This window comes from Clostridium magnum DSM 2767, from assembly GCF_001623875.1.
GTDB lineage: Bacteria > Bacillota > Clostridia > Clostridiales > Clostridiaceae > Clostridium_AM > Clostridium_AM magnum.
Window position 1 is genome coordinate 1 of the sequence record NZ_LWAE01000001.1, and the last position, 115343, is coordinate 115343.

Genomic DNA, 115343 nt, shown 5'->3' on the forward strand with positions numbered 1-115343 from the left:
CCACGGATCTTATCATTCGTAGTCTGACTGCTTTGATTCAAGTATATGGCATTCGGAGTTTGATAGGGTTCAGTAACTGTTGTCAGCCCCTAGCCCATTCAGTGCTCTACCTCCATTACTCATTCAAAACGCTAGCCCTAAAGCTATTTCGAGGAGAACCAGCTATCTCCGAGTTCGATTGGAATTTCTCCGCTATCCACAGCTCATCCCATGGTTTTTCAACACCAACGTGGTTCGGTCCTCCACGGAATTTTACTTCCGCTTCAACCTGTCCATGGATAGGTCACCCGGTTTCGGGTCTACGACATGCAACTTTTCGCCCTATTCAGACTCGGTTTCCCTTCGGCTCCATACCTTAAGTATTTAACCTTGCTACACATCGTAACTCGCTGGCTCGTTCTACAAAAAGCACGCCGTCGCACATAAAAGTGCTTCGACTGATTGTGGACACACGGTTTCAGGTTCTATTTCACTCCCCTTCCGGGGTTCTTTTCACCTTTCCCTCACGGTACTGCTTCACTATCGGTCACCAGTTAGTATTTAGCCTTGGGAGGTGGTCCTCCCTGCTTCCCACAAGGTTTCACGTGTCTCGTGGTACTCTGGATTAGACCTGACTGCTTTTTCTTTTCACTTACAGGGCTTTTACCTTCTACGGCGGAGCCTTCCAGCTCTCTTCAGTTAAAAAATTGCAGTATTTATGGTCTATCCGCAACCCCAGGAACAAGTTCCTGGTTTGGGCTCTTTCCCTTTCGCTCGCCGCTACTTAGAAAATCGATTTTTCTTTCTCTTCCTCCGGGTACTTAGATGTTTCAGTTCCCCGGGTATACCTCTATAAACCTATGAATTCAGTTTACAGTACATTACGTTAGTAATGTGGGTTGCCCCATTCGGAAATCTCTGGATCACTGGCTATTTGCGCCTACCCAAAGCTTATCGCAGCTTATCGCGTCCTTCTTCGGCTTCTGGTGCCAAGGCATTCACCATGCGCCCTTTGTAGCTTGACCAATTTATCACTCATATTTCTATGAGTTTGATTAAAGTTACAAAGGTTATTACTTATATTATATAAGTAGTTCTACCTTTAGCTTTACTTCTATTTTTGTTAAACAATTGCGTTGTTTAACGTTTCTTCACTGTGCAATTTTCAAAGAACAATTTGAGAATTTATTTTATCACCTTAACACTACCGTGTCAATGGATAAATAATCCCTCAAAATTAAACAGAGGCTAAACCAGTCTTTCAGACAGCATTACCTGTCTGTATTATCCTTAGAAAGGAGGTGATCCAGCCGCAGGTTCTCCTACGGCTACCTTGTTACGACTTCACCCCAATCACTAACCCCACCTTCGGCCGCTGGCTCCTTTACAGGTTACCTCACGGACTTCGGGTGTTGCCAGCTCTCATGGTGTGACGGGCGGTGTGTACAAGGCCCGGGAACGTATTCACCGCGACATTCTGATTCGCGATTACTAGCAACTCCGGCTTCATGTAGGCGAGTTGCAGCCTACAATCCGAACTGAGATAGGTTTTTGAGTTTGGCTCCACCTCGCGGTCTTGCATCTCTCTGTACCTACCATTGTAGCACGTGTGTAGCCCTGGACATAAGGGGCATGATGATTTGACGTCATCCCCACCTTCCTCCCGGTTAACCCGGGCAGTCTCACTAGAGTGCTCAACTTAATGGTAGCAACTAATAATAGGGGTTGCGCTCGTTGCAGGACTTAACCTAACATCTCACGACACGAGCTGACGACAACCATGCACCACCTGTCTCCCTGCCCCGAAGGGCTTCATGCATCTCTGCACTATTCAGGGGATGTCAAGTCCAGGTAAGGTTCTTCGCGTTGCTTCGAATTAAACCACATGCTCCGCTGCTTGTGCGGGCCCCCGTCAATTCCTTTGAGTTTTAATCTTGCGATCGTACTTCCCAGGCGGAGTACTTATTGTGTTAACTGCGGCACAGAAGGTTGGACCCCCCTACACCTAGTACTCATCGTTTACGGCGTGGACTACCAGGGTATCTAATCCTGTTTGCTACCCACGCTTTCATGCCTCAGCGTCAGTTACGGTCCAGAGAATCGCCTTCGCCACTGGTGTTCTTCCTAATCTCTACGCATTTCACCGCTACACTAGGAATTCCATTCTCCTCTCCCGCACTCTAGATATCCAGTTTGAAATGCAGCACCCAAGTTAAGCTCGGGTATTTCACATCTCACTTAAATATCCGCCTACGCATCCTTTACGCCCAGTAAATCCGGACAACGCTCGCCACCTACGTATTACCGCGGCTGCTGGCACGTAGTTAGCCGTGGCTTCCTCCTTTGGTACCGTCATTATCGTCCCAAAAGACAGAGCTTTACAACCCGAAGGCCTTCATCACTCACGCGGCGTTGCTGCATCAGGCTTTCGCCCATTGTGCAATATTCCCCACTGCTGCCTCCCGTAGGAGTCTGGACCGTGTCTCAGTTCCAATGTGGCCGATCACCCTCTCAGGTCGGCTACGCATCGTCGCCTTGGTGAGCCTTTACCTCACCAACTAGCTAATGCGCCGCGGGTCCATCTCAAAGCGGATTGCTCCTTTAATTAGTTCTTCATGCGAAAAACTAATGTTATGCGGTATTAATCTCCCTTTCGGGAGGCTATCCCCCTCTTTGAGGCAGGTTACCCACGTGTTACTCACCCGTCCGCCGCTAATCCACCCCGAAGGGCTTCATCGCTCGACTTGCATGTGTTAGGCACGCCGCCAGCGTTCGTCCTGAGCCAGGATCAAACTCTCAATTTAAAAGTTTGAATGCTCATTACTGTTTTATTCACTACTAATATATAGTAGTTAAAGAATTGCTGGTTTAGTTTACTTAATAAAAATCATCTGATTTTTAACCTCTGTTTAATTTTCAAGGATCATTTCGCTCATCTCAGCGACTTTTATAGTTTATCATGTTAACTTAACTTTGTCAACAACTTTTTTTAGTTGTTTTTGTTAACCTTTGTCACAACTTCATGCGACTTTTATATTTTATCATTTACTTTTAATCTTGTCAATATTTTTTTCTTAACTTGATTAATTTCTTTGCCGCATTTCCTTACGACAGATAGTATTATATCAAATTTTTAAAAACCTAATTCTAATAAGTATTAATTTATAACAATTTATACCTCTATTCCTCATTAATCCTAATATTTTTTATGTTTTACTTATATAGATACACTAGGACATGTTTACCTGTTGATGAATTATATTATATGTCTCAATCAGATTAAAATAAAAAATCTCTTAGAACACTCTAAGAGATTTTTTTAATAATAGAATAATCTTAATACTAATACTTCTTACTCATCACATTCAGCCAAATTATCAGTGTTATCTAATTCATCGTCACTTGACGCATCTACATCATCGCTACAATTTATTTTAGCAATAGCTACTACCTTCTGTTCATCTTCTGTCCTCATTAAAGTAACGCCCATTGCATTTCTGTTAGTAGTAGATATATCAGAAACATTAAGTCTTATCGCTACGTTGCTGCTATTAATAAGCATCATTTCGTCTCCATCTTTTACCACTCTTGCACCAGCTATTAATCCAGTTTTTTCTGTTATTTTATAAGTTATAATTCCCTTACCGCCTCTTCTATGAGCAGTATATTCAGAAATAGGTGTTCTTTTTCCGAATCCATTTTCACTTATAACTAAAACATCTTGGTCCTCTGCTACAATATCCATAGATACAGTTATATCACCATCTCTTAAAGTTATAGCTCTTACACCTGTGGCAGTTCTCCCCATAGGTCTTACATCTGTTTCCTTAAATCTTATAGCATAACCATTTCTAGTGAACATAATTATTTCACTTTCTCCTGTGGTCATCCTAACACCTATAAGTTCATCTCCATCTTTTAGGTTTATAGCATTTAATCCACTTTTTCTAATAGATGCATATTGACTCATTTGAGTTTTCTTAATTATTCCTTCTTTAGTTCCCATTATGAAATAGTTATTTTCCTCAAACTCTCTAAAGGTTATAACTGCCTGTATTTTTTCATCACTTTCAATAGGTATTAGGTTTATGATATTAGTTCCTTTCGCAGTTCTACCTGCATCAGGTATCTCATATCCCTTTAACTTATGCACTCTTCCTCTATTTGTAAAGAATAGAATGTTATTATGGGTAGAAGTTATAAACATATGCTCTACAAAGTCATCCTCTTTTGTAGCCATTGCCTGTATTCCCTTTCCCCCTCTTTTTTGGGCAGAATAAGTATCTGCTGCGATTCTCTTTATATAACCAGCATGAGTAAGGGTTATTACAACTTCCTGTTCTTGTATTAGATCCTCTATGTTTATTTCATCATTATTTCTTTCTATTGCAGTTCTTCTTTCATCGCCATACTTACTTTTTATCTCAATAAGTTCTTCTTTTATTATTTTTAAAACTAACTCTTCTTTTTCTAATATTTCTCTTAAATAGGCAATATTCTTCATTAACTCGTTATATTCTTGCTCAATCTTTTCTCTTTCTAGACCTGTAAGCCTTTGAAGTCTCATATCAAGTATAGCTTGTGCTTGCTTTTCTGAGAGATTAAACTCATTCATAAGACCGTTTCTTGCTTCTTCAGCATTTTTACAAGCTCTTATAAGATTAATAACTGCATCTATATGATCAAGTGCGATTTTTAATCCTTCTAAGATATGTGCTCTAGCGAGAGCCTTATCCAAATCAAATCTAGTTCTTCTTCTTATTACATCCTTTTGGAAATCTAAATAATGAACTAAAACCTGTTTTAAATTTAAAACTTGTGGTTCGTTATTTACTAGAGCAAGCATTATGATTCCAAAAGTATCTTGCATTTTAGTATGCTTATAGAGCTGATTTAATATTATATTAGGATTAGCATCTCTTTTTAGCTCTATTACAATTCTCATGCCATCTCTATCAGATTCATCTCTTATGTCTGATATGCCTTCTATTCTCTTATCCTTAACTAAATCTGCTATGTTCTCTATTAATTTTGCTTTATTAACTTGATAAGGTATTTCAGTTACAATAATTCTATGTCTTCCCTTTTCTTCCTCTATGTCAGCTTTTGCTCTTACAATAACTTTTCCTCTTCCAGTTTCATAAGCAGATTTAATGCCAGCTGTACCAAGTATTATACCCGACGTTGGAAAATCTGGTCCTTTAATTTCTGCCATTAATTCTAAAATAGACGAATCAGGATTGTCGATAAGCATAACTATACCATTTATAACCTCAGTTAAGTTATGTGGCGGTATATTTGTGGCCATTCCAACTGCAATTCCAGCTGATCCATTAACAAGTAAGTTAGGGAATCTAGATGGTATTACAGATGGTTCTTGTTCCTCACCATCAAAGTTTGGAATAAAGTCCACTGTATTTTTATTTATATCCCTAAGCATTTCAAGAGTTATCTTACTCATTTTCGCCTCGGTATATCTCATTGCAGCAGCGCTGTCTCCATCAACAGATCCAAAATTTCCATGACCGTTAACTAAGGTGTATCTTATGGAGAAATCTTGTGCCATTCTAACTAAGGCATCATAAACAGCTGTATCTCCATGGGGATGATATTTACCTAAAACATCTCCAACAATTCTTGCACATTTTCTGTAACCTTTCTCAGGAGTTAACCCAAGCTCATACATAGAATAAAGAATTCTTCTATGTACAGGCTTTAATCCATCTCTTACATCTGGTAATGCACGACCTACAATAACACTCATAGCGTAATCTATATAACATTTTTTCATTTCATGGCTTATGTCTATTGGTAAAACTTTTCCTTGATTCAACATTAATTACACCTCTTTGCTATATGTCTAAGTTTACAACCTTCTTGGCATTTTCCGTTATGAACTCTCTACGTGGTTCTACCTTATCACCCATAAGTATAGTGAAAATTTCATCAGCGGCCATAGCATCATCTACTGTTACTTGTAGTAGGGTTCTTTCCTCTGGATTCATTGTAGTATCCCAAAGCTGAGTAGCATCCATCTCTCCAAGACCTTTATATCTTTGAATATTAGTATTATTGTCTTTTCCACCTAGCTGTTGTAATAACTGTTGTAATTCTTCGTCACTATAAGCATAGCTATCTTTTTTATTTTTTGTTACTTTATAAAGTGGCGGCTGAGCTACATATACGTGTCCCTTTTCTACAAGTTCTTTCATATATCTGTAGAAAAATGTAAGTAATAATGTTCTTATATGCGCACCATCTACATCCGCATCTGTCATTATAATTATTCTATTGTATCTTATTTTTTCTACATCAAACTCTTTACCAATTCCTGCTCCAAAGGCTGTTATCATAGATCTTATTTCTTCATAACCCAAAATTTTATCAAGCCTTTGTTTTTCAACATTCATTATTTTACCACGAAGAGGTAATATAGCCTGGAATCTTCTATTTCTACCTTGTTTTGCGGAACCACCTGCTGAATCTCCTTCGACCAAATAAATCTCACATTCTAAAGGATCTTTAGATGAACAGTCTGCAAGCTTTCCTGGTAAAGATGTACTTTCAAGAACAGATTTACGCCTTGTAAGTTCTCTTGCTTTTTTAGCAGCTTCCCTAGCACGAGCTGCCATTAATCCCTTGTCGATCATTAATTTAGCTATTTGGGGATTTTCCTCAAGAAAATGTCCTACACATTCTCCAACAATATTGTCAACTATTCCACGTACTTCACTATTCCCTAATTTAGTTTTAGTCTGACCTTCAAACTGTGGATCTATAAGCTTTATAGATATAACTGCCGTTAATCCTTCCCTTACATCCTCACCAGATAAGTTTTTGTCATTTTCCTTTAGAATTCCAAATTTTTTTGCATAATCATTAAATACCCTTGTTAATGCTGACTTAAATCCTGCTAAATGAGTTCCACCCTCTATGGTATCTATATTGTTTGCAAAAGAAAATATGTTTTCAGTGTAACCATCATTATACTGAAGAGCTATCTCCACTGAATAATCATCTTTATTTCCCTCTATGTATATAGGGTCCTTGTGAACAGTTTCTTTGTTTCTATTTAAATACTCTACAAAGGATTTTATTCCTCCCTCATAGTAGAATTCTTCTTCCTTATCAGATCTCTTGTCAACTAAGTTTATACGTATACCCTTATTTAAAAAAGCTAATTCTCTAAGTCTTTGAGCTAATGTATCGTAATCATATTCTAATTCCTCAAAGATTTCACTATCAGGCTTAAAGTAAGTTTTTGTTCCATGGTCATCTGTATCACCTACTATTTCAAGTTCTGTAATGACCTTTCCTCTATTATAAATCTGTTTCCATATATGTCCTTCTCTTTTAACCTCAACCTCACAAATTTCTGAAAGAGCATTTACAACAGATGCACCAACACCATGAAGTCCTCCAGAAACCTTATATCCACTTCCACCAAACTTACCTCCTGCATGAAGTACAGTCATTATAACTTCCACAGTAGGTCTTTGCATCTTAGGATGCATTCCAACTGGCATACCTCTACCGTCATCTGTTACTGTTATAGAGTTATCCTTATGAATGTAAATGTTTATATTCTTACAAAACCCTGCCAAAGCTTCATCTATACTGTTATCTACAATTTCGTATACTAAATGATGGAGACCTCTTGAACTTGTACTTCCTATATACATTCCTGGTCTTTTTCTAACTGCTTCTAATCCTTCAAGTACTTGTATTTGGCTTTCATCATAAACTTGATTATTGTCTTCTAACATATCTATCCTCCTATCCTAAGGCTCATAGTATAATGTTTCTGATCTCTTAGTTAATGTAGATGATGATATAGGTGATAAATAAATTTTACTTTTTTTATCAACTTCAGCTATAATAAAGGATTTTGGTTTATCCTTAGTAATTCGTTGAACAAATCCATCTTCTTCTGCCATTCTTAAAAACTGAGTAGTATCTGAACTGTACATTGAAGTTTCTACGTCGAATATACCAATTATATCTTTTATAGGTACAACTATATTTTCACCTAAATGTAAAAACATAATACAATCTCCTTTCAACTGTTAAACTTTATCTACAAATCCGCTTTTGACTAAAAATAATTGGGCCTCATCCTTCAAATAACTTTTTATATCTCCAATGCCAGTGCATGTTATAAAAGTTTGTATGTTATTAATAGAACTTAATATATATTTTTGTCTATTGGCATCAAGTTCTGATAAAACATCATCAAGCAGTAACACGGGGTATTCCCCTGTAGTTTCTTTTATTATTTCTAAAGAGGCAAATTTAATAGTTAAAACTGAAGTTCTTTGCTGACCTTGTGATCCAAAGATCTTAGTATCTATTCCATTTATTTTTATATCAAAATCATCCCTATGGGGTCCTAAAGAAGTTACTCTTTTTTCAAAATCCTTTTTTCTGCTGTTTATCAAGAGTTCTAAGATTTCATCTTCTGCCTTATCTATATTCTTTACAGGTGTTATGTATTTAAACTCTATATTTTCATTTCCAGAGGTTATATCTCTATGTATTCTTTTACCGCTTTCACTAAGCTTTGTTACATATTGATCTCTTAATTTTGTTATAAAACCTCCGTATTTACAAAGTTGCTCATCATACACCTGAAGCATACCGCTATTTTGTTCATTCCATTTCTTTAATACAACATTTCTTTCATTTAGAACCTTATTATACTGAACTAAGTTATAATAGTACTTTTTACTTAATTTACATAATTCAATATCTAAAAATTTCCTCCTAAAAGATGGTGATTCTTTAATAATTTTTAAATCCTCTGGAGAAAACATAACTACATTCAATGTACCAATAAGTTCAGATATCTTATTAATCTTAATAGAGTTTACATTTATGCCCTTCTTGCCTTCTTTGAATATCTTTATTTCTATCTTTTTATCAAGTCTATTTTTATTAACATATATCTTTATGTAAGCTTCATTCCCATTCCAGCTTATCAGTTCTTTATCCTTATTGGTTCTTGGTGACTTTCCAATACTGCAATAATATATACTTTCTAAAATATTAGTTTTTCCTTGAGCATTATCTCCTACAAAAACATTTATATTTCTATTTAATTCTATGTTTAATTGTTTATAGTTTCTAAAATTAATAAGTTGTAAATATTTAATATACATAATTAAAACACCTAAATATAATTATATCACAATATAGGTAATTAACAATTAACAATAAAAAGTCACTAAATTATAATTAAAATTATATAAATCTGCAAACTATATTACTTTATAAGTTTCACCATTAAATTCTACTATGTCTTCTTTGGTTAATTTTTTTCCTCTTCTTGTTTCAATTTCTCCATTAACCTTAACTTGACCGTCTTGTATTAGTATTTTAGCTTCGGATCCTAAAGAAACAGCCCCAGACCATTTTAAAAATGAATCTAATTTTATAATATCAGTATTTATTTTAATTTCTTGCATTTTTTACCGACCTTTCTTAAATCTTAATTATTTAATAATCTTACAGGAAGTACTAAATAGGTGCAATTATTTATATCACTATTTTTAATTACACATGGACTTACGCTGCTTGAAAACTCCATTGTAATTTCTTCTTCCTCCATTATCTTTAGTACATCTATAAGGTATTTAGAGTTAAATGCAATTTGAAGGGATTGACCTTGCAAAATTATGCTCATCTCTTCTCTTACCATTCCTAATTGAGAATTAGAGGTTATAACCATGTTATCTTCTTCTATACTTAACTTGATAAGGTTTGTATTACTATCCTTAGCCATAAGAGAAGCTCTTTCGATACAGTGCAATAGCTCAGATCTTTTTGCTACAACTTTTAGATTAAATTCTGTTGGAATTATTGAGCTATATTTTATAAACTCACCTTCCAGTAATCTAGATATAACTTTAGTTTCTCCTAAACTAAACAAAATATGGTTAGGAGTAAAAGTTATATTTACGTTTTTATCATCATCTTCTAGTATTTTTGAAACTTCATTTAAAGTTTTACCTGGAATTACTGCACTTATTGTGTTATCTGATCTTAATTCTTCTGACCTTAAGGCTAATCTATAGCCATCTAGCGCGACTAAATTCAAGTTTTTATTATTAATCTCAAACAGTACTCCAGTAAGTACAGGTCTTGTTTCATCTTGAGCAGTGGCAAAAATAGTTCCCCTTATCATGTGTTTTAGTATTCTTTGAGAAACAGAAAATATCATGTTTTCATTTATATTAGGAAGCACAGGAAAGTCTTCTGCATTCATATGAATAAGAGAAAATCTAGATTTTTGACATAATATTTCTATTGAGTTATTTTCTATAGTATTTATATGTATTGTATCATTAGGAAGTTTTCTTATAATTTCTCCAAAAAGCTTAGCATCAATAACTATACTACCTTCCTCTAATATGTCGGCTCTTACTTTTGTTTCTATGCTTAAGTCAATATCTGATCCTGTTAAAATAATTTCATTTCCCTTAGTCTGTAATACTATTCCATTTAAGATAGGCATTGTAGATTTTCCTGTAACAGCTTTTTGAACTGTGGATATACCATCTTGTAGTATAGATTTTTCACATGTGAATCTCATATTAAATCCTCCTTATTCACAATATAATTTTTAGATAAATAGATTAGATAATTAATATTTTTATAGTAGTAATAGTAGTAGGGGCTGTGATTATGTGGATAACCCCCCTAGCCATTGAAAGCGCTCAAAAAACGGAAAAAAATAAGTGTGGATAAGTAAATCATAAATAATTGACTTTATCCACAGTATTAAAAAAATAAAGTTGAATATTTTATTATCCACAATGTATTATATAATTAATATAAACAGATGTTAATATTTTATTTTTGATTTATTCTTTTGGTAAGATCATTTACTGCATTTTGTAGGCTTTCATCAACTTTTAAGTTTGATGATATTTTTTCATATGCATGGATTACTGTGGTATGATCTCTTCCACCAAACTCTTCTCCTATTTTAGGAAGGGACATATCTGTAAGTTTTCTACTTAGGTACATCGCGATTTGTCTTGGAAATGCTACATTCCTTGTTCTTCTAGAAGACTTCAAGTCATCAACCTTTAAATTAAAGTAATTTGCAACTACATCTTGAATTAGATCTATAGTTACTTGTTTTGATTGTTTGCTTGATATTATATCTTTTAAAGCCTCAGCTGCTAATTCTACACTTACATCTTTATTTGTTAAAGAAGAAAAAGCTACAATTCTTATTAGTGCACCTTCAAGTTCTCGTATATTTGATTTAATTTTTGTAGCGATATAAACCATGACTTCATTTGGGATATTTAAGTTCTCTACATCTGCTTTCTTTTTTAGAATTGCCATTCTTGTTTCAAAATCTGGTGCTTGAATATCAGCTATAAGGCCCCATTCAAATCTGGATCTTAGTCTGTCTTCAAGAGTAGGTATTTCTTTTGGTGGCCTATCACTTGAAAGAATTATTTGTTTATTTGATTCATGTAATGCATTAAAGGTATGGAAAAACTCTTCTTGAGTTCGTTCCTTACCTGCTATGAACTGAATATCATCAATTAATAGTACATCTATGTTTCTGTATTTGTTTCTAAAATCTACGTTTTTATCATCTTTAATGGAATTTATCAATTCATTTGTAAATTTTTCAGAAGAAACATAAACAACTTTTGATTTTGGATTGTTTTGTAATATATAATGTCCTATAGCGTGCATTAAGTGTGTTTTTCCAAGACCAACTCCCCCATATATAAATAAGGGATTATATGCTTTAGCTGGAGCTTCTGCTACCGCCAAAGAAGCTGCATGAGCGAACCTGTTACTATTACCTATAACGAAAGAATCAAAAGTATATTTTGGATTTAACATAGTAGACATTTCATCATTAACTACAATTTTTGATTTAGGTTCTTTTTTGTGTTTTGATTCTGTTGAATCTATAGCCTCCTCAGACATTATAAGAAACTCTACATTATATTTTTTTGATGTAATAAGCTTTAAAGCATTTATTATTAAATCTTTATATCTACTGTCAAGTATTCCACGAGTAAAGTCATTTGGAACACTTAACTTAACTGAATCATCTTCTATAGATATAGGTGTTATACTTTTAATCCAGGTATTAAAGCTTACTTCGGTAAGTTCACCTTTTATTATATTTAAAGTCTTTTCCCATATTTCTTTTGGATGGGCATTCATCTTATATCCTCCAGTCTTGAATAAAAAAATATAATTCACAGTATTTAAACATAATTATAAACACCATTATATTTTCTTGACAAATGTTCATTAAAATATTCACATGTTAATAATTTTTGTTAATAATAAAGATTAGAAGATATTATCAACATAATCAAAAAAAAAGTATTAACACCACTATAGAGTGAATAATGTCATGAAATTAGTCAAAAATATCAAATGTAAATAATAATTTATAAACATATTAAACAAGTTATTCACAAAATTATTCACAGGTGTGGATAATTTGTACCTTTTTAGAGTTATTCACAACTCTCTATTAATAATATCAAAACCATGCAACCTATTCAAGAAGTTATCCACAAAAAAAGTAATAAATAATATCAACAGGTAGTTTTTTATACATTTTGGTAGTTGCACAATTTATGTTGACATCGGAACTTCGTGAATATATAATTTAATAGTGAAACTTTAAAATGCAATAAGCGAGCCAATTACTTTACAGTAAATAAGCCTCGTTTACAGTAAATATCCTCAAAAGCTTAAGTAGTGTGGAGAGGGAAATATAGCTTACTTAAAAGGGGGTGTATGTAGTATGTTTATGACTTATCAACCAAAAAAGAAACAAAGAAAGAAAGAGCATGGTTTCAGAAAGAGAATGAGTTCAGCTTCAGGAAGAAATGTTCTTAAGAGAAGAAGACAAAAAGGTAGAAAGAGATTAACAGCATAAGGGCCGCTTTTGTGGCCTTTTTCTGCAACTGCAGAAAAAAAGGAGCAAAGTAAATGAAAGAGAATAGAATACGAAAAAATGTGGAATTTAGAGCTGTATATAGAAGAGGAAAATCTTTTTCTAATCATTTACTAGTCCTATATATATATAAGAATAGAAAGAATATAAATAGGATAGGTGTATCTGTAAGTAAAAAAGTAGGTAAAAGTGTTGTTAGGAATAGAGTGAAGAGATTAATTAAAGAGTGTTATAGATTAGAGAGTAGTAGACTAAATACAGGATATGATTTTGTTTTTATAGCTAGAAGTGCTGCAAATGATAAAGGCTATAATGATATAAATGATGCTGTTAAAAATCTTTTTAAAAGGGCAGGTCTATACAATTAAATGAAAGAATTTTTAGTTTTTTTAGTTAAGTTTTATAGGAAAAATATTTCTCCTTTAAAAAGGCCATGTTGTAGGTTTTATCCAAGTTGTTCTCAATATACTTTAGAAGCTCTGCAGAAATATGGTGTTTTAAAAGGAGGATTTATGGCCATAAAAAGAATATTAAGGTGTAATCCTTTTAATGAGGGTGGATATGACCCGGTTAAATAAATCGTCAGGAGGTTTATAGTTTGAATTTTTCGTTTTTAAATAATACTTTTGTTCAATTTTTTGAGTTTGTGCATCAAAGTATAAGTTTAATATTCCCAAGTAAAAATGTTTCTTATGGTATGGCTATTATTTTAGTGACAGTTATAATTAGGCTTATATTGCTTCCTTTAAATATAAAGCAGACTAAGTCTTCAATAGCTATGAATGAATTACAGCCAGAAACTAAAAAAATACAGGATAAATACAAAAATGATCCACAAAAAGCTCAGCAAGAAATTATGAAGCTATATAAAGAAAAAGGTGCTAATCCTCTTAGTGGATGCTTGCCAATGCTTATACAATGGCCAATTTTTATAGCACTTTATTATGTTTTCAATAACTTACAGGGCATAAGCGGAGTTCATTTCTTATGGATAAATGATTTAGCTAAGAGAGATATTGTTCTTGCAGTTCTTTCTGGTATAACTACATATTTTTCAGGAGCATTAATGATGCCGGCAGGTAATAGCGCGCAAGCAAAACAATCAGCTACGATGAATATAAGTATGTCAGTATTTATGATATTTATTAGTTGGAGTTTAAGATCAGCCTTGGTATTATATTGGGTAGTAAATAATTTAATTCAAATAGCACAAACATTAGTAATGAAAAAAATGGGTATACATAAAAGCACTAAAAATGCCTAGGGGGTGATGGTATGAAGGTTATAGAAATGACCGGAAGAACTGTTGAAGAGGCTTTAAAAAATGCTTTAGCTGAACTAAAAGTTGCAGAAGATAGGGTAGAAGTAGAGGTTTTAGATGCAGGAGCTAAGGGTTTTTTAAATTTCATAGGGACCAGACCTGCAAAGATAAAGGTAAAAGTTAAAAGAGACTATATATATGAAGCTAAAGCCTTTATAAGAGATGTTTTAGATTGTATGGAAGTTAAAGCTGAGATAAGGGTAAAGGAAGAAAATAACATTGTAAAAATATCTTTAACAGGACCGGACATGGGAATACTTATAGGGTATAGAGGAGAAACTTTAGATTCACTTCAGTATCTTATAAGTCTTGTTGTAAACAAAGGACATGATGTAGAATACAAGAGGGTAATATTAGATACAGAAAACTATAGGTTAAAAAGAGAAGAAACTCTAAAAAGATTAGCGAGAAGAATAGCAGATAAGGTTAGAAAAACAGGAAGGTCTGTTAAATTAGAGCCAATGAATCCTTACGAAAGAAGAGTAATTCATTCTGCACTTCAAAATGATTTTTATGTAAATACTTATAGTGAGGGCGATGAACCTTTTAGAAGAGTTGTAGTGGATTTAAAGAAAGCCTAATGGCTTTCTTTTTGCTTTATTAATATTTAAAATAAAAAGGAGTAAAAAAATGAAAGAATTTGATACAATAGCAGCGATTGCAACAGTTCTTGGAGAAGGCGGTATATCTATTATAAGGGTTTCAGGGGAAAAGTCTTTAAATATAGTAGATAGCATATTTAAAGGAAGAAATAAAAAAAGTTTAAAAGACATAAAACCATATAGTATGAGATACGGTTTCATTATAGAAAAAGAAACAGGGGATACTTTAGATGAAGTTTTAGTTACGTTTATGAAGGGACCAAGAAGTTTTACTGCAGAGGATACTGTTGAAATAAACTGTCATGGTGGAGTTGTTGCTACTAAAAGAATACTTGAGGAAGTAGTAAAAGGCGGCGCAAGAGTTGCCGACCCAGGTGAATTTACTAAAAGAGCTTTCTTAAATGGAAGAATTGATTTAAGTCAAGCGGAAGCCGTTATAGATATTATAAGAGCAAAAACTGAGCTTTCAATGAAATCAGCAGTTCAACAATCAGGAGGTAGAGTATCTAGAGAAATAAATGAAATTAGAGGAAAACTACTTGAAGTTATTGCGCACATTGAAGCTACTGTAGATTATCCAGAGGATGATTTAGAGGAAATGACTGCAGATAAAGTTTCAATAAAATTAGAGGATATTTTGAAAGATATAAATAGAATACTAAGTACAGCAGAGGAAGGTAAAATAATTAGGGAAGGTCTTAATACTGTTATTGTAGGTAAGCCAAACGTAGGGAAGTCTTCTCTATTAAATTCACTTCTTATGGAAAAGAGAGCTATAGTTACTGAAATACCAGGAACAACCAGAGATGTTATCGAGGAATATATAAACATAGACGGAGTTCCTGTAAAGATTATAGATACAGCTGGAATAAGAGAAACAGAAGATGTGGTTGAAAAAATAGGAGTTGAAAAGTCCAAAGAAAAGATAGAAGAGGCTGATTTAATAATATTGATGCTTGATTTAAGCAGAGAATTAGATGCGGAAGATAGAGAAATTATTGATTATATTAAGGATAAAAAATATATTATTTTATTAAATAAAATCGATTTAGGTGGTAAAATAAATAGAGAAGAAATTGAGAAGTTAAATTCACAATATGTTATAGAGGTATCTGCAAAAACAGGTGAAGGCTTAGTTAAGTTAAAAGACTGTATTAAAGAATTATTCTTTAATGGAGAAGTCCAATCAAAGGATTTACTTATAACTAATACAAGGCATAAAGAAGCTCTTATTAGGGGCAAGGAACATTGCATTCAAGCGTTAGATGCCCTAAGAAATACATTTGCAATAGACTTAGCATCTATAGATATAAGAAATGCTTGGAGCAGTCTTGGTGAAATAACTGGTGATACATTGGAAGAGGATATAATTGATAAGATATTCTCAGAATTTTGTTTAGGAAAGTAGGTATATTATATGGAATATTTTGCTGGAGAATATGATGTAATTGTAGTTGGTGCAGGGCATGCAGGCTGTGAAGCAAGCCTTGCAGCAGCTAGAATGGGATGTAAGACTTTATTATGTACAATGAATTTAGATAGTATTGCTTTTATGCCTTGTAACCCTAGTATAGGAGGAACAGCAAAAGGTCATTTGGTTCGTGAGATAGATGCTTTAGGCGGAGAAATGGGAATAAATATAGATAATACTTTTATTCAATCGAGAATGCTAAATACATCTAAGGGACCTGCTGTATATTCCTTAAGAGCTCAGGCTGATAAGAAAAAGTATTCTGAAAGAATGAAACATGTTATGGAAAAGGAACCTAACCTTTACATAAGGCAATTAGAAGTAGTAAGTATAAAAGCACAAGATGGAAAGATTAGTGGAATACTAACGAAAAATGGCGCTTACTTTAAAACAAAAGCTTTAGTACTTGCAAATGGAACATACTTAAAAGGTAAAATAATTATAGGTGAGGTTAGCTATAATGGTGGTCCGAGTGGATTTATGCCTGCTAATGACCTGTCACAAAGCTTATTAGATTTAGGAATTGAACTAAGGAGATTTAAAACAGGAACACCACCTAGGGTAAATGCAAGAAGTGTAGATTATTCAAAAATGATAGAACAAAAAGGTGATGAAAAAATAGTTCCATTCTCATTTATGAGTGATAATATCGAAAGAGAACAAATATCTTGTTATTTGACATATACTACAGACGAAACACTTAAGGTTATACAAGATAACATACATAGATCTCCTCTTTACAATGGTACAATCAAATCAGTAGGACCAAGATATTGTCCGTCAATTGAGGATAAAGTTGTAAGATTTCCAGATAAAGAAAAGCACCAAATATTTATAGAGCCTGAAGGTGAAAATACTGAAGAACTTTATATAGGTGGAGCTTCTAGTTCTTTACCGGAAGATGTGCAATTTCAAATGTATAGAACAATGATTGGACTTGAAAATGTCGAAATTGTGAGAACTGCATATGCCATAGAATATGATTGTATAAATCCTCTTCAATTAAAGCCGTCCCTAGAATTTAAGAAAATAGAAGGCCTTTTTGGAGCAGGACAGTTAAATGGAACATCTGGATATGAAGAAGCAGCAGCTCAAGGAATTATTGCAGGAATAAATGCGTCTCTAAAAGTTAAAGGAGAGGATCCTTTAATTTTAAAAAGATCAGATGCATATATTGGAGTTTTAATCGATGATCTAGTAACTAAGGGAACAGAAGAACCTTATAGAATGATGACATCTCGTTCAGAGTATAGATTACTATTAAGACAGGATAATGCGGATTTAAGGTTAACGGATATAGGATATAAGATTGGTCTTGTTAGTGAAAAAAGATACGAAAGATTTTTAAAGAGAAAGAATGATATAGAAACAGAAATAAACAGAATAAAAAATATTCAAGTTACACCGAAAAAAGAAGTTATCGAAATTTTAAGTTCTTTAGGTTCATCGGAACTAAAGAAGTCTATAAGTCTATATGAACTTATAAAAAGACCGGAACTTGACTACTTTAAATTGGAGTCTTTAGATATTGATAGACCGAATATTAGTTATGATGTAAAAGAACAAGTAAATATTATATCTAAATATGAAGGTTATATAAATAAACAATTAGAACAAGTAGAACAGTATAAAAGGTTTGAAAGTAAGTTAATACCACAGGGGATTGACTATGATCAGGTTAAAGGGTTAAGAATTGAAGCTATTCAAAAGCTTAGTAAAATAAGACCTATTAGTATTGGTCAGGCTTCGAGAATTTCTGGAGTTTCACCAGCAGATATTTCTGTTCTTTTAATTTATCTTGAACGTGAATACAGAGAAAAAGATTTAAAAAAATAAAAATATGATAGATTGGAGAATAGTTTATGGAATATTTTGATATTATGAACACTGCATCATTAGATGTAAACCTGGCTTTTGATCAGGAAATTTATAATAAGTTTATGCAGTATAAAGATATGATTAAGCACTGGAATGAAAAGATAAACCTTACTGCCATCGTAGAGGATGAACAAATAGTAAAAAAACATTTTATAGATTGTATAAAAATATTTAAGTGTTCTCCTTTAAAAGAAGCAAAAAATATTATTGATATAGGAACTGGAGCTGGGTTTCCAGGAATCCCTATAAAAATAATAAAATCAGATATAAATGTAGTTCTTTTAGACTCATTAAATAAGAGAATTAACTTTTTGAATGAAGTTATAGATAAAATTGAATTGAAAAATATATCTACTATTCATGGAAGAGCAGAAGATTTCTCAAGAAAATTAGACTATAGAGAAAAAAGTGATGTAGCAGTGTCTAGGGCTGTAGCAAATCTGGCGGTTTTAAGTGAATTATGTATACCATATGTTAAAGTTGGTGGGTATTTTGTTGCTATGAAAGGACCTTCTGTTGAGGAAGAAATAAAAGATGGTAAAAATGCTGTTTCAATTCTAGGCGGAAAAATAGAAGATATAATAGAAATAGAAATTGAGGATAGCGATTTAAATCATAATTTAGTAGTAATTAAAAAGGTTAAAGAAACTCCTAAAGCCTATCCGAGAAAAGCCGGAACAGCTATGAAAAAGCCCTTAAGATAAAAGTGAAAGTTAAACCAGATAGGACTTTAAGCCCTATCTGGTTTATATGTAATAATTTGTCGTACGAAAATTATAAAAAACAGAAGGATTTTATAAAGAAACGAAGAAATGTTAATAATAGGAAAGCATAAGAGGGATGGTTAAGTATGCAAAAAAATGTTAATTATGTGTCCGTAGATTTAATTTTACCTAATGTTTATCAACCTAGAAAGCAATTTGATGAAGAGAGCCTTGAAGAATTAGCACAATCTATAAATACATATGGTATAATCCAACCTTTATCTATTAGAAAGTTAGGAGAAGATAGATATGAACTAGTTGCTGGGGAAAGAAGGCTTAGGGCAGCTAAAAAAGCAGGTTTAACTGAAGTTCCTGCTATTATAATGGATATTACCGATAGAGAATCTGCAGCTGTAGCTTTGCTGGAAAACTTACAGAGAGAAAATTTAAGTTTTTTAGAAGAAGCAGAAGCATATTACAATTTAATTAAAGATCATTCATATACTCAAGAAAAATTAGCAGAACTTATAGGTAAAAAGCAATCTACAATTGCTAATAAAATTAGACTACTAAAATTAGAAACAGAAATAAGAAATATATTATTAGAAAATAACTTAACAGAAAGACATGCAAGAGCGCTGTTGAAACTTCCAACATGTGATTTGCAAAAAAAAGTTTTAAATATAATAATAAAGAAATCATTAAATGTAAAAAAAACTGAAGAATTTATAGAAAAAGAGCTAAGTAAAATTATAAAAGATAAAAATAGTACAGGCCGAAAGAGAATAAAAGGAATATTTTCACCGAAGGTATACATCAATACTGTTAAACAGGTTTTTGATAAATATGGACTAAGTGCAGAATATAAATCGAAAGATTTAGATGACAAAATTGAGATAACTATAACAATACCTAAAAAATAAAATGTTTCACGTGAAACATTTTTATCCCATAATTGCTTTAAAATATCTTAATATTATATTTTATTTTGTTCTTAAGCAAAAAGCTTAGGAACTTTTTTTACTGTAAATTTTCATAAATTGAAAGTTGAATTAAAAAAATATAAAAGAAAAATATTACCTGTAAATAAAAATTTAAATAAAGTATAACTTTATATTAAAATTTTCTTCAAAGGACTTTTAATATTTTAGATAAAAATATATAATTAAAAATAGGTGTTAATTTTGGCATTAATTTGAGAAGGGTGGTGAAATTTATGAAGGTAATATCAATATTTAATCAAAAGGGAGGAGTAGGTAAAACTACTACTAGCATAAACCTAAGTTCTTATTTAGCTATGCAGGGATATAAAATCTTAAATATAGATATAGATCCTCAAGGAAATACTACTAGTGGTCTTGGATTTGATAAAAGAACCATAAATGAATCGATATATGATGTACTAACATCAGATGTAAGTATAGAAGAAGTTATGAAAAAGTGTGAATTAATAGATAATTTTTATATAGTACCTTCTACTATGGAGTTAGCAGGAGCTGAAGTGGAACTTATAAGTAAAAAAAATAGAGAAACCATATTGAAGGATAAAATAAGTGATATGAAAATGGAATTTGACTTTATATTTATAGATTGTCCTCCATCCTTAGGGTTACTTACAATAAATGCTCTAACATCATCAAATAGTGTGCTTATTCCAATTCAATGTGAATTTTATGCATTAGAAGGTGTAGGTCAACTTGTTAATACTATACAACTTGTAAAGAAGTCATTAAATAAAAGTCTTCAAATTGAAGGTGTAATAATGAGTATGTATGATGGAAGAACAAAGCTATCAAATGAAGTTGTTTCAGAAGTTAAAAAGTATTTTAAGGATAATGTTTTTAACACAACAATTCCTAGAAATATAAGGTTAGCAGAAGCACCAAGCTTTGGTTTGCCTATAATGCTTTATGATGATAAATGTAGAGGTGCAGAAGCATATGAGGATTTAACTAAAGAATTCTTAAAAAGGCAAAAGGAGTGAAATTTATATTGAATAAAAAATTTGGATTAGGAAAAGGTCTTGGAGCTTTAATACCTGAAGAAAATTTAGAACAACAAAGTTCAAATAATGAAAATGGAATAAATTTAATAAGTATTAATTTAATAAAACCTACTGTAGATCAACCAAGAAAAAGTTTTGATGAAGAAAAAATTATTCAGCTTTCAGAATCCATAAAAGAACATGGAATAATACAGCCTATTATATTAAAAAGAGAGGGTAAAACTTATAATATAGTGGCTGGTGAAAGAAGATGGAGAGCAGCTAAAATAGCAGGGATTAAAGAAATACCATCAATAATAATGGACCTATCAGATAAAGAAATACTTGAAATTTCACTCATTGAAAATATACAAAGGCAGGACTTAAATCCTATAGAAGAAGCTATTGCTTATAGAAAGTTGCTTGAAGATTTTAATTTAACTCAGGAACAGTTAAGTAGTAGGATAGGTAAGTCAAGAACTGCAATAGCAAATTGTCTACGACTCTTAAATCTTGATAAAAGAGTTCAAGAATATTTAATTGATGGAGTAATAACAGAAGGACATGGAAGAGCAATTTTAAGTATAGAAGATAAAGATTTACAGTATAATTTAGCTCAAAATGTAATAGATGAAGGTTTAAGTGTACGAGAAACAGAAAAGCTTATAAAGAGTTTTATTAATGAAAAGAAAAAATTAGAGCCTCAAGAAAAAAAAATAAATCCTTACTACATAGATATAAAGGATAAGTTAGAAAGTTTGTTTGGAACAAAGGTTTTATTAATGGATAAAAAGAATAAGGGTAGGATTGAAATAGAATATTATTCACAAGAGGATCTTCAAAGAATATTAGATATATTGAAAATATGAGATAAGATTCAATTTTAATGTTTCACGTGAAACATTAAGGAGAGGAGACACAATATGAAAAATGTGATAGATATAATAAATAGTTTTCAAGGTTATGTTATAATAGGGCTTTTAGTATTTTCAGTTATACTATTTATTATACTTATGATTACATTAAAATCTTTAAGTAACTTAGAAAATAAGTATAGGAAGCTTATGCGAGGAGTAGATAATAAAAACTTAGAAGAATTAATAATAGGATATCTAGATAAAATAGATGAGTCAAGAGAAGAAAATGAGCGCATGAAGGAATTATGTGAGGATTTAAATTTGAAACTCAAATCATGTGTTCAAAAGGTCTCAATAGTAAGATATAGAGCCTTTGAGGATGTTGGAAGTGACTTAAGTTTTTCTATTGCTTTATTAGATCAAAACAATGATGGAGTTATACTAACCGGAATATATGGAAGAAATGAGAGTACTACTTATGCTAAGCCAATTGATAGAGGAATATCTCGATATGATTTATCGCAAGAAGAAAAGAATGTATTACAAGATTGTTTAGGAAGAGATGCATAATCAAATGAAAACTTGATTTGGATAGTTATCCGATGACTACCCGCTCTAATACTCCCATCTTCTTCAAAGTGGGAGTAAAGAGCGGTTACGTCCCTGGATTCGCTCAACTAAAAATCAGGTAGAGTTTGGAACTCCATCTGATTCAACTTTTCACTTCATATATATGTATAAAAAAACCTCCTTTAGGGAATATTATTCTCTAAAGGAGGTTTTTTTATGAAAATATATGTTTCTAGTGATTTATTATACATAAGTGAAGAATTGGGAAAGCGAGGATATGTTATAATTAGTGAAAGAAATAATACAGTATGCGATGCAATAATATGTAATCTTAAAAATGGTGGATTAACAAATTTAAATATGAACAACAGCGTAAGAAGAGAAGGCACATTAATTATTGACTCCGGTAGCAAGAGTGTAGATGAAATAGAATATATACTTAATAATAGAGTCTATAGTAATTTATTTTAATAATGCCTTCATACATTAAATATTAATATTTTCATTAAGCCTCAATATTTTCATTTAGTTTATTTTGAAGAATAGAAGTAGACTTTTTTCCTCCAATTGTTTTTATTATAGAATGATATAAACCCCTAGCAATTACTTCTGCTAATTGCATAACTGTAAAGAGTCTTGTGTTTTGAAGTACCATAAATTCCATTGCGCCCGAAATATTCACAATGCCAGTTATACTTAGATCGCCTATTTTAGGTAAGTCTTTACTCATAGCAGCACCAGGAGATAAAGGCTTTCCATCTATGACTACCTTTCCTACATTTTGCAAACTTCCAAGACAAGCATCAATTGCTATGACAAATGGATTTTCATATTTATCATAAATTTCAGTTATAATTTGAGAAAGATTTTTAGCATGGACAGGATTTTCAAGATTTCCATATAAGTATATTTTATCTCTTATTAAAAATTTTAATTTATCACCTACTAATGGTCCTAAGCTGTCTCCTGTAGATCTATCTGTACCTATACATAGTACTATAACAGGACGACCTGATTTTATAATAGGGGATATCTCATTACTTAAAGCATCTCTCAAAATAAAAATTGAATTTCTTGATGATGGATCTATTACTAATTTATTTAACATATGAACAACCTCCTATATTATAAATTGTAACCATATAGGGGTTATTTATACATTAATTTACTGTACACATAAAAAAATACCTAAATATAAAAATTAGGTATTTTAAGACTATAAGCTTATAAGAGTTATGTTTAATTTATCCGATGACTACTCGCTCTAATACTCCCATCTGATTCAAGTTTCACTTTATGAAATCATATTTACAATATATCAACCTTTTTAAATATATTATAAAATACAACAAGAAATATACAAAATACAATTCCAGAAAGGCCATTAGCTTTGAGGCCAATAAATAATGCAGCTAAGACCGCTACAGGGTGAATACCTAATGACGAAGAAACTATTTTTGGTTCAATTATTTGTCTTACAATTGATACAAGCACGTAGGAGATAACAATTCCAAATGCAGCAATATAGTTTTTGATAAAAAAGAAATAAATGATTGCAAGTGGAATATAAATTGCACCTATACCTAAAATAGGCAGAATATCAGCAATAGCGCATATAATACTTAAGATGACGGCATATTTAACTTTAAAAACTAAAAAAACTATTAATGTTTCTAAAAAAGTAACACCTATTATGAGCAAATATGATAAAAGGTAGTTACCTAGCATTCTTTTTGTTTCAGAGAAAACATATGACATTTTATTTGTCTTATGAGGGAGAATACTTAATAGTTTATTTTTAGATGATGTCATGTCTTTTGTAAAAAAATAAGTAGTAAGTAAAGTAAATAATACAACCATTAAGATGTAGGGAATTGCTGTCAAGAAGCTAAGTAATATTGATACTACTTTACCTGTAACCTGTACAGTGATGTTTGATAACTTGGTAATGTAACTAGAAAAGTTTTTTTCTAATGTAGATATTATATTAGGATCTAAGTTATCATAATATTTTTTTAGATTATCTAGAGAGTCATGTATAGTAGTTGAATTTTTAGATACATACAACTGAGCACTTTTTCCAAGCTGTATAGCCTCTTGCATTAAAATAGTTATGCCCCAAGATATAAGTATTGTTATCACTGCAAAAAAGATGATGGTTGATATTAAAGAAGCCAAGGATGAATTAATTTTTAGCTTTTTAATAAGAAATTCAGTAGGCTTTCTCAATATTAATGCAAATATTAAAGCTAATACAAATGGCAATGTATAATTTAAGGTGCTAAAAAAAACAAAGAAAAGTATAGTATAAACTATAAAAAACAAAATTACTTTGTCAAACTTATCTATAATTTCATCCATTAAATTTCATCACATCCCTTTTAATATTGAACTTAATGCATACAAAGTGTAGTCAATATCTTTTTTATCATTAAATGGTCCTAAGCTGAATCTTAAGGTTCCTTGTGGAAATGTACCAATAGTTTCATGAGCTGAAGGAGAACAGTGGAGGCCAGTTCTAGCCATTATACCAAATTCTCTATCAAGAATAAATCCTAGTTCGGCATTATTAATTTTATCTGAATTTATAGATATAGTAGGAGTTCTTAAGAAAGCTTCTTTAGGCCCATAAAGTTTGATTGAGTTAATATTTAAAAGCTCATTAATAAAATGTTGGCATAACTCCCTTTCTTGATCTTGTATTGTTTTAACACCTTCTTCTAATATGTATTTTACACCGGAAAGCAGTCCTGCAATCCCAGGGGCATTTAATGTTCCACTCTCAAACTTATCAGGAAGAAAGTTTGGTTGAATAATGCTTTCAGATAAGCTACCGGTACCTCCCTCTATGAAAGCTGAAGCTTCATTGTTTAAGTACTCATCTATTAAGAAACCACCGATACCTTGTGGCCCTAAAAGACTCTTATGGCCAGTAAAAGCTAAAGCACTACAATTAAGTTTATAAAAATCTATAGGGAGTGCTCCTGCGCTTTGTGCTGAATCTATTACAAAGTATATATTATTTTCCTTGCATATTTTCCCAATAGCTTCTAAGGGTTGAATGCTCCCTACTACATTCGAAGCATGAGTAAAAACTACTAATTTAGTATTAGGTTTTATTGCTTTTTTAAAATCCTCAATATTTATTATGCCATCTTTTGAGCACTTAATTATGTCAATTTCAATGTTCTTTTTTTCCTTAATCGAAAAAAGTGGTCTCATAACTGAATTATGTTCTATAGATGAGGTTATAATATGCCATTCATCCTTTATAATACTTTTTAATATCATATTAAGTGATTGAGTTATATTTGATGTGAAAATCACATTTTCAAGCTTATCAAAATTAAAAAGTTCCATTAAAGCTTCCCTACAACTAAATATAATTCTATCGCCTTCTAAAGCATTAGTGTATCCACCTCTACCAGGGTTTGCACCTATGTTTTTCATATAATTAAAAACAGAATAATAAACATCTTCTGGTTTTGGGTAACTAGTAGCAGAGTTATCTAAATAAACTTTCATATTTTGCCTCCTAAATTGTTTAGTATATAAGAATTATAACATATGTAAAATAAATTGATAAGTTTACATAATGACGTAAGTTTTTTAAATTTTTATAAACTCATTTAGCAGATAACCTATTTAATATTATTTCTGTTATAATATAAAAAGAATTTATACTTTTATGCTATAAAATAATATGCAAGTTAACTTTGCTGAACATATATAATTTTACATATACAATTATTATAAACTATTATAAAATTCTATACATACAATTATAAACTATGAAATAATTATTGTACATGAACACTAGGAAAATTTTAGAAGGGAGGACAGTTCAAATACAGAACTGAATTAGAGTTATGGATAAATACTACATATTAACTTTTCAAAATACCCTTGGAGCTATTAATGGGGAAAGTACATTAAAAGAAAGAAAAATGAAAATAGAAATTATGCCGACACCAACATCTATTACGAAAAGTTGCGGTATAAGTATAAAGGTTAAAAATGAAGATATAGATGAAATAAAGAAATTAGCAAGTGAAAATAAAATAAATATTAAAAATGTTTATTTTAAGGATGACTATGGATATAAGATATGTGAATTTTAGACTTAGTAAGGAATATATTGCAAGATAATCGTAAAGTCCATTGAATTAAAAGTAAACAAGTTTGGAGGTTTATGGTGAAGAGTTTAAATTCATTGTTAAGCGTTAACTTGGATAGTGGTAGTATTAATTTAGGAAACTATAGTATAGAAAAACAAGATATATATAATATTGGATCAACACTGATTAAAGTTATATTAATTTTAATAGCTATGTATTTAGTTGTTAAAATTGGAAATGGAATTATAAATAGGTATATTTCAAAGCAAAAAGGTTTTAGATTTTCATTGGATGATAAAAAGGCAAAGACAGTTGGAGCAGTTTTAAAAAGTGTACTTAGATATTCTGTTTATTTTTTTGGCGTTTTTTCATTAGTTGAGATTGTATTTCCAACTACAAAAATTGGATTGACTTTTGCAGGAATAGGCGGTGTAGCAGTTGGATTTGCTTCACAAAGCTTTATAAAAGATGTTATCAATGGATTCTTTATATTGTTTGAGGACCAATTTACAGTGGGGGATTATATTCATATTGATGATAAAGGAGGAATAGTAGAGAGTATTGAACTTAGAGTTACAAAATTAAGGGACTTTAATGGTGACTTGCATACAATTCCTAATGGACTCATAACAAAGGTTACAAATCATTCTAGGGGAAATATAAAAATAACAGTGGACGTGGATATAGCTTATGATGAGGATGTAGATAAGGCTATAGAAGTAATATCAAATCTTTGTAAAAGATTTAATGAAGAAAATAAAGAAGTTGTGGCAGAAGGAACTTCAGTTTTGGGAGTTCATGCTTTTAAAGAAGGTGGTATTACTATTAGGGTTGCAGGAAAAACAAAACCAATGACTCAATGGGATACAGAAATGAAGCTTAGAAAAGAAATAAGAGAAACATTGAAAAGTGCAAATATAAGTATACCTTATCCTAAAGTGAGGCTAGTAAAGGAGTGATATCATGGCAAAAATTTTCTATCTTGGAGATATAGTTGAAATGAAAAAAGAACACCCATGTGGTAGTAAGGAATGGGAAATAATAAGAATTGGAGCAGATATAAAAATAAAGTGTTGCATCTGCAGCAGAATTGTTATGATCCCAAGAAGTAAGTTTGAGAAGGATGTAAAAAAAATTACAAAACAGAATGCACCAGATTAAAAATATATTGATTTTCCAATAAATAAGTGATAAAATATTGAGTTGTAGTCCCTGCTGTGAAAAACACAGCCGTTAGTCCAAGGGGAGGAGGTGAAATCAAATGAGAAAGTATGAAACTATATTTATATTACACCCATCATTAGACGAAGAAGCTGTTAAAGCTAACGTTGAGAAGTTTAAAGGTGTAATAGAAAATGGTGGAGGCGTAATAGAAAATGTTGATTTCTGGGGTAAGAGAAAGCTTGCTTATGAAATAAACAAAGTTGGTGAAGGTTATTACACTCTAGTACATTTCGATGCTAATCCTGAATTACCAAAAGAGTTAGACAGAGTATTCAGAATATCAGATGCTGTTGTAAGACACATAATTGTTAAAAATGAAAAATAGGTGGTGTTTTAATTGAATAAAGTTGTATTAATTGGAAGATTAACCAAGGATCCTGAGTTAAAATTCACTCCAGGAACTGGTACAGCTGTTGCCACCTTTACTATAGCCGTTGATAGAAGATTTTCTAAAGATGGTCAGAGAGAAGCCGATTTCATTCCCATAGTTGTATGGGGAAAGCAGGCTGAATCTACAGCAAATTACACAGGTAAGGGAAAACTTATCGGTATTAGTGGTAGAATTCAAACAAGAAGTTATGATGCTAAAGACGGTACTAAGAGATACGTTACTGAAGTCATTGCAGAAGAAGTTCAATTCCTTGAATGGGGAAATGGAAATAAAGCTGCAGGATCATCATTTAACGATAATATGTCTGGAGAATTTGGAAGAACTCAAGGTTTTAATCAAGGAACGTATGGAGAGGATATAACTCCAGTAGATGATGGAGATATCCCATTCTAAAAGGTAAGGAGGGAGAAGCATGGCATATAGAGAAGGCGGAAGAAATTCAGCTAAGATGAGAAGAGCTAAAAGAAAAGTTTGTGCTTTTTGTATGGATAAAGCTGAATTTATAGATTATAAAGATATAAATAAGTTAAGAAAATATGTTACTGAAAAAGGAAAAATTCTTCCAAGAAGAATTTCCGGTGCTTGCGCTAAGCATCAAAGATCACTTACTGATGCTATAAAGAGAGCAAGAAACATAGCATTATTACCATTTACAACAGAATAATTAATAGAATTAAAATTAAAGTGAAGAATTTATATTCTTCACTTTTTTGTTTTTAAAGTAGATAAACATGTCAATAATTATAAGTAAAAGTAAAATGTGTATAGGAATTATTTTATATTAAATAAATTTTTTATAATTATGTTTAATGTTATATAACAAATTATGTATAATAAGAATATGTAGTAACTAATTTTTAAAATAGGATAACCTTTATTGCATAAACAAATAAAAATCAATAAAATATAATTATAGTTATAGGGGGATTATATGAGAAAAGAAGATTTTAATATAATGCATAATGTAAAAGTAATAGAAGAATTAAAGGCAGAACTGTTATGCATAATTGGAGATTTTTTCAGATTACTTACCAGAGGAAGTAATGTAGCACAGCAATCTATACTTGATTGCATTTCCGGGGCAATAATGATATTATACCTTTTATCAGAGCGGCTTGGGTATTCACATGCAGCAGTTGATGAAACCATGAAGAAGAAGCTTAAGCTGGGAATAATAGAAGAAGATAAAATTGAAAAGGAAGGAAGAGATCTAAGTAAGTTATATAATCATCTTAAGGAAAGAGAATAATGGAGGAAGAAATGCAAAACAGAACTTATAATACTAAGGCAGTCATAGAAGCAGGATTAATTTCAGCCCTTATAGTAATAATTATGCTCTTAAATGTTTATATGCCAATTTTTTTGGTTTTTGGTACATTTATTTTACCAGTACCTGTTACAGTACTTTATATTAGGCAGAATTATAAGATTACATTAGGTGCTGTGTTGGTAAGTGCTATACTTATAGCGATGCTTTATGATCCAATCTCAGCTTTAACATCTTCTATTTTATTTGGATCTACTGGAATTACTCTTGGATACTGTGTAAAACATGACAAAAAGTTTAGTACTACTATATTATTGTTAGCTATAGCATCAGCGATATCAGTAATAATAAACTTTGTTGTATTTTCAAGTTTAGTTAACAAAGAAGGAGTTATTGGACTTGTAAATCAAAATATAAAGATGTTAAATGAGTCTTTAAATATGAGTAAAGACTTATATGGTAAAATGGGGGTGCCTAGTGAGCAATTTGCTCAGATAGAAAAGTCTTTTTCTATTTTCACAACAGATTTTATATTAAAGCTTATGCCTGCTGCACTAGTGATTATGTCATTTAGTTCAGCATATTTTAACTATATTATAACTAAATCCATACTTAAAAAGTTAAGATATAACATAAAAGATGTTAAACCTTTTAATGAGATATATATTAATACCAGAGTGGGAACCATAGTGGTTTTATCTCTTATAGTAGGAATTCTGCTTAGTAAAAATAAGATTACTATAGGAGAATACATTACCAGTTCCTCACAAATTATACTGCAACTTATATTTGTATTAGATGGGTTGGCCGTAGCTTGGTACTATTTAAAAAATAAATTTAACATGTCAAAAATGATTATAGTATTAATATTGATTTTTACTGCTACTTCACAGATTTCTATTATTTACATGTATTTGGGGTTTATAGATATGATTGTTGATTTCAGAAAACTTGACCCATACAGGAGGCTTATAAAAGAATAACTGGAGGCTTTTTAATGGATAATAAATACAATTACTTTATAACAAGTAATAAAATGTATATGATAATAATAGCAGTACTTATCTTAATATTAATAATTTATGGTCATACTTTAGTAGGGATGATATCTGTAACTTTATATGGATTACTTGTAGTGTATAATATAAAGAATACCAAGTACAGAAAGAGTGAATGGAAAAAATTTATAGAAGATTTTTCAGCTAAATTAGATAACGCTACAAGGACTACACTTGTAAAGCTTCCATTTCCAATGACTATAATTGGAGCGGATGGAGATATACTTTGGTATAACCAGAACTTTTTAACAGTACTGAAGGGTGAGGATATACTGGGAAAGAATATCAAAGGAATGATTAAAGAATTTAACTTAAGACAAGTTTTAGATGGTAAAGAAAATGTATTTAGGTATGCTAAATTAAGAAGCAGATACTATGATATATACGCAAATGTTGTAGATGCTACAGAAAATTCAAAGGATAAAATAGTTATCTTATATTTTTATGATGTTACAGATGTTTATAAAATTGTAGAGAATATAGAATTAAATAAAGAAACTGCAATGCTTATAGAAGTAGATAATTTTGATGATGTTATAAAAACAATTGATGAAGATAAAAGACCTCTTATAATAGCTGAAATAGAAAGAACAATAAATAGTTATGCTCAAAGTTTAAACGCCATGACTAGAAAATATGAGGAAAATAAATATATTCTATCTGTGCAAAACAAATATATCGAAAAAGAGATGGAAAAAAAGTTTGAAATATTAGATAATATAAGAGAAATAAATATGGGAAACAAGTTTGCAGTAACTTTGAGTGTAGGAGTAGGACGAGGCGGAGATAGCCCGATGAAAAATGAAAGATACGCTGTATCAGCAAAGGAATTAGCTCTTGGACGAGGTGGAGATCAAGCTATAGTTAAAAATGGAGAAAAGCTTTCATTTTATGGAGGAAAAACTAAAGAAGTGGAAAAAAGAACGAAGGTTAGAGCAAGAGTTATTGCTCATGCTTTAGTTGACTTAATAAATGAAAGTAGTAAGGTCTTTATAATGGGACATATAAATCCAGATATAGATTGTTTAGGTTCAGCAGTAGGACTTTATAGAGCTGTTAATTCCTTACAAAAAGATTGCTACATAATGTTTGATCAAACAAATAATAGTGTAAAACCAATTCTAGAAAAGATTAAATCTGAAGAAGATTATGAAGGTGTATTTATAAATAGTAGAGAGTGTATAGAAAATATGGATGAAAATAGTCTCTTGATTCTCGTAGATGTACATAGCAGAGGATATGTACAAAATATCAGTGTAGTAGATAACTCTAAACGAATAGTTATAGTTGATCATCATAGAAAGTCTACGGATTTTATAGAAGGAGCAATTTTAAGTTATATAGAAGCGTATGCTTCATCAACAGCTGAATTAGTCACAGAAATGCTTCCTTATATGGTTGAAAAGTTAAAAGTAAAAGCTATAGAAGCAGAAGCACTTCTTGCTGGTATTTTTGTTGATACAAAGAATTTTTGTGTTAAAACAGGTGTAAGAACTTTTGAAGCGGCTTCTTTTTTAAGGAGACTTGGAGCAGATACTATAGATGTAAAAAAATTTTTTGCAGATGATTTAGATACTTATTTAAAAAGAGCTGAAATTATAAAATCTGCAAAAGTATTTAATAATATTGCCATAGCCATATGCCCTGAAGAAATAGAAGATCCTGTATTAGCTGCACAAGCAGCGGATGAGCTGCTAAATATTACAGGTATCCAAGCGTCTTTTGTTTTTGTTAAAATAAAAGACGAGATACTTGTAAGTGGAAGATCCCTTGCGGATGTGAATGTACAGATAATACTCGAGTCCCTAGGCGGAGGAGGCCATATGACTATGGCAGGAGCAAAATTCAAATCAATAACAATAGATGAAGCTCTAGAAAAACTAAAAGATGCCATAGGCAAATATATTAGGGAAGGTGAAGAGTAATGAAAGTTATATTATTAAAAGATGTAAAATCAATGGGAAAAAAAGGAGATTTAGTAAGTGCCTCTGATGGATATGCAAGAAACTATTTGTTTCCGAGAGGACTTGCACAAGAAGCTACAGAGGGAAATCTTCATATTTTAAATAATAAAAAAGAAGCTGAGAGAAGACAAAAGCTCGCAGAAATAGAGGCGGCTCAAAAACTAGCAGAAAGCCTTAAAGGTAAGGAAATAAAACTTACAGTTAAATCAGGAGAAAATGGAAGATTATTTGGGTCAATAACTGGTAAGGATATAGCAGATGAATTAAACAAAAACTTTAATGTAAATGTAGATAAGAGAAAGATTGTAGTTGATGTGATAAGACAACTTGGAATATATGATGTAGAGGTAAAATTATATCCTGAAATTTCTACCAAGATTAAACTGGTGGTTTCAGAAAAATAAGGGGGAAACCGTGTGAAGTCACAATTTTTAGATGGACTTGAGGAAGATTCAATTAATACTTTACCTGTAGAGACTCAAGTAAATGTTTTGTATGATATTTTAAATAAGGTAATGGATGAAGGTACTATAAGAGCAAGGATAGTAAAATATAAGCTTGAAAGTTATGTAAAAGGTAAAGATGTATTTAAGAAACTATATGCATTAAATAAAATAATAAGTGATGGCAAGGGATTAGAAACTATACCTAATGAATCTAATATTTACGAAGCATTAGAAGATACAAATACTTGGGTTTCAGAGGTTCTAGCAAAAAGATATGTTAAAACTAAAATTGAAACAGAAGTTGAAAAGAATCTCATGGAAAAACAAGATAAATATATGGATGAGATTAGATTAGGAATAATAAAAAAGCAAAAAGGACCAGAAAATGCTAAAACTTTAAAGAAGTATGCAGAGCTTGAAGTTTTAGATTCTAAAAAATTAAGCAAAAGTATTCAGAGTCTTTTAAGACCTGAATCTTTTTCTGAAATTGTTGGACAGGAGAGGGCTATAAAATCTATACTTTCTAAAATAGCATCACCATATCCACAACATATTATTCTATATGGACCTCCAGGGGTAGGAAAAACAACGGCAGCGAGGCTTGCTTTAGAAGAAGTTAAAAAGTTACAGCATACTCCATTTAAAAAGGATGCTAAGTTTGTAGAGGTCGATGGTACTACTTTAAGATGGGATCCAAGAGAAATAACAAATCCTTTACTTGGATCAGTTCATGATCCAATATATCAAGGAACAAAGCGTGATTTAGCTGAAACTGGAGTTCCAGAACCAAAACTTGGACTTGTTACTGAGGCTCATGGAGGGGTACTCTTTATAGATGAAATTGGTGAATTAGATGAGATGCTTCAAAATAAGCTTTTAAAAGTATTAGAAGATAAGAGAGTAGAGTTTTCATCTTCTTACTATGATCCAGACGATGAGAATACTCCAAAGTATATAAAATATCTTTTTGAAAATGGAGCACCAGCAGACTTTGTATTAATTGGAGCAACTACAAGAGAACCTAGTGAAATAAATCCAGCGTTAAGGTCAAGATGTACAGAGGTTTATTTCGAGCCTTTAACTTCAAAGGATATACAGCAAATAGTAAACAATGCAGCTGAGAAGCTTAATATAGAGCTTGAAGATGGTGTAGCTGAACTTATCAGTAGATATACTGTTGAGGGAAGAAAAGCAGTTAATATACTAGCAGATGCCTATGGATATGTTCTTTATAATAAACAGGGTACTGACTTGGAAAGTGAAACAAGAATAACAGTAGAAAAATTAAAGGAAGTTATATCTATAAGTAGACTCGTACCGTTTGAAATTGTTGAGTCAGAATCAAAGTATGATGTTGGACATATCTATGGGTTAGGAGTAAGTGGTTATATAGGATCTACAATAGAAATAGAAACAGCTGTTTTTGAAGCTAAGGATAAAGGAAAAGGAATTGTAAGATTTAATGATACTGCTGGAAGTATGGCTAAGGATTCTGTGTTTAATGCTACATCTGTCATAAGAAAAATAACTGATAAGGATATAAGTGATTATGATGTACATGTTAATGTAATAGGTGGAGGGAGAATTGATGGTCCATCTGCTGGAGCAGCTATTACAGTGTGTATTATAAGCGGGCTTTTAAATAAGCCATTAAGACAAGATATAGCTATAACTGGTGAGATATCTCTAAGGGGAAAGGTAAAACCTGTTGGAGGAATATTTGAAAAGGTCTATGGTGCAAGAAGAAAAGGAATTAAACTTGTAATTGTCCCTGAAGATAATTCAAAAGAAATTCCAACGGGATTAGAAGATATTGAAGTTAAAGTTGTCAAAGATATAGAAGAACTTTTAAAGTTGGTATTTTAGTATTTAATGCTAAGGAGGGATAACTTATGGATACGCCACTTAGAAGTATGCCTCATAGCATAGAAGCAGAGCAAAGTGTCATAGGTTCAATGCTTATAGATAAAACTTCCATAGCAGAGGCTATGGAAGTTTTAAAGACAGAGGATTTTTATAAGGATGCGCACAAGCTTATATTTAACTCTATATTGGAGTTATACCAGAAAGATATAGCGGTAGATATAATAACTCTTACAGAGAACTTAAAGGCTAAGGATAAGTTAGATTCTGCAGGTGGAATAACATATATAAGTGAATTAGGCGGATCTGTAGTTTCTACAGCCAATATTCAATCTTATATAAAAATAGTAAAAGATAAATCCATATTAAGAAGGCTTATTAAATCATCAACTAAAATAATAGAGGAAAGCTATAATAACCAAGATGACGTATTAAAGGCTATGGATTTAGCTGAAAAAGAGATATTTAATATTTCTAATAATAGAACTACATCTGAATTTGAGCCAATGAATGCTGTGCTTGAAAGAGGCTTTTTAGAGATAGAGAGACTTTTTAATAATAAAGGACAAACGACAGGAGTACCATCTGGTTTTAGAGAACTTGATGCTAAAACCTCAGGATTTCAAAGAGGTGATATGGTGTTGATAGCTGCAAGGCCTTCTATGGGAAAAACAACTTTTGCTTTAAATATTGCTGAAAATGCAGCATTAAGGTCAGGTAAAAGTATAGCGATATTTTCTCTAGAAATGTCTAAGGAACAGCTAGCATATAAGCTTTTATGTTCACAGGCTCATGTAGATATGCTAAGACTTAGAACTGGTAACTTAGATGATAAGGATTGGGAGAATATAGCTAAGGCATCAGGGCCGCTTGCAGCAGCTAAAATTTTCATAGATGATACAGCTGGTATTACTGTTATGGAAATGAGGTCTAAGTGCAGAAGATTAAAAATTGAACATGGTATAGATATGATACTTATTGATTATTTACAGCTTATGTCAGGTGGAAAGGGTAATGAGAGCAGGCAGCAGGAAGTATCCGAAATATCAAGATCTATAAAGGCACTAGCAAAGGAAATGCAATGTCCAGTTATTGCACTGTCACAGCTATCACGTGCTCCAGAACAGAGAACAGATCACAGACCAATGCTTTCAGACCTTAGAGAATCTGGTTCTATTGAGCAGGATGCTGACCTTGTTATGTTCTTATATAGAGATGAGTACTATGATAAAGAAACTGAAGAAAAGAATGTAGGGGAATGCATTATTGCAAAGCAAAGAAACGGTCCTACCGGAACAGTAAAATTAGCGTGGCTTGGACAATTTAGTAAATTTGGTAATTTAGATGTTATACATCAAGAATAGAAGCAAAAAATAAAGAACTATTTTAATGTGAAAATATTAAAATAGTTCTTTATTTTTTTACCATAGTTAAAATCAAGTGAAAATTGAAGTTAATTTTAATAAAGTAGGTACAATGCTGAAGAGTTTCCATAATTCGGATAATATTGACCCTATTGGAGTTTGATTATATATATGTTAAATATTAAAATTATATAGTATATATGCTGGAATAGCTCAGTTGGTAGAGCGTCGCACTCGTAATGCGCAGGTCGTGGGTTCGATTCCCTTTTCCAGCATCAATCTCATATTAGGAAGTAAAGATGAAACAGATAAGTTTTAAGTTTTGTTTTTTTATCTTACTTATAATTAATGGATACATACATGAACTTTTAGTAGTGAATGGTGCTAGCATAAACTTAGTAAGCATATAATAATTTATGTGTATGCAAAGATTCTATTAGGTATGGAATAAAATTAAGTGTAGCTTAATGTACTTATTTTAGATGTTAATGATACACCTTTAGTTTTAGGGGGTGACATACAATGAAAAAAGAATTTTCATTAAGTAGTGGTAAGGCTATGATTAACTTTACGGGAAAGTATTGCAATGAAGCGGAGAAACTATTTAATAGCTATGGTTTTAGAGTTGTATTAAGGACCTATATACTTAAAATAAAGAAAAAGGAATCTAACATTTATAAATATATAGAAGAAGGCTTATTAGGATGTAATGAGGATGAAATTTTGAAAATCATTACAAACTTATTTAAACTTCTTATTGTTTTAAATGTGGCAGAAATACGAGAAGTCAGTTTAAAGTATAAAAAGTTATTGATGGATAAAGATAAATTTATAGCATTTATCGAAGATTTATATGCTTTTTGGAGGAAACTGGAGAGATACACCATAGTTCAAAATAATAAAATTGGAGATGGTTTGCAAAATGTAAGTTTTATTAATGCCAACAATGAGTTTTCTAAATTGATTTTAGACACATATAGAAAGATTGAAGAGAGTGTTTTAGGTTATAAACCCAAGGTTTATAGGCAGTTACCTGCTGGAGGTAATGCTGGATTAATATTAAGTGATATAGAATGGGTATATCCGGAGGAATATTCTAGCTTAAGCAACATACCTTTTATACAATCGATACTTTTAGATCCACCTTTTATAATATATCCTAAAAAGAATAAAAGAGATGGAATATTCAATGAGTACTTTTCTAATCCTTTAAAGGAGTGTACTATAAATGCAAATCATTGGTTTTGCTACCCTGCAAAAGTAGGCAATTTATTAGCTTTTATATTTTTTCATAGGGACTTTATGGCACATGGTGTAACGCTTTGTAATCTATTTGAAATTGCTAGTGAAGAGGAGTGTAGGAATAGGACACCTAACATAGTTTATGTATTTGGAGCGAGAGATAATAATAAAACAAGAACTATTTTTTATGATGATAAAAAAAATAACATAATGTTAGGATATGTGAATTATAGTCGTGATATTGATTATTTTGGTTATATGAAAAAAATGACTTTAACCTTGCATAATCTTATAATGATAAAACAGGGGTATTTGCCGATACATGGAGCCATGGTTAATATTGTAACTAAAGATAAAAAGACGGCTAATATAATTATAGTAGGGGACAGCGGCGCAGGAAAATCAGAAAGTTTAGAGGCATTTAGACAATTAGGAAAAAGTTATATAAGCGACATGACTATAATCTTTGATGATATGGGCGCAATTAAAGTAAATGAAAGTGGCAAGTTATTAGGTTATGGAACGGAGATAGGCGCTTTTGTTAGATTAGACGATCTTGATACTGGATATGCATTTAGAGAAATAGATAGAAGTATATTTATGAATCCAGATAAAATAAATGCAAGACTTGTAATTCCAGTGACCAATTATAAGGAGATAATTAAGGGATATCCTATAGATATGTTTCTTTATGCTAATAATTATGAAGAAGGAAGAGAAATTGAGTTTTTTAATAATATAGATTTAGCAATAAAGGTGTTTAGAGATGGAAATAGAATAGCCAAAGGAACTACCACTGAAAAGGGACTTGTAAAGACATATTTTGCAAATCCTTTTGGACCTGTCCAAAGATTACAAGATACAGATAAGCTTCTATATGAGTACTTTAAAAAATTTTTCGATTCTGAGATAAAAGTAGGACAATTAAGAACATGCCTGGGTATAAGCGGAAAAGAAAAAGAAGGTCCTAGAAATGTTGCTTTAAAGCTTTTGGAAGAGATTAAGAGTTTATAGAAATAATAAACAGACACATTAGATAGAAGATTATTTGATCGTTTTCAATTTAATGTGTTGAATTTTTTTTTTGCTGTATTATAATTAAGTCAATAGACACAATTGAGGTATATCTAAGAATTCAGTCTAGATACTAATTTTTTCTACTAAACCTAGGGGGGACTGGGATTGATGAATGAATATAGAAAAACAGATGAATTGTTTTTGGGGGAGAACATCAGCTGTGATTTTGACGAGAAGAATAAGTATATGAAAATTTTTGAGGCATTGCCGTGTCCTGTAATATTATTAGATAAGGATAATAATATTAGTGATACAAATTATAAGGCTTCCTGTACTTTCAAAAATGTAGACTTAAAAGAAGAGTTTGAAAAACTAAATTCTGAGATTATAGACAAATTAAAATTAGATCAAGATGATAATGAAGAATTTTTATTTGAAAGGGAAATAATTACTGAAGATGGTCTTAGATATTTTGAAATTAAGGTTACACCAATATTTAGTGTTGAAAGTAACTTTTGGGGATCTATATTAGTTCTAAATGATTGCACATCTCACAAGTTATTAGAAGAAAGGCTGAAAAAGGAAAAGTCTGAAGCTGAGGGAATTAGCTTAAATAAGAGCAAATTTTTTGCAAGTGTTAGCCATGAAATAAGAACAGCTATAAATGGAATAATAGGTATGACGGATTTAACTCTAATGACAGAATTGAATCTTGAACAAAAGGAAAATTTAAATCTTGTAAAGTCTAGTGGATTAAAGCTATTAAGTATAATAAACAGTATATTAGACTTTTCAAAGATACAATTAGAGAAGGTTAAGCTTGAGAGTGTTGAATTCAATTTTAAGGAACTTATTGAGGAAATTATAAGAGATAATAGTTTAAGGGCATTAGAAAATAAATTAGAATTTAAATCAAAAATAGATGAAAACATTCCAGAAATTTTAGTAGGAGATCCTATAAAAACAAAGCAGATATTAAATAACTTATTAGATAATGCCATAAATTTCACAAAATATGGGACCATATCGCTAGCTATTAATAAAGAAGAAACAGCTGATAAAAAGATAAATTTAAAAATATGTGTAAAAGATACAGGTGTAGGTATAGATAAAAAGGATATATCTAAGTTATTTAAAGGATATAGTAAAATTGATAATAAAAACTCTATAAAAAAACATAGAGGAACTGGTTTAGGACTTTCTATTTGTAAGGGATTTATAGAGATGATGGGAGGGAAGATAGAGGTAAAGAGTAGAAAAGATGTAGGTACCTCATTTTCCTTTAACATAATCCTGGACAGAGGCAAAAAATATAGTTCTATAGATGTAATGGATAGAAGGGATAAAAATATTGGAAATTTAAAAATTAACAAGAGATTAAATATTCTAATTGTTGAGGATGATAAGGCAAGTCAAATGGTTATATATAATCTCTTTAGAAAGAATGGGCATATATCTGATATAGCTAATAATGGACGAGAAGCTTTAAGAATGATTGAAAATAAAAATTATGATTTAATACTTATGGATATACAAATGCCAGTAATGGATGGTATTGAAACTACCAAGATAATAAGAAAATCTGAAGAAAATGCAGATAAACATATTCCGATTATAGCACTTACCGCATATGCCCTTAAAGGTGATAGAGAAAAACTATTAGGTGTAGGAATGGATAGTTACATATCTAAACCTTTTAATGTGCAAGATTTGCTTCAAACAGTATATAGCTCAGTTAAAGATGATACCATTAAGGTAAATAATAATAAACCGAACGATATGGATGGAGGAGCTCTATTATTATATCTTTTATAGTAATAATGATATCTTTTTGCAGTTTAGTGATGAAGTGAAAACTTGAATCAGATGGAGTTTTAAACTCTACCTGATTCTTAGTTGAGCGAATACAGGGACGTAGCCGCTCTTTACTGCCACTTTCAAGAAAAGCAGAGAACCAAAATCTATGATTTTGTGTGAATCGCTTTCACAGAGTGCGTATGGGAGTATTAGAGCGGGTAGTCATCGGATAAAAATATATTATTTAATAATTAGGTGATATTATGTTGGGTATAATTGATAGATTTGAAGATGAATTTGCTATTATAGAGTTAGAAAATAAAAAAATTATAAATATAGAAAAAAGTAAAATTCCTACAGAGGCTATTGTTGGGGATGTATTAAATATAGGTGAATATATAACAATAAATCTAGTAGAAACAGAAAGTAGAAGAAAACGTATAGAAAGATTAAGTGAAGATCTTTGGAAATAGTAAAAATAAGCTGAAACAGAAATTAAGTTTCAGCTTATTTTTATTTTTAATATGCTATTTATAGAGTGTTATTCTTTAAATTTAGTTAGTCGACATCTAAATGCGAATAATTGTATGTTGTAAAATTTAAATGTTCGTAGAATTTATTGACCTTTATACCTAGTTCTGATAATATAGTAATCGAAATGGTTAATGTGCATTAAATATTAGCTATTGGATTAGTATTTAGACAGGATATAATAAGTAATTAAGTTTGATTTGTATATACTATAAATACAGATGGTTAGTAAAGAGGAGGAAGTATTATGTCAGCATTTATTGTCTTAGGAGCACAATGGGGAGATGAAGGAAAAGGAAAGATGACTGATTACCTTGCAGAAAGCGCAGATGTAATTGTTAGATTTCAAGGAGGTAATAACGCAGGTCATACTGTTGAAGTTGGAGAAAACCAATATAAACTTCATTTAGTACCTTCAGGAGTACTTTATAAAGATAAATTAAATGTAATAGGTAATGGAGTTGTTGTTGATCCTAAAGCATTATTTGAAGAATTAGATTATTTAAAGGGTGTTGGGGTAGAAGTTACTCCAGAAAATTTAATAATAAGTGATAGAGCTCAGCTTATAATGCCATATCATAAAATTCTTGATGTTATAAAAGAAAAAGCTAGAGGGAAAAATGATATAGGAACAACAGGAAAAGGAATAGGACCATGTTATACTGATAAAGCAGAGAGAAGTGGTATAAGAGTTTGTGATCTTATGCATAAAGAAGTTTTTGAAGCAAAGTTAAAAGATAATCTAGAAGCAAAGAATGATATAATAACTAAAATTTATGGTGGAGATGCCTTGGATTTTGAAGCTATATACAATGAGTATTTAGCATATGCTGAAAGAATAAGACCTTTTGTAAAAGACATATCTGTTGAAGTATATAATAATATAAAGTCAGGAAAAAATGTTTTATTTGAAGGTGCTCAAGGTACATTACTTGATATAGACTATGGTACATATCCATATGTAACATCATCTAATACTATTGCGGGAGGAGTATGCACTGGAGCTGGTGTTGGTCCTACAGCGATAACTAACGCAGTGGGGATAGCAAAAGCATATACTACTAGAGTTGGTAAAGGACCTTTCCCAACAGAGTTATTTGATGCTACTGGTGATTGGATAAGAGAAAAAGGACATGAATATGGAGTAACTACAGGAAGAGCAAGAAGATGTGGATGGCTTGACTTAGTTATCCTTAAAACTACTGCTAGAATTTCTGGACTTACAAGTTTTGTTGTGACAAAGGTAGATACATTAGCTGGTATGGAAAAGGTAAAGATATGTACTGGTTATAAATTTGATGAAAAAGTTATAGACTATGTTCCAGCTAGTCTTGAAGATTTAGCTAAGTGTGAGCCTATATATGAAGAGTTCGATGGTTGGGACGAAAGCATTGAAAATGCTAGAAGTTATGATGATATTCCGGAAAATGCAAAGAAATATTTAAAGAGAATAGAAGAATTTACAGGTACAAGAATATCTATAGTATCAGTTGGTCCAAAGAGAAATCAAACAATGAAGATAGCAGAAATTTAATTTGGGTTTTTATTTAACATAGATTGTCAAATGAAGTGAAACTTGAATCAGATGGGGGTTCAACCCCATCTGATTCTTAGTTGAACGAATCCATGGACGTAGCCGCTGGGAACGTACACTTTGAAGAAGATGGGAGTATTAGAGCGGGTAGTCATCGGATAAAAATTAGATCAATAAATTCAGGTGTTTACTAGCAGTGTATACACCTGAATTTTGCATTATAATAGGTATGTATAGAATATATAAAATTACTGATTAATTTTCCGCAGCACTTTTTCCAGCAATAAAACCTGAACTCCAAGCCCATTGAAGATTAAAGCCCCCACAATCACCATCTACATCTAGCAATTCTCCAGCAAAATATAGGTTTTTAACTAAATTAGATTCTAGAGTGTTTGGATTTACTTCAACTGTATTTATTCCTCCAGCAGTTACCTGAGAATTCTTAAAGGAATTAGTATCACATACTTCAAAGGTCCAGTTTTTTAGTAAGGTAAAAATATTTTGTTTTTCATTCCAATCTAATTCGTAGCATGGTTTATGTATATTTGAGATAGAAGCCTCTTTCAAAAGTATAGGTATAATTTTTTTATTTATTAGGCCAACAAATGAGTTTAATACACTTCTATAGCTAAAAATTCCCCAGTGATTTTCTAAAAACTCTATTAAATTTTCTTTACTCAAATCAGGCATCATATCAATAGTCATATAGACTGAATTACCTTCAGATAGGGCACAGGAAGCTATACGACTTAACTGGAGTATAGGAGGACCAGATATGCCATAGTCAGTAAATAGAATCTCTCCAAACTCTTTTCTTATTGAAGTTTTATTTATAATTATTTCAGCAAAGCCATTAAATTTTATACCAGATAAAGATTTAAGATTTTTATATGCCAATTTAAGTTGCACAAGGGCTGGCACTGGATTTACTAGACTATGATTTAGTGCCATTGCTAAACTAAATCCAGATCCGTCAGAACCAGTATTTGGTGCGGATTTACCGCCACAACATAATATTAGTTTATTGCATTCATAAATTTCGCCTGAGGTAGTAGTTATTTTGAAGCGTTTAGAGTTTTTTTGGATATTTTTTACTTTAGAGTTTAAGTATATAGGTATATTACGGTCTTCTAGAGCCATTCTAAACACATCCAAAACCGATGAGGCCTGAAGGGATAATGGATACATTTTATCTCCTTCTAGAGTGGTTAATGGAAGTCCTAATGAATAAAAAAAGTTAGTAGTATCCTCTACTGTAAAGTTATTTAATGCATAGTTAAAAAAATCAGGGTTTTTACTATGAAATCTAGAAGAGGTGATGTTTCTATTAGTTATATTGCATCTACCATTTCCGGTGGTAAGTATTTTTTGACCTATTCGACTACTACCCTCTAAAATAGCAGTATCTTTCCCCATATCTTTTGTAGTAATTGATGCAATGATCCCAGATGCACCACCACCAATTATAATTATTTCATGAAACAAAGAAAACAACTCCTCATAATCAAATTATTATTTAATATTTTACCCTAAATATATAGTTTTTTATATATAAACTAGTAAGATAGTTTTTTATATTTTGTATATAATAGATTATATACAAGTATTGAAAGGAGAAATAGGTTTATGGATGCTAAAGAGTTACTAAATTATAAAAATTGGGTAGTAGTTGGAGATGTACTAAATGTGGAAAAATATGCTTACAAGATACTTAAAGCGCTAAAGAAATCTAATTTTAATGTATCTGGTGTTAATCCAAGAGAGAATAGTGATAAGGTATATAAATCATTGGAAGATGTTCCTTACAAGATAGATGTAATAGATTTATGTATAAATCCTATAAGTGGGCTCAAGGTAATTGAAAAAGCAATTGACCTAGGGGTTGATAAAGTATTAATACAGCCAGGAGCTGAAAGTTACGAAATATTGAATTTATGCAAAAGTAAAGGTATTATAGCTATAGCGGGATGTGCACTTGTAGAGCTTTCAAATTATGATCCTAGATAAAAAACAATGGGATAAAGCCGAAAGTTAGGTTTTAAGGGGGAATTTCTTATGTTAAAAATATATGCAGTATCAGACTCTATAGGGGAGACAGCAGAGCAAGTCGCTAAGGCTACTCTAAATCAGTTTTGTGATAAGATTGATCTGGAGAGAGTGCCATATATAAAGAGCTTTGAAGATGTAAATGAATTTATAAATAGTATTGAAAATAAAGAAAATATAATGATTATTTCTACCATAGTTTTAGTTGATGTAAGGGAGTTTTTAGTACAAAGATGCATCGAAGCAGGGATACATATAACAAATGTACTTGGGCCGTGTATAAGCATGGCCTCAAGAATTTTAAATAAGGTACCAGATTATAGGCCTGGAGCAGTTTGGGGCATGGATGCAAAGTACTATAAAAAAATTGAGGCTATGGAGTTTGCTATTCGATATGATGATAGTAAGGATCATTCAGGTATAAAGCATGCAGATGTAGTTCTAATAGGACTTTCTAGAACTTCTAAAACGCCTTTATGTATGTATCTTGCAAACAAGGGAATAAAGGCATTGAATATACCGCTTATGCCTGAGGTACCAATTCCTGAAGAATTATATGAGATTGATAGAAGAAAAATAGTAGCACTTACTATAGATCCTATGCAGCTTATCGAGATAAGAAAACATAGATTAGGCAAGTTTTCAGCGCTTTCAAAAGAAATACAATATGCTAATGCAGAAAGAATACTGCAAGAACTAGAATTTTCAGATAGACTTATAAGAAGATTAAATTGTAAAATTATAGATGTGACAAAGAGAGCTATAGAAGATACTGCTTTAATAGTAATGGAACATATAGGACACATGGGGATAAAGTCATATTAGCAAGTATATTGTAAAATAAATTGTTTATTAATTATTGATAAAAGTGTTGAAATATAAGGGTTTTATCAATAATTAATAAAAAATGCAAAAAAATATTTTAAAAATGTGTTGACACTTTGGTGAATTTCTTGTATTATACTCTATGTCGGGTCGTTACAGAGCACCGACAAGTTGACTAAGGCCCCTTGGTCAAGCGGTCAAGACACCACCCTTTCACGGTGGTAACAGGGGTTCGATTCCCCTAGGGGTCACCATTTTAAATAATGTGGGCGCATAGCTCAGCTGGGAGAGCATCTGCCTTACAAGCAGAGGGTCACAGGTTCGAGCCCTGTTGTGCCCACCACATTATGGCCCAGTGGCTCAGTTGGTTAGAGTGCCGGCCTGTCACGCCGGAGGTCGAGGGTTCGAGTCCCTTCTGGGTCGCCATAATATTTGCTGGCATAGCTCAGCAGGTAGAGCAACTGACTTGTAATCAGTAGGTCGCGAGTTCGATTCTTGCTGCCAGCACCATTATAGGAAATATTTTAAAAATTAACATGGCCCCTTGGTCAAGCGGTCAAGACACCACCCTTTCACGGTGGTAACAGGGGTTCGATTCCCCTAGGGGTCACCATTATTAAATAATGTGGGCGCATAGCTCAGCTGGGAGAGCATCTGCCTTACAAGCAGAGGGTCACAGGTTCGAGCCCTGTTGTGCCCACCACATTATGGCCCAGTGGCTCAGTTGGTTAGAGTGCCGGCCTGTCACGCCGGAGGTCGAGGGTTCGAGTCCCTTCTGGGTCGCCATAATATTTGCTGGCATAGCTCAGCAGGTAGAGCAACTGACTTGTAATCAGTAGGTCGCGAGTTCGATTCTTGCTGCCAGCACCATTATAGGAAATATTTTAAAAATTAACATGGCCCCTTGGTCAAGCGGTCAAGACACCACCCTTTCACGGTGGTAACAGGGGTTCGATTCCCCTAGGGGTCACCATTATTAAATAATGTGGGCGCATAGCTCAGCTGGGAGAGCATCTGCCTTACAAGCAGAGGGTCACAGGTTCGAGCCCTGTTGTGCCCACCACATTATGGCCCAGTGGCTCAGTTGGTTAGAGTGCCGGCCTGTCACGCCGGAGGTCGAGGGTTCGAGTCCCTTCTGGGTCGCCATAATATTTGCTGGCATAGCTCAGCAGGTAGAGCAACTGACTTGTAATCAGTAGGTCGCGAGTTCGATTCTTGCTGCCAGCACCAAACTGCACAATTTATATTGTGCAGTTTTTATTTTGCAAAAAAATAGTACATTAAAAATATCCACTTTTAAAAGCAAAGGAAAGTTAAGTTTTACAATAATTTATACACAGCATGAACTAAAAATTACTCACATATACATTACATTGTGCATAAAATTATAATATATTCTGTTGATAAAGTGGAAACTTGAATCAGATGGGAATATTGGAGCTGTTACTCATAGGATAAAACTAATTAAGAAGGCATGATAATTTTCTAGAAACATTATCATGCCTTCTTATTAATATCTTTTATTCTTTATGTTTTGATGAATTCTTATATCTTCACCGAAAAAGTTACATAGCGTAAATTCACCAAGTAATCTTGAAGAAATTCTCTCTGAATATATCTTTAATAAATCTTCTAAGTCATAATTAGTGGATATTAACATCTTATTCTTTTTAAGAAGTCTTCTATTTAATAAGTTAAAAAGTTCTGTTTTAGAAAAGTCAGTTATCTGTTCAGAGCCTAAATCATCTATTATAAGTAAATCACAATTTAATAATAGGTCTTCTAATACATCATCATTATTAAATCGTATATGCTTTAAATCATGAATTAAAGTTTCGGCAGTTCGGTATATTACTAAGTAACCTCTGTCTAACAGTTCCTTTGCTACACAATTAGACAAAAATGTCTTACCTGTTCCTGGATTTCCTAAGAATAATAAATTCTCATTACTTGACGAAAAATTTTCGATGAAGTTCCAAGATTTAGATGCTATATCCTCAATATTCTTCTTAGGACTTATAGGTTCATTGCCGGTTTTACGAGAAGAATAAAGCTCAATATTAAAGTTTTCGAAGTTATTCTTTTTAAGTATTTCTTTTAAATCTGAGTTTTCATAATATAATTCCACAAGCTTTTGTTTATAACAAATACATTTATTATTACTAATGAATCCTGTGTCTTTACATTGAGAGCATCTATAGTGTAACTCAAGATAGTCTATTGGATAATTATTGCTTACTAAAAGTTCTGATTTTCTAATTCTAAGATCAGTTATTTTTTCTTTTAATTCATTAAGATATCTATCTTTATTTTCTGAGTTATTTAGAATATTTATTGATAACTTTAAACATAGCCTTGCAATTTCATTTTCTATCTTTATAACCTCAGGAATCTTCAGTTCTATTTCTTCTCTTCTCAATTTTAGTAATTTCTCTTCGGATGCTCGTATATTTTCATAAACTTTAATTATACTGCTCTGATAACCTTTTATCATTTATTATCCCATCCTAATAGTTTCTTCTTTAAATCATCAAAATCATAATCTCTTTGTTTAAAGTTATTGAATGTGCTATTTGAAGATTTATTATAATTATTGTTTTTAAATCCAGAGTTAGAGTTGTTATTATAGTTAGGTTTTTTAGTGTCCTTTTTAATATCTTTTTTATCAATATCTTCTACTGTTTTAATGCCATCCTTATACCAGCTTGATAATATTCCATCAATATATTTAAAATCTGATTTATTTATCCTTTGGAAACATACATCACAGGCTTTAAATATAATATCTGTTGGAAATTTGTAAGTGTTAATCCATTTACTTAACATTTCTTCTTGTGGTTTCATTATTTCTGCATCTTTTATTCCAAGATAATTTAGTATTTTTCTTATATTAATCCACTTATCTTCATGTTTTTTTATAAAAACCTGAGCATCATCTAAGGTTTTTATTTTTGAATCAAACCAAGCAAGAGCTATTTTCTCTATATATCGACAATCAGTCTTACCCTTTGATGCACAATATTCTATCAAAAGGAGTAGTAACTCAGGTGAAAAGCCAAAGTCTTTTAGCCAACTTATATACATGGTCATTTCTTTTGAAGAAAGAGGTCTTCCTAATAGCTTCTCTATGTCTTGTAGCATATCTTTCGTTGAATTCTTATTTAATTCTTCTAATAGATTTATATTATCTTCTTTTCCTTCAGGAATATCCGATATGTCTAAAAATTCAATATTATAGTTTCCCATGTTATCTATGGGAATTATCTTGATAATATTTTCATCATTCCAGTAGTTCCATGCATTTAATACATCTGTCTCTAAGAGATGTAATGCGCTTGCCATTATTTGAGAGCTAACACCAAACTCTCCAGAAACACAATATTTTAGCCCTAGAAGATATACTTTAACAAACTCTCCTCGGGCTTTCGGCATAAATTTATCTATAAAAATATTACTTACAGGGGTATAGTTTGAAGTTCTACTCTTAAATACAAAAGTGCTCATATATGTTAAAACCTACCTTTAATTGAGTTCTATATTTTTTTAATAGTATCTAATAAACAATTATAACAAAATAAAAAAATTATAACAATGAAAAAAAATCTTGAAAATATGTAATAATTTTTATAATTTGAGACAGAATAAAGAAATGTGGGCAAAAATATAGAAAATTAGAAAGGATTGATTATTTTGTTACTTGGTAATAAAGCTAAATTGTCATTAAGCTTTTTAGCTATTATTATTGCTGTTGCTGTAATTATTCAATATATACAAAGTAAGCCTAATGCTTATGAGGTATATATGAACGGCAAACATTTAGCGTTCATTGAAAGTAAAGAAGAATTGTATAATGTAAAAAAAGATATAGAACAAGATTTAGAAAAAAGATTTGGAAAAACTACAATAAATGATGATATAAAATTTAATTATGTAAGAGTATCATTGAAAGATTTAAGTAGCTCTAAAATCCTTAGAAAAACTGTAGTAAAGAATAGTACTACTAAAGTATCTGGTGTTTTAATGAAGTCAGATGGGAAAAATGTGGGGTTTCTAGCTAATGAAAATGAAATTATAAAAGTTTTAGATACTGTTAAGGATATGTATATAAAAGAATATTCTAATTCAGATCTAAAACTAAAAAATCATATAACTTATGTAAAAGAAGATACTAGTATTGGCCATATACAAACTATAGAAGACATTGTTAAAGTAGTAAATGATAATAAAAAAGATTCTTTAGTATCTTTTATCAAAGAAAGCGAGATAAATAAGACTGAAAACTTAAGTCTTTCTAGATCAACGTCCTTATCTAATCTTATGTACACACCATCTAGAGGAGAAATAACTTCACCTTTCGGAGTTAGATGGGGAAAAATGCATAATGGAATAGATATAGGTGCTTCTATGGGAGATCCTATTTATGCTGCAATGGATGGAAAAGTATGTTGTGCTGAATGGGAAGATGGGTATGGTAATGTAATAAAAATAGATCATGGATCAGGAGTTCAAACTGTCTATGCTCATTGTAGTAGTATAGGAGTGTCTTTAGGACAATATGTAAAGCGAGGCGAAAAAATAGGTCAAGTAGGGAGTACTGGAAGGAGTACTGGGCCACATGTACATTTTGAAGTAAGAGTCGATAATGTTCCCCAGAACCCATCAAAGTACTTAAATTAAATAATTAGTATATATTAAATTAGGGGTAGTATCGGAGCTAAAAGGAATTGGGTATTTTAGGGGTGCTACTTCTTTGTTTTATGATGTTTATCCCATAAATTCATTTTTATGGAATAAATATTGACAGTATGGGCCTTTTCATATATACTTTGACTATCAAAGTATTTGATAGTCAAAAATAATTCAAAAGGGGACGATTAAATGAAACTACCTCCATTAATTATTGGAGAGCTAAAGGCTAAAGTGCCTATCATACAAGGTGGTATGGGCGTAGGTGTATCTGGCTATAAGCTCTCATCAGCAGTAGCAAATGAAGGTGGTATTGGTGTGATATCTGGAGTTCAAATAGGATACAGAGAACCAGATTTTGAAACTAATACTAAAGAAGCGAATATTAGAGGATTAAAAAAAGAAATTAGAATGGCAAGAGAGTTAAGTCCTAAGGGAATTTTAGGAGTTAATCTTATGGTTGCCATTAATAATTATGAAGATATGGTAAAAGCTTGTGTGGAAGAAGGAATAGATATAATTATATCTGGTGCTGGACTTCCATTATCATTACCTAAACTTGTAGAGGGCAGTAATGTTAAAATTGCACCTATTGTCTCTTCAGGAAAGGCAGCTGCGCTAATTGTAAAGCAATGGACTAAAAAGTATTCTAGGATGCCAGATATAGTTGTTGTGGAGGGACCTAAGGCAGGCGGCCATTTAGGATTTAAAAGAGAACAGCTAACAGATGGGGACACATCCTTGGAAGAAATAGTTCCTGAGGTAATAGAAGCCTTGAAGCCATTCGAGAGTGAGTATAATAAATCAATTCCTGTTGTAGCAGCAGGAGGAATTTTCTCAGGTGAAGATATTATAAGGTTTATAAAACTAGGTGCTTCAGGTGTACAAATGGGAACAAGATTTGTGGCTACAGAAGAATGTGATGCTGATATAGATTATAAGAAGGCGTATGTTAATTCAAGTAAGGATGATATCAAAATTATACAAAGTCCAGTAGGTCTTCCTGGTAGGGCTATTAAGAATGATTTTATAGATCAAGTTGAGATAGAAAGAATAAGTCCGAAAAAGTGCTTTAACTGTTTAAAAAAATGTAATCCAAAAGAGACTCCTTATTGTATTTCTAAAGCGCTAATTGAAGCAGTCAAAGGAAATATACAGGAAGGATTAATTTTTTCGGGCAGTAGTGCTTATAAGATAGATAAGATTGTTACTGTAAAAGAGTTAATAGATGAACTAGTTAGTGATGCTGAAGAAGTTTATAATGGGTAAAAGACATTTTGGTAAATATTAGTGTTAAAGTGGTGATTTTGTGAGTGAGTGTATAAAGGTTCTAAATGAGCTTTTAGTAGATACTTTCAACGACATACTAGAAATAGAACAAAGAGCTCTTCAATCAGGCTCGTTCAATGACATATCTGTTACGGAGATTCACACAATTCACGCTATAGGAATGTATATACCTAGAACGATGACAGAGGTAGCATGTAGTCTAAATATAACATTGGGAACCTTGACGATAGCAATAAATAACTTAGTTAAAAAGGGCTATGTGCAAAGGCAGAAAAGTCAAACAGATAGAAGAATAGTGAATATCCAGTTAACTAAGAAAGGTAAGCTTGCTTACAGGGTTCATAAAAAGTTTCATACAGATATGGTTAAAGCTACTATAAAAGGACTTACAGAAGAAGAAGAAGGGATTCTAGTTAAATCACTAGAAAAACTTAATGTTTTCTTTAAATCTAAGTATAATTTAAAAACTAACTTAAAGGAGATTAGCAATGAATAAGGTACAGGTTATAGGTACAGGAAGCTATGTACCACCAAAGATTGTAAATAATAATGATTTATCCTGTATTGTAGATACCAGTGATGAATGGATAAGCAGCAGAACAGGAATAAAGGAAAGAAGAATATCTGAAGGAGAAAACACAGCAGATATGGCTTCAAAAGCAGCGATGAAAGCTATAGAAAATGCAAACATAAAGGTCGAGGATATAGATTTAATTATTGTAGGAACTGCTACACCAGATAGTTTTATTCCATCAACTGCTTGTATAGTGCAAAGTAACATAAAGGCGGTAAATGCGACTTGTTTTGATATTTCAGCAGCTTGTTCAGGATTCATCTATAGTTTAGATATTGCAACTCAGTTTATAAGATCAGGAAGTTGTAGGACTGCACTAGTTATTGGTGCAGAAACTCTTTCTAAGATTATTAACTGGGAGGATAGGAATACCTGTGTATTATTTGGAGATGGAGCAGCAGCAGCAATTTTAAAGACTTCTGACATTGAAGGTATACTATCTATCTTTAGAGGGTCCGATGGTAGTAAGGGAAAAGCGTTAGTTAGTGATGCAATTCCTGTAAAAAATCCATATGTAAGTAAGGAAAATTTAGATAAGCAAATGGATTCTACAATTAAGATGGATGGTAGAGAAGTGTTTAAATTTGCAGTAAAAATTATAACACAAGGAGTAGAAAAACTTTTAGAAGATTCAAATTGCTCTTTAGAAGATATAAAATATATAGTACCACATCAAGCTAATTTTAGAATAATAGAATCAGCAGCTAAAAAATTAGGGGTAAGTGAAGAAAAATTCTATTTAAACTTAGATAGATTTGGTAATACATCTGCTGCAAGTGTAGGTATTGCATTAGATGATATGGTAGAACAAAATCTAATCCAACGGGGAGATAAAATTTTACTCATAGGATTTGGTGGAGGCCTAACTTATGGGGGAATAATAATTCAATGGTAATCATGGGATTGGAGGAAATATGATGGCTTTTGAGAAGATTAAGAGGATAATGGCAGAACAGCTAGGATTATCAGAGAGTGATATAACAATGGACACTTCTTTTGAAGAGCTAGGGGTAGATTCACTGGATCTTTTTCAAATAATTATAGAGATAGAAGAAGAATTTAGTGTACAGATAGAAGATGCTGAATCAATTAAAACTGTTGGTGAAGCAGTTAAGTTTGTTGAAGATATATTACAAAAATAGGTTTAATAACAATTTATAATTTGATAGTCGGGAGGAACAATTATGATTAATTCCGTATTTTCTGATATGGTCGGGATAAAATATCCTATTATACAAGGTGGAATGGCATGGATTGCTGATAGCTCTTTAGCAGCAGCAGTTTCTAATGCAGGTGGACTTGGTATTATTACAGGTAATGCTCCTTTAGATTGGATAAGAGAAGAGATACGTAAAGCAAAAAAGTTAACGGATAAGCCTTTTGGGGTGAATGTTATGCTTTTGGGTGAGACTGCAGATGCGGTTGCAAAAATGATTTGTGAAGAAGGCGTTAAAGTTGTTACTACAGGGGCTGGAAGTCCAGGTAAGTATATAGAAATGTGGAAGAGTCATGGCATAAAGGTTATACCAGTGGTAGCTTCAGTAGCATTGGCTAAGAGAATGGAAAGAGCAGGAGTTGATGCTATCATCGCAGAAGGATGCGAATCAGGAGGTCATGTAGGAGAACTTACTACTATGGCATTAGTTCCACAAGTAATTGATGCTGTTAATATTCCTGTAATTGCCGCAGGTGGAATAGGTGATGGAAGAGGCGCAGCAGCAGCATTTATGTTAGGTGCAGCAGGAATACAAGTAGGAACAAGATTTTTGGTAGCAAATGAATGTACTGTTCACGGAAATTATAAGCAGAAAGTATTAAGTGCAAAGGATATAGACACTCAGGTTACAGGCAGACCTACAGGACATCCAGTACGTGTGTTAAGAAACAAACTAGTAAGACAGTTTCAGCTTTTAGAGAAAGAAGGAGCGCCTGTAGAGAGATTTGAAGAACTAGGAAGAGGTGCGTTATCAAGAGCTGTCCGTGAAGGTGATGTTGATAATGGATCAGTAATGGCAGGACAGATTGCAGGTCTTGTTTCCAAGGAACAAAGCTGCAGTGAGATAATAGAAGAGATATTTAGTGAAGCAGAAGCAAACTTGAAAAAAGTATCAAAGATGTTTCAAATTGGATAAGTGTGGAGGAGTAAATGAGTAAAATAGCTTTTTTATTCTCAGGTCAAGGTGCACAATATGTTGGCATGGGAAAAGAATTATATGAAAATATAGATATATGCAAAGATGTATTTGAAAGTGCTGATAAGGCATTAGGATTTTCAATAACCAATATGTGCTTTGAAGGACCAGAACAGGATTTAAATAGCACTGAAAATACTCAACCAGCTATTTTAGCAGTAAGCATTGCAGCAGAAAAGGCATTAGAAAGTCATGGTATAAAGGCAGATATTACGGCAGGATTAAGTCTTGGTGAATATTCTGCTTTGGTTTGTAGTGGTGCATTAGAATTTGAAGAAGCAGTTAAGCTACTTAAAAAAAGAGGGAAATATATGCAAGAAGCAGTACCACAGGGAATTGGTACTATGGCTGCAATAATAGGATTAGATGAAGAAAAAGTAAGAGAAGCTTGTAATGAGGCTTCTGATATAGGTATAGTTGAGCCTTCAAATTTAAACTGTCCAGGGCAAATTGTAATTGGTGGAGAGATTAAAGCAGTAGAGGCAGCTTGCGAAAAAGCAAGAGAAAAAGGTGCATTAAAAGCAGTTATCCTTACAGTTAGTGGGCCATTTCATACATCAATGCTAAAACCAGCAGCGGATAAATTAGAGGAAGAACTTAAGAATGTATCAATAAGTGAACCTCTTATTCCAGTAATAACGAACGTTACAGGTGAGGCTGTAGAAAGCAAAGAACAAATAAAACCATTCTTGAAGGATCAGGTAATGAGTACAGTGCTTTTTGAAAAAAGTATAAGAACAATGATGGATATGGGCGTAGACACTTTTGTGGAAATCGGACCTGGTAAAGTATTAAGTGGGTTTGTAAAGAAGATAAACAGAAAAGCGCTAGTATTAAATGTTCAAGATTTAAAATCATTGGAGAGTACTATAGAAAAACTAAAAAAATAGAATGGAGAATGCGATCAATGGAAAATTTAAAAGGAAAAACGGCAGTAGTCACAGGGGCTGGCCGTGGTATTGGTAAAGCTATAGCACTTAAATTAGCAGAACTAGGAGCAAACATAGTAATTAACTATAGAAGCAGTTCAAAATCAGTTGAAGACTTAATTAAGGAAATGGAAGATAAAGGTAGCAAAGCTATAGCTGTTCAAGGTGATGTCAGCATATTTGCAGAAGCTGAAAATATTATGAAGAAGGCTGTAGAAGCTTTTGGTTCTTTAGATATACTTGTTAATAATGCTGGTATTACAAAGGATGGTTTAATTCTCCGTATGAAAGAGGAGGATTTTGATAAGGTAATAGAAGTAAATTTAAAAGGTGCATTTAATTGCATAAGACATGCAACACCTATAATGATGAAGCAGAAATCTGGAAAGATAGTAAATATATCTTCAGTAGTTGGAGTGACAGGTAATTCTGGGCAAGTAAACTATTCAGCAGCAAAAGCAGGAATAATAGGTATAACTAAATCTACTGCTAGGGAACTTGCATCAAGAGGTATTACTGTAAATGCTGTAGCTCCTGGATTTATTCAAACGGATATGACAGAAGTTTTATCAGATAAAGTAAAGGAAAGTACTATAAATACTATACCATTAAAGAAATTTGGTACTGCTCAGGATGTAGCAAATTTAGTAGCTTTCTTAGCGTCTCCATCTGCAGATTATATTACTGGCCAAGTAATAAATGTAGATGGCGGAATGGTTATGTAAATTAAATTAAAGGTTGGTGAAATGATAATGAAAAGAAGAGTTGTAGTTACAGGGTTAGGAGCAGTAACACCAGTAGGTAATGATGTAGAAACATTTTGGAATAATATAAAAAACGGTAAGCATGGTATAGATTTTATTAAGTGTTTTGATACAGAAAACTTTAAGGCAAAACTTGCTGCTGAAGTTAAGGATTTTGATCCTATAAAATATATAGATAAAAAAGAAGCAAAGAGAATGGATAGATTTTGCCAGTTTGCCTTGGCCTCAGCTATTGAAGCAGTAGAAAATTCAAAGTTAGATTTAGAAAAAGTAGATAAAGAAAGATTTGGAGTTATCGTTGGTTCAGGAATAGGTGGTATAGGAACAGTAGAAAATGAACAAACAAAGCTTTTAGAAAAGGGGCCTGGAAGAGTTCAACCATTATTTATTCCTATAATAATAGGTAATATGGCAGCAGGAAATATAGCAATTAAGTTTGGTGCAGAAGCAGTTTGTACGACAGTAGTTACAGCTTGTGCAACAGGAACTAATTCTATAGGTGAAGCTTATCGCACAATACAAAATGATTTGGCTGATATAATGATAGCCGGAGGAACTGAGGCGTCAATTACACCACTATCTGTGGCTGGATTTACATCTCTAACAGCTTTATCAAAGAGTACTGATCCTAATAGAGCATCTATTCCTTTCGATAAAGAGAGAGATGGATTTATTATGGGTGAGGGTGCAGGAATATTAGTATTAGAGTCCCTTGAACATGCACAGAAAAGAGGCGCTACTATATATGGCGAAGTAGTTGGGTATGGATCAACTTGTGATGCTTATCATATAACTGCGCCAGATTCAGAAGGAAAAGGTGCAGCAAGAGCTATGGAACTTGCTATTAAAGAAGCTGGAATAAGTAAAGAAGAAGTATCTTATATAAATGCACATGGAACAAGTACACCAATAAATGATAAGGTTGAAACTGCTGCAATAAAGAGAGTATTCGGAGACTTTTCAAAGAATATACCAGTAAGTTCTACTAAATCTATGACAGGCCACTTATTAGGAGCAGCAGGAGCTATAGAAGCAATAGTATGTGTTAAAGCTTTAGAGGAAGGATTTGTGCCACCTACAGTAGGATACAAAGTTCAAGATGAAGAATGCGATCTTGATTGTGTACCAAATGAAGGTAGAAACATAGATGTTAAGTATGCTATGTCCAATTCCTTAGGTTTTGGAGGACACAATGCAGTAATTTTATTAAAAAAGTGGAGTGAGTAATATGGACTTTAATGCAATTAAAGAAATGATAAAGACTATGGATGATTCTAAGTTAGGATATTTAGAAGTGAACTGGGAGGGTATCTCCATAGTAATGAGAAAACAAGGTGAGATTGATTTTTCAACACAACCTAGAAAAAATGATTCTAAAGTTGAAGTTGAAGATCAAAAGAATATTACAAAAGAATCTACTGATACTAAAGTGTATAAGAAAGAAGATAAAGAAGAGATAATTGAGAATATAAAAGAAGAAGTTAAACATGCAATAGAAGATGTTAACATAAAAGAAGTAGTATCACCTATTGTTGGAACTTTTTATGCTTCTTCTAGCCCAGATAAGCCATCTTACGTAAGTGTAGGATCAAAGGTGAAAAAGGGGGATACACTTTGTATTATCGAAGCTATGAAGCTTATGAATGAGATTCAAAGTGAGGTAGATGGAGAAATTGTAGAAGTTTTAGTTAATAATGAGCAAATGGTTGAGTACGGCCAGCCAATGTTTAAAATAAAAGCTCAATAGTGTATTTTTTAGTATATTGCGGGAGGAAGTTAAATGGAGAATACTGAGTTTACTGTTAACTTTGGAGTAAAAGAAATACAAAAAATTATTCCTCATAGATATCCTTTTTTATTAATTGATAAGGTAACTTATATGGAACCAGGTAAGAAAGCTATAGCATATAAGAATGTAACTATGAATGAGTATTTCTTTCAAGGACATTTTCCAGAAGAGCCTGTTATGCCTGGAGTATTAATTATAGAAGCATTAGCTCAAGCAGGGGCAGTAGCTATTTTGAGTCAAGAAAACTTCAAAGGTAAAATAGCCTTTTTTGGGGGAATAAATAAAGCTAAGTTTAGGAAAAAGGTATTACCAGGAGATACATTAAGGCTAGAAGTAGAGATAGTAAAGATAAAGGGCCCAGCAGGAATAGGTAATGCAGTAGCTTATGTAGATGATAAAAAGGTTGCTGAAGCTGAGATAATGTTTATGATAGGTGATAAAAACTAAAGTATTGGGAGTTGAATTTTCAAGGTGTTTAATAAGATATTAATTGCAAACAGAGGGGAAATAGCGGTTAGAATAATAAGGGCATGCAGAGAAATGGGAATAGAAACTGTAGCTGTTTATTCAGAAGCAGATAAAGATGCAATACATACACAGATGGCAGATGAAGCTGTATGTATTGGTCCGGCTGCTGCTAAGGATAGCTATTTAAATATACAAAATATAATAAGTGCAACTGTTTTAACAGGGGCACAAGCTATTCATCCTGGATTTGGTTTTTTATCAGAGAACAGTAAGTTTGCTAAAATGTGTAAAGAGTGTAATATAGTTTTTATAGGACCAGATCCAGATTGTATTGAAAACATGGGAAATAAGTCTAATGCAAGAGATATTATGATTAAGGCAGGAGTACCTGTAGTCCCAGGATCTAATGGCTCAATAAAAGATGAAAAAGAATTGATAAAAATCGCAAAAAAAATAGGGTATCCGGTAATGGTTAAGGCTTCTGCTGGTGGTGGTGGAAGAGGCATAAGAGTAGTTTATGAAGAATGTGACCTTGTAAAAGCATATGAAAATGCTAGAGCAGAGGCAAAAGCAGCTTTTGGAGACGAAACTATATACATGGAGAAGTTCGTAGAAAATCCAAAGCATGTTGAAATCCAGATACTGGGAGATAGTTTTGGCAATGTGGTATATTTAGGGGAAAGAGATTGTTCTATGCAAAGAAGAAATCAAAAGGTCTTAGAAGAAGCTCCTTGTCCAATTATGACTGAAGAATTAAGAAAAAGTATGGGTGAGACAGCGGTACGAGCAGCTAAAGCAGTAAACTACAATAATGCAGGTACTATAGAGTTTTTACTAGATAAGCATAATAATTATTACTTTATGGAAATGAATACACGTATTCAAGTAGAGCATCCTATAACAGAAATGATTACAGGTGTAGATTTGATAAAGGAACAAATTAAGATTGCTTCAGGTGAAAAATTAGACTTTACACAGGAAGATGTAGTTCTAAATGGTCATTCTATTGAATGTAGAATAAATGCAGAGGATGCTAGAAGAGGGTTTATGCCTTCACCTGGGAAAATAAAGGATTTATACTTACCAGGTGGTTTTAATATTAGAATTGACAGTGCTGTATATTCCGGATATGTAATACCTCCATTTTATGATTCAATGATAGCAAAGTTAATAGTTCATGGAAAGAACAGAGAAGAAGCCATATGTAAAATGAGAAGGGCACTTGGAGAATTTTTAATAGAAGGTGTTCATACAAACATAGATTTTCAATTTGAACTTATAAATAGTGAAGAATTTATAAAAGGAACTTATAACACTAAATTTATAGAAAATAATTTTAAGATTTCATAGCAGGTTTTCTGTGGATTCCTGACTGGAGGTGAGCTAACTTGTTAAACAATTTTTTTAAAAAAACAAAATATATTACTGTAAGTCAACAATCTCTAAGAAAAACTGAAGAAAAATCAGATAATAAACCTAGTATTCCTGACGGTATGTGGGTTAAATGTGAAACCTGCGGAAAAGTTTTATATAAGAGTGATCTTGATGAAAATAATAAAATATGTAATGATTGTGGCCATCATTTTAGGTTACGTGCAAGAGAACGAATTAATATTACCATAGATAAGGATACATTTAGAGAATTTGACTATAGTATGACTTCAGATAATCCTATAGGCTTTGAGGGATACGAAGAAAAAACTAAAAAGATGAGAAATCAAGCAGGTATTAATGAAGCTGTAATTACTGGTACGGGAAAAGTCAGTGGTACAGAAGTAGTTATTTGTGTTATGGATAGCAATTTCATGATGGGAAGCATGGGCTCAGCGGTAGGAGAAAAGATTACAAGAGCTGTAGAAAATGCTATAGAACTAAAGTTGCCTGTGCTTATCTTTACTGCATCAGGTGGAGCTAGAATGCAAGAGGGAATATTCTCGCTTATGCAGATGGCAAAAGTAAGTTCAGCTATAGGTAGGCTTGGTAAAGAAGGATTATTATATATAACTATACTTACGGACCCAACCACAGGTGGAGTTACAGCAAGTTTTGCAATGCTTGGAGATATTATTTTAGCAGAGCCAGGGACCTTAGTTGGTTTTGCAGGAAAAAGAGTTATAGAACAAACTATAAGACAAGAGCTGCCTGAAGGTTTTCAGAAGGCAGAGTTTTTATTAGAACATGGTTTTATAGACAGGATAGTTCCTAGGAGCGAATTAAAAGGTATACTAAAAAAAATACTTACAATTCATGACAGAAACAGATAGTATTTCAGGTTATTAGATTTTCTAGGGAAAGGAAGCGCTCGTATGGAAAAGTTTGAAAAAGTACAACAAATGTTAACTAGTAAACTCGATAACAAAACTGCTTGGGAAAGGTTATCTTTAGCAAGAATGATTGAAAGACCAACTTCATTAGACTATATAGATAGAATATTTGACTCCTTTTTAGAGTTTCATGGAGATAGATGCTTTGGAGATGACTCTTCAGTTATTAGCGGTATTGGATTATTAGCTGGGACCCCTGTGACTATAATAGCTCATCAGAAGGGTAGGAATACAAAAGAGAATATAAAAAGAAACTTTGGACAGCCAAACCCAGAAGGGTATAGAAAGGGCCTAAGGCTTATGAAGCAGGCAGAAAAGTTTAATAGACCTATTGTATGTTTCGTTGATACACCAGGAGCATTTCCAGGTATCGGAGCAGAGGAAAGAGGTCAGGGAGAAGCTATTGCAAGAAACCTTATTGAAATGTCAGGTTTAAAGACACCTATTATATCTTTAGTAATAGGAGAAGGTGGAAGTGGTGGCGCATTAGCTTTTGCTGTTGCAGATGAAGTTTGGATGTTAGAGAATTCAGTGTACTCCATACTATCACCTGAAGGCTTTGCCACTATATTGTGGAAGGATTCATCTAGGGCAAAAGAAGCTGCAGAGATGATGAAAATAACAGCGAAAGACCTAAAGGATTATGGAATTATTGATAAGGTAATTAAGGAACCATCCGGTGGAGCCCATAAAGATGTTGATAAGCTAGCTGCAACTATAAAAAAAGAGTTAATAGATTCTTTTAGTATACTGAAAAAACAATCTATAGATGAACTGCTGCAAAAAAGATATGATAAATTTAGAGGTATGGGAAAATATATTGAATAAGCTCAAAAGGTGAACATTAAGGTATTAATATTCACCTTTTTTATATTTAAAATTACACTGTAGTAGGCGGCGTAAAGCTTCTTGTCATAAGTTCAGAATCTAGCATATATATAGCGGCAGAATCATCGCCTATTCGCTCTAATCTCTTAATAATACCATTAAATGTGTTTTCCTCTTCTACTTGCTCATCTATAAACCATTTCAATAAGCTTATTGTAGCATGTTCTCTTTGATCAGTAGCTATATCCATTAAGTTGTATACTCTTTGAGTAACACTTTTTTCATGAGCCAGGCCTTCTTTAAAAACATCAAGAATAGATTCAAAATTATTTTTAGGTTCAGGAAGAGCAGAAATGGTTACCCTACCACCCATTTGATTTAGATAGTTAAAAAATTTTTCGGCATGAAAATTTTCTTCTTGGCTTTGAACCTTGAAGAAGTTGGCAAATCCCTCTAAGTCATTTGATGCACAATAGGCTTGCATAGCTATATAAGCATTTGCTGAATAGAACTCATAGTTTATTTGATCGTTAATTGCAGTCATTAGTTGTTCACTTAACATAATATTACCTCCCGAATTTTATATGCAAAAATACACAAAGTATTTTGAATTATTTCATATATTAGCACAATTGACATATAATTTAAATGGCAATCTATGGATTTTTAAATTGTTCAAGTTTAATTAAAAATAACTAGAGGGAAAATTCCCGCTAGTTATTTTCAAATCTAAGGAAGAAGTTTGTTTAAATCTAATATACCTGAACCTTGAATATATTTAGGGATATTCATAAGGTTGCATGAAACCTTTAAGAGGGAAACTAAGTCTTTAAATGTTAAATCAGGGTTATTTTCATATAAAATTGCACATACTCCACTTATATAGGCTGCAGCACAAGAGGTACCAGAATAGGTTGTATAAGGAGTGTCTAGACTTCTAGGATATAGTTTGATTCCATTTCTTTCAGATACATAACTCCTATCTGAGCTTAGTGATAAGATATTAACAGCCGCTGCCAATAGGTCAGGTTTTTCTAATTTTCCAAAGGGCCCTGCGGAGGAATACTGGTATGGTTTTAATTTCCCATTATTAGTATCTGCGCCGCCAACAACAATGCAGTTGTCTAAGGTTGCAATTCCCTTTATGCTTCCTTCTGTGTTCCCGTTATGTCCTGCAGGCACGATAATTGCTATGTTATGTTTTACGGCTATATCAAACAGATTTGAAAATAGAGATATAATAAAATAATCATCTGAGATTAGTTCAAATGGAAGACAAATAACTTTAATATCATGGTTATCAGATTCATTAATAAGGAACTGTATTGAATATAAAATATCTGATACATAACCTTTACCTAGGCTATTAAAGGCTTTTATAGAATATATATAACTATTCTCTGCAATACCTTTGTTTGACCCTTTAGATTGATAACCACTTCCACAAACTATACCGCTTAAGAAGGTTCCATGGCCATTATCATCGTATGGGTATTTATATCCATTAATAATGTCTAAGAATCCTTTAATTTTGTTTCTAGGGCTTAAAAGGTCTACATGAGGATATACTCCACTATCAACTAAACCTATACATATGCCTTTTCCAGTTAGTTTATATTTACTCTGAAATGTTATACCATTTGAAGAAAGAACATTCCTTCCACATAATAAAGCATTGGTATCTAGAGTTATATAATCTACTTGAGGGAATTCTGCTATTCGTTCTATGGCACTAGATGATAAAATAGCACATATGCAATTTATTAAAGGAATAAATTGAAGTATGCTACCTTTATATGTGGTAACTTTTTTTTCGATACTTTCTGATAGCGTTTTACAATGTATAATAACTCTATGATTTTTGTGATATTTTCTGTTTATGGCTAATTTTAAGTTAGGGTCTAATTTCTGTTTAAAGGAAAACATTTAACGCTCCTAAAAAATTAATTCCATTATATATTATAATAATAATGGAAGATATATGTGCTATCTATTCAATTAATTTTAGCTATGTAATGTTTACTAGAATTTATAATGATTTTTACATAAATTAAAAAAGGCTTTAGCAGTAGGCGTAAGAGTTCTCTTACAGCTAGTAACTAAGTAGATATATCTTTTTAGAGATAGCTTTTTTATAGTGCTTTCTTTTATAAATCCCAAAGAAATATAATCTCTTAATACATATTTAGAAACTATAGATACTCCAAGCCCGCTTTTTACAAATTGATAAAGAGTATCTAGATTGTTTACTTCAAAATGAACATCTATGTTTGAAAAGTCTATTCCTTGCTTTTTTAGAGCTTCTTCAAAGGTTTTACGGGTAGCAGAACCTTGCTCTCTTAAAATAAATTTATATTTAAATAGAAAGTCTATATCTATTGTATCGGGAAAGTTAAACTGAGGTGGAGATATTATCACTAAATCATCATCTATTATAGTATAACTTTTTATCTTTTCATCATTGATAAGTTCACCTACAAGACCTAGTTCACAATCGAATTTAGTGATACTTTCAATAACCTGACCAGAGCTTTGTTCTGTAACGTCAAATGAAACATCAGGATATTCTTTGTGAAATTCTTTTATTAAAGAAGGTACTATAGTATTACAAGGGGTAGTACTTGCCGATAACCTAAGTTTTCCACTAATTTTCTCATTAAAGTTTGCAAGATTAAAAATAGCCTTATCACGGGTATTTAAAATATCTAGAGCGTATTTTAGAAATGATTCACCAGCAGGGGTTAAAAGTACTTCTTTGGAAGTTCGATCGAATAGTTGTACACTTAATTCCTTTTCTAAACTAGCTATGTGAGAACTTATAGCAGGCTGGGATAGAAAACTTGAGTTTGCAGCCTTGGAAAAGCTCTTAAACTTAGCCACATTAATAAAAGCTTCTATTTGCTTAAAATCCATTGAGGTATCCTCCTGAGATATATTTATTCATCAATTTTTAATGCTTTAATATAGATAAAATTTTAATCCAATATATTTATTATATATTTATATATTGAATTAGTCTAATGCATAGTAAAAATAGTAAAAAAATAAGGCTGAAATTAATAGTCAGCCCTAAATATTAACACTTGTATCGAAATATCAATATTCCTATAATCATTATTATAACACCAATAAGCTTTGTAATTCCGAATCTAATTTGAGGTGTATCAAAAAGACCGAAAGCATCAATTAAAGCTGCAGAGGTAAGTTGGGCCACTAAAATAATGGCAATGGAGCAAGTAGGACCTAAAGATCTAATTCCGCGCATTACAGTATATATAATTATAGCTCCTAGTACTCCACCTAAAAGATATAATTTATTGGAGGTTTTTAGGTTTTTGAAATTACCATCACCGGTGATAAGAAGAGCTGCCACTGTTATAACTAGCCCAATTCCTTGAACTAAAACGTTGGTTCCCCAAGTGCCTATCTTATCACTAAGTCTAGTATTGAAAACTCCTTGAAAGCTCATGCACATTCCTGCAACAATTGAAGATATTATACCAAGCATCAAATCATCACTCTCCCAAGTTTAGTTTAACCATGCTAATTACTTATTATTAAAAAAGTTAAAAAAAACCTATGAGTAAAACATAGGTTTTAATTTGCGTATTAATATCCTTCATCTTGCCTTTTGTGATTAAGATTATTTTTCATGCAATAAAATTCTTCTATTTCTTCAATAGTGAAGCCAAACATTTTTCCAAGGGTTAAAAAATCCTCAAATAACGTTATATAGTGATCTTTAGAAGAACAAACTACAAAGTCATTTATATCTATGTAAAGATTTAAAAATTGTGCTGTTAAATCAAACTCAAGCTCTTTATCTTCGAGCTCAATATCTGTAAATCCCTTTTCTAAACCTAAAGTCAATATAAAATGAAGGCAATCAACATATTCTTCTAAAATAGTTTCTTTATCCGAGGGCTTCCTATTGCTCCAAAACTTAAAACATCTAGTCTCATTAGCAAGTTCTGCAAGTTCTACTTGTAGTGCCAGTACTTTTTTTGACAGTAAGCATTCTCCATATAACTTATGTCCGTCTACAATGCGTTTATCTAAGTTTTCTTGTAATTGAAATAGTTTTGCAAGATTCATATAATAAGGCCGCCTTTCTATATCCTTATAATTAAATAGAGCATTATCATCATAATTATCTCTGATAATATATTTCTCCCACCTATATATTTTAACGAAATTTAATAAATATTGAAATAACGTGCAATCGGTTACAGTAAAAAAATTTAAAATTACTGAAAAAACTTTAATTTAAATTAATATATTCAATAGTATAAAAAAATGAAAGCGAAATCATCTAACTTATATAGCTATAATTTCGCTTTCCTATAGTTAATTAAACAAATTATTTTTTAGTTATTGCTGATTTTACGTTTACTCCTTGAATTTTACCAAGTTTTCCAGTCATAGCACTTATCTCATCTGAAGTGCCGTCAACTATTAAAGAGATAACTGACATATTTTTTTCTTTATAAGGAAGGCCCATTCTGCCTACGATGATGTTTCCAAAAGAATGCAATATATCATTAACTTTTGAAGCATTTTCAATATTTTCTATGACTATACCTACAACACCAATTCTTTTTTCCATAACTATCTCCCAAGAAACAAAATACTTTGCCAAGTATATTAAAAATCAGCAGAACCTGTTGTTCTTGGGAATGGAATTACATCTCTTATATTTGACACTCCTGTCATATACATAAGAATTCTTTCAAATCCAAGACCAAAGCCTGAGTGTTTAGTTTCTCCATATTTCCTTAACTCTAGATACCACCAATAATCTTCTTTTTTAAGGCCCATTTGCTCTATTCTTTCTTCAAGAACATTTAGTCTTTCTTCTCTTTGACTTCCACCTATAATTTCACCAACTCCAGGTACAAGTAAGTCTGCAGCAGCAACAGTCTTTCCATCATCATTTAGTCTCATGTAGAAAGCTTTTATATCTTTAGGATAATCTGTAACAAATATTGGCTTTTTAAATACGTTCTCAGTTAAATATCTTTCATGTTCTGTTTGAAGATCAATTCCCCATTCTACTGGATATTGGAATTTTTCACCCGATTTTATAAGTATGTCAACGGCTTCTGTATAACATATTCTTCCAAAATTTGAGTTTGCAACATTATCTAACTTTGCAAAGAGTTCCTTATCTACAAATGAGTTAAAGAACTCCATCTCTTCAGGAGCATTTTCTAGAACATAGTTTATAATGTACTTTACTAAATCCTCAGCTACATCCATGTAATCTTTTAGTTCTGCAAAAGCCATCTCAGGTTCAATCATCCAAAATTCAGCTGCATGTCTAGCTGTATTTGAATTTTCAGCCCTAAATGTTGGACCAAAAGTATAAACGTTTCTAAAAGCAAGGGCAAGAGTCTCAGCTGATAGCTGGCCACTTACAGTAAGATTAGTTTCTTTTCCAAAGAAATCTTGAGAAAAATCTATTTTTCCGTCTTTATCCTTAGGAACATTATTCATATCTAATGTAGTAAGTCTAAACATCTCACCAGCACCTTCACAGTCACTGCCTGTGATTATAGGAGTATTAACATATACAAATCCTTTTTCATTGAAGAATTTATGAACTGCATAAGCTGCTAAGGAACGGACTCTAAATACAGCTGAAAACATGTTGCTTCTAGGTCTTAAGTGTGCTATTGTTCTTAAATATTCAAGAGTATGTCTTTTTTTCTGTAATGGATAATCAGAGGATGATTTTCCTTCTATAGTTATTTTCTTAGCTTTAATTTCAAAGGGTTGTTTAGACTCTGGTGTAAGTACAATAGTACCTTCTACAGACAAGGAAGTACAAATTGGAAGCTTAGTTATGTCTTTAAAGTTTTCCAAGTTTTCTTCAAATACTATCTGAATGTTTTTAAAGAAGCTACCATCATTTAGTTCTATAAAACCAAATGTCTTAGAATCTCTTAATGTTCTAACCCATCCTGAGATTTTCACATCTTTCCCATTAAAGTTTTCTGATTCTCTATAAAGCTTTTTTATTAGTGTTATTTCCATGTTTTATTTCCTCCTAAGGTAAGTCTATTATTATATATGTGTCATTAATATTATTATCCTATTTTAGCTATTTAAATTTATGTTCATGATTTAGAAGCCACTCTTTTCTCCATAGACCTCCACCATACCCAGTTAGAGATCCACTAGCACCTATGACTCTATGGCAGGGTATTATTATACTTATTTTATTATTATGGTTAGCTCCACCTACAGCTCTAACAGCTTTTTCGTTTCCTATAGCATTTGCAATATCCATGTAAGAATAAGTTTCACCATAAGGGATGTCTAATAGTTTATACCATACCTTTTTTCTAAATTCTGTTCCTTCTATAATTAGCTTTACAGTAAATTCTTTCCTAACACCTCTAAAGTATTCATCTAACTGTTGAATACATTCTTTCAAGCAATCAGGAATATTTGATGATACTATATTTTCTTCTACAAAGTATAAGGAAATGATTCCTCCTAAAGTACCTTTAATCTCTATGGTTCCAATAGGGGAAGAATAGTATGCTTTATATACGTTATTCATGTGATACCACCTAATATAATTAAGATTTTCATATATTATTAGTTTATAATATAAATAAGTTAATTGTCTATAAAAAGTATCCATTCTATGAAGAGTAAAAAGGTAATGTTCAGCATAAATTATTTATGGTACGGTTCACCATTCATTATTCTAAACCCTCTGTATATTTGCTCTAAAAGAATTACTCTCATAAGTTGATGAGGGAAGGTCATTTTAGAAAAACAAAGGCTAAAATCTGCTTTTTTTAACACCTCATTAGACAGGCCAAGAGATCCACCAATTATAAAGGCTAAATGGCTGTTTCCTTTTAAACCAGAGTCTTTTATAAAATCACATAACTCTTCGGAGGAGAGCATCTTTCCTTTGAGGTCTAGCGTTACCACGAGCATATTTTCTTTAATATATTTTAAGATGCTTATTCCTTCTTTTTCTTTTATTATTAGTTCTTCTTTAGCTGAAGCGTTATCAGGAGTCTTTTCATCAGGTACTTCTATTATATCTAGCTTACAGTATCTTGAGAGGCGTTTAGAATACTCTTCAATAGCAGCTTTTAAGAATTTTTCTTTAATTTTACCTACAGATATTATAGATATATTCATTATTTGTTCTCCATTCTACAAATATTCAAAGTAAAAAATCCTTACACAATTGTGTAAGGACTCTGTTTTAGATTAAGCGTTTTTGCCGCAGCAATGTTTGTATTTTTTACCGCTTCCACAAGTACAAGGGTCATTTCTTCCAATTTTGTTTTTATTAACAACAGTTTTAGAAGCAACCCATTGTTGACGAATTTCTTTTCTCTTTTCTGGTGAGAATATAGAATCCCATTGAGAAAGACCATAAAGATAATCAGCTTTAGCATCTAACATATTAAAATATAACTTTTCAAAGTCTATTTTAATACTAATATTAGAATCCTCCTCTAGGTTTTCTAAGTCAAGAGATTCTAATAGACTATCATTTACTCCATCTAGGAATCCCATGAAAAATATAGTTGAAGCCTCATACTTAGCAGCTAAATCCTTAATAGTCCCGCTGATAGTATCGTTATGTTCAGCTAAAATTTTAGTATAGATATGTTTTTCAATTGAGCCGTATTCTTCCCAGAAAGCAGCCTCACCCTTAGTTTTTACGAAATCTATAACCATATCTGTCCAATCTTTATACAAACTCATAGTTTTTTCTCCTTTTGAAAATATATTTTAACTTTAGTAATGTATATTACTTGAAATATTATAATAAAAATTATAATATTTTTCAATGATTTTTCATTTTATTTACTATTTTTAGTATCTTATAAATCTTCTGTTTTCAGCACATATTCAGCATTTTTATCACAATATGCACATTTACATTGTTCGGCTTTTTCTAAATAAGGAAAGGTTTCATTTTCTAATAAAAAGTCATCAATTGCCATGTCTACATGATTTTCACAACAATACTTATTTCTTTTTAGCATTTTGTATATCATCCTTTCCTATAGGTTTCGATAAATCGAAATGTCCGCCCAAAATATCAGTATCCTTGTTTTCTACTGATATTTTAACTTTTTCTACAGATGAAATTTGAGTCAGGGACCAAATAATGCTCTTTAGGCAAATTTCTTCTTTTGAAGCAGTCATATCTACATTTGCTTCTTTACTAAGATTTACATAAGCGATACTATTTTTTATAGATAGACTTAAAATTCTTGTTTCTTTCGGTAAAACTGGTTTAAGCTTACTCTTTACAGAAGGTCCTTTTATAAGTTCGTTAAGAATCGTTTCACCAAATATTTCATCATTTCTCATGACTCTCTCTTCTTGTGAAATTTCAGGAGTATTGATATCTTTAGAGGAGTCAAAATAAATATTTAAATCTAATAGGTTTTCTTTTTCTCTTGATAACGCTATCTGTTTTTCTTTTTCTTTACTATTTAAACTCAACTTATCTTTCTTTTCACAAGTAGTTAAACTTAATGCAGAAAGTATTGCTACAGAACATATTAGTAGGCCAAAAGTTTTTTTCATATTGATCACCTTTTTAACTAAAATTCTATATAATTACTTGGCATATCTCTTTTTGCCATAGATAAGCATAAGTCCTTGTCTAATTTAATTTTAGCATCTTTTAATACATTTACAACTGTTTGATATGCAAGTTCAGGGTAATTATTAGTTTTACTTAAATGACCTAAAATTATTTTTTTGAATTTGCTATTAGTAATGTTAATTATGGCTTTTCCGCAATCATCATTAGATAAGTGCCCAACATTACTTAAAATTCTTCTCTTTAAATTATAAGGGTATGGACCGAATTTTAGCATTTGTATATCATGATTGCTTTCAAGTAATATTACGTCAGCATCTTCTAAGTGGTTACTTACTTCTTCTGAAAATACTCCCAAATCTGTTGCTATGCAAGCCTTTTTATTTTTGTGGCTTAAAGAATAACCAGAAGGAGCTGCCGCATCATGGGATATTTCATAACTAGTTATATCCATATCCTTAATATTTATGTAGTTATTTTCAATTATTCTAATGTTTTCAGTTTTTATCTTACCTAATGTTTTGGACATAGCTTCCCATGTAGCTGAATTTGCATAAATAGGTATATCATATTTTCTAGATAGAACACCTACCCCTTTTGTATGATCTGTATGCTCGTGAGTAACAAATATGGCATCTATGTCTTTAGCATTTTGTCCAATATGTTCAAGTGCCTTTTCAATATGCTTTCCAGGAAGTCCTGCATCTATTAAAACTTTAGCCTTATCTGAAGATGCAAATATACTATTTCCACTACTACCACTGTACAAAGGACAAAAAATCATATAAATTCTCCTATCTTAAAAGTTGAATTATTCAGAGCAAGAAACTCTTCTTATATCTGCACCTAGTGCTTTAAATTTATCTTCGATATTTGGATAACCTCTGTCAATGTGCTCAATGCTTAAGACTTCTGTTGAACCTTCAGCTATAAGACCAGCAATTACCATAGCTGCACCGGCTCTTAAGTCCGTTGCCTTTACTACAGCGCCGGAAAGCTTATCTACTCCATCTATAATAGCAGTTCTTCCTTCTACCTTTACATTAGCGCCCATCTTCTTTAATTCGTCAACGTGTTTAAGTCTACTTTCCCATATGCTTTCATTAATAATACTTCGGCCTTTAGCTACAGTTAAAAGTGTACTCATAGGTTGTTGTACATCCGTTGGAAAACCAGGATAAGGTTGAGTCTTTATATTAACTCCTTTAAGTCTACCAGTAGCTTTTACAGTAATAGAATCACCATTTTCTGTTACCTCAGCACCTATTTCTATAAGCTTTGCAGAGATAGACTCAAGATGTTTTGGAATAACATTTTCTATAGTTACTTCGCCACCACAAGCAGCAGCAGCTATCATATATGTACCAGCCTCTATTTGATCTGGTATTACACTATATGAGCAACCTTTTAACTCTTTTACTCCAACAACTCTTATTATATCAGTACCAGCACCTTTTATATTAGCGCCCATGCTATTTAAAAAGTTTGCTACATCTACTACGTGAGGTTCTTTTGCTACATTTTCCAAAGTAGTTACACCTTCAGCAAGTGTAGCTGCTAACATAACATTTATTGTAGCACCTACTGTTACGACATCAAAAAATATATTAGTACCAATTAATCTATCAGCTTCAACTGTTACACATCCATGTTTAATCTCTACTCTTGCCCCTAGAGCTTCAAAACCTTTTATATGTTGATCTATAGGTCTAACACCAATAGGGCATCCTCCAGGTAGTTCTACACTAGCCTTTTTAAACCTGCCTAAAAGAGCACCTATCAAGTAGTAAGATGCTCTCATTTTTCTTACATCTTCAGTATTAGCATTTACGTTATTTATAGAGGTACTATCTATTACAACAGAATTTTTACCTATAATTATATTACAGCCTAAACTTTCAAGTATTCTCTCTAAACAATGAACATCCTCAATGTCAGGTATATTATCTATAGTACAAGTACCTTTACTGGCCATTATTGCAGCAGGAACTATTGCTACAGCAGCGTTCTTAGCACCATTTATTTCTATACAACCAGAAAGAGGGTTACCACCATTAATAACTAATTTATCCATTCCCGCATCCATCCTTATCATCAATTTTTATTTATATATCTAAATTTAGAAAATCTTTAATTCAAATTATTACACAAACTTTATTATAACATAATTCTATAATATTTTAACACTAATTTTAAAAATGTGAATAGGTTGTTTATGTTGTATCTAAAAAAATTTTGAAATTACCTTAAGAAATTTATAGTATATAACAATATTAGGTGTTTATGTTATATATGTGTGTTATTATGTTAGAGTGAGATATAATATATTATGAATATAGAAAATAATTTTATCTTTATTTTTAAATAATTAGTGGTATATTTTTGTGTGAAAATATGATAAAAAATAATTATATGTTATAATAATGTTTAATTTATACATACTAAGTAGTACGTAATGATTATTAATTTTTGGGGGACTGGAAAAGTATGAAATATTATTTAGTTGCTTTATTTGACAAAAATTCTTATTCCTATATTGAGGAAATACAGAGGAATATATGTAAAAAGTACAAGATATATAAAAATATGCCTGTGTTACACATAACTTTAGAAATTATAGGAGATCCAGATATAGAAAAGCTAAATAAAATAATTTCTGATATGATAAAACCATATAAAAAGTTTAAAGTGGAAATTAATGGAGCTATTTGTTTTGATCCGCCTTATAAATCAGTAAATTTAAAAATTGAGAATAAGGGATATATTATTAGACTAGCTAGACAGTTAAATGATACTTTAAAGTTACATGGATTTGATGTAAGAGACAATATTGATAATTGGGACTTACACGTAGCCTTAGCAAATACTAATCATGCTATAAGGGAGTGGAGTTCAAAAGAGTACGTTGCTGCTTGTCAAAGTACTAAAAAAGAAGACATACACAAGATGGCGAAAATAGATAGGATAGAACTCTGGAAACCAATAAATAATAAAAAGGAAATGGTAGTAAAAAGTTTTTTACTTAAAGACTTTTAACAATACAATTAAGTAACTTAAATATAAGAAATTCCTACATACTAAGGAGGTGTGTGGGAATTTCTTTTTTTAAAAAAACTTTTATGAATAGCTATGAAAAAGTTTACAAAAACTAATTGACATATAGGAAATAATAATATACAATTTACTTAATCGGTTAACTAAACCGGTTAACTTAAAAAGAGGTGATTAAAAATGCAAAAAAATGTTTGTATTTTAGGAAGTATAAATATGGATCTAGTTTTAAGAGTTAATAGATTAGTAAAGCCAGGAGAAACTATCTTATCAAAAAATTTTAAAAAGGTTTCCGGAGGAAAAGGTGCTAATCAAGCAGTAGCTGCTAAAAGATTAGGTGCAAATGTTTCTTTTATAGGAATGGTTGGTGCTGATGATAACGGTTTCGAAATAGTGAAGGCTTTTAAAGAAGATAAAATAGATGTTAGTCACATAAAGGTTAGTAATAATGATCCTACGGGTATGGCAATTATCACTGTGGATGATGACGGCAGAAACTCAATTGTGGTAGTTCCAGGAGCTAACATGAAAATTGATAATACCTCAATAGAGGAATCAAAAGATGTTATAAAGGATTCTAAGCTTTTAATAGCACAGTTTGAGACATCAATAGAAGCTACAATAAAAGCTTTTAAGATTGCTAAGGAAAATGGCGTAATTACTATTTTGAATCCAGCGCCAGCAAGGAATATTCCAGAAGAATTATTGAAATTAACAGATATTATAGCACCAAATGAAACTGAGGTGTTCGAACTTACGGATATTAAGGTGGATGACACTGATAAAATAAGAGAAGCTGCAGATAAACTCATTGAAAAGGGAGCAAAGTTTGTAATAATAACTTTGGGAGAGAGAGGTGCAGCTTTAGCTGACAAGGAAAAGATTACAATTGTGCCAGCGTATAAAGTAAAAGCTGTAGATACAACTGCAGCTGGTGATAGTTTTATAGGAGCATTAGCTACTAAACTACAAAATAAGAAGGAAGTGTGCTTTGAAAATATAGAAGAAGCTATTAAATTTGCTAATAAGGTTTCATCAATTGTAGTGCAGAAACAAGGTGCACAGCCATCACTTCCATACTTAGACGAGGTATTAAAAGCATATAAGGAGGAGTAACATTATGAAAAAGTCAGCATTATTAAATTCAAATATTTCTGAAGTTGTATCTAGAATGGGACATACAGATGCTTTGGCCATAGGAGATTGTGGTCTTCCTATTCCTGATGAGACTAAAAGAATAGATATAGCGCTTATAAAAAATATACCTACCTTTATAGATACATTAAGAGTTGTTTTGATGGAGCTCCAAATTGAAGGAGTAGAGATAGCTAAGGAAACTATGGAGGTTAGTCCAAATTTATATGAAGAGATAAAGAAAGCTATTGGAGATGTTAAGATAACAGTAATTACTCATGAGGAATTGAAACAAAAATTGAAGGACTGTAAAGCCGTGATAAGAACGGGAGAACAAACTCCATATGCAAATATAATATTAAAATCAGGTGTTGTTTTTTAAAAATATTTCTAGGAGGAAAAGATATGGAAAATAATAAGCCTCTATTACAAATGGTTGACATATCAAAATCTTTTCCAGGTGTAAAGGCACTTCAAAATGTAAACCTGAAGGTGCATAGAGGAGAAGTGTTAGCATTACTTGGAGAAAATGGAGCAGGAAAATCAACGCTTATGAAAATACTAAGTGGTGTTTATAAAAAAGATTTAGGTAAAGTTATTATAGATGGAGATGAAGTAGAGATTCAGGGAATTAAACATGCTGAAAGCTTAGGTATAACAATTATACATCAAGAACTTAGTGTACTTCCTAATTTGACCGTATCTGAAAATATATTTTTAGGAAATGAGAAATTCAGTAAGGGAACTAGAAGAATAAATAAAGCTTTGATGAGTGAAAGAAGTAAAAGCTTCTTGGAGCAAATTGGGTGTAATATAGAGCCAGATACTTTAGTAAAAGATATAAATGTAGGCGAAATGCAGATGATTGAGATTGCAAAAGCATTAACTAAAAATTCAAGTATTATTATTATGGATGAACCTACGACTGCACTTACAGATGTAGAAACAAAAAAATTATTTGAGGTAATACGAAAATTAAAAGAAAAAGGAATGGCTATCATATATATATCTCACAGAATGGACGAAATTTTTGAAATTTGTGATTCAATAACGGTTTTAAGAGATGGTAAATACGTTGGAGATGTTGAAACTAAAAAAGTCACTAAAGATGACCTAATAACTATGATGGTTGGTAGAAAGCTTGAAGAACAATTTCCTTATAAAGAATTTGATAAAACAGAAACTTTATTGAAAGTTGAGAATGTATCATTAAGGGATAAAGTGAAAAATGCTAGCTTCGAAGTTAAGGCAGGAGAGATTTTGGGTGTTGCTGGTCTTATGGGTGCAGGAAGAACAGAACTTGCAAAAACCATTTTTGGTGACTATAAGATGAACTCTGGCGAAATTTATGTAGATGGTAAAAAGGTAAGGATAAAATCACCTAAGGATGCAATAGAATATGGAATTTGTTATCTTTCAGAAGATAGAAAAAAAGAAGGGTTGATTTTAAATATGTCTGTAAGAGAAAATATGACCCTTTCTAACTTGAAAACTTATGAAAATAATTTAATGAAGATAAATAAAAGATCAGAAAAATCAGAAGTTAAAGAGTATATACAAAAGCTTTCAATAAAGACTCCCACTCAAGAACAATTAATAAAAAATCTTAGTGGAGGTAATCAACAAAAAGTAATTTTGGCAAAATGGCTTATGCTTTCTCCTAAGGTTTTAATAATCGACGAACCTACAAAGGGAATAGATGTAGGTGCAAAAAAAGAAATATATGAAGTATTAAATGAGTTAAAGAGTGCTGGAAAGGCTGTTATAATGATTTCTTCTGACATGGCGGAAATAATTGGTGTAAGTGATAGAGTAATGGTAATGCATGAAGGAAAAATTACAGGTCAATTAAATAGAAACGAATTAACTCAAGAAAATATAATGAAGTATGCTATTGGTATTTAATTTATTCATTAATATAAAAATACGAAGGAGAAGGTAAAATGGGAAAAGATGTTAAAAGTTTACTTTTTAAGTATAAATCTTTGATTGGACTAATAATACTTTGTTTAGCTATATCCTGTGTTGCTCCTAGATTTCTCACTATTACCAACATGCTCAATGTATTTACTCAGGTTTCAGTTAATGCAATAATTGCGGTAGGTATGTGTTTTGTAATATTAACCGGTGGAATAGACTTATCTGTTGGGTCAACCCTTGCAATAGCAGGTGCTGTGGCAGCAACTTTAGCACAGAAAAATTTTAATATTTTTATAATATTAGTTGTAGTTTTAATAATTGGTGGTTTAATCGGTTTTATTAATGGAATAATAGTTTCGAAGGGAAAAATCCAGGCTTTTATAGTAACATTAGCTACTATGACAGTATTTAGAGGAGTAACTTATGTTTATACTAATGGAACTCCGATATCTGGGCTTGGATCAAGCTTTACTGTAATTGGTAATGGAACCTTAGCAGGAATACCTGTACCTGTTATAATAATAATCCTCGTGGTTTTAGTAGCATGGTATGTATTAAGTCAAACTAGATATGGTAGATATGTATATGCTGTCGGTGGAAATGAAGATTCAGCAAGATTATCAGGTATTAATACAGATAAAATTAAATCTTTAGTTTATGTTTTATGTGGTGTAACAGCTGCACTAAGTGCTGTTGTGGTAACAAGTAGAATAGGATCTGCATCTCCTAATGCAGGAAGCGGTTTTGAACTAGATGCTATTGCTGCAGTTGTACTTGGAGGTACTAGTCTTTCAGGTGGAGAAGGGTCTGTTATTGGTACAATAATAGGTGCAATGATAATAGGCGTATTAAATAATGGACTAAACTTAATGAATGTATCACCATTTTATCAATTAATAGTAAAGGGATTAGTTATATTATTAGCTGTTATGCTTGATAAGAAAAATAAATAATTATATATAAAAAATTTATATATAAAAATTACAATTGAAACTAAGGGAGGAATTTAATCATGAAAAGAATTGGTTTAAAGATGGTATCACTTGCAATAACAGGAGTGCTTGCAATTGCGGGTCTTACAGGATGTGGAACTAAAACTCAACAGGGGACTCAAGGTACTAGTGGAAACAAAAAAATAGGTATGGTAGTATCAACTCTAAATAATCCATTTTTCGTTACAATGAAAGATGGAGCAACTAAAAAGGCAAAAGAACTTGGCTATGATTTAGTAGTTATTGATTCACAAAATGATGCAAGCAAAGAAAGAGCAAATGTAGATGACCTTATACAACAAGGTGTTTCAGCATTAATTATAAATCCGACAGATAGTGATGCCGTTGGAAATTCAATAAAAGCAGCAAATGATAAAAAAATTCCAGTTTTAACTGTAGACAGACAAGCAAATCAAGGTACTGTTGTTACTCATATAGCCTCAGACAATGTTAAAGGTGGAAAGTTAGCAGCAGAGTTTATACTTGAAAAGTTAGGTGGTAAGGCTAATATAGTTGAGCTTCAAGGATTACCAGGAGCGTCAGCTACAAGAGATAGAGGTAAGGGATTCCATGAAGGTGTTGATGGTAAGGCTAACGTAAAGGTGGTTGCAAGCCAGGCAGCAGACTTTGATAGACAAAAGGGATTAAATGTAATGCAAAACATAATGCAGTCTACACCACAATTTGATGCTGTATTTGCTCACAATGATGAAATGGCATTAGGAGCAGTTAAAGCATTAAGTGGTAAGAATGTTATAATTGTAGGTTTTGATGGTACTGATGACGCTAAAAAGGCAGTTGAAAGCGGAGAAATGACAGCTACAGTTGCTCAACAACCAGATTTAATGGGAAGCTTAGCTGTTGAAAATGCAGTAAAGGTTGTAAAAGGTGAAACTGTAGAAAAACAAATTCCAGTAGATTTAAAACTTATAAAGAAATAGTAAAATCCAGGGTTAACACCCTGGATTTTATAAAATATAATTTTAAGTATGAGGGTATAGAAAATTTGAAGAAAATTACAGAATTAAATTCGATGAGGGGTAACGATGAAGAAGGTAACAATGCTTGATATTGCAAAAAAAGCGGGAGTTTCAAAGGCTACGGTTTCGATGGTACTGAATAAGAGAGATCAGAGCATAAGCGAGGAAACTAAGAAAAAAATACTAAAATTAGCCGAAGAGTTAAATTATATTCCAAACTCATTAGCTAGAGGGCTAAGTACTAAAAAGACAGGGACGATAGGGATAATATTGCCCGATATCACAAACCCATTTTTCTCGTCCATTGCAAGAGCTATTGAGGATGCTGCTAATTCATTAGAGTATAATGTAATACTTTGCAATACAGATAATGAAATTGATAAGGAAGTAGATTATATAAAGCTACTTATAAGTAAAATTGTAGATGGGGTTATCTTTATAGCAGGAGGAGAAAGTAGTAGCAGTGTGAAAATTTTGAAAAGTAATAACATACCTTTTGTGCTTGTGGATAGATATATTGATAACTATAAGGATGAACATGGGGTGTATTTGTTAAATGAAGAGGGTGTTATAAAAGGAATTGATTATTTGTATAAAAAAGGAAATGAAAAAATTGTTTTTGTGAAAGGCCATGAAAATATTACAGTCTCCAATGAAAGATTAAAAGGATACAAGTATGCAATGAATAAATATGGCATATATGATGAAAATCTAATATTTAAAGGCAACTTTAATATAGAAGGAGGAATTAAGGCTACTGAGGCAATATTAAGCAAACTAGATAAGGTTGAGGCCATATTTTATAGTAATGACATGATGGCTTTAGGTGGAATGAAGGTTTTATTAAGAAAGGGTTTTAGGATTCCAGAGGATATAAGAATAATGGGCTTTGACAACATAGATATATGCGGAATTTTTGAACCAGAGCTAACTACAATAGGGCAGCCTATATATAAGATGGGAAAAGAGGCTTGTAAGCTGCTTATAAATATAATAAATGAAGTAGATATTAAGGATAAAGAAATTTATTTTGAAACAGAACTTATAATAAGAGGAACTGCTTAAGAATAAATTAAGACCCCGCATAAAGATATGCGGGGCTTTTTAAAATGATTAAACGTCTAATAAGTTGTTTTTGTATGAAGTATATAAATCTCTAAGCTCAATTATCTTAGCATCCATTTGAACTTGAAGTTCCGATACAGTTGCATAATCTCCAGCGCTTATAGCATCCTTTACTCTTGTAAATAAGCTCTTAGTTGAGTAAGTATCTTTTAATAAATATTGTCTTAAAGCATGAACTTTCTGCCAGTTAGCTACATCAAGATCAAGAGCTCGCTCAGCGCAGTGAAGTTTCTTACAGCTTCTGATTTCATCAGCATAGTTAGAGATTATTCTTGAACTGATTTCAGTTAACCATCTTCTTTCTACACCAGTACGGAAACTGTTAAGTATTTTCTCTGAAAATACATCACCACATTTTAATACATCAAGTTTTTCTGGATATTTATCAAATGCTATTATATTTTCATAAACTGTAGCAGGTGCTTTACCAAATAATCTTGATCTTTCTTCATCAGTGTAATCTTCAAATACATCTTCTTCACTTCTGTAAGCTCTATCTTTTTCAAGATATGCAGTTTCTTCACCAGCAGCCTTTGAAAGCTCAGCAAGTAAATCAGCTTCTGTTTTTTTGTTACCTATAGCATAGTTTATGCCATCCATTGAAGTAGTAAATAATGCTGCTAATGCTAAATAGGTGTTTGTGAATGGATTTGGAGCTCTAAGCTCAAATCTAGTTCCTAGAGGATTTTGTAAGTCTCTAATAACACCTAGTAATATAGTTCTATTTCTTGAAGGAACTTCAACTGAATGTCCTAAAGATGTAACTATACATACTGGAGCTTCAAATCCAGGTTTTAATCTTCTTAATGAATCGTTAGTAGCAGATACGATTGGGTTTATAACTTCATAGTTCTTTAATATACCCATTAATGATCCGTATCCATATATACTTAAGAAGCTGTTGTCAGTTGAAGCATATAGGTTAAATCTTTTTCCGTTGTTTAATTTTAAAGCAATACTTAAGTGAGTGTGTTCTCCGCTTCCAGCTACTCCGTGGATTGGTTTAGCTAAGAATGTAACATCAAGTCCGTATCTTCTGAAAGTTTCTTTTACTAGTGTTCTAACGAAAAGTTCATTATCTGCAGCTTGAACAGCATCAGCATATTTCCAGTCTATTTCAAGTTGTTCCATAACGTGAGTAAGGTCACCAGTTTCGCTTAAGTGAGCCTTTATTCCACCAACTTCTTTATGTCCCATTTCTGGCTCTAAGCCATATGCTTCCATTAATAATAATGTTTCTTCAAGAGCTGATCTTACAGCACCTTTAGTTCTAGTCCAATATTGCTCTTGAAGAACTTGAGATGTTGAAAGTTCTTGAATTTCAGCAGTTTCATCTGGAGTTTTTACCCAGAACTCAAGCTCAGTAGCAGCTGTAGCTATTACATCAGCTACATCCTCAAATTTAGCACCATATGATGCTAATAATTCAGGATTCTTCTTGTATGAATCAAGTAATGAGTCTTTAACATAAGCAGTTGCAGCTTTTAAAATGTGTCTAGAATCAACAGCTTTGCCCTCGTGTATTAAGAAGCAAGGAATTCTTAATGTTCCTACTGGCTTATTTGTTTCTTCATCCATAAGTTCAAAGTTATAGTCTACGAACCAGTTAACTTCTGTATCAGCTATCATATCAACCTTAGCATTATTTAATGATGCTATTCCAGGAAGAACAACTGATGATCCGTCTGTTTGGATTGCTCCCTTTAAGAATCCGCCAATATCTTCTAAGAAGATTTTCATAGGGATTTTTTCATCTGTATCATTTCCAGATAAATCTATACCAACAAGGGATACAAATTTTATTTCTGAATGAGCAGTTAAAATACTTTTTAAGTCTTCTACTGAGTGATTTTCTTTTGAAATAACATAGATTAGATCTTTGTTCATGAAAGTTACCTCCCCAAAATAATAAATAATATATTAACTCATATTTGATTACGTGGTTTTATCAAATTAATATTAATGGTGTAGTTTTATTATTCTAATTTTATTAATTTAATATTAATCACGTGTTTTTTTTAATTTTTTTACATTTTATAATCATGATTTTATAATTAATATGTAAATATGTCAATAGTAAAAGTGAATGAATTTATTAAAAATATTGCAGTATTAGGTTATTTAGTGAATATATTTATTAAATAAGCATGTTTATAATATATATTTTTTCTAGTTTATAGAAATAGTATGTTATATAATATAAGATATATACATATGTTAACAAACATAATGAGGTGGTAAAGTGAATGTAGAAGATAGACCTATTGGCTTTTTTGATTCGGGAGTAGGAGGTCTTAGTGTCTTAAAAGAAGCAGTTAGGCTTCTTCCTGGTGAAAATTTTATCTATTTTGGTGATTCAAAAAATGCACCTTATGGCATAAAAGATATAAATGAGGTTAAAGCTTTAACATTTAATGCTGTGGATTTTTTGATAGAAAAAAATGTTAAAGCACTAGTTGTAGCCTGTAATACAGCTACTAGTGCAGCCATAATAGATCTAAGGGAAAAATACAGTAGGATTATGCCTATTATAGGTATAGAACCGGCTTTGAAGCCAGCGGTGGAATATAAAAGAAAAGGGAAAATAATTATAATGGCAACACCGATGACTTTATCAGAAAGTAAATTTAGCAATCTTATGAATAACTATAAGAGTGAAGCTCAAATAGAACCACTACCATGCCCTGGTCTTGTGGAACTTATAGAAACAGGAGTAATAGAAGGAGATCAATTAGATAAATACTTAAGAGAAAAAATGAATCCTTTTCTGGATGAAGGCATAGCAGCTGTAGTTCTTGGATGTACCCATTATCCATTTATAAGAAAAGCGCTGTCTCAAGTATTAACAGAGAAAGTACCTATTATAGATGGGAGTAGGGGAACTGTAAAACAGTTAAAGAGACAGTTGAATGAGTATAATATCATAAATAAAAAGATCAAAGGTGGAAGTATAGAAATAAATAATTCTTTAAATAGTGATGAAATTATAAAGTTAAGTTATAAACTGCTTAATCTAGAAGAATAATAAAATGGAAATTGAATTTTTATTGCAATTTAATTAACGAGGCTGACATGTATTTGTCAGTTTTGTTAATTTTACAACAATAATTTTTGGCATATAACTTATTGTTGGGATAATAATTATAACTTTTATATAAACTATTTTTATAATTATCTGAATACAAATAAGTTAACTGATAAGCAGGGTGAAATTGAATGGATAATAGAGAAGATAATCCTATAAAACAAAATCTAAATATTAAACAGTATATGGGGTGGTTTATGTGCTTATCCTTCCCATTTACTATAAGAGGAATAATGGATATTGTTAGGTTGCCATTAATTGCAGCAGTTATATATTGGTTCATTTGTGGATTATTATTAAGATACCTGATAGACAAAAGACTACCCTACTGTAGGCCTAAAATTAAATACATAAAAAGAGAAACTGTTGCAGTTGCATTACTTACTTTGCTTAGTGTTTGTTTCTATATAAGTGATTGTAATCAAAATAGCACTTTATATAAGGGAGAAATTCTAAACTCACTAATATTTGCATTACTAAATGGGTGTTTTCAGCAGTTAGTTTGGATTAATATATTTGAGCTTGCAGGAGCTAGGATTAAGTTAAGTGGATTTATAGCTGTATTTATACATATAGTATTTATTAACTTATTTTTTTGGAATAATTTTATCATTATGCCCAGTATTCATAGTACCTTATTTATTATGGCACAAGGATTTTTAGTTGTAATATTGCTTATCATATACATGAAAACTGATGATATAACTATAGTTAGTATCCAAAATGTTGTATACAATTTGATTATAGTTTTTGCTAATGGGTTTGGATGTAATCCGTTTATTTATATTAAGTAAAACTATAATAATTATAATTAATTTATTGATTGCATTGACCAGTGGATATAAAAGCATTATTATATAAAAAATAGTAAACAATATAAAATATGATATAATTCAATATAGAAAGTAAATATTTTTATGATTTATTGAAGGGAGAATGAAAAGTATGAATCCAATAGTTACAATTAAGATGAAAAATGGTGGAGTAATGAAAGCTGAACTATACCCAGAAATTGCTCCAAACACAGTAAATAATTTTATAAGCTTAGTAAAAAAAGGTTTCTACAACAATCTGATTTTTCACAGAATAATTCCAGGTTTCATGATTCAGGGAGGATGTCCTGAAGGTGCTGGAACTGGTGGTCCAGGGTATTCAATAAAAGGAGAATTTGATATTAATGGTTTCAAAAATGACTTAAAGCATACAGAAGGTGTTTTATCTATGGCAAGAGCTATGCATCCAGACTCTGCTGGAAGTCAATTCTTCATAATGGTAGAAGATGCTCCTCATTTAGATAGACAATATGCTGCTTTTGGAAAAGTTATTGAAGGAATGGATATAGCTAAACAAATAGTAAGTGTTAAAAGAGACTTTAGAGATAGACCTTATGAAGAACAGGTTATGGAAGAAGTTACAGTGGATACCTTCGGAAAGGAATATCCAGAACCTGAAAAGATCTAAAGGAAGAGAGGAATATGCTATTGCAGAATAATAAAGCTATTTTGAGCTATAGTTTAAATGATGAAGAAAAGAATAATATTTCTGAAATATTAAATTATAATTGCAAAGTTGTAGAACAAAGCATGGGAAAAATGAAAATAAAAGATATACTTAATGGATTAAAATTGGAGGTTATTAATTCTCATATTCCAAAAGAAAAGGTGATTTTATTTAATAATTTTGAAGATGAGGAATTAAAGAAAACAATTAATCTAATAAAATCAGTTATACAACCTGCACCTATCTTTGCTATAGTTACGGAAACCTCTATCGATTGGACTTTTGAACATTTGTTAGAACACTTAATAGAAGAAAGAGAATGGTATAGAAATCACAGTAGATAAAAGTGGGGGAAAAGTATGAGTCGTGTTGGAGAAAACATAAAAAATACAAGAACTGGCCTAGGCATGAGTCAAAAACAGTTAGCCAAGAAATTAGGCGTAGCTGAAAGATTTATTAATGAAGTAGAGACAGGTAGAAAAATTGCAAATCAAAGCTTGATTGATAGATTATCAAAAGTTTTAGGAAAAGATATAAATGATATTACAATGTCTTTTGAAGAAGAGGTATATAGAGAAGAAAAAACTCAAAAGTTCTCAGCAGAACCTAAAAAAGAAAGTGTAAAAGATGTATGGAGTGAAGCCTTTGGATCTGTATTGAAGAATGTTCCAGTTTACCGATATGACTTAAACAAAGCAATATTATGGAAACAGCTACCTTTAATCAATAATAAGGTAGAGGGGTATGCTCAAGATAAGGTTTTATACTTACAAATAGAAGATGATGATATGATAGGCTTTAGAATAGGACATGGAGATTTAGGTTTTGCTCATGTTACTCATGAAATTGAGAATAATACAATATGTCTTATAGAATACAATAATGGAAGAGCAGTAAGGCAAATAAGAAAATTGGATAACAATAAGCTTTTACTTATAAGCAACAGGGGAAGCATTAGGACAGAAACTGTAGATTCAAAGGAAATAAAAGTATTGGCAAAACTTGATAGAATTGAAATAAAGCTTTAAGTTTTAATTATAATACCAGCAGAAAATTTTGTTTTTCAGATAATTTTCTGCTGGTATTACTATACACCTCTTAAATCAAAGTTTGGTATAAAACTTTCTGAACAAGTTTCATCTTCTTGTATAAAAGCATTTTTAATACCTAATGTTATACAATAGTCTATTAAGGAATCATAGTGTTTAGGGTTTAAAGGTTTGTTTATTTCAAGGTGTTTATTAAATTTGGGCATAGGAGTATATTGATTCATAATACTTATATAAACAGAGTCACTAAAGGTATTATATATATAATCTATGACTTTTTTTGAGTCGAATAGGAGGCCAGGAAGCATAAGATGACGTACAATAACACCCTGATCGATTAAACCTTTAGAATTAATTTTTACATCACCAACCTGAGAAAACATTTCCTCGATGGCTTTTGTAGCATGAGTAAAGTAGTTAGGGGAACTTGAGTATTTTCGTGAGTATTTATCATTAAAATATTTAAGATCTGGAAGATATACATCGACATACCCCTTTAATGCTCTTATAGTTTCTATATTTTCATAGCTATTTGTATTATATATAATTGGTAGGTTTAGGCCCTTAGATTTAGCTATTTTTAGGGCTTCAATTATTTGAGGAACATAATGAGTAGGAGTTACTAAATTTATATTGTGAGCCCCTCTTTGTTGTTGCTCCAAAAATATTTCACTTAATCTTTCAATAGATATTTCTTTACCAACGCCCTCATTGCTTATCTGATGATTTTGGCAAAAGGAGCATTGTAGGTTACAATTTGAAAAGAATATTGTACCAGAACCATCGGTACCAGATATGCATGGCTCCTCCCAATGATGAAGTGATACTCGTGCAACTTTAACATTTTTTCCCGATTTACAAAATCCTATAATACCATCTAGCCTATTTACAGCACAATTTCTAGGACATAGATTGCAGCTTTTAAGCATGTTTAGCATAATAACACCTCTATTTTATGTTTTTCTGATAAATAATTATACAACTATATGTGTGATGTTGTATAGTTTCCATAGGCAAGTACTGTAATCAGTCTATTAAAACAGTAAGTGGAGTTTTAAATTTTAACACTTATATCATGACTTTTTTCTAAAGTAGAAAATCAAGCATTGAATCATGAATACGAAACTTACTACTGCAAATGCAGGATATAGAAATGTTATAAGTTTTACAAATCCAATTTGTGATATAGGTATTGCTATGAGAATAATTAAGACAATGGATTTTTTATATGAAATATTAAATAATTCTTCAAAGTTCTTACCAACGCTATATATATTAGAAACTTCAGTGGAGAACATTTCAAGCCAAATTATAGATAAAAGTAAAATTTGAATTGTATTACCAAATCTATTAGCTATATATAGGAGTGGAATTTGGTATTTAAAAATATAAGGTACATTTACCAATAATAGTAGGTTTATAATAAAAGATAGTATAGTAAGACCAATAGCGCCTATAGAGACTCCTAAAAGAAGATTTTTTTTATTCTTAACCTCTAGTGATAATGGTACAAGAACTCCACAACAACATAGCATATTAAATCCGCCATATATAAGCGAAGAAAAAAGCCAATTATTTTTATAATGAGGAATAGTTTTCAGGTAAGACATATTTATATTTTTATAAAAACATAAATATAGAATAAATATAGTAATTACAACAATAAATAATGAAGGAACAATTAAAGAATTTATTTCAATTAGCCCCTTCGTATCTCTAAAAAGGATAACGAGAGATATTAGTATCATAACAACAATTCCAAACCATTTAGATATACCAAAGTATTCATGAATCAGCGCCCCACTTCCAGCTAAAATTGTTGCAGAACTACCAATCAAAAAAGTAGTAGTTAGTAAGTTGGTAATCTTTCCTATAAAACCTGTGCTCACTAGAGAAATAAGACCATCATAGGAGTTTAGTTTATGTTTTATGCTAATATCTATAACTATAGCACCCATTGCTATGTAAATAAAGCAGCATATGAATAAACCTATAAAGCTTCTATATCCGTATGTAGTAAAAAATTGAGTTATTTCTTGTCCGGATGCAAGACCTGCGCCTACTACTGTTCCGATAAATACAGCACTTATTTGAAAAATCAAAATCAAATTATTTTTCAAAGATATTCCCTCCTTACAATTAGTTGAAATTTAAAAGAATATATCATCTTTGTATAAATATATAAGTGGAAAGTTAAAATAATGATTTATAAATTAAATTTTTATTTTAAGGGAAAACTAAAGAAAAAGTAAAATTATAAGAAATTCATCATAAATGGAGGGAAGCAAGATGAACAGAATGCATATAAGATGGGTAAGTAGGGGCGTAATAATATTATTAGTAATAATTACTTGTGGAATGTTATTAGCATGTGGGGCTAATAAAAAAGAAGAAAGTAAAGAAACAAGTGAAAGTTTTGATATGAAGGCAGCTACAAATGTAACGGATACCTATATGAAATATTTGACTAAGGAGGATATAGAAAATAGTAAGAAGTTTTACTCTAAGGATCTTTTAAAGAGTACTGTCTCTGAGAAGAATAACAATCTAAAAATTTTTGGATATAATTTAACTGATACTAGTGAGGTTGGAAAGTCAGGAGTTTTTAAGCTGAAAGTTGCAAGAGCAGATATTACTAAGCCATTTGCATCCTTAGATGAGTATTCTATTAAAATAGTAAAAGAGGAATCAGAATATAAAATAAGTGAAACAAATAATACTGTACAAAAAGAAGCTTTTATACAAGGAAATCAAATAAGGTTGAGAAATAAAAATAATGTAAACACAAATCTTATAATAGATATTGCTAGTATGCCTAATTATGCTTTTTCTAAGGATGACAAGACTAATATAGGTAAAATACAAGTACCTAAAACAAAGTTTTCGCTTATTAACTTTTCCTACGGTGGAGAAAACTTAGCGATAGCTACTGAAGACAAGGATTCTTATATTGCAATAGTAAAAATAGATGAATCATTAGCAGTACAGTCGGATAAAGGAGAGGATGATAAAGGTGGCGGCGGTGGTAGTAAAGAAAATCAAGGTGATAAAGCCAAAGAAAAACCAATTGGTAAGGAGATTACCTCTGTAGATTTATTAAAGGATTCTAAAGTAGAATTTATGACTTTTTCACCAGAAGAAAAAAATTTAACAGTACAATATACTAAGCCTGGTATTGGGCATTGTTTAAGAGTCTATAAGCTAGAAGGAGGAGACTTAATATCATTTAAGTTTGAAGAAAAGTATCCATTGGATAAAGTGGATATAACCTTCTCATCATATGACAAGGAAACTTTAAATTTCGATGTGGTACCGAAAAAATCAGGAGACAAGACTATAACAGATATTACAGGAAAATGGCAACTAAGTCTTAAGGATTTTAAGGCAAAGAAAATGTGATATAATATATAAGGCATCTTTGACTTGTTTTTTTCTTTCAGGTGCCTAAAAAACAATAAATGGAGAAGAATGATGCTGTGGGGAGATAAGAGATATTATAATTTAAATTATTTTTTAAGACAAAAGTTTGGGTGTAAGGTATTTAAAATATCATTGGATGCTGGATTTTCCTGTCCAAATAGAGATGGCACTATAAGTAAAGGTGGATGTATATTCTGTAGTGAAAGAGGATCAGGAGATTTCGCAGGTAATAGGTCTTTTTCTATAGAAGATCAATTTGTTCATATAAAAGAAATTATGAATAAAAAATGGAAAGAAGGGAAGTATATTGCATACTTTCAGGCGTATACTAATACTTATGCATCTATAGAAACTCTTAGAGAAAAATATGGAGAAGCTGTAAATCAAGATGGAGTTGTAGCATTAGCCATAGCAACTAGACCAGATTGTCTTGGTGAAGATGTATTAAAACTTTTAGAAGAGTTCAATAAGAAAGTTTATACATGGATGGAACTTGGGCTACAAACTTCAAATGAAGAAACAGCGCAGAAAATAAACAGAGGATATAGATTACAGGTATTTGAAAAGGCAGTAAAAGATTTAAGAAGCAGAAACATTGATGTGGTAGCTCATGTGATATTTGGATTACCAGGTGAGACAAAGGAGGATATGCTAGATACAGTAAGATATGTTACAAGTAAGGATATTCAAGGTGTAAAGTTTCATCTACTGCATTTAATGCAAAATACTCCTCTTGTGAAGTTTTATGATAGTGGCGAACTAAAATTTATGACTCAAAATGAATATATAGATATTATATGTTCTGCAATAGCAATGACTCCCTCCAATATAGTTATTCATAGGCTTACAGGAGATTCACCGAGAAATTTACTTATAGGTCCACAATGGAGTTTGAAGAAATGGGAAATTTTAAACTCTATAGATCTAGAACTTAAAGAAAGAAACTTATATCAAGGAATATATAGTAATGAAAAAGCAGTTTAATTTTATTAAACTGCTTAAACTACTTGGAATATATAAAATTTTAAGTAATAAGACTCATCAGAGTTCCAAAGTATTGGGTGATCTGATGATTGGGTTCTAAACTCTACCTGTCTTAGCATTCTTCTTGCATCTTTTGCAGCATCGGCAATAGTCTCTTTGAAAAGCTCAGGATTCATGAAGTGTGAGCAAGAACATGTAACTAAAAATCCGCCAGGTTTAACCATCTTTAAACCCCTTAAGTTAATTTCTTTATATCCTCTCACTGCACTATTTATTGTAGACCTAGACTTTGTAAATGCGGGGGGATCAAGTATTACTACATCATATTTTCTTCCTTCCTTCACCCATTGATGAAGTACATCAAAAGCGTTATGACATTCGAATTTAACTACATCAGAAATACCATTAAGCTCTGCGTTTCTTGTTGCCTCATCGACAGCGAGCTGAGATATATCAAGTCCAAGTACGCTTTTTGCTCCAGCTATTCCAGCGTTTAGAGCAAAAGAACCTGTATGAGTGAAGCAATCTAAAACATCAGCATTTTTACAAATTCTGTGTATTGCATGTCTGTTTTCTTTTTGGTCAAGGAAGAAGCCTGTTTTCTGACCATTCTCTATATCAACATTGTATTTAACACCATTTTCTGTAATTTGTACAATTGTATCAAAAGAATCTGTTAAGAAGCCTTTTGTTTGTTCCATTCCTTCAAGTTTACGTACTTTAACATCACTTCTTTCGTAAACGCCTTTTGCGGCAAAGTCCTCTTGTAATATCTTAACGATTATATCCTTGTATCTATCTATGCCAAGAGCAAGTGATTGTATAACATAATAATCCTCATATTTATCTATTATAAGCCCTGGAATGAAGTCTGCTTCGCCGAATAAAAATCTGCAACTAGAGGTATCAATAATTTTCTTTCTATATTCCCAGGCATTATATAACCTTTTTCTAAAGAAGTTTTCATCTATTTCTTCATCTATATCTCTTGTCATCATTCTTATTGTGATTTTTGAAACGTCATTTACATAACCTTTCCCTATAAAGCTTCCTTTAAAGTTATAAACTTCAACTATGTCTCCATTTTCATAAGTTCCGTCATAACCTTCTATTTCTGTAGTGTATATCCATGGATGTCCATTTTCTGCCTTTCGTCCCATACCTTTATATAAATAAAACTTACAAGCCATTAGTAATTTACCTCCCTGTTTTTGTTCCTTATGTAGTATACCACAAGTGAAAATTTAATAGTACATTTTATTTTTATCTTAAAATTCCTTTGACATAAGCCTTAAGTATAATTTAAACTATTTCTTGTATTAATCATTTTAGTATTTTGTACTTTAAATATTTAAGGGTTAAGGAGAAAATATATGAGCATACTTACAGTTAAAAATATAAGTCATGGTTTTGGAGATAGAGCGATATTTGAGGATGTGTCTTTCAGATTATTAAAAGGCGAGCATATTGGGCTTATAGGAGCAAATGGTGAAGGTAAATCAACATTTATGAACATAATAACAGGAAAATTAATGCCTGACGAAGGTAATGTTATATGGAGCAATAAAGTAAGGGTAGGCTATATGGACCAGCACGCAAAACTTGAAAAGGGAAAGTCCATAAGAGACGCATTAAGAGAGGCATTTCAATATCTATTTGATATGGAGATAGAGATGAATGAGCTTTACGGAAAAATGGGAGACATGAGTGAAGATGAAATGAATAAAGCTCTTGAAAGAACGGCTATCATTCAAGATATGTTGGATAATAATGGATTTTATATAATTGATGCTAAAATAGAAGAGGTTGCAGGGGGACTTGGACTTAAAGATGTAGGATTGGATAAGGATGTAACTGATCTAAGCGGCGGACAAAGAACAAAAGTTTTGTTAGCTAAGCTTTTATTAGAAACACCAGATATATTACTTTTAGATGAGCCTACAAACTATCTAGATGAAGTACACATAGAGTGGCTAAAAACTTATTTACAAAGCTACGAAAATGCATTCATACTAATATCCCATGATATACCATTTTTAAATAGTGTCATAAATGTAATTTATCATGTTGAGAATAGGGCACTTACAAGATATACTGGAGACTACGAAAACTTTAAGAGAGTTTATGATGCAAATAAAAAACAGTTAGAGGCGGCATACGAAAGGCAACAACAAGAAATTGCTAAATTGGAAGACTTTGTTGCGAGAAATAAAGCAAGAGTTGCAACTACGGGAATGGCTAGGGCGAGACAGAAGAAATTAGATAAGATGGATAAGATAGAACTTACGGCTGAAAAACCAAAGACAGAATTTAATTTTAAGACAGCTAGAACTTCCGGTAAACTAATATTTGAAACTAGAGATTTAGTTATCGGATATGATTCACCGCTTTCAAAGCCACTTAACTTAAATATGGAAAGAGGACAAAAGATAGCTCTAGTAGGTGCTAATGGTCTTGGAAAATCTACATTGTTAAAGAGTTTATTAGGACAAATTAAATCTATAAGTGGAGAAGTTGAGTTAGGAGACTATCAAGAAATAGGATACTTTGAGCAAGAAATAAAAGAGGTCAACTATAATTCTTGTATCGATGAAGTGTGGCAAGATTTCCCTGGATATACCCAATATGAAGTAAGATCAGCTTTAGCTAAATGTGGGTTAACAACTAAGCATATAGAAAGCTCAGTTTGTGTATTAAGTGGAGGAGAGCAGGCAAAGGTAAGGCTATGTAAGCTTATTAATAAAGAGACTAATATATTAATTCTAGACGAGCCTACTAACCACTTAGATGTAGATGCAAAAGATGACTTAAAGAGAGCATTAAAAGAATATAAGGGAAGTATTCTTTTAGTATGCCATGAACCAGAATTTTATAGAGATATAGTTACAGATATTTGGAATTGTGAAGAGTGGACAACTAAAATAGTGTAGCAAAAACAAGGTGACAGAAATACTAATGTATATTTCTTGTCACCTTTTTCATATTATTCATTAGAATTTTGTTCTAATATCATAAAGTCTTCTTTTACCCATCCTTTACTGTTGATTCTTTCTTCAGTTATTAGAGAAATTTCATACCATAATTGGTTATTAACATTTGCGCTATCCTCTACTTTTACCAATGTATCTTCCTGAAGAGAATTTAACACTGCTGAGTTATCAATAGGACATATTAGCAACTCACACCTCTTTTTTATGAAACCCTTAGTATTAGCTGGAAGGATGTATTCTACAGAAATCTTCTTGTCTCTCTCAGCTTTTGAGTTTTCCTTTAAACCGTTATTTTGATATTTAAGAAGGAGAATTTGCTTTCGTTGGGCTGCCATTTTATTTGTAAAATAATATGAGATACATACAGCAGCAATTATAATAATTAGAAATAAAAAGCATAGCATTAATATTCCTCCAAAAAGCTCTACAGTATTATTATATTCAGATTTATTAGAAAAACTGTCAATAATATAAAAAAACCTTAGTATGGAATTAAATTGAGATAATATAAATTAAAACTTTAATTGTCAGGGAATTAAATCTTGCCTAAGCCTTATTTTATTACGAAAGTTATACAGCCTCCGTTAATTCCATATAATGTGAAATATACATATCAGCCAAATTAATTATATCTTGTTTCTGGTACTCTGAATAAAGATCATGGACACCAATTACAAGCATATTAGCGGATTTAGCACCTTTAACAGCTGGTAATATATCCTCAAAAACTACACATTCTTCAGGTTTTAAATTTAACCTTTCAGCGGCTAGCAAATAGACATCGGGAAAATCCTTTCCTCTTGTTACTTCATCAGTAGTGGTTATGGAATCGAAAAAATCATAAATGCCATTTTTTTTAAGGGCTAGTTCCACCAGGACACTATAGTTACTTGTAGCTAGTCCAATTTTTATTTGTTTTGATTTTAATAGTGATAAAAATTCTTTAGCACCAGGTTTTAATTCTACATCATTCTTATAATAATTTACTGCCATGTTATTCCATTCGTTTTGAATCTCGTTTATGGTATCAGGAAGGTTAAATCTATTCTTAAAGTATTGAGCCACTTCCAAAAAGCTCATATGTTCAATTTCTTCCTTTAAGTTTTTAGGTAAATCTATATTTCTTTTCTTTAAGTATTCTTCATCAATTTTACTCCAAACCCACATGGAATCAATTAGAGTTCCATCCATATCGAAAATTGCACCTTTAATATTTTTAAGCATAATATCACCTCATTTTAGACCATTAATAAATTTAACACATGGCCTAATATTCACTTTTTAGTATAGCATCATAAAAAATGAATATAAAGTGAAACTTATTCCAAAGGATGAATATAACATTAAATAGCTTCATTATGTATAAAGAAAAAGATGTCTAGAACTAAGAAGTATCATAGCTTTAAACATCTTTAGATTATATATTTAAGATATTAGATAATTGTTATACAGAAAACCTAAAATTTTCTTTCAAATATTTCTATTTTACTTTCATCTTTAAAATCTTCTATGGAGTGAATGCCTAAGTTATCAAGTATTTTATTCATACAGGAGCTATCTACAGCTATCTTTATAGCTGAATTCTCGGCCAGTGTGTTTACATGCTCTGTTCCTTTGGCTCTTGAGATAACTGCCTTTGGACCTCCTACGCAGCCACCGATGCATCCCATTCCTTCTATAAAGTTAGCATCTACATTGCCATTTTGGGCCTTCTCTAAAATGGCTTTACACTCTTTTACACCATTTGCCTGAACTGTTTTAATTAAATCATGTTTTTCAGGAAATAGTTTTTCTATTGCCTCGCTTACAGCTATAGAGACACCTCCAGTACGAGCATAAAGTCGGCCTCCCCTGGAAGCATATTCTGTAGACGAATCACTCTCCAATTCTATGGGGTTTATATTAAGGGCTTCGAAAATATCCTTTAACTCTGCAAAAGTAAGTACAAAGTCTATATCACCTATGAGATCTTTTTCTTTTGCTTCTGCTTTTTTAGCGATACAAGGCCCAATAAAAACAACTTTACAATCATTATTCAATTTTTTCATTACTCTGCCAGCAGCAATCATCGGAGATACTGAAGGCGAAACATATCTAACCATGTCTTCATAGACCCTTTTAAGCATACCTACCCACATAGGACAACAGCAGGAAGTTATCATTAAATCATCTTTTTTCTTTACGAAGTGATCAAACTCAACAGCCTCTTTTAATGTGAGCATATCTGCAAAAAAAGCAACCTCTACCATATCTGTAAAACCTATTTTCTTGAAGGCTGACCTTAATTGTTCAATAGTAACGTTATCTCCAAATTGACCAATTATAGCAGGAGCAACTGCAGCTATTACAGGATGGTCACCTTTTATTAGGTCTAAAAGGGGAATAAATTCGACTCTATCTAGAATTCCACCAGATGGACATGCCTCCACACAAAATCCGCAATCTGTACACTTTTCACTGTTAATTACGCTGGTTTTCTTTTCTTTATCTATAAAAATAGCATTAAAAGGACAAGATTTTTGGCATAGAGTTTCACCATGAATATCAGCACAATCCATAGAACAATGCTTTATTTTATTAACGACCTTATGATTTGCTTCATATGATTTTATTCCTTGATTTAGATCCTCTATAAAATTTTCACTATAGGTTATGCCTATACCACAAAGTGAAGATATAACCTTACATAAATCAGCTTTGTCTATTTCATCTTGTGATAGAATTTCAGATACTATTTCTTCTAACCTATCTTCATAGTATGCTTTTACTATGTTTTTAAATAATTCGCTGTACTTTTGTTTCATAATAACAACTCCTTGTAAATCTTAAGTTTAAATATAACATATATTATACTATTATATTGTGTAAAGTAATTTATTAAAAAACAATAAATATTTTAAAGAATTAATTATTATAGAAATGTAAAAACAGCTGACGCACTTTGTGATTTGTCAGCTATTTTTTAAGATTAAATCATTCCTTACTTTTGTTATCGCCTACACCCCGTGTAGGAACTGTAGACATAACAAAACCTACAAGTACAGATACTAGGGCAGGTGCAATTATATTGATATAAGCTATAAACCATGTTTTATAAAGTACAAAAGCAGTTAGACCAGTTATAGTTATGGTAGCTATGAACGTGTAAATTACAAATTTTGCGAAAGAACCGAAAAACTTTTCATAAAGCCTATGTCTAGTAGGGCCACTGATTATTTTTCGAAATAAAAAATAGGACATAAAGATTAAAACTATATCTACTAAAGCGGATACTAAAAAATTTTTCATAATAAAAACACCTCCAACAGGTTATCAATCATATTATTGCCATATTGGAGATGTTTTACGCATATTTATGGTTTTCTAATTATTTTCTTTAAGATACATTTCTCCTATTTTATATACATCACCAGCACCTACAGTTAAAAAGATATCTCCATCTTCTAAGTTTTCATTTAAATAAGAAACAGCTTCATTAAAGTCATGAAAATTAGAACATTTAAGTCCTCTTTCCCTAATTTTATCACCTAGCATAGTAGAATTTACAATACCTGTATCTTGTTCCCTTGCAGCATATATGTCTGCAAGAAGAATCTCATCCGCATCATCAAAAGCTTCAACAAATTCATTGAACAAACTTATTGTTCTTGAATAAGTATGTGGTTGAAAAACGCAGAATATTTTTCTATGTGGATAATTTTTGGTCGCACTTAAAGTAGCTTTAATTTCTGTTGGGTGATGTGCATAATCATCTATAACAGTAACATTATTTTTTACACCTTTTAATTCAAATCTTCTATGGGTGCCTTTAAAGTTTTTTAAACCTTCAACTATCTTATCCTTTGGAACATTAAGGCTTATTCCAGTACATATACTCGCCAAGGCATTTAAGAGATTATGTTTGCCGGGAACGTTTAGTTGTACGGACATAATCTTTTCATTTTCATTATATGCATCAAAACTAGCGCAGCCTTTTTCGTTGAAGGATATATTCTGGGCAGTAATATTCCCAGTGTTTATACCGTAGGTTAAAATATTGCATTTTGCTTCAGAAATTATTTTATCCATTTTTTCATCTTCGGCAAAGCATACTAGATATCCGTCTTCAGGAATAAGCTTTGTAAAATTTATAAATGCATCTTGAATCTCATTAATGTCTTTATAATAATCTAAATGATCAGCATCTATATTTAATATTACACCTACATAAGGAAAAAACTTTAGAAAAGAGCCTTTGTATTCACAGGCTTCTGTTATAAAATAATCACTGTTTCCAGGACGCACATTGCCATTTATAATATCTAGCTGTCCTCCTACAAGTATAGTAGGGTCCAGGCTTGCATCTAAGCATATATGAGATATCATAGAAGTGGTAGTAGTTTTACCATGTGTTCCTGCTACTGCAACATTGTATTTATGGCCTTTCATTATATATCCTAAAAATTCCGCTCTAGTCATAGTTGGTATGTTCAACTCTTTAGTTCTTAATAGTTCAGGATTCTCGTCAGATATAGCGGCAGTATAGATAACTAAATCTATATCATTTGTGATATTATCTTTTGATTGACCTATATTTATTTGAACGCCTTTAGCGGCTAATCTATCTGTTATGGACGATGAGTTCATATCAGAACCAGACACTTTAAAGTTTCTTTCTATTAAAATTTCAGCTAGACCGCTCATGCTTATGCCGCCTATGCCTATAAAATATACCTTTTTATCTTTATCCATTATAAAATCAAATGACAATAAAATCAGCTCCTTAAAATAATTAACTTCATTTAATAATTATATACAAAAATAAGGCAAAAAAACACAATTAATTATATTATTTTAAATTCTATTTTTGGCAAAAATATTAAAGAAGTCATAAGTATAATAAAGTATTGATTATATACTTGTTTTAGAATAGAATATGAATGATAAGATATGAATTTTTTTAATTATTCGTAAAAATTAGTATAGATAGGTGATTGAATGGAAAAGTTAAGTAGAAATCAGAGGATAGCAGCTATAACCAAAATTCTGACGGAAAGTCCTAATAAGGTAATAAATTTAAATACTTTTACAGAACTGTTTAATGCTGCAAAATCTACAGTGAGTGAAGATTTAGTTGTAGTTAAGGATATTTTAAATAAACTTTCTATGGGAAGAGTTGAGACAATATCAGGTGCAGCAGGCGGAGTAAAGTATGTATGTGGGTTATCTTTAGAAAAAAGTAAGGAATTTGCTGAAAAACTATGTATTATTTTGAAAAATAGTGAAAGAATAATACCAGGGAATTTTTTATATATGACAGATATAATGTTTAATCCCCAGATAATAAATACAGCAGGAGTTATAATTGCATCAGCCTTTAATGATAAAAATGTGGATTATGTAGTTACAGTTGAAACCAAGGGGATACCATTGGCTTATGAAGTAGCTAAAATGCTTGGAGTTCAACTTGTGGTAGTAAGAAGAGAGACAAAAGTTACAGAGGGGTCTACTTTAAGTATTAATTATGTTTCAGGCTCTAGTGGAAGAATTCAAAATATGTCACTATCAAAGAAAGCTATGAATAAAGGAAGCAGGTGCATATTTGTAGATGACTTTATGAAGGCAGGTGGAACTGCCATGGGTATAATTGATTTACTAAAAGAGTTTGAAAGTGAGCTTTTAGGAATAGGGGTACTAATTGATAATGTAGAAATTCCTAAAAAGTTAGTACATGATTATGTATCAATTGTAGACTTTAAAGGTATCGATGAAAAGGGTAATGCTCTATTATTTCCTTCAAAAATATTCAAATAATAAAATTTTCGAAAAATTTAATATTTTTTAGTAAAATAAGAAGGAAAAATATAACTTACAGAGAATAATATATACATAAGCATCTTGGAGGTGGATTTTATATGGAAATTACAGACGTTAGAGTGAGAAAGATTGCCGCTGAGGGTAAAATGAAAGCTATTGTTTCAGTAACCTTTGATAATGAATTTGTAGTTCACGATATAAAGGTTATAGAAGGTCAAAATGGGCTTTTTATAGCGATGCCAAGTAGAAAAACTCCTGATGGAGAATTTAAGGACATTGCACACCCAATTAATACTCAAACAAGAGAAAAGATTCAACAGGCAATTTTAGGAGAATATGAAAAAGTAAAAAATGAAGAAACTGTTTCCGAAGAAGATAGTCAAGAATAATAAAAAGGAGTAAATTTACTCCTTTTTATTATTTTACGAATAAAAATTCACTATGAGGTTGAAAATATTTTTCATATAAAATATAATATTAAGGGATGTTTTTATAATATAAGATGGAAAAATGTAATTTTATGGCCATAAAGAGGTGTTATAATGTATAATTGTGCTATAATATTGGCAGCTGGTGAAGGAAAAAGGATGAAATCTTCAACTCCTAAGATACTTCATAAAGTATGCGGAAGAGAAATGGTAAATATAGTAATCGACGTTATAAAGAAAGCAGAAATAAATGATATAAATGTAATTATCGGAAGAGGAGCAGATGCGGTAAAAGAAGCTACAAAAGAAAGAGAAGTTACTTACTCTTTGCAAGACAAACAGCTAGGAACTGGTCATGCTGTTATGTGTGCAAGGGAGTTTCTAGATGGGAAAAAAGGGACAGTAGCGATATTTACAGGAGATGCTCCTTTAATTACGGAAGAAACAGTAAAAAAACTTCTTAGCTTCCATGAAGAAGGTAATTATAAAGCTACTATATTAACTTCCATAGTAGACAGTCCCTCAGGATATGGAAGGGTAATAAGAGAAAAGGGTGAAGAAGTACTAAAGATAGTAGAACATAAAGATTGCACAGAAGATGAATTAAAAGTAAATGAAATAAATGCAGGTATGTATTGTTTTGACATTGAGAATTTACTTAAAAGTTTAGATAAACTAGATAACAATAATGCTCAACGCGAATATTATTTAACAGATGTTATAGGAATTCTAAAAAGTAATGGTGAAAAAGTAGGAGCGTTACCTATACCTTTTGAAGAAACGATGGGAGTAAACTCAAGAGTTCAGCTTGCAGAAGCGGAAAAGGTTATGAGAAAAAGAATAAACCTAAATCATATGGAAAACGGAGTTACTCTAATAGACTCTGAAAATACATATATAGAAATAGATGTTGAAATAAATAACGACACCGTTATATATCCAAGCAATGTAATTCAAGGTAAAACAATCATTGGAGAAGGGTGTATAATATATCCTAACTCTAGGATAAAAGATAGTATAATTGGAAAAAATGTTTCAATTCAAAGTTCCACAATATTAGAAAGCACAGTAGGTGAGAATACAACAGTTGGACCATTTGCATATATAAGACCAGAAAGTGTTATTGGGAAGTCTGCTAGAATAGGAGATTTTGTTGAAATAAAAAAATCTACTATAGGAGATAATACTAAAGTTTCACATCTAACTTATATTGGAGATGCAGAAATCGGAACTGGATGTAATTTTGGCTGCGGTACAGTTGTAGTTAACTATGATGGAAAAGATAAGCATAAAACTATAATTGGAAATAATGCATTTATAGGTTGCAATACTAATTTAGTAGCTCCAGTTGAAGTAAAAGAGGATGCTTATATAGCAGCAGGGTCAACTATAACAGAAGAGGTTCCAAAGGGAGCATTAGCTATTGGCAGAGCAAAGCAAGTAAATAAAGTGGGCTGGGTAGAAAAAAAAGGATTAAATAAATAAAATTTTAGGAGGATTATATAATGATAACCCATGGGAAAAATATTAAAATTTTTGCAGGTAATTCACATCCGGATTTAGCTAAGGACATTGCCAGTATATTAGGAATGTCTGTCGGAGACTCAAAGGTTTCTACATTTAGCGATGGTGAAATATCCGTTGATGTTAACGAAACTGTAAGAGGAACAGATGTATTTTTAGTTCAATCTACAAACAATCCGGTAAATGATAACCTAATGGAACTTTTAATTATGATTGATGCTTTTAAAAGAGCTTCAGCAGGAAGAATTACAGCGGTAATGCCTTATTATGGATATGCTAGACAAGACAGAAAGGCAAAAGCTAGAGATCCAATTACAGCAAAGCTTGTTGCAGATATATTAACTGCAGCTGGTGCAGATAGAGTTTTAACAATGGATTTACATGCAGCGCAAATTCAAGGATACTTTAATATACCAGTAGACCATTTACTTGGAGCGCCAATTCTTGCAAAGTACTTTATACAAAAAGGATTTGGGGAGAGAGAAGATGTTGTAGTTGTTTCACCAGACCTAGGTAGTGTAACAAGAGCTAGAAAGTTCGCTGATAAGCTACATGCTCCAATAGCTATTATTGATAAGAGAAGACCAAAGGCAAATGTATCGGAAATAATGAATATTATTGGAGATATTCAGGATAAAACAGTTATCTTAGTTGATGATATGATAGATACAGCAGGAACGATAACAAATGGAGCTAATGCATTAGTAAAAATGGGAGCAAAAGAAGTATATGCTTGCTGTACTCATGCTGTTTTATCAGGTCCAGCTATAGACAGAATAAAAGAATCAGCTATAAAAGAATTAGTAATGTTAAATACAATAAATTTAACAGAAGATAAAATGATGGATAAGTTCAAGGTATTATCTGTAGCACCTGTTTTTGCGGAGGCTATAAAGAGAATATACGAAGATAATCCTGTTAGTAAGTTATTTGAAGACTAATAGAAATTAAAAAAAGTATATGTCAAAACAGAAAAATATAATTTAATTAAATATAAAAAAATCACTATCGTAATTTATTGATATTCAGTAAATATTGATAGTGATTTTTTATATTATTTAAAACATAGTTAATTATTTGTAACTTTTTAAGGATATACTATTAGAAGATATTAAATATGTGATAAATTATATATAAGTGCTTGTTTATAAAGCAGAAATAGTTGCTATGAAAGGAGAATGGGAAAATGGAAGGTTCAATAGGAAAAATTCTAATTGTAGATGATGATGAAAATATATGTGAAGTAATAAAAATGTATGTTGAAAGCTCTGGTTACAATACGAAGGTATGTCACAATGGTAGGGAGGCACAGGATGTCTTTTTAGAGTATAGGCCAGACTTGGTTTTACTAGACATAATGCTTCCTAATATTGACGGTATAGATGTGCTTAAGTGGATAAGAAAGGATTATGAAACACCAGTTATTATGTTAACTGCGAAAGGTGAGACTTTTGATAAGGTTTTAGGACTTGAGCTTGGAGCCGATGATTATATAGTTAAACCTTTTGAACCTAAAGAAATGCTTGCAAGAATGAAGGCTGTCTTAAGAAGATATAATATTGATAATGAAAATAAGGAAGTTTTAAAGTTTGAACAATTGACTATAGATATAAATTCATACACAGTACTTTACAAAGACGAAGAGATAAAAATGCCTCCAAAAGAATTTGAACTTTTGTATTATTTAGCAGGTAATAAAAATAGAGTTTTTACAAGGGAACAGCTGTTATGTGAAGTTTGGGGATATGATTATCCGGGAGATTCCAGAACTGTAGATGTACATGTAAAAAGACTTAGAGAAAAGTTACAGGGAGGCCCTAATTGGCAAATAGAAACAGTATGGGGAGTAGGATATAAATTTGAGGTGAAATAAATGAGAAAAGGTTTGTTTTCCAAGTTAGTTTTCACTTTTACTGTAATTATTGCTATAAGTTTTGTTATGACGGCGGCTTTCTTATCTTACTGGTTTGAAAGTTACTATTTTGACCAAAGGAAAAGTCAATTAGAAACAGAGGCTCAGCTCATTGGACCTACAGCAATACAATATTTACAAGGAAATGTTTCAATAGATAGAATAAATGAAATATTAACCTATGTGGGAAACTATTCATCTGCAGATATATGGCTTACCGACAGCTATGGATATGTATATGCGGTGTCTGATAGTGGGCATAAAAATCTTATTGGCACACAAATTCTTACTAAGGAGTTAGAGGAGTTGCGTATTGGACATACCGTTGAGAAAAAAGGTGTATTTGGAAACATGTTTAAGATTCCTGTTCATACTTTTGAAATACCTATATACTCTAGGGGTATTTTTAATGGTGCTATAATGATGCATACCTCTATCGATGAATTGAGGGGGGCATTAAAAAAGGTCTATGAGATAATATGGATTTCAGCAGTATTTGCCATTATCGTTTCCTGTATTGTAATATACTATATATCTCAGAGAATAATAATAAGACCTCTGGCAAAAATTAATTATGTAGCAGACAAGATATCTAAAGGAGAAGTAGAGAAAAGAGTAAGCATAAAATCTAAGGATGAAATAGGAACACTGGCTAAATCATTTAACTCTATGGCAGATTCTCTAGAAGAAGTAGAGAAGAATAGAAGAGAATTTATATCAAATGTATCTCATGAAATAAGATCACCAATAACCTCCATAAAAGGATTTATAGGAGGTATATTAGATGGAGTTATTCCAAAGGAAAAAGAAAACTATTATTTATCAGTTGCCTATGAAGAGATTCAAAGACTTACAAGGTTAGTAAATGATCTATTAGATTTATCAGCTATAGAGGCTGGACAATTTAAACTTAGAATTGAAGAAATTGATATTAATGAAATTATAAGAATTTGTGTAATAAAATTTGAAACAAAAATAAAAGAAAAAAAACTGAAGGTAGATGTGCTTATGCATGAGGATAGGCTTTATGTAGCTGCGGATAGAGATAGACTTACACAGGTAGTTACAAATCTTATAGATAATGCTATAAAGTATGGAGCAGAAGAAGGAAATGTAAGAATCTGCACTAGATCTAAAGGAGATAAAGCTTTAATATCTGTATTTAATGATGGACCTTGCATACCTAAAGAAGATTTAAAACACATATGGAATAGATTCTATAAGGCTGATAAATCTAGAACTTCTAAAATGAGTACCGGACTTGGATTATCAATAGTTAGAAGCATACTTACTCAGCTTGGAGAAGATATATGGATCGAAAATAAGGAGAATCAAGGGGTGACATTTACTTTTACTCTTAAGAAGGTTTAAAGATTATTATGGTTTATTAATATTTATTTTGAGAAGAAATTTTTATGATATCTCTAAAAATGATAGATTATGAGGTGCAAGTAAATGGATGATAATAAACTTGGTGAAGTTAAAGATGTCAAGTGGAAAAATATAGATGGAGGGGAGGGGAAAATAAAGTTTAGAAACAGGAAAAACAGAGGTAAATTAAGAAATTTTATTAAAGGAATCGCTTTTATAATAATAGCCGCAGTTTCTGGTGGAATATCAGGGGCTTATGTAATAGACAAAAAGTATTCTAATAAAGCTTATACACCCAATAATCAATCTTTAATTGAATCTAAGGAAGAGGGAAGTCAAACAAGAACAGGTGATATAACTAAAAATGCAATTACAAAAGTTGCAGAAACAGTAGGGCCAGCAGTTGTAGGGATAAGCAATAGATCAGAAGGTTTTTTTGGCTCACAGGATATAGGAAGTGGTTCAGGAATAATATTTGACTCCAATGGTTATATAGCTACTAATAATCACGTGATAGAGGGAGCAGCTAAGGTTACAGTAAAGCTTTCCAGTGGGAAAACCTTAGATGCAACCATTGTAGGATCTGATCCTAGGTCTGATTTAGCTGTTATTAAAGTGGATGCACAGAATTTGCCTACAGCTAAATTTGGAGACTCTTCTAAAGTGAAGGTTGGTGACACAGCTATAGCAATAGGAAATCCATTGGGTGAGGAATTTGCTGGTTCAGTTACATCTGGTATAGTAAGTGCATTAAATAGAAGAATACAATATGGTGGAACTATATATAAAGTTCTTCAAACAGATGCAGCTATCAACCCTGGTAATAGCGGAGGACCACTCTGTAATGAGTTAGGGGAAGTTATTGGCATAAATAGCTTAAAGATTGGAACAGAACAAAATGCTGAAGGAATGGGATTTGCCATATCTATAAATGAGGCAAAGAGTATAATAAAATCTCTTATGGACTATGGAAAAGTATCAAGACCTTTTTTAGGTATATATGGGCAGAGTGTAGTTTCGGAAAAAAATAATATTCAGGGAGTTTATATAAGAGAAGTGATAGCAGGTAGTGGGGCTGCAGCAGCAGGAGTTAAACCTACAGATATAATTCTAGAGTTAGATAAAAAGAAAGTGACTAAATTTGAGGATTTATCAGACATTTTAGATAAGCATAAAATTGGAGATTCTGTGGTCTGTAAGATATGGAGAAGCGGAAAAACCATGGAGATAAATATAACTCTTTCAGAAGTGAAAGAAAAAAATAGATAAAGAGACTTTGAGGTCTCTTTATTATTTATGTCTTTTAGTATAATATATATTTAGTGAATAGCTAACAAATTGAATAAGATAAATTTTCAAATTTAGTACTGCTTATGTTACTAGCTGTATAGAAGACAATGTAAGTGGTAGTTATTAGTCATGGAATAAAGTAATAGTTGGGAGTGAGGAAATGTTTTTAGTAGTTGGTTTAGGAAATATAGGTAAACAATATGAACATACTAGACATAATGTTGGCTTTGATATTATAGATTTAATAGGAGATAGGTATAATATACCCATTAGCAGGGAAAAATTTAAAGGTATGTATGGAGAAGGAAACATAAGTGGTAAAAAAGTAACTCTATTGAAACCGAGCACTTATATGAATCTTAGTGGTGAGAGTGTAAGGGAGGTTACTAATTTCTACAAAATAAAAAATGAAAATATAATAGTAGTATATGATGATATAAGCTTAGATGTTGGAAGGCTTCGAATAAGATCACAAGGAAGTGCAGGTGGGCATAATGGAATAAAAAACATTATAGCTAATTTAGGCACGGATATTTTTTCGCGTATTAAAATAGGAGTAGGACAGCCTAAGGGAGAATTAGTATCTCATGTTTTGGGCAAGTTTTCCGCAGATGATTCTGAAAAGCTAAAGGAAGTTTTTAAAGCTGGAGTGGATGCAGTAGAAAATATTATAAGTACTGGAATAATAGAGTCTATGAATAGATTTAATGGTTTTAAAATATAAAGATGTAAATTGATAGGGTGGTTGTTAAAAATGAGACTAGATGGACTTATAAAACCTCTTAGAGACAGTAAAGAATTTAAAAGTATAATAAGTGATATAGAATCAAGTAAGTTTCCAGTGGGGGTATTTGGACTTTCAGAATCTGCTAGAAGTTATTTGATAGATGGAGTGTTTGAACAATTAGACAAGCCTTTTCTAGTGCTTACACATAGCGATGTAGAGGCTAGAAAGTTATATGAGGATTTATCCTTTTACTCAACACAAGTTTATTATTTTCCAACTAAAGAAGTGGTGTTTTATAACATAGACGCTATATCTGGTGATCTAAGATGGGAAAGGCTTAAGGTAATAAGGGAGATACTCAATAGAGGTAATAAAATAATAGTTACCTCTATTGAGGCTTTGGCATCCAGTTACATTCCAGTAGATTTATATAAAAATTATACATTCAATATTTCTATAGGAGATGCTATAGATTTAGAAAAAATAAGTGAAAAACTTATACAATGTGGATATGAGAGAGTAGAAATTGTAGATGGTAAGGGACAATTTTCTATAAGGGGAGGCATAATGGACTTATATTCACCTATAGCTGTAGAACCTTATAGAATAGAACTTTTCGGGGATGAAGTAGATTCTATTAGAAGCTTTAACTTAGAGTCCCAAAGAAGTATCGAGAAGGTAGAAAGTATTGAGATATTTCCGGCTAAAGAAATGATTTTTGATAGTCATACTATTGAAAAAGGATATGAAGGAATAGAGAAGGATCTAAATATAATAATTGATAAGCTTAAAAAGAGTAAGAATAAAGAAGCTATAGAAAGTATACAAAGCATAATTGGTAGAAATTTAGAATCTTTGAAGGAGAATTGGAACTTTGAAACAATAGATAGTTTTCTACCATATTTTTATGATAAGCCATCTTCTTTTTTAGATTATACTAAAGATTATTTTATAATTATTGATGATGTGCAGAGATGTAAAGGAAAATTGGATAGTGTATATTTTGAATTTGAAGAAAATTACAAAAGTTTCCTTCAGAGAGGCAATATATTACCTAAGCAAATTGAACTTTTATTAAACAGATTAGAGATATTTGAAGCTTTAAAAAAAGAGGAAATTATTACATTGGATTCTATAGCAAAATCAACAAGTTTGCTTCCTCCTAGATCTATAGTGAACTTTTCACAGATTACTTTACATAATTATCAAGGACAGGTGGATTTACTTATAGATGATATAAAAAATAAAAAATCTAGAGGGTTTGGAATAGTTATACTTTCTGGCACAAGACCGAGAGGAGAAAGACTGGTTGATACTTTAAGGGATAGAGAAATAGAAAGCTCATATAAGGATGTAATACATAATATACAACCAGGCGAAGTAATTATAACCTTTGGTAGCCAACTAAAGGGATTTGAATATCCAGATCTGAAGGTTTGTGTTATTTCTGATAAAGAGGTTTTTGGAGAGGCAAAGCGAAAGGCTGTAAATAGAGCAACTAAAAAAGGTGTAAGTAAAATTAAAAGTTTTACAGAATTAAAACCAGGTGATTATGTAGTTCATGTAAATCACGGTATAGGAGTGTATCGTGGTATAAAACAGCTTGATTTACAGGGACATAAGAAGGATTATTTGGAGCTATACTACGACTCAGATGATAAGCTATATGTACCTGTAGAACAGTTGGATATGGTACAAAAATATATAGGTACTGAAGGAAAAACTCCTAAAATAAATAAACTAGGAAGTGGCGAATGGGCTAAGGCAAAAAGAAAGGTAAAAAAATCTATTGAGGCAATAGCTGAAGATTTAGTAAAGCTTTATGCTGTAAGGTCGACCTTAAAAGGTTATAGGTATTCAAAAGATACCGTTTGGCAAAAACAATTTGAGGATGAATTCCCTTATGAAGAAACGCCAGATCAGCTCTCAGCAATAAGTGACATAAAATCTGACATGGAATCTGACAGTGCTATGGATAGATTGTTGTGTGGGGATGTTGGATATGGAAAAACAGAAGTCGCCATAAGAGCTGCCTTTAAAGCAGTTATGGATGGTAAGCAAGTTGCTTTATTAGTACCAACTACAATACTGGCACAACAGCATTATAATAACTTTATGCAAAGATTCTCTGATTTTCCTGTGAGAATAGATATGATAAGTAGGTTTAGAACAACAGCTCAACAGAAGGCCACTATTAAGGCTATAAAGGATGGAGAGGTAGATATACTGATAGGTACCCATAGAATTCTTCAAAAAGATCTTCAGTTTAAAGACTTAGGACTCCTAGTAATTGATGAAGAGCAAAGATTTGGAGTTACTCATAAAGAAAAAATTAAAAATATGAAGAAAAATATAGATGTTTTAACTTTGAGCGCAACACCTATACCTAGAACATTGCACATGTCTCTTGTTGGAGTAAGGGATATAAGTGTTATAGAAACTCCTCCAGAGGAAAGGTATCCGGTGCAAACCTATGTGGTGGAGTATAATGACCAGCTAATAAGAGATGGTATATTAAGGGAACTAAATAGAGGAGGACAGGTTTACTTTGTATATAATAGAGTTGAAAATATTAAAGAGATGGCAGCCTATGTATCAAAGTTAGTACCTGAGGCAAGAGTAGGTGTAGCACATGGTCAGATGCAGGAACGGGAGCTTGAAAATGTAATAGTAGATTTTATGAAAAGAGAGTATGATGTTTTAGTAGCTACAACTATTATAGAAACTGGTATGGATATTCAAAATGTAAACACTATGATAATTCATGATTCAGATAAGATGGGATTATCTCAGCTATATCAGTTAAGAGGACGAGTTGGAAGAACTAATAAAATAGCATATTGTTATTTGACTTACAGAAAGGATAAAGTGTTAACTGAAGTAGCTGAAAAGAGACTTAAAGCAATAAAAGATTTTACGGAACTTGGATCAGGATTTAAAATAGCTTTAAAGGATTTAGAAATAAGAGGAGCTGGCAATATGATGGGGGAGCTCAGCATGGTCATATGTCAGCTATAGGATATGACTTGTATTGTAGAATGCTTGAGGATACTATCAAGCTAGTAAAAGGGGAAATAGATAAAGAACCAGTAGAAACTACAGTAGAATTAAAAGTAGACGCTTACATTCCAGGCAAATACATAAGGGATGAAGTTCAGAAGATAGAGATTTACAAGAAGATTGCAGCAATAGACTCTTATGAAGATATGATGGATATCCAAGAGGAATTGGAAGATAGATTTTCAAGTATACCAGCTTCTGTATATAATCTTATCAATATATCTTATATAAGAAGTATAGGAAAGAAATTAGGAATAGAAGAAATAAAAGAAAGAAAAGATGAAGTGATATTTACATTTGAAAGTCAAGGAAGAATAAATGAAAATGTAATAAAAGGACTATTAAAAGACTATAATAAAAAAGTAGCATTAAAAATATCAGAGAAGCCAGGTTTTGGCTACAAGCTTAAGGATGTAAAAAGGGAAGAACTAATATTAAACATAAAAGAGATGATGGAGTATATGATTAAAATATATGAACAAAAATAACTTTGTAGTAAAAATATTTTTATGTTAAAATTAGTTATGTTACGTAAAAACATTAGAAAAGAGTGGGGGAATAATAGTGAAAAATATAAAAAAACTAATTAGTGCAGCTTTAATAAGTATGTTTGCACTATCTACTGTTGGCTGTAATATGATAGCTAAAACACCAGAGGCTATAGCTAAGAGTTCTGTAGCAATTGTAAATGGAGAAAAAATTACTAGAGCGGATCTAGATAAAAATCCAAATATGATGAGTGTTATAGCTCAGCTTAAGCAGCAGTATGGAGAAAATTACGAGAAGAATGAAGATGCAAAACAAGTTTTAAAAACTCAAAGAGAACAAATTCTAGAGAACATGATAACTGAAAAAGTTGTTGAGCAAAAGGCAAAAGAACTAAAATTACTTCCAGATGAAGCAAAGTTAAAAACTGAAGTTGATAAGCAATACAATGATATTAAAGCACAACAGTTTGGAAATGATGAAACAAAGTTTCAGGAAGCTTTAAAACAACAAAACTTTACTGAACAGTCGTTAAAAGAGTTATTCACAAGTCAGTTAAGAAGTCAGGAAATGTATAAAAACGTTAGTGACAACTTAACGAAAAATATAACAATTGATGATAAAAAGATTCAAGACTATTATAATGCTAATAAAAATCAATATACAGAGAAGCCAAATAAAATACATATAGCTCATATACTAGTTAAAACTGAGGATGAAGCTAAAAAAGCGAAAGATAGACTAGATAAAGGTGAAGATTTTGCAAAGGTTGCTAAGGAAGTTTCAACAGATCCAGGTTCAAAGGATAAAGGTGGAGACTTAGGAACTGTACCTTATGTGGATTCAGGAATGGATGCTACATTTATGGCAGCAGCAATAGCTCTAAAAGAAGGTACTATATCAGCACCAGTTAAAACTCAATTTGGATATCACGTAATAAAGACTATAAAGAAAGAAGAATATCCTGTTAAGAAACTTGATACCGTAAAAGCTGAAATAAAGAAAGAACTTGAAGATAAAGAAAAGCAAAGTGTAGTTTCACAAAAATAGATGAGTGGACAAAGGCGGCGAAGATCGAGAAGAAGCCTAAAAATCTTGAATAAAAAGCAGAAGAGGGTAATACCACAGTATTAATTATATTGTGGTATTACCTTTTTTATTAATTATAAATATTTGCTAATTTAAATAACAATTGTGTATAAAATTTCATATTTAGAAAGATAATATTAACACAAGTGATAATTATATTATGTTTTAGGAGGTAAGACAGGATGAAAGCAACAGGTATTGTTAGACGTATAGACGATTTAGGTAGAGTAGTTATACCAAAGGAGATAAGAAGAACTCTTAGAATAAGGGAAGGAGATCCTCTTGAGATTTTTACTGATAGAGAAGGAGGAGTTATTCTTAAGAAATACTCTCCTATTGGAGAATTAAGTGATTTTTCAAAAGGATATGCAGAATCACTGCAACAAACTATAGGTAATATAGTTTTGATCTGTGACAAAGATAGCATAATATCACTTAGTGGATCAACAAAAAAAGAATATTTGGAAAAGAAAATAAGTAACGAATTGGAAAAGATAATAGAAGAAAGAAAAACTGTTTCCTTCGGAGAAGGAAAAGAAAAACTAATACCTTTATATGATGATGAAGAGGTGGAAGGAAAGTACTCTGCGCAAGTAATTTCACCTATCATAGCAGAAGGAGATGCAATTGGAGCAGTAATAATAGTAGCTAAGGAAGAAGGCACTAAGTTTAATGAGGTAGAAGTTAAATTAGCTGAAACAGCATCCTCTTTCCTTGGAAAACAAATGGAGCAGTAATTAATGGCAGCACAGCTGCCATTTTGCTTTTTTTACACCTATAAAAATTATTGACATTTAAATAAAAAATATTCATTTATAAAGTAATAATGCCCTCAAAGTTTAAATAATTATAGACATAGAAATAAATTAAGTTGAGTATATAAGTTTTAAGGTGAAAAACATTACGAAAAGGTGCTGGGCACCATAGTGATTCGGGGGTATTTTTATGAAAAAACAATCACTTATTAAAGGGACATTTATCCTAGGGGTTGCTGGGATTTTGTCCAAGTTCTTAGGACTATTTTTTAGGTGGCCATTACAAATGCTTATTGGAGATGAAGGTATAGGATACTATCAAATGTCATTTCCACTTTACATGTTTTTTGTGGCAGCAGCTTCGGGAATACCTGTAGCTATATCTAAAATGGTTTCTGAAAGAAATGCTGTAAATGATGATGAAGGTGTAATACTAGTTCTTAGAAAGGCTATGCTCCTAATGATCATAATGGGTACAGGTTTTACTGCTGCACTTCTTATTTTTTCAAGACCAATCATAGACTTTTTAAAATGGGATGTTAAATCATATTTTTCATTGATAGCTATTGCTTTTGCACCTATATTTATATCAATAATGAGTGCTTATAGAGGATTTTTTCAAGGACTTCAAAATATGAATTATACTGCAGTTTCACAAGTAATAGAACAAATCGGAAGAGTGGTAGTAGGTGTTGGACTTGCATACATACTCTTACCTAGAGGAATTGAATATGCGGCTGGTGGAGCAGCTCTTGGTGCAGCAGCAGGGGGCATTTTTGGAGGCGTATATTTGATTATAAAATATGCAAAGGTGAGAAAAGAATTTAAGATAAGAGAAGTTAAGGATAACTTATCAGTATTAAGTAAGCTGCTATACATTGCTGTTCCAGTTTCTTTAGGAGCAGCGGTAAGTAGTATAATGAGTGTTATAGATTCTGCAGTAGTGCCACAAAAACTATTAGAAGCAGGGTTCACATACAAAGAGGCCACAATATTATATGGACAACTTACTGGTAAGGCTTTTATATTAATAAATGTACCTCTTACTTTATCAGCAGCTTTATGTGCTTCTTTAGTACCTATAATTGCTGAGGCATATATATTAAATAGAAAGTTAGAAGTAATAAATAAAGTGGATTTAGCACTTAGGCTTTCAATGGTTATTGGTATACCGTCTTTTTTAGGGCTGTTTAGTCTTGCCTATCCTATTTTAAATTTGATATTTCCTGGTCAATCTGATGGATTTAAGATTTTGCAGTACTCAGCGATATCAATTCCTTTTATAATTATTGCTCAAACTTCAACATCTATTCTTCAAGGGGTGGGACAATATATAATACCTGTTATTAATCTAGCCATTGGGTGCATAATAAAGATAGTTATAACAATGATAATGGTACCAATCAGTAATGTTAATATCTATGGAGCGGTTATAGGTAGTATTGCAGGATATATCATAGCATCAGCTTTAAATATGGCATTATTAAGGAGAAAACTAAAAGTTAAAATAAAGCTATTTGATGTTATGGTAAAACCATTATTCGCTGCACTTATAATGACAATATTGGTTGTAATCACTTACATGAATGTCTATAATTATAGCATGAGCAGCAGAATTGCATGTCTTTTAGCTATATTACTAGGAATAGTTCTATATTCTGTGCTTGTTATTCTATTTGGAATATTTAAGTATAGCTATATAAAAGATAGATTTCTTAAAAGAAAAAGGAGAGGATACTAATGATTAAAATAGTTGGATTAGGTCCAGGAGCAAAGGAAGCGCTTACTTTGGGAACGCTAGAAGTATTGAAGAATGCATCAAAAATTTATTTAAGAACGGAAAAGCATCCTACAGTGGCATATTTAGAGAGTTGTAAAATAGAGTTTGAAACTTATGATAATATTTACGATCAGTCGGAAAGTTTTGATGAAGTTTATAATTCAATTGCAAGGGACTTAATTGATAAGCAAAGGAAATTTGATGATATAGTTTATGCGGTGCCAGGGCATCCTTTGGTTGCGGAAAAGTCTGTAACAATATTGCTTAAGCTTTGTGAAGAAAATGCCATAAAAACTGAAATAGTGACGGCAGTAAGCTTTGTGGACGCGGTAATGGAAAGTTTAAAAATAGACCCTATAGAAGGAATTAAGATAATAGATGCTTTTGATATAAAAAGTCAGGTGTTAGATAAAAGGGTAGGAACTATAATAACCCAAGTATATGATAAATTTATTGCATCAGAGGTTAAACTTGCGCTAATGGAATACTATAAGGATGATACAGAAATATATTTTGTAAGGGCAGCAGGAGTTAAGGGAATGGAGAGTATTAGAAAGATACCTTTATTTGAACTAGACAGACAGGAAGACATAGATTATTTGACATCCCTATATGTTCCTAAGGATTTAGATGGAATAAAAGATTTTTACGATTTGTTAGAAATAATGGGCAAATTAAGATCTGAAAATGGATGTCCTTGGGATAAGGAGCAGACACATGAAAGTTTGAAAAAATATCTTATAGAGGAGAGTTATGAGGTTTTAGAGGCTATAGATGACAAGGATGAAGATAAGATTACAGAAGAGTTAGGGGATGTACTATTACAGATAGTTTTTCATGCTCAGATTGGAGAGGAAGAAGGCTTCTTTAACATAAATGATGTAATAAGGGGAGTTTGTAATAAGATGATAGCTAGGCATCCTCATGTGTTTGGAACAACAAATGCTGACACATCTGAGGAAGTATTAGTAAATTGGGATAAAATAAAGAAAGTAGAACAAGGTTTAAATAGCTATACTGATGAACTTAAACACGTACCAAAAAACTTACCTGCATTAATGAGAGCAGAGAAGGTACAGAAAAAAGCTGCTAAAGTTGGGTTTGACTGGCACAAAGTTGAATGTGCATTAGATAAAGTTTTAGAAGAATATTATGAAGTAAAGAATGTATATAAAGGAAAAAATAGGGCAAAAATATTAGAAGAAATAGGAGATTTGATATTTGCTTCCGTAAATGTTGCAAGATTCCTTGACATTGACCCTGAATTTGCATTAAATTATACTATAGAGAAATTTATAAAGCGTTTTGCATACATAGAAGAAAGTGGTAAATCCAAAGGAGTTAATATGGAAAATATGACTCTAGATCAAATGGATAAACTTTGGGAGGAAGCTAAAAATAAATAATTTTAGTTTTTGGATGCAAAAAACATAAAAAAAGAAGGATTTTCTCAAAAAGTGCAGAATATGCTAGTATGCTACTGTGTAAGCATACACAATATTAAGGAGGTAAAAAAGGTGAATAAGTCAGAATTAATCGCAAGTATATCAGAAAAATCAAAGTTAACTAAAAAAGATGCAGAAGCAGTTTTAAAGGCGTTTATAGAAAGTGTTGAAGAAACACTTGAAAAGGGAGATAAGGTTCAATTAGTTGGATTTGGAACATTTGAGACTAGAAAAAGAGCTGCAAGAGTAGGAAGAAATCCAAGAACAAAAGAAGAAATAACTATACCAGAATCAACAGTTCCAGTATTTAAAGCTGGTAAAGAATTTAAAGATAAAGTAAATAAGTAATTATTTTCAAAAAACCTGGGTGTAAATCTAGGTTTTTTGTTTTAATTGATTGTTTTTGAAGGCTTAAATTGGTAAAGTTTCGCTTCATAAGCAATTTGGTAATATGTCAAGAACAAAATGAAAAGAAAATCAAATGATTTCTTTAAAAATGGGTAACCTTAATAAACATACAGTCCAATGAGAAAGTATGTTCGTATAATTTATATAGATTAATCTACTCTATTTGAAGAGTAGAGCTGATTTTTAGCCAGCAATCCAAAAATCATACGAATAAGTTTACGAGATGTTAGCGCGAGTGCTCGTTTGTGCTGATGTGTAGTTACTTCAGCAAATTTCTTCTGATAGAACTCTTGATATTCAGGAATATGGCAAACAACACTTCCTGCAGCTTCTATGAGATAATAGCGTAAATAACGGTTACCAGCTTTGTTCATAGGTGTATTTTCAGCTTTAAAACCTCCAGATTGATTTTCTTTCCACACGATGCCAGCGTATTTAGCAATAGCATCATTACTAGGAAATGCATGCACACTTCCTAATTCAGCAAGAATGCCACTGGAGTAAACAGGGCCAAAACCAGGAATAGACATTAATATTTTGTATTCCACAGGATTCATTCCCATAACAGCTTTTTCAATGGCTTTGTTAATACCTTTAAGTTCTTTATCAAAAGCCTGAATACAGTTGAAAGAACAAGCAATAGAGGTTGTTAATGGCTCATACAAACATTTATCAAGACGGTATGAATTACGTGCAGCTTGCTGCAAAATTTCAGCAGTCATCTGAGGATTAGAAATCCTTTTCCGACTTTTTCTATTGACGAAGTCAACAAGTTCTTCAATTGATGTATTTGCAATATCTTCGGAAGATAGAAATTCAGTAAGTATTGAAGATGCGGTAGCACCGTATTTATTAGAAAAAGGATGATCTTCTCCCTGTAATAATGCAAATTCGCTGAACTTAAGAAATACATTGGATAACATGTAAGTTTTTTCTCTAGTTAAGCATTCAACAATATGAAGTCTGTGCCTTGTAAGTCTTTGCAGAGCAAGATATTGAGAACCACGCCAAGGTTCAATATGAATTCTGCCAACTCTTGCAAAGTCAGCAATAACAAAAGAGTCAATGCCATCATTTTTATCAAGAGAATTAAAGGATTCTTTGTAGTTAGCAACTTCCTTAGGATTCAAGCAGTAAACATAAGGTTTGTAAGTCATAAGTTTTTCACTAGCAGATAAAAAATTGGCTATATGTACTCCATAAAAGGAAGTAGATTCTAAGCCGATTATAACAGCTTTAAAAGTATTGTTTTCTAAAACCTTAACAAGCATGGATTCAAGTTGCTCTGCACCAAATTGCGTATTAGGAACAGGTTTCATCTTAATCAAGAATTCCTGTTCAAAATTAATAGCAGAGACAACATTTTGTCTCGCACCAATATCGATACCAACAAATAGAGTTGATAAGTAATCTAATTTCTTCATGAAATCACCACCTTTCAAAAATAATGAGGAAATTAGAAAGGATTATCCTAATCCAAAGTACTAACTGCAACCTCGCGTAATTAGCATTCATCCAGACGCAAAACCTTGCTGGTGGCTGCGAAAGGAGATGCAACATTTGTGTAAGCAGAATATGATACTTTGGTCAGGCTGCA

The 115343-nt window shown here is 31.7% G+C and carries 109 protein-coding genes, 13 tRNA genes, 2 rRNA genes and 2 pseudogenes; 87 read left to right on the top strand and 39 right to left on the bottom strand.

From position 1 onward, the window contains the following. The 9 genes from CLMAG_RS00005 to dnaA form a co-directional block, all read right to left on the bottom strand. Positions 1–1004, bottom strand: a 23S ribosomal RNA gene (locus CLMAG_RS00005); the annotation flags it as partial. A 269-nt stretch (positions 1005–1273) separates the two neighbouring features. After that, a 16S ribosomal RNA gene (locus tag CLMAG_RS00010) occupies positions 1274–2783 on the bottom strand. 548 nt (positions 2784–3331) lie between these two features. Next, a complete protein-coding gene (gyrA, locus tag CLMAG_RS00015; RefSeq protein ID WP_066616200.1) occupies positions 3332–5815 on the bottom strand; it encodes a DNA gyrase subunit A in 2484 nt (827 codons plus the stop codon). 16 nt (positions 5816–5831) lie between these two features. Continuing rightward, on the bottom strand, positions 5832–7745 hold the full coding sequence (gene gyrB, locus CLMAG_RS00020; protein WP_066616202.1) for a DNA topoisomerase (ATP-hydrolyzing) subunit B: 1914 nt from the start codon (positions 7743–7745) through the stop codon (positions 5832–5834). Between the two features lie 15 nt (positions 7746–7760). Beyond that, positions 7761–8024, bottom strand: coding sequence for an extracellular matrix regulator RemB (remB, locus tag CLMAG_RS33140; RefSeq protein WP_066616206.1), 264 nt, complete (start codon positions 8022–8024; stop codon positions 7761–7763). Positions 8025–8045: 21 nt separating this feature from the next. Beyond that, entirely contained in the window at positions 8046–9137 is a 1092-nt protein-coding gene (gene recF, locus CLMAG_RS00030; RefSeq protein WP_066616209.1) for a DNA replication/repair protein RecF, read from the bottom strand. Between the two features lie 99 nt (positions 9138–9236). Next, a complete protein-coding gene (gene yaaA, locus CLMAG_RS00035; protein WP_066616213.1) occupies positions 9237–9443 on the bottom strand; it encodes a S4 domain-containing protein YaaA in 207 nt (68 codons plus the stop codon). Positions 9444–9466: 23 nt separating this feature from the next. Continuing rightward, positions 9467–10570: a DNA polymerase III subunit beta gene (dnaN, locus tag CLMAG_RS00040; protein WP_066616216.1), complete on the bottom strand. Its 1104-nt coding sequence runs from the start codon at positions 10568–10570 to the stop codon at positions 9467–9469. A gap of 260 nt (positions 10571–10830) precedes the next feature. Continuing rightward, on the bottom strand, positions 10831–12180 hold the full coding sequence (gene dnaA, locus CLMAG_RS00045) for a chromosomal replication initiator protein DnaA (RefSeq protein ID WP_066616219.1): 1350 nt from the start codon (positions 12178–12180) through the stop codon (positions 10831–10833). 595 nt (positions 12181–12775) lie between these two features. Here dnaA and rpmH point away from each other — a divergent pair. From rpmH to CLMAG_RS00110, 13 genes are all read left to right on the top strand, one after another. Continuing rightward, positions 12776–12910 carry a 50S ribosomal protein L34 gene (gene rpmH / locus CLMAG_RS00050; RefSeq protein WP_066616222.1) on the top strand — a complete coding sequence of 45 codons (135 nt, stop codon included), beginning with the start codon at positions 12776–12778 and terminating at the stop codon, positions 12908–12910. Positions 12911–12963: 53 nt separating this feature from the next. Next, the gene (gene rnpA, locus CLMAG_RS00055; RefSeq protein ID WP_066616226.1) at positions 12964–13296 is read left to right on the top strand and encodes a ribonuclease P protein component; all 333 of its coding nucleotides are present in this window, start codon (positions 12964–12966) and stop codon (positions 13294–13296) included. Next, entirely contained in the window at positions 13297–13506 is a 210-nt protein-coding gene (gene yidD, locus CLMAG_RS00060) for a membrane protein insertion efficiency factor YidD (protein ID WP_066616229.1), read from the top strand. Between the two features lie 20 nt (positions 13507–13526). Beyond that, on the top strand, positions 13527–14192 hold the full coding sequence (locus CLMAG_RS00065) for a membrane protein insertase YidC (RefSeq protein ID WP_066616231.1): 666 nt from the start codon (positions 13527–13529) through the stop codon (positions 14190–14192). Between the two features lie 11 nt (positions 14193–14203). Then, complete coding sequence (jag, locus tag CLMAG_RS00070) at positions 14204–14830, top strand: RNA-binding cell elongation regulator Jag/EloR (protein ID WP_066616233.1); 627 nt, start codon at positions 14204–14206, stop codon at positions 14828–14830. A gap of 49 nt (positions 14831–14879) precedes the next feature. Then, positions 14880–16259 carry a tRNA uridine-5-carboxymethylaminomethyl(34) synthesis GTPase MnmE gene (gene mnmE / locus CLMAG_RS00075; RefSeq protein WP_066616235.1) on the top strand — a complete coding sequence of 460 codons (1380 nt, stop codon included), beginning with the start codon at positions 14880–14882 and terminating at the stop codon, positions 16257–16259. A 9-nt stretch (positions 16260–16268) separates the two neighbouring features. Next, positions 16269–18158 (top strand): tRNA uridine-5-carboxymethylaminomethyl(34) synthesis enzyme MnmG, encoded by a 1890-nt coding sequence (gene mnmG, locus CLMAG_RS00080; RefSeq protein WP_066616237.1) that lies wholly within the window; start codon positions 16269–16271, stop codon positions 18156–18158. Between the two features lie 26 nt (positions 18159–18184). Next, positions 18185–18904 (top strand): 16S rRNA (guanine(527)-N(7))-methyltransferase RsmG, encoded by a 720-nt coding sequence (gene rsmG, locus CLMAG_RS00085; protein WP_066616240.1) that lies wholly within the window; start codon positions 18185–18187, stop codon positions 18902–18904. A 146-nt stretch (positions 18905–19050) separates the two neighbouring features. Next, on the top strand, positions 19051–19827 hold the full coding sequence (noc, locus tag CLMAG_RS00090; protein ID WP_066616243.1) for a nucleoid occlusion protein: 777 nt from the start codon (positions 19051–19053) through the stop codon (positions 19825–19827). A 293-nt stretch (positions 19828–20120) separates the two neighbouring features. Beyond that, on the top strand, positions 20121–20888 hold the full coding sequence (locus CLMAG_RS00095; protein WP_066616246.1) for a ParA family protein: 768 nt from the start codon (positions 20121–20123) through the stop codon (positions 20886–20888). An 8-nt stretch (positions 20889–20896) separates the two neighbouring features. After that, positions 20897–21757, top strand: coding sequence for a ParB/RepB/Spo0J family partition protein (locus CLMAG_RS00100; protein WP_066616248.1), 861 nt, complete (start codon positions 20897–20899; stop codon positions 21755–21757). A gap of 54 nt (positions 21758–21811) precedes the next feature. Continuing rightward, the gene (locus CLMAG_RS00105; RefSeq protein WP_066616250.1) at positions 21812–22315 is read left to right on the top strand and encodes a DUF4446 family protein; all 504 of its coding nucleotides are present in this window, start codon (positions 21812–21814) and stop codon (positions 22313–22315) included. A gap of 216 nt (positions 22316–22531) precedes the next feature. After that, positions 22532–22786 carry a YkuS family protein gene (locus CLMAG_RS00110; protein ID WP_066616252.1) on the top strand — a complete coding sequence of 85 codons (255 nt, stop codon included), beginning with the start codon at positions 22532–22534 and terminating at the stop codon, positions 22784–22786. A gap of 34 nt (positions 22787–22820) precedes the next feature. Here the strand turns inward: CLMAG_RS00110 and yyaC are convergent, their stop codons facing one another. The 3 genes from yyaC to CLMAG_RS00125 form a co-directional block, all read right to left on the bottom strand. Further along, complete coding sequence (gene yyaC, locus CLMAG_RS00115; RefSeq protein WP_066616254.1) at positions 22821–23423, bottom strand: spore protease YyaC; 603 nt, start codon at positions 23421–23423, stop codon at positions 22821–22823. A gap of 200 nt (positions 23424–23623) precedes the next feature. Beyond that, positions 23624–24676: a sporulation integral membrane protein YtvI gene (gene ytvI / locus CLMAG_RS00120; protein ID WP_066616263.1), complete on the bottom strand. Its 1053-nt coding sequence runs from the start codon at positions 24674–24676 to the stop codon at positions 23624–23626. A gap of 9 nt (positions 24677–24685) precedes the next feature. After that, on the bottom strand, positions 24686–25840 hold the full coding sequence (locus CLMAG_RS00125) for an aminotransferase class V-fold PLP-dependent enzyme (protein WP_066616266.1): 1155 nt from the start codon (positions 25838–25840) through the stop codon (positions 24686–24688). Positions 25841–26184: 344 nt separating this feature from the next. On the opposite strand from CLMAG_RS00125, the gene CLMAG_RS00130 reads away from it, so the two are divergent. The 17 genes from CLMAG_RS00130 (at position 26185) to CLMAG_RS00210 (ending at position 42131) form a co-directional block, all read left to right on the top strand. Further along, positions 26185–26436 carry a putative Se/S carrier protein gene (locus tag CLMAG_RS00130; RefSeq protein WP_066616268.1) on the top strand — a complete coding sequence of 84 codons (252 nt, stop codon included), beginning with the start codon at positions 26185–26187 and terminating at the stop codon, positions 26434–26436. A 71-nt stretch (positions 26437–26507) separates the two neighbouring features. Beyond that, a complete protein-coding gene (locus CLMAG_RS00135) occupies positions 26508–27392 on the top strand; it encodes a mechanosensitive ion channel family protein (RefSeq protein WP_139264301.1) in 885 nt (294 codons plus the stop codon). A 4-nt stretch (positions 27393–27396) separates the two neighbouring features. Then, positions 27397–27594, top strand: coding sequence for a DUF951 domain-containing protein (locus tag CLMAG_RS00140; RefSeq protein ID WP_066616274.1), 198 nt, complete (start codon positions 27397–27399; stop codon positions 27592–27594). A 100-nt stretch (positions 27595–27694) separates the two neighbouring features. Beyond that, entirely contained in the window at positions 27695–27982 is a 288-nt protein-coding gene (gene rpsF, locus CLMAG_RS00145) for a 30S ribosomal protein S6 (protein ID WP_066616277.1), read from the top strand. 12 nt (positions 27983–27994) lie between these two features. Then, positions 27995–28441, top strand: coding sequence for a single-stranded DNA-binding protein (locus CLMAG_RS00150; protein ID WP_066616280.1), 447 nt, complete (start codon positions 27995–27997; stop codon positions 28439–28441). Positions 28442–28460: 19 nt separating this feature from the next. Next, on the top strand, positions 28461–28712 hold the full coding sequence (gene rpsR / locus CLMAG_RS00155) for a 30S ribosomal protein S18 (RefSeq protein ID WP_066616283.1): 252 nt from the start codon (positions 28461–28463) through the stop codon (positions 28710–28712). Between the two features lie 267 nt (positions 28713–28979). Beyond that, positions 28980–29297 (top strand): MazG-like family protein, encoded by a 318-nt coding sequence (locus CLMAG_RS00160; protein ID WP_066616285.1) that lies wholly within the window; start codon positions 28980–28982, stop codon positions 29295–29297. Positions 29298–29308: 11 nt separating this feature from the next. Continuing rightward, on the top strand, positions 29309–30298 hold the full coding sequence (locus CLMAG_RS00165; RefSeq protein ID WP_066620259.1) for a YybS family protein: 990 nt from the start codon (positions 29309–29311) through the stop codon (positions 30296–30298). 14 nt (positions 30299–30312) lie between these two features. Continuing rightward, the gene (locus CLMAG_RS00170; RefSeq protein WP_066616287.1) at positions 30313–32298 is read left to right on the top strand and encodes a DHH family phosphoesterase; all 1986 of its coding nucleotides are present in this window, start codon (positions 30313–30315) and stop codon (positions 32296–32298) included. Further along, complete coding sequence (gene rplI, locus CLMAG_RS00175) at positions 32298–32741, top strand: 50S ribosomal protein L9 (protein ID WP_066616289.1); 444 nt, start codon at positions 32298–32300, stop codon at positions 32739–32741. Before CLMAG_RS00170 ends, rplI begins: the two co-directional genes overlap by 1 nt. A 12-nt stretch (positions 32742–32753) precedes the next feature. Further along, positions 32754–34649 carry a Lon family ATP-dependent protease gene (gene lonC / locus CLMAG_RS00180; protein ID WP_066616292.1) on the top strand — a complete coding sequence of 632 codons (1896 nt, stop codon included), beginning with the start codon at positions 32754–32756 and terminating at the stop codon, positions 34647–34649. A gap of 26 nt (positions 34650–34675) precedes the next feature. Beyond that, positions 34676–36010 carry a replicative DNA helicase gene (locus CLMAG_RS00185; RefSeq protein WP_066616295.1) on the top strand — a complete coding sequence of 445 codons (1335 nt, stop codon included), beginning with the start codon at positions 34676–34678 and terminating at the stop codon, positions 36008–36010. A gap of 202 nt (positions 36011–36212) precedes the next feature. Beyond that, positions 36213–36285, top strand: a tRNA-Thr gene (locus CLMAG_RS00190). A gap of 247 nt (positions 36286–36532) precedes the next feature. Continuing rightward, the gene (locus tag CLMAG_RS00195; protein WP_066616298.1) at positions 36533–38266 is read left to right on the top strand and encodes a phosphoenolpyruvate carboxykinase; all 1734 of its coding nucleotides are present in this window, start codon (positions 36533–36535) and stop codon (positions 38264–38266) included. A 171-nt stretch (positions 38267–38437) separates the two neighbouring features. Next, positions 38438–40084 (top strand): response regulator, encoded by a 1647-nt coding sequence (locus tag CLMAG_RS00200; protein WP_242872946.1) that lies wholly within the window; start codon positions 38438–38440, stop codon positions 40082–40084. A gap of 245 nt (positions 40085–40329) precedes the next feature. Beyond that, on the top strand, positions 40330–40539 hold the full coding sequence (locus tag CLMAG_RS00205) for a DUF3006 domain-containing protein (protein ID WP_066616301.1): 210 nt from the start codon (positions 40330–40332) through the stop codon (positions 40537–40539). A gap of 305 nt (positions 40540–40844) precedes the next feature. Further along, positions 40845–42131 (top strand): adenylosuccinate synthase, encoded by a 1287-nt coding sequence (locus CLMAG_RS00210; RefSeq protein WP_066616304.1) that lies wholly within the window; start codon positions 40845–40847, stop codon positions 42129–42131. Between the two features lie 255 nt (positions 42132–42386). Here CLMAG_RS00210 and CLMAG_RS00215 read toward each other — a convergent pair whose 3' ends face one another. Continuing rightward, the gene (locus CLMAG_RS00215) at positions 42387–43619 is read right to left on the bottom strand and encodes a BaiN/RdsA family NAD(P)/FAD-dependent oxidoreductase (protein ID WP_066616307.1); all 1233 of its coding nucleotides are present in this window, start codon (positions 43617–43619) and stop codon (positions 42387–42389) included. Positions 43620–43760: 141 nt separating this feature from the next. Between CLMAG_RS00215 and CLMAG_RS00220 the strand changes: the two genes are divergently transcribed. The 14 genes from CLMAG_RS00220 to CLMAG_RS00285 all read left to right on the top strand — a co-directional run bounded on the left by CLMAG_RS00220 (position 43761) and on the right by CLMAG_RS00285 (position 46235). Further along, positions 43761–44141, top strand: coding sequence for a CoA-binding protein (locus tag CLMAG_RS00220; protein ID WP_066616318.1), 381 nt, complete (start codon positions 43761–43763; stop codon positions 44139–44141). Between the two features lie 48 nt (positions 44142–44189). Then, the gene (locus tag CLMAG_RS00225) at positions 44190–45005 is read left to right on the top strand and encodes a pyruvate, water dikinase regulatory protein (protein ID WP_066616321.1); all 816 of its coding nucleotides are present in this window, start codon (positions 44190–44192) and stop codon (positions 45003–45005) included. 179 nt (positions 45006–45184) lie between these two features. Beyond that, positions 45185–45259 (top strand) — tRNA-Glu (locus CLMAG_RS00230). A 13-nt stretch (positions 45260–45272) separates the two neighbouring features. Beyond that, positions 45273–45348, top strand: a tRNA-Val gene (locus tag CLMAG_RS00235). A 6-nt stretch (positions 45349–45354) separates the two neighbouring features. Next, positions 45355–45431: transfer RNA gene (locus CLMAG_RS00240), tRNA-Asp, on the top strand. Positions 45432–45439: 8 nt separating this feature from the next. Further along, positions 45440–45515 (top strand) — tRNA-Thr (locus tag CLMAG_RS00245). Between the two features lie 28 nt (positions 45516–45543). Next, positions 45544–45618, top strand: a tRNA-Glu gene (locus tag CLMAG_RS00250). Between the two features lie 14 nt (positions 45619–45632). After that, positions 45633–45708 (top strand) — tRNA-Val (locus CLMAG_RS00255). A 6-nt stretch (positions 45709–45714) separates the two neighbouring features. Further along, a tRNA-Asp gene (locus CLMAG_RS00260) sits at positions 45715–45791 on the top strand. An 8-nt stretch (positions 45792–45799) separates the two neighbouring features. Then, a tRNA-Thr gene (locus CLMAG_RS00265) sits at positions 45800–45875 on the top strand. Between the two features lie 28 nt (positions 45876–45903). Beyond that, positions 45904–45978, top strand: a tRNA-Glu gene (locus tag CLMAG_RS00270). Positions 45979–45992: 14 nt separating this feature from the next. Beyond that, positions 45993–46068 (top strand) — tRNA-Val (locus tag CLMAG_RS00275). Positions 46069–46074: 6 nt separating this feature from the next. Then, positions 46075–46151 (top strand) — tRNA-Asp (locus tag CLMAG_RS00280). Between the two features lie 8 nt (positions 46152–46159). Next, a tRNA-Thr gene (locus CLMAG_RS00285) sits at positions 46160–46235 on the top strand. Between the two features lie 280 nt (positions 46236–46515). Here the strand turns inward: CLMAG_RS00285 and CLMAG_RS00290 are convergent. Together CLMAG_RS00290 and CLMAG_RS00295 are read right to left on the bottom strand one after the other, a co-directional pair. After that, positions 46516–47499, bottom strand: a complete 984-nt coding sequence (locus CLMAG_RS00290) for an ATP-binding protein (protein ID WP_066616324.1) — start codon at positions 47497–47499, stop codon at positions 46516–46518. Further along, entirely contained in the window at positions 47496–48509 is a 1014-nt protein-coding gene (locus CLMAG_RS00295) for a DnaD domain protein (protein WP_066616327.1), read from the bottom strand. Before CLMAG_RS00295 ends, CLMAG_RS00290 begins: the two co-directional genes overlap by 4 nt. 186 nt (positions 48510–48695) lie before the next feature. Here CLMAG_RS00295 and CLMAG_RS00300 point away from each other — a divergent pair, with 186 nt between their 5' ends. The 14 genes from CLMAG_RS00300 to CLMAG_RS00365 all read left to right on the top strand — a co-directional run bounded on the left by CLMAG_RS00300 (position 48696) and on the right by CLMAG_RS00365 (position 60849). Beyond that, positions 48696–49682 carry a M23 family metallopeptidase gene (locus CLMAG_RS00300; protein WP_082831761.1) on the top strand — a complete coding sequence of 329 codons (987 nt, stop codon included), beginning with the start codon at positions 48696–48698 and terminating at the stop codon, positions 49680–49682. A 201-nt stretch (positions 49683–49883) separates the two neighbouring features. Beyond that, the gene (locus tag CLMAG_RS00305) at positions 49884–50960 is read left to right on the top strand and encodes an NAD(P)H-dependent flavin oxidoreductase (protein ID WP_066616330.1); all 1077 of its coding nucleotides are present in this window, start codon (positions 49884–49886) and stop codon (positions 50958–50960) included. Positions 50961–51000: 40 nt separating this feature from the next. Continuing rightward, on the top strand, positions 51001–51477 hold the full coding sequence (locus tag CLMAG_RS00310; RefSeq protein WP_066616333.1) for a MarR family winged helix-turn-helix transcriptional regulator: 477 nt from the start codon (positions 51001–51003) through the stop codon (positions 51475–51477). After that, positions 51470–52450 carry a beta-ketoacyl-ACP synthase III gene (locus CLMAG_RS00315; protein WP_066616336.1) on the top strand — a complete coding sequence of 327 codons (981 nt, stop codon included), beginning with the start codon at positions 51470–51472 and terminating at the stop codon, positions 52448–52450. Before CLMAG_RS00310 ends, CLMAG_RS00315 begins: the two co-directional genes overlap by 8 nt. Positions 52451–52472: 22 nt before the next feature. Beyond that, positions 52473–52697 carry an acyl carrier protein gene (locus tag CLMAG_RS00320; protein ID WP_066616337.1) on the top strand — a complete coding sequence of 75 codons (225 nt, stop codon included), beginning with the start codon at positions 52473–52475 and terminating at the stop codon, positions 52695–52697. 42 nt (positions 52698–52739) lie between these two features. After that, complete coding sequence (gene fabK, locus CLMAG_RS00325; protein ID WP_066616339.1) at positions 52740–53687, top strand: enoyl-[acyl-carrier-protein] reductase FabK; 948 nt, start codon at positions 52740–52742, stop codon at positions 53685–53687. A gap of 14 nt (positions 53688–53701) precedes the next feature. After that, the gene (gene fabD, locus CLMAG_RS00330) at positions 53702–54637 is read left to right on the top strand and encodes an ACP S-malonyltransferase (RefSeq protein WP_066616341.1); all 936 of its coding nucleotides are present in this window, start codon (positions 53702–53704) and stop codon (positions 54635–54637) included. 17 nt (positions 54638–54654) lie between these two features. Then, entirely contained in the window at positions 54655–55401 is a 747-nt protein-coding gene (fabG, locus tag CLMAG_RS00335; protein ID WP_066616343.1) for a 3-oxoacyl-[acyl-carrier-protein] reductase, read from the top strand. 27 nt (positions 55402–55428) lie between these two features. Then, entirely contained in the window at positions 55429–56667 is a 1239-nt protein-coding gene (gene fabF, locus CLMAG_RS00340) for a beta-ketoacyl-ACP synthase II (protein ID WP_066616345.1), read from the top strand. A 1-nt stretch (position 56668) separates the two neighbouring features. Next, entirely contained in the window at positions 56669–57187 is a 519-nt protein-coding gene (gene accB, locus CLMAG_RS00345) for an acetyl-CoA carboxylase biotin carboxyl carrier protein (protein ID WP_066616348.1), read from the top strand. A 33-nt stretch (positions 57188–57220) separates the two neighbouring features. After that, positions 57221–57676 carry a 3-hydroxyacyl-ACP dehydratase FabZ gene (gene fabZ, locus CLMAG_RS00350; RefSeq protein WP_066616350.1) on the top strand — a complete coding sequence of 152 codons (456 nt, stop codon included), beginning with the start codon at positions 57221–57223 and terminating at the stop codon, positions 57674–57676. Positions 57677–57700: 24 nt separating this feature from the next. Further along, positions 57701–59047, top strand: a complete 1347-nt coding sequence (locus CLMAG_RS00355) for an acetyl-CoA carboxylase biotin carboxylase subunit (RefSeq protein WP_066616354.1) — start codon at positions 57701–57703, stop codon at positions 59045–59047. Positions 59048–59085: 38 nt separating this feature from the next. Further along, entirely contained in the window at positions 59086–59961 is an 876-nt protein-coding gene (gene accD / locus CLMAG_RS00360; RefSeq protein WP_066616356.1) for an acetyl-CoA carboxylase, carboxyltransferase subunit beta, read from the top strand. A 42-nt stretch (positions 59962–60003) separates the two neighbouring features. Beyond that, entirely contained in the window at positions 60004–60849 is an 846-nt protein-coding gene (locus tag CLMAG_RS00365) for an acetyl-CoA carboxylase carboxyltransferase subunit alpha (protein WP_066616358.1), read from the top strand. A gap of 52 nt (positions 60850–60901) precedes the next feature. On the opposite strand, the gene CLMAG_RS00370 is transcribed toward CLMAG_RS00365, so the two are convergent. The 14 genes from CLMAG_RS00370 to CLMAG_RS00435 form a co-directional block, all read right to left on the bottom strand. After that, positions 60902–61411: a ferritin gene (locus CLMAG_RS00370; protein WP_066616360.1), complete on the bottom strand. Its 510-nt coding sequence runs from the start codon at positions 61409–61411 to the stop codon at positions 60902–60904. 167 nt (positions 61412–61578) lie between these two features. Further along, positions 61579–62775 carry a S8 family serine peptidase gene (locus CLMAG_RS00375; protein ID WP_066616362.1) on the bottom strand — a complete coding sequence of 399 codons (1197 nt, stop codon included), beginning with the start codon at positions 62773–62775 and terminating at the stop codon, positions 61579–61581. 96 nt (positions 62776–62871) lie between these two features. Beyond that, positions 62872–63762, bottom strand: a complete 891-nt coding sequence (locus CLMAG_RS00380) for a selenium metabolism-associated LysR family transcriptional regulator (protein ID WP_066616364.1) — start codon at positions 63760–63762, stop codon at positions 62872–62874. Positions 63763–63925: 163 nt separating this feature from the next. Next, positions 63926–64357: a DMT family transporter gene (locus CLMAG_RS00385; protein ID WP_066620266.1), complete on the bottom strand. Its 432-nt coding sequence runs from the start codon at positions 64355–64357 to the stop codon at positions 63926–63928. Positions 64358–64458: 101 nt separating this feature from the next. After that, entirely contained in the window at positions 64459–64944 is a 486-nt protein-coding gene (locus CLMAG_RS00390) for a dUTP diphosphatase (RefSeq protein ID WP_066616373.1), read from the bottom strand. 265 nt (positions 64945–65209) lie between these two features. Then, positions 65210–65455: a TM1266 family iron-only hydrogenase system putative regulator gene (locus CLMAG_RS00395; RefSeq protein WP_066616376.1), complete on the bottom strand. Its 246-nt coding sequence runs from the start codon at positions 65453–65455 to the stop codon at positions 65210–65212. A gap of 38 nt (positions 65456–65493) precedes the next feature. Beyond that, positions 65494–66885, bottom strand: a complete 1392-nt coding sequence (gene asnS, locus CLMAG_RS00400) for an asparagine--tRNA ligase (protein ID WP_066616380.1) — start codon at positions 66883–66885, stop codon at positions 65494–65496. A 67-nt stretch (positions 66886–66952) separates the two neighbouring features. After that, complete coding sequence (locus CLMAG_RS00405) at positions 66953–67417, bottom strand: methylated-DNA--[protein]-cysteine S-methyltransferase (protein ID WP_066616382.1); 465 nt, start codon at positions 67415–67417, stop codon at positions 66953–66955. Positions 67418–67536: 119 nt separating this feature from the next. After that, positions 67537–68016 carry a 23S rRNA (pseudouridine(1915)-N(3))-methyltransferase RlmH gene (gene rlmH / locus CLMAG_RS00410; protein ID WP_066616385.1) on the bottom strand — a complete coding sequence of 160 codons (480 nt, stop codon included), beginning with the start codon at positions 68014–68016 and terminating at the stop codon, positions 67537–67539. A gap of 72 nt (positions 68017–68088) precedes the next feature. Beyond that, positions 68089–68592, bottom strand: a complete 504-nt coding sequence (locus CLMAG_RS00415; RefSeq protein WP_066616388.1) for an SEC-C metal-binding domain-containing protein — start codon at positions 68590–68592, stop codon at positions 68089–68091. A 119-nt stretch (positions 68593–68711) separates the two neighbouring features. Continuing rightward, entirely contained in the window at positions 68712–68876 is a 165-nt protein-coding gene (locus CLMAG_RS00420; protein WP_066616391.1) for a CxxH/CxxC protein, read from the bottom strand. After that, a complete protein-coding gene (locus CLMAG_RS00425; RefSeq protein WP_066616392.1) occupies positions 68860–69426 on the bottom strand; it encodes a GerMN domain-containing protein in 567 nt (188 codons plus the stop codon). Before CLMAG_RS00425 ends, CLMAG_RS00420 begins: the two co-directional genes overlap by 17 nt. A 17-nt stretch (positions 69427–69443) precedes the next feature. Further along, on the bottom strand, positions 69444–70229 hold the full coding sequence (locus CLMAG_RS00430) for an MBL fold metallo-hydrolase (protein WP_066616395.1): 786 nt from the start codon (positions 70227–70229) through the stop codon (positions 69444–69446). A 27-nt stretch (positions 70230–70256) separates the two neighbouring features. Further along, complete coding sequence (locus CLMAG_RS00435) at positions 70257–71519, bottom strand: UDP-N-acetylglucosamine 1-carboxyvinyltransferase (protein ID WP_066616398.1); 1263 nt, start codon at positions 71517–71519, stop codon at positions 70257–70259. 413 nt (positions 71520–71932) lie between these two features. Between CLMAG_RS00435 and CLMAG_RS00440 the strand changes: the two genes are divergently transcribed. The 7 genes from CLMAG_RS00440 to CLMAG_RS00470 all read left to right on the top strand — a co-directional run bounded on the left by CLMAG_RS00440 (position 71933) and on the right by CLMAG_RS00470 (position 78587). Beyond that, positions 71933–72481: a 2'-5' RNA ligase family protein gene (locus tag CLMAG_RS00440; protein WP_066616401.1), complete on the top strand. Its 549-nt coding sequence runs from the start codon at positions 71933–71935 to the stop codon at positions 72479–72481. 195 nt (positions 72482–72676) lie between these two features. Beyond that, complete coding sequence (gene rbsK, locus CLMAG_RS00445; protein ID WP_066616403.1) at positions 72677–73612, top strand: ribokinase; 936 nt, start codon at positions 72677–72679, stop codon at positions 73610–73612. A gap of 4 nt (positions 73613–73616) precedes the next feature. Further along, positions 73617–74012: a D-ribose pyranase gene (gene rbsD / locus CLMAG_RS00450; protein ID WP_066616406.1), complete on the top strand. Its 396-nt coding sequence runs from the start codon at positions 73617–73619 to the stop codon at positions 74010–74012. A gap of 23 nt (positions 74013–74035) precedes the next feature. Next, a complete protein-coding gene (locus CLMAG_RS00455; RefSeq protein WP_066616409.1) occupies positions 74036–75535 on the top strand; it encodes a sugar ABC transporter ATP-binding protein in 1500 nt (499 codons plus the stop codon). A gap of 38 nt (positions 75536–75573) precedes the next feature. Continuing rightward, the gene (locus CLMAG_RS00460; protein ID WP_066616412.1) at positions 75574–76503 is read left to right on the top strand and encodes an ABC transporter permease subunit; all 930 of its coding nucleotides are present in this window, start codon (positions 75574–75576) and stop codon (positions 76501–76503) included. A gap of 59 nt (positions 76504–76562) precedes the next feature. Further along, entirely contained in the window at positions 76563–77483 is a 921-nt protein-coding gene (gene rbsB / locus CLMAG_RS00465) for a ribose ABC transporter substrate-binding protein RbsB (RefSeq protein ID WP_066616415.1), read from the top strand. 105 nt (positions 77484–77588) lie between these two features. Beyond that, positions 77589–78587 carry a LacI family DNA-binding transcriptional regulator gene (locus CLMAG_RS00470; protein ID WP_066616418.1) on the top strand — a complete coding sequence of 333 codons (999 nt, stop codon included), beginning with the start codon at positions 77589–77591 and terminating at the stop codon, positions 78585–78587. Positions 78588–78635: 48 nt separating this feature from the next. Here the strand turns inward: CLMAG_RS00470 and CLMAG_RS00475 are convergent, their stop codons facing one another. Further along, positions 78636–80534, bottom strand: a complete 1899-nt coding sequence (locus CLMAG_RS00475; protein WP_066616421.1) for a glutamine synthetase — start codon at positions 80532–80534, stop codon at positions 78636–78638. A gap of 355 nt (positions 80535–80889) precedes the next feature. Between CLMAG_RS00475 and murI the strand changes: the two genes are divergently transcribed. The 5 genes from murI to CLMAG_RS00500 all read left to right on the top strand — a co-directional run bounded on the left by murI (position 80890) and on the right by CLMAG_RS00500 (position 84260). Then, on the top strand, positions 80890–81672 hold the full coding sequence (murI, locus tag CLMAG_RS00480) for a glutamate racemase (protein ID WP_066616424.1): 783 nt from the start codon (positions 80890–80892) through the stop codon (positions 81670–81672). A 191-nt stretch (positions 81673–81863) separates the two neighbouring features. After that, entirely contained in the window at positions 81864–82526 is a 663-nt protein-coding gene (locus CLMAG_RS00485; protein WP_066616427.1) for a hypothetical protein, read from the top strand. Between the two features lie 151 nt (positions 82527–82677). Beyond that, on the top strand, positions 82678–83193 hold the full coding sequence (locus tag CLMAG_RS00490) for a peptidylprolyl isomerase (RefSeq protein WP_066616429.1): 516 nt from the start codon (positions 82678–82680) through the stop codon (positions 83191–83193). Positions 83194–83207: 14 nt separating this feature from the next. After that, the gene (locus tag CLMAG_RS00495) at positions 83208–83576 is read left to right on the top strand and encodes a DUF3783 domain-containing protein (RefSeq protein WP_066616431.1); all 369 of its coding nucleotides are present in this window, start codon (positions 83208–83210) and stop codon (positions 83574–83576) included. 15 nt (positions 83577–83591) lie between these two features. Then, a complete protein-coding gene (locus CLMAG_RS00500) occupies positions 83592–84260 on the top strand; it encodes a helix-turn-helix transcriptional regulator (RefSeq protein WP_066616433.1) in 669 nt (222 codons plus the stop codon). 59 nt (positions 84261–84319) lie between these two features. Here the strand turns inward: CLMAG_RS00500 and CLMAG_RS00505 are convergent, their stop codons facing one another. Together CLMAG_RS00505 and CLMAG_RS00510 are read right to left on the bottom strand one after the other, a co-directional pair. Next, entirely contained in the window at positions 84320–85219 is a 900-nt protein-coding gene (locus CLMAG_RS00505) for a radical SAM protein (protein WP_139264268.1), read from the bottom strand. A gap of 135 nt (positions 85220–85354) precedes the next feature. Beyond that, the gene (locus tag CLMAG_RS00510) at positions 85355–86401 is read right to left on the bottom strand and encodes a YkvI family membrane protein (RefSeq protein ID WP_066616441.1); all 1047 of its coding nucleotides are present in this window, start codon (positions 86399–86401) and stop codon (positions 85355–85357) included. Positions 86402–86570: 169 nt separating this feature from the next. Between CLMAG_RS00510 and CLMAG_RS00515 the strand changes: the two genes are divergently transcribed. Both CLMAG_RS00515 and mnmL read left to right on the top strand, forming a co-directional pair. Beyond that, positions 86571–87680: a hypothetical protein gene (locus tag CLMAG_RS00515; RefSeq protein ID WP_066616443.1), complete on the top strand. Its 1110-nt coding sequence runs from the start codon at positions 86571–86573 to the stop codon at positions 87678–87680. A 72-nt stretch (positions 87681–87752) separates the two neighbouring features. Then, a complete protein-coding gene (gene mnmL / locus CLMAG_RS00520) occupies positions 87753–88685 on the top strand; it encodes a tRNA modification radical SAM protein MnmL/YtqA (RefSeq protein WP_066616446.1) in 933 nt (310 codons plus the stop codon). Positions 88686–88699: 14 nt separating this feature from the next. Here mnmL and CLMAG_RS00525 read toward each other — a convergent pair whose 3' ends face one another. Further along, positions 88700–89875: a class I SAM-dependent rRNA methyltransferase gene (locus CLMAG_RS00525; protein ID WP_066616448.1), complete on the bottom strand. Its 1176-nt coding sequence runs from the start codon at positions 89873–89875 to the stop codon at positions 88700–88702. Positions 89876–90058: 183 nt separating this feature from the next. Between CLMAG_RS00525 and CLMAG_RS00530 the strand changes: the two genes are divergently transcribed. Next, a complete protein-coding gene (locus CLMAG_RS00530) occupies positions 90059–91615 on the top strand; it encodes an ABC-F family ATP-binding cassette domain-containing protein (RefSeq protein ID WP_066616451.1) in 1557 nt (518 codons plus the stop codon). Between the two features lie 53 nt (positions 91616–91668). Here the strand turns inward: CLMAG_RS00530 and CLMAG_RS00535 are convergent, their stop codons facing one another. The 5 genes from CLMAG_RS00535 to murC form a co-directional block, all read right to left on the bottom strand. After that, a complete protein-coding gene (locus CLMAG_RS00535) occupies positions 91669–92079 on the bottom strand; it encodes a hypothetical protein (RefSeq protein ID WP_066616453.1) in 411 nt (136 codons plus the stop codon). Positions 92080–92245: 166 nt separating this feature from the next. After that, positions 92246–92899, bottom strand: coding sequence for an HAD family hydrolase (locus CLMAG_RS00540; protein ID WP_066616455.1), 654 nt, complete (start codon positions 92897–92899; stop codon positions 92246–92248). A 233-nt stretch (positions 92900–93132) separates the two neighbouring features. Then, positions 93133–94479 carry a [Fe-Fe] hydrogenase large subunit C-terminal domain-containing protein gene (locus CLMAG_RS00545; RefSeq protein WP_066616461.1) on the bottom strand — a complete coding sequence of 449 codons (1347 nt, stop codon included), beginning with the start codon at positions 94477–94479 and terminating at the stop codon, positions 93133–93135. 169 nt (positions 94480–94648) lie between these two features. Continuing rightward, positions 94649–94963, bottom strand: a complete 315-nt coding sequence (locus tag CLMAG_RS00550) for a hypothetical protein (protein ID WP_066616463.1) — start codon at positions 94961–94963, stop codon at positions 94649–94651. A 75-nt stretch (positions 94964–95038) separates the two neighbouring features. After that, positions 95039–96424, bottom strand: coding sequence for a UDP-N-acetylmuramate--L-alanine ligase (gene murC / locus CLMAG_RS00555; protein WP_066616466.1), 1386 nt, complete (start codon positions 96422–96424; stop codon positions 95039–95041). Between the two features lie 228 nt (positions 96425–96652). Between murC and purR the strand changes: the two genes are divergently transcribed. The 14 genes and pseudogenes from purR (at position 96653) to CLMAG_RS00625 (ending at position 113686) form a co-directional block, all read left to right on the top strand. After that, the gene (gene purR / locus CLMAG_RS00560; protein ID WP_066616470.1) at positions 96653–97468 is read left to right on the top strand and encodes a pur operon repressor; all 816 of its coding nucleotides are present in this window, start codon (positions 96653–96655) and stop codon (positions 97466–97468) included. 101 nt (positions 97469–97569) lie between these two features. Further along, on the top strand, positions 97570–97860 hold the full coding sequence (gene spoVG / locus CLMAG_RS00565; protein ID WP_066616473.1) for a septation regulator SpoVG: 291 nt from the start codon (positions 97570–97572) through the stop codon (positions 97858–97860). 153 nt (positions 97861–98013) lie between these two features. Beyond that, complete coding sequence (gene glmU, locus CLMAG_RS00570) at positions 98014–99384, top strand: bifunctional UDP-N-acetylglucosamine diphosphorylase/glucosamine-1-phosphate N-acetyltransferase GlmU (protein WP_066616479.1); 1371 nt, start codon at positions 98014–98016, stop codon at positions 99382–99384. Positions 99385–99404: 20 nt separating this feature from the next. Then, a complete protein-coding gene (locus tag CLMAG_RS00575; RefSeq protein ID WP_066616481.1) occupies positions 99405–100364 on the top strand; it encodes a ribose-phosphate diphosphokinase in 960 nt (319 codons plus the stop codon). A 245-nt stretch (positions 100365–100609) separates the two neighbouring features. Then, complete coding sequence (locus tag CLMAG_RS00580) at positions 100610–101296, top strand: response regulator transcription factor (protein ID WP_066616483.1); 687 nt, start codon at positions 100610–100612, stop codon at positions 101294–101296. Continuing rightward, complete coding sequence (locus CLMAG_RS00585; RefSeq protein WP_066616486.1) at positions 101297–102706, top strand: sensor histidine kinase; 1410 nt, start codon at positions 101297–101299, stop codon at positions 102704–102706. Positions 102707–102790: 84 nt separating this feature from the next. Beyond that, entirely contained in the window at positions 102791–103975 is a 1185-nt protein-coding gene (locus tag CLMAG_RS00590; protein ID WP_066616489.1) for a S1C family serine protease, read from the top strand. A gap of 181 nt (positions 103976–104156) precedes the next feature. Continuing rightward, on the top strand, positions 104157–104720 hold the full coding sequence (gene pth / locus CLMAG_RS00595) for an aminoacyl-tRNA hydrolase (protein WP_066616492.1): 564 nt from the start codon (positions 104157–104159) through the stop codon (positions 104718–104720). 30 nt (positions 104721–104750) lie between these two features. After that, a pseudogene (gene mfd / locus CLMAG_RS00600) lies at positions 104751–108271 on the top strand (transcription-repair coupling factor). Between the two features lie 76 nt (positions 108272–108347). Continuing rightward, positions 108348–109372, top strand: a pseudogene (locus CLMAG_RS00605) (peptidylprolyl isomerase). A gap of 168 nt (positions 109373–109540) precedes the next feature. Further along, the gene (spoVT, locus tag CLMAG_RS00610; RefSeq protein ID WP_066616495.1) at positions 109541–110095 is read left to right on the top strand and encodes a stage V sporulation protein T; all 555 of its coding nucleotides are present in this window, start codon (positions 109541–109543) and stop codon (positions 110093–110095) included. Between the two features lie 208 nt (positions 110096–110303). Then, positions 110304–111854: a putative polysaccharide biosynthesis protein gene (locus CLMAG_RS00615; protein ID WP_066616498.1), complete on the top strand. Its 1551-nt coding sequence runs from the start codon at positions 110304–110306 to the stop codon at positions 111852–111854. Next, positions 111854–113299 (top strand): bifunctional methyltransferase/pyrophosphohydrolase YabN, encoded by a 1446-nt coding sequence (gene yabN / locus CLMAG_RS00620; RefSeq protein ID WP_066616503.1) that lies wholly within the window; start codon positions 111854–111856, stop codon positions 113297–113299. Before CLMAG_RS00615 ends, yabN begins: the two co-directional genes overlap by 1 nt. A 60-nt stretch (positions 113300–113359) precedes the next feature. After that, positions 113360–113686 (top strand): HU family DNA-binding protein, encoded by a 327-nt coding sequence (locus CLMAG_RS00625; RefSeq protein ID WP_161486943.1) that lies wholly within the window; start codon positions 113360–113362, stop codon positions 113684–113686. A 209-nt stretch (positions 113687–113895) separates the two neighbouring features. Here CLMAG_RS00625 and CLMAG_RS00630 read toward each other — a convergent pair whose 3' ends face one another. Next, on the bottom strand, positions 113896–115170 hold the full coding sequence (locus CLMAG_RS00630; RefSeq protein ID WP_066616512.1) for an IS110 family RNA-guided transposase: 1275 nt from the start codon (positions 115168–115170) through the stop codon (positions 113896–113898). Positions 115171–115343: the final 173 nt, after the last annotated feature.

What these genes read in the sequence shown, in the direction of transcription:
- CLMAG_RS00430 (WP_066616395.1), bottom strand. Translation starts at nt 70,229, where the DNA reads ATGATTTTTTGTCCTTTGTACAGTGGTAGTAGTGGAAATAGTATATTT.
- rbsB (WP_066616415.1), top strand. Translation starts at nt 76,563, where the DNA reads ATGAAAAGAATTGGTTTAAAGATGGTATCACTTGCAATAACAGGAGTG.
- CLMAG_RS00165 (WP_066620259.1), top strand. Translation starts at nt 29,309, where the DNA reads ATGCAAAACAGAACTTATAATACTAAGGCAGTCATAGAAGCAGGATTA.
- CLMAG_RS00630 (WP_066616512.1), bottom strand. Translation starts at nt 115,170, where the DNA reads ATGAAGAAATTAGATTACTTATCAACTCTATTTGTTGGTATCGATATT.
- CLMAG_RS00370 (WP_066616360.1), bottom strand. Translation starts at nt 61,411, where the DNA reads ATGTTAAGTGAACAACTAATGACTGCAATTAACGATCAAATAAACTAT.
- gyrA (WP_066616200.1), bottom strand. Translation starts at nt 5,815, where the DNA reads ATGTTGAATCAAGGAAAAGTTTTACCAATAGACATAAGCCATGAAATG.
- CLMAG_RS00135 (WP_139264301.1), top strand. Translation starts at nt 26,508, where the DNA reads ATGGTGAAGAGTTTAAATTCATTGTTAAGCGTTAACTTGGATAGTGGT.
- CLMAG_RS00615 (WP_066616498.1), top strand. Translation starts at nt 110,304, where the DNA reads ATGAAAAAACAATCACTTATTAAAGGGACATTTATCCTAGGGGTTGCT.
- glmU (WP_066616479.1), top strand. Translation starts at nt 98,014, where the DNA reads ATGTATAATTGTGCTATAATATTGGCAGCTGGTGAAGGAAAAAGGATG.
- recF (WP_066616209.1), bottom strand. Translation starts at nt 9,137, where the DNA reads ATGTATATTAAATATTTACAACTTATTAATTTTAGAAACTATAAACAA.
- CLMAG_RS00525 (WP_066616448.1), bottom strand. Translation starts at nt 89,875, where the DNA reads ATGGCTTGTAAGTTTTATTTATATAAAGGTATGGGACGAAAGGCAGAA.
- rbsK (WP_066616403.1), top strand. Translation starts at nt 72,677, where the DNA reads ATGCAAAAAAATGTTTGTATTTTAGGAAGTATAAATATGGATCTAGTT.
- CLMAG_RS00295 (WP_066616327.1), bottom strand. Translation starts at nt 48,509, where the DNA reads ATGAGCACTTTTGTATTTAAGAGTAGAACTTCAAACTATACCCCTGTA.
- CLMAG_RS00505 (WP_139264268.1), bottom strand. Translation starts at nt 85,219, where the DNA reads ATGCTAAACATGCTTAAAAGCTGCAATCTATGTCCTAGAAATTGTGCT.
- CLMAG_RS00485 (WP_066616427.1), top strand. Translation starts at nt 81,864, where the DNA reads ATGGATAATAGAGAAGATAATCCTATAAAACAAAATCTAAATATTAAA.
- CLMAG_RS00290 (WP_066616324.1), bottom strand. Translation starts at nt 47,499, where the DNA reads ATGATAAAAGGTTATCAGAGCAGTATAATTAAAGTTTATGAAAATATA.
- yyaC (WP_066616254.1), bottom strand. Translation starts at nt 23,423, where the DNA reads ATGTTAAATAAATTAGTAATAGATCCATCATCAAGAAATTCAATTTTT.
- CLMAG_RS00095 (WP_066616246.1), top strand. Translation starts at nt 20,121, where the DNA reads ATGAAGGTAATATCAATATTTAATCAAAAGGGAGGAGTAGGTAAAACT.
- CLMAG_RS00500 (WP_066616433.1), top strand. Translation starts at nt 83,592, where the DNA reads ATGAGTCGTGTTGGAGAAAACATAAAAAATACAAGAACTGGCCTAGGC.
- CLMAG_RS00440 (WP_066616401.1), top strand. Translation starts at nt 71,933, where the DNA reads ATGAAATATTATTTAGTTGCTTTATTTGACAAAAATTCTTATTCCTAT.
- dnaA (WP_066616219.1), bottom strand. Translation starts at nt 12,180, where the DNA reads ATGAATGCCCATCCAAAAGAAATATGGGAAAAGACTTTAAATATAATA.
- CLMAG_RS00515 (WP_066616443.1), top strand. Translation starts at nt 86,571, where the DNA reads ATGAACAGAATGCATATAAGATGGGTAAGTAGGGGCGTAATAATATTA.
- fabK (WP_066616339.1), top strand. Translation starts at nt 52,740, where the DNA reads ATGATTAATTCCGTATTTTCTGATATGGTCGGGATAAAATATCCTATT.
- mnmG (WP_066616237.1), top strand. Translation starts at nt 16,269, where the DNA reads ATGGAATATTTTGCTGGAGAATATGATGTAATTGTAGTTGGTGCAGGG.
- CLMAG_RS00470 (WP_066616418.1), top strand. Translation starts at nt 77,589, where the DNA reads ATGAAGAAGGTAACAATGCTTGATATTGCAAAAAAAGCGGGAGTTTCA.
- CLMAG_RS00225 (WP_066616321.1), top strand. Translation starts at nt 44,190, where the DNA reads ATGTTAAAAATATATGCAGTATCAGACTCTATAGGGGAGACAGCAGAG.
- mnmL (WP_066616446.1), top strand. Translation starts at nt 87,753, where the DNA reads ATGCTGTGGGGAGATAAGAGATATTATAATTTAAATTATTTTTTAAGA.
- asnS (WP_066616380.1), bottom strand. Translation starts at nt 66,885, where the DNA reads ATGGAAATAACACTAATAAAAAAGCTTTATAGAGAATCAGAAAACTTT.
- ytvI (WP_066616263.1), bottom strand. Translation starts at nt 24,676, where the DNA reads ATGGATGAAATTATAGATAAGTTTGACAAAGTAATTTTGTTTTTTATA.
- rsmG (WP_066616240.1), top strand. Translation starts at nt 18,185, where the DNA reads ATGGAATATTTTGATATTATGAACACTGCATCATTAGATGTAAACCTG.
- gyrB (WP_066616202.1), bottom strand. Translation starts at nt 7,745, where the DNA reads ATGTTAGAAGACAATAATCAAGTTTATGATGAAAGCCAAATACAAGTA.
- CLMAG_RS00550 (WP_066616463.1), bottom strand. Translation starts at nt 94,963, where the DNA reads ATGAAAAATTTTTTAGTATCCGCTTTAGTAGATATAGTTTTAATCTTT.
- jag (WP_066616233.1), top strand. Translation starts at nt 14,204, where the DNA reads ATGAAGGTTATAGAAATGACCGGAAGAACTGTTGAAGAGGCTTTAAAA.
- CLMAG_RS00315 (WP_066616336.1), top strand. Translation starts at nt 51,470, where the DNA reads ATGAATAAGGTACAGGTTATAGGTACAGGAAGCTATGTACCACCAAAG.
- CLMAG_RS00580 (WP_066616483.1), top strand. Translation starts at nt 100,610, where the DNA reads ATGGAAGGTTCAATAGGAAAAATTCTAATTGTAGATGATGATGAAAAT.
- spoVG (WP_066616473.1), top strand. Translation starts at nt 97,570, where the DNA reads ATGGAAATTACAGACGTTAGAGTGAGAAAGATTGCCGCTGAGGGTAAA.
- CLMAG_RS00210 (WP_066616304.1), top strand. Translation starts at nt 40,845, where the DNA reads ATGTCAGCATTTATTGTCTTAGGAGCACAATGGGGAGATGAAGGAAAA.
- CLMAG_RS00305 (WP_066616330.1), top strand. Translation starts at nt 49,884, where the DNA reads ATGAAACTACCTCCATTAATTATTGGAGAGCTAAAGGCTAAAGTGCCT.
- yidD (WP_066616229.1), top strand. Translation starts at nt 13,297, where the DNA reads ATGAAAGAATTTTTAGTTTTTTTAGTTAAGTTTTATAGGAAAAATATT.
- rbsD (WP_066616406.1), top strand. Translation starts at nt 73,617, where the DNA reads ATGAAAAAGTCAGCATTATTAAATTCAAATATTTCTGAAGTTGTATCT.
- CLMAG_RS00130 (WP_066616268.1), top strand. Translation starts at nt 26,185, where the DNA reads ATGGATAAATACTACATATTAACTTTTCAAAATACCCTTGGAGCTATT.
- CLMAG_RS00385 (WP_066620266.1), bottom strand. Translation starts at nt 64,357, where the DNA reads ATGCTTGGTATAATATCTTCAATTGTTGCAGGAATGTGCATGAGCTTT.
- rpsR (WP_066616283.1), top strand. Translation starts at nt 28,461, where the DNA reads ATGGCATATAGAGAAGGCGGAAGAAATTCAGCTAAGATGAGAAGAGCT.
- CLMAG_RS00110 (WP_066616252.1), top strand. Translation starts at nt 22,532, where the DNA reads ATGAAAATATATGTTTCTAGTGATTTATTATACATAAGTGAAGAATTG.
- rpsF (WP_066616277.1), top strand. Translation starts at nt 27,695, where the DNA reads ATGAGAAAGTATGAAACTATATTTATATTACACCCATCATTAGACGAA.
- CLMAG_RS00185 (WP_066616295.1), top strand. Translation starts at nt 34,676, where the DNA reads ATGGATACGCCACTTAGAAGTATGCCTCATAGCATAGAAGCAGAGCAA.
- CLMAG_RS00435 (WP_066616398.1), bottom strand. Translation starts at nt 71,519, where the DNA reads ATGGATAAATTAGTTATTAATGGTGGTAACCCTCTTTCTGGTTGTATA.
- fabG (WP_066616343.1), top strand. Translation starts at nt 54,655, where the DNA reads ATGGAAAATTTAAAAGGAAAAACGGCAGTAGTCACAGGGGCTGGCCGT.
- rlmH (WP_066616385.1), bottom strand. Translation starts at nt 68,016, where the DNA reads ATGAATATATCTATAATATCTGTAGGTAAAATTAAAGAAAAATTCTTA.
- CLMAG_RS00170 (WP_066616287.1), top strand. Translation starts at nt 30,313, where the DNA reads ATGGATAATAAATACAATTACTTTATAACAAGTAATAAAATGTATATG.
- CLMAG_RS00105 (WP_066616250.1), top strand. Translation starts at nt 21,812, where the DNA reads ATGAAAAATGTGATAGATATAATAAATAGTTTTCAAGGTTATGTTATA.
- CLMAG_RS00375 (WP_066616362.1), bottom strand. Translation starts at nt 62,775, where the DNA reads ATGTTTTCCTTTAAACAGAAATTAGACCCTAACTTAAAATTAGCCATA.
- CLMAG_RS00455 (WP_066616409.1), top strand. Translation starts at nt 74,036, where the DNA reads ATGGAAAATAATAAGCCTCTATTACAAATGGTTGACATATCAAAATCT.
- CLMAG_RS00490 (WP_066616429.1), top strand. Translation starts at nt 82,678, where the DNA reads ATGAATCCAATAGTTACAATTAAGATGAAAAATGGTGGAGTAATGAAA.
- CLMAG_RS00220 (WP_066616318.1), top strand. Translation starts at nt 43,761, where the DNA reads ATGGATGCTAAAGAGTTACTAAATTATAAAAATTGGGTAGTAGTTGGA.
- CLMAG_RS00395 (WP_066616376.1), bottom strand. Translation starts at nt 65,455, where the DNA reads ATGGAAAAAAGAATTGGTGTTGTAGGTATAGTCATAGAAAATATTGAA.
- CLMAG_RS00160 (WP_066616285.1), top strand. Translation starts at nt 28,980, where the DNA reads ATGAGAAAAGAAGATTTTAATATAATGCATAATGTAAAAGTAATAGAA.
- CLMAG_RS00415 (WP_066616388.1), bottom strand. Translation starts at nt 68,592, where the DNA reads ATGAGTTTGTATAAAGATTGGACAGATATGGTTATAGATTTCGTAAAA.
- CLMAG_RS00320 (WP_066616337.1), top strand. Translation starts at nt 52,473, where the DNA reads ATGGCTTTTGAGAAGATTAAGAGGATAATGGCAGAACAGCTAGGATTA.
- rnpA (WP_066616226.1), top strand. Translation starts at nt 12,964, where the DNA reads ATGAAAGAGAATAGAATACGAAAAAATGTGGAATTTAGAGCTGTATAT.
- CLMAG_RS00585 (WP_066616486.1), top strand. Translation starts at nt 101,297, where the DNA reads ATGAGAAAAGGTTTGTTTTCCAAGTTAGTTTTCACTTTTACTGTAATT.
- CLMAG_RS00420 (WP_066616391.1), bottom strand. Translation starts at nt 68,876, where the DNA reads ATGCTAAAAAGAAATAAGTATTGTTGTGAAAATCATGTAGACATGGCA.
- spoVT (WP_066616495.1), top strand. Translation starts at nt 109,541, where the DNA reads ATGAAAGCAACAGGTATTGTTAGACGTATAGACGATTTAGGTAGAGTA.
- fabD (WP_066616341.1), top strand. Translation starts at nt 53,702, where the DNA reads ATGAGTAAAATAGCTTTTTTATTCTCAGGTCAAGGTGCACAATATGTT.
- CLMAG_RS00390 (WP_066616373.1), bottom strand. Translation starts at nt 64,944, where the DNA reads ATGAATCTTGCAAAACTATTTCAATTACAAGAAAACTTAGATAAACGC.
- mnmE (WP_066616235.1), top strand. Translation starts at nt 14,880, where the DNA reads ATGAAAGAATTTGATACAATAGCAGCGATTGCAACAGTTCTTGGAGAA.
- CLMAG_RS00625 (WP_161486943.1), top strand. Translation starts at nt 113,360, where the DNA reads ATGCTAGTATGCTACTGTGTAAGCATACACAATATTAAGGAGGTAAAA.
- rpmH (WP_066616222.1), top strand. Translation starts at nt 12,776, where the DNA reads ATGTTTATGACTTATCAACCAAAAAAGAAACAAAGAAAGAAAGAGCAT.
- CLMAG_RS00405 (WP_066616382.1), bottom strand. Translation starts at nt 67,417, where the DNA reads ATGAATAACGTATATAAAGCATACTATTCTTCCCCTATTGGAACCATA.
- CLMAG_RS00530 (WP_066616451.1), top strand. Translation starts at nt 90,059, where the DNA reads ATGAGCATACTTACAGTTAAAAATATAAGTCATGGTTTTGGAGATAGA.
- accB (WP_066616348.1), top strand. Translation starts at nt 56,669, where the DNA reads ATGGACTTTAATGCAATTAAAGAAATGATAAAGACTATGGATGATTCT.
- CLMAG_RS00475 (WP_066616421.1), bottom strand. Translation starts at nt 80,534, where the DNA reads ATGAACAAAGATCTAATCTATGTTATTTCAAAAGAAAATCACTCAGTA.
- dnaN (WP_066616216.1), bottom strand. Translation starts at nt 10,570, where the DNA reads ATGAGATTCACATGTGAAAAATCTATACTACAAGATGGTATATCCACA.
- CLMAG_RS00425 (WP_066616392.1), bottom strand. Translation starts at nt 69,426, where the DNA reads ATGAAAAAAACTTTTGGCCTACTAATATGTTCTGTAGCAATACTTTCT.
- CLMAG_RS00540 (WP_066616455.1), bottom strand. Translation starts at nt 92,899, where the DNA reads ATGCTTAAAAATATTAAAGGTGCAATTTTCGATATGGATGGAACTCTA.
- CLMAG_RS00205 (WP_066616301.1), top strand. Translation starts at nt 40,330, where the DNA reads ATGTTGGGTATAATTGATAGATTTGAAGATGAATTTGCTATTATAGAG.
- noc (WP_066616243.1), top strand. Translation starts at nt 19,051, where the DNA reads ATGCAAAAAAATGTTAATTATGTGTCCGTAGATTTAATTTTACCTAAT.
- CLMAG_RS00495 (WP_066616431.1), top strand. Translation starts at nt 83,208, where the DNA reads ATGCTATTGCAGAATAATAAAGCTATTTTGAGCTATAGTTTAAATGAT.
- CLMAG_RS00125 (WP_066616266.1), bottom strand. Translation starts at nt 25,840, where the DNA reads ATGAAAGTTTATTTAGATAACTCTGCTACTAGTTACCCAAAACCAGAA.
- CLMAG_RS00545 (WP_066616461.1), bottom strand. Translation starts at nt 94,479, where the DNA reads ATGAAACAAAAGTACAGCGAATTATTTAAAAACATAGTAAAAGCATAC.
- purR (WP_066616470.1), top strand. Translation starts at nt 96,653, where the DNA reads ATGGAAAAGTTAAGTAGAAATCAGAGGATAGCAGCTATAACCAAAATT.
- CLMAG_RS00140 (WP_066616274.1), top strand. Translation starts at nt 27,397, where the DNA reads ATGGCAAAAATTTTCTATCTTGGAGATATAGTTGAAATGAAAAAAGAA.
- CLMAG_RS00460 (WP_066616412.1), top strand. Translation starts at nt 75,574, where the DNA reads ATGGGAAAAGATGTTAAAAGTTTACTTTTTAAGTATAAATCTTTGATT.
- fabZ (WP_066616350.1), top strand. Translation starts at nt 57,221, where the DNA reads ATGGAGAATACTGAGTTTACTGTTAACTTTGGAGTAAAAGAAATACAA.
- yaaA (WP_066616213.1), bottom strand. Translation starts at nt 9,443, where the DNA reads ATGCAAGAAATTAAAATAAATACTGATATTATAAAATTAGATTCATTT.
- CLMAG_RS00535 (WP_066616453.1), bottom strand. Translation starts at nt 92,079, where the DNA reads ATGCTATGCTTTTTATTTCTAATTATTATAATTGCTGCTGTATGTATC.
- CLMAG_RS00590 (WP_066616489.1), top strand. Translation starts at nt 102,791, where the DNA reads ATGGATGATAATAAACTTGGTGAAGTTAAAGATGTCAAGTGGAAAAAT.
- CLMAG_RS00200 (WP_242872946.1), top strand. Translation starts at nt 38,438, where the DNA reads ATGAATGAATATAGAAAAACAGATGAATTGTTTTTGGGGGAGAACATC.
- CLMAG_RS00380 (WP_066616364.1), bottom strand. Translation starts at nt 63,762, where the DNA reads ATGGATTTTAAGCAAATAGAAGCTTTTATTAATGTGGCTAAGTTTAAG.
- CLMAG_RS00195 (WP_066616298.1), top strand. Translation starts at nt 36,533, where the DNA reads ATGAAAAAAGAATTTTCATTAAGTAGTGGTAAGGCTATGATTAACTTT.
- pth (WP_066616492.1), top strand. Translation starts at nt 104,157, where the DNA reads ATGTTTTTAGTAGTTGGTTTAGGAAATATAGGTAAACAATATGAACAT.
- fabF (WP_066616345.1), top strand. Translation starts at nt 55,429, where the DNA reads ATGAAAAGAAGAGTTGTAGTTACAGGGTTAGGAGCAGTAACACCAGTA.
- remB (WP_066616206.1), bottom strand. Translation starts at nt 8,024, where the DNA reads ATGTTTTTACATTTAGGTGAAAATATAGTTGTACCTATAAAAGATATA.
- yabN (WP_066616503.1), top strand. Translation starts at nt 111,854, where the DNA reads ATGATTAAAATAGTTGGATTAGGTCCAGGAGCAAAGGAAGCGCTTACT.
- CLMAG_RS00365 (WP_066616358.1), top strand. Translation starts at nt 60,004, where the DNA reads ATGGAAAAGTTTGAAAAAGTACAACAAATGTTAACTAGTAAACTCGAT.
- CLMAG_RS00575 (WP_066616481.1), top strand. Translation starts at nt 99,405, where the DNA reads ATGATAACCCATGGGAAAAATATTAAAATTTTTGCAGGTAATTCACAT.
- rplI (WP_066616289.1), top strand. Translation starts at nt 32,298, where the DNA reads ATGAAAGTTATATTATTAAAAGATGTAAAATCAATGGGAAAAAAAGGA.